General features: G+C 71.0%; 78 protein-coding genes and 3 pseudogenes (1 of these 81 running past the window's edge). 38 read left to right on the top strand and 43 right to left on the bottom strand.

Going from position 1 to position 115,343, the window contains the following annotated elements:
* Positions 1 to 1,162, top strand: the 3' portion of a protein-coding gene (locus ACFYNS_RS20810; RefSeq protein ID WP_388604398.1) for an N-6 DNA methylase. 494 nt of this gene lie to the left of the window's left edge; the window shows 1,162 of its 1,656 coding nt (coding positions 495-1,656); the start codon falls outside the window, past its left edge; the stop codon is at positions 1,160 to 1,162.
* Between the two features lie 58 nt (positions 1,163 to 1,220).
* On the opposite strand, the gene ACFYNS_RS20805 is transcribed toward ACFYNS_RS20810, so the two are convergent.
* From ACFYNS_RS20805 to ACFYNS_RS20790, 4 genes are all read right to left on the bottom strand, one after another.
* A complete protein-coding gene (locus ACFYNS_RS20805; protein ID WP_388604396.1) occupies positions 1,221 to 3,356 on the bottom strand; it encodes a UvrD-helicase domain-containing protein in 2,136 nt (711 codons plus the stop codon).
* A 30-nt stretch (positions 3,357 to 3,386) separates the two neighbouring features.
* Entirely contained in the window at positions 3,387 to 4,625 is a 1,239-nt protein-coding gene (locus ACFYNS_RS20800; protein ID WP_388604395.1) for an McrC family protein, read from the bottom strand.
* A 41-nt stretch (positions 4,626 to 4,666) separates the two neighbouring features.
* Positions 4,667 to 6,493, bottom strand: a complete 1,827-nt coding sequence (locus ACFYNS_RS20795) for a DUF4357 domain-containing protein (protein WP_388604394.1) — start codon at positions 6,491 to 6,493, stop codon at positions 4,667 to 4,669.
* 96 nt (positions 6,494 to 6,589) lie between these two features.
* Positions 6,590 to 7,039 (bottom strand): ATP-binding protein, encoded by a 450-nt coding sequence (locus ACFYNS_RS20790; protein WP_388604392.1) that lies wholly within the window; start codon positions 7,037 to 7,039, stop codon positions 6,590 to 6,592.
* Positions 7,040 to 7,208: 169 nt separating this feature from the next.
* Here ACFYNS_RS20790 and ACFYNS_RS20785 point away from each other — a divergent pair, with 169 nt between their 5' ends.
* Both ACFYNS_RS20785 and ACFYNS_RS20780 read left to right on the top strand, forming a co-directional pair.
* Positions 7,209 to 8,108, top strand: a complete 900-nt coding sequence (locus ACFYNS_RS20785; protein WP_388604390.1) for a Scr1 family TA system antitoxin-like transcriptional regulator — start codon at positions 7,209 to 7,211, stop codon at positions 8,106 to 8,108.
* Complete coding sequence (locus ACFYNS_RS20780) at positions 8,105 to 8,296, top strand: DUF397 domain-containing protein (protein ID WP_388604389.1); 192 nt, start codon at positions 8,105 to 8,107, stop codon at positions 8,294 to 8,296. The genes ACFYNS_RS20785 and ACFYNS_RS20780 overlap by 4 nt, the downstream gene beginning before the upstream one ends.
* A 62-nt stretch (positions 8,297 to 8,358) precedes the next feature.
* On the opposite strand, the gene ACFYNS_RS20775 is transcribed toward ACFYNS_RS20780, so the two are convergent.
* The 4 genes from ACFYNS_RS20775 to ACFYNS_RS20760 all read right to left on the bottom strand — a co-directional run bounded on the left by ACFYNS_RS20775 (position 8,359) and on the right by ACFYNS_RS20760 (position 23,788).
* Complete coding sequence (locus tag ACFYNS_RS20775; protein ID WP_388604387.1) at positions 8,359 to 10,002, bottom strand: hypothetical protein; 1,644 nt, start codon at positions 10,000 to 10,002, stop codon at positions 8,359 to 8,361.
* 214 nt (positions 10,003 to 10,216) lie between these two features.
* Positions 10,217 to 14,425, bottom strand: a complete 4,209-nt coding sequence (locus tag ACFYNS_RS20770) for an Eco57I restriction-modification methylase domain-containing protein (RefSeq protein ID WP_388604386.1) — start codon at positions 14,423 to 14,425, stop codon at positions 10,217 to 10,219.
* Complete coding sequence (locus ACFYNS_RS20765; protein ID WP_388604385.1) at positions 14,425 to 17,391, bottom strand: DEAD/DEAH box helicase; 2,967 nt, start codon at positions 17,389 to 17,391, stop codon at positions 14,425 to 14,427. Before ACFYNS_RS20765 ends, ACFYNS_RS20770 begins: the two co-directional genes overlap by 1 nt.
* A gap of 40 nt (positions 17,392 to 17,431) precedes the next feature.
* Positions 17,432 to 23,788: a protein kinase gene (locus tag ACFYNS_RS20760; RefSeq protein WP_388604383.1), complete on the bottom strand. Its 6,357-nt coding sequence runs from the start codon at positions 23,786 to 23,788 to the stop codon at positions 17,432 to 17,434.
* A gap of 821 nt (positions 23,789 to 24,609) precedes the next feature.
* On the opposite strand from ACFYNS_RS20760, the gene ACFYNS_RS20755 reads away from it, so the two are divergent.
* On the top strand, positions 24,610 to 27,540 hold the full coding sequence (locus tag ACFYNS_RS20755; protein WP_388604381.1) for a putative dsRNA-binding protein: 2,931 nt from the start codon (positions 24,610 to 24,612) through the stop codon (positions 27,538 to 27,540).
* A 140-nt stretch (positions 27,541 to 27,680) separates the two neighbouring features.
* Here the strand turns inward: ACFYNS_RS20755 and ACFYNS_RS20750 are convergent, their stop codons facing one another.
* Complete coding sequence (locus tag ACFYNS_RS20750) at positions 27,681 to 28,229, bottom strand: GIY-YIG nuclease family protein (RefSeq protein WP_388604379.1); 549 nt, start codon at positions 28,227 to 28,229, stop codon at positions 27,681 to 27,683.
* A gap of 231 nt (positions 28,230 to 28,460) precedes the next feature.
* Here ACFYNS_RS20750 and ACFYNS_RS20745 point away from each other — a divergent pair, with 231 nt between their 5' ends.
* The gene (locus ACFYNS_RS20745) at positions 28,461 to 29,315 is read left to right on the top strand and encodes a hypothetical protein (RefSeq protein ID WP_388604377.1); all 855 of its coding nucleotides are present in this window, start codon (positions 28,461 to 28,463) and stop codon (positions 29,313 to 29,315) included.
* Positions 29,316 to 29,322: 7 nt separating this feature from the next.
* Here the strand turns inward: ACFYNS_RS20745 and ACFYNS_RS20740 are convergent, their stop codons facing one another.
* The gene (locus tag ACFYNS_RS20740; protein WP_388604375.1) at positions 29,323 to 29,514 is read right to left on the bottom strand and encodes a hypothetical protein; all 192 of its coding nucleotides are present in this window, start codon (positions 29,512 to 29,514) and stop codon (positions 29,323 to 29,325) included.
* Positions 29,515 to 29,560: 46 nt separating this feature from the next.
* On the opposite strand from ACFYNS_RS20740, the pseudogene ACFYNS_RS20735 reads away from it, so the two are divergent.
* Positions 29,561 to 30,321: pseudogene (locus ACFYNS_RS20735) on the top strand (IS5 family transposase); the annotation flags it as partial.
* A gap of 649 nt (positions 30,322 to 30,970) precedes the next feature.
* Positions 30,971 to 32,721, top strand: a pseudogene (gene ltrA, locus ACFYNS_RS20730) (group II intron reverse transcriptase/maturase).
* A 319-nt stretch (positions 32,722 to 33,040) separates the two neighbouring features.
* On the opposite strand, the gene ACFYNS_RS20725 reads toward ltrA, so the two are convergent.
* The 3 genes from ACFYNS_RS20725 to ACFYNS_RS20715 form a co-directional block, all read right to left on the bottom strand.
* A complete protein-coding gene (locus tag ACFYNS_RS20725; RefSeq protein ID WP_276477352.1) occupies positions 33,041 to 34,570 on the bottom strand; it encodes a UDP-N-acetylglucosamine 1-carboxyvinyltransferase in 1,530 nt (509 codons plus the stop codon).
* A 287-nt stretch (positions 34,571 to 34,857) separates the two neighbouring features.
* Complete coding sequence (locus ACFYNS_RS20720) at positions 34,858 to 36,231, bottom strand: APC family permease (protein ID WP_388604373.1); 1,374 nt, start codon at positions 36,229 to 36,231, stop codon at positions 34,858 to 34,860.
* 335 nt (positions 36,232 to 36,566) lie between these two features.
* The gene (locus ACFYNS_RS20715) at positions 36,567 to 37,295 is read right to left on the bottom strand and encodes a TetR/AcrR family transcriptional regulator (protein ID WP_388604371.1); all 729 of its coding nucleotides are present in this window, start codon (positions 37,293 to 37,295) and stop codon (positions 36,567 to 36,569) included.
* A 240-nt stretch (positions 37,296 to 37,535) separates the two neighbouring features.
* Between ACFYNS_RS20715 and ACFYNS_RS20710 the strand changes: the two genes are divergently transcribed.
* Positions 37,536 to 38,123 (top strand): flavodoxin family protein, encoded by a 588-nt coding sequence (locus tag ACFYNS_RS20710; protein WP_388604370.1) that lies wholly within the window; start codon positions 37,536 to 37,538, stop codon positions 38,121 to 38,123.
* 216 nt (positions 38,124 to 38,339) lie between these two features.
* Positions 38,340 to 39,323 (top strand): annotated as a pseudogene (locus tag ACFYNS_RS20705) (aldo/keto reductase); the annotation flags it as partial.
* A 212-nt stretch (positions 39,324 to 39,535) separates the two neighbouring features.
* Here the strand turns inward: ACFYNS_RS20705 and ACFYNS_RS20700 are convergent.
* On the bottom strand, positions 39,536 to 40,003 hold the full coding sequence (locus tag ACFYNS_RS20700; protein ID WP_388604456.1) for a MarR family winged helix-turn-helix transcriptional regulator: 468 nt from the start codon (positions 40,001 to 40,003) through the stop codon (positions 39,536 to 39,538).
* Between the two features lie 102 nt (positions 40,004 to 40,105).
* Between ACFYNS_RS20700 and ACFYNS_RS20695 the strand changes: the two genes are divergently transcribed.
* Positions 40,106 to 41,320, top strand: coding sequence for an amidohydrolase family protein (locus ACFYNS_RS20695; protein WP_388604368.1), 1,215 nt, complete (start codon positions 40,106 to 40,108; stop codon positions 41,318 to 41,320).
* 413 nt (positions 41,321 to 41,733) lie between these two features.
* A complete protein-coding gene (gene acnA / locus ACFYNS_RS20690) occupies positions 41,734 to 44,454 on the top strand; it encodes an aconitate hydratase AcnA (RefSeq protein WP_388604366.1) in 2,721 nt (906 codons plus the stop codon).
* Between the two features lie 64 nt (positions 44,455 to 44,518).
* On the opposite strand, the gene ACFYNS_RS20685 is transcribed toward acnA, so the two are convergent.
* The 3 genes from ACFYNS_RS20685 to ACFYNS_RS20675 form a co-directional block, all read right to left on the bottom strand.
* Positions 44,519 to 44,959 (bottom strand): hypothetical protein, encoded by a 441-nt coding sequence (locus ACFYNS_RS20685; RefSeq protein WP_388604365.1) that lies wholly within the window; start codon positions 44,957 to 44,959, stop codon positions 44,519 to 44,521.
* Between the two features lie 671 nt (positions 44,960 to 45,630).
* Positions 45,631 to 46,050, bottom strand: coding sequence for a hypothetical protein (locus ACFYNS_RS20680; protein ID WP_388604363.1), 420 nt, complete (start codon positions 46,048 to 46,050; stop codon positions 45,631 to 45,633).
* Positions 46,051 to 46,415: 365 nt separating this feature from the next.
* Positions 46,416 to 49,829 carry a GH92 family glycosyl hydrolase gene (locus ACFYNS_RS20675; protein WP_388604454.1) on the bottom strand — a complete coding sequence of 1,138 codons (3,414 nt, stop codon included), beginning with the start codon at positions 49,827 to 49,829 and terminating at the stop codon, positions 46,416 to 46,418.
* Positions 49,830 to 50,329: 500 nt separating this feature from the next.
* Between ACFYNS_RS20675 and ngcE the strand changes: the two genes are divergently transcribed.
* The 14 genes from ngcE (at position 50,330) to ACFYNS_RS20605 (ending at position 69,543) form a co-directional block, all read left to right on the top strand.
* Positions 50,330 to 51,754 (top strand): N-acetylglucosamine/diacetylchitobiose ABC transporter substrate-binding protein, encoded by a 1,425-nt coding sequence (ngcE, locus tag ACFYNS_RS20670; RefSeq protein ID WP_388604361.1) that lies wholly within the window; start codon positions 50,330 to 50,332, stop codon positions 51,752 to 51,754.
* A gap of 148 nt (positions 51,755 to 51,902) precedes the next feature.
* The gene (locus tag ACFYNS_RS20665; protein WP_388604452.1) at positions 51,903 to 52,850 is read left to right on the top strand and encodes a carbohydrate ABC transporter permease; all 948 of its coding nucleotides are present in this window, start codon (positions 51,903 to 51,905) and stop codon (positions 52,848 to 52,850) included.
* Between the two features lie 19 nt (positions 52,851 to 52,869).
* Positions 52,870 to 53,811 carry a carbohydrate ABC transporter permease gene (locus tag ACFYNS_RS20660; protein WP_388604359.1) on the top strand — a complete coding sequence of 314 codons (942 nt, stop codon included), beginning with the start codon at positions 52,870 to 52,872 and terminating at the stop codon, positions 53,809 to 53,811.
* A 234-nt stretch (positions 53,812 to 54,045) separates the two neighbouring features.
* On the top strand, positions 54,046 to 55,305 hold the full coding sequence (locus tag ACFYNS_RS20655; protein WP_360291572.1) for an extracellular solute-binding protein: 1,260 nt from the start codon (positions 54,046 to 54,048) through the stop codon (positions 55,303 to 55,305).
* 52 nt (positions 55,306 to 55,357) lie between these two features.
* Positions 55,358 to 56,302 (top strand): carbohydrate ABC transporter permease, encoded by a 945-nt coding sequence (locus ACFYNS_RS20650; RefSeq protein ID WP_019357333.1) that lies wholly within the window; start codon positions 55,358 to 55,360, stop codon positions 56,300 to 56,302.
* The gene (locus ACFYNS_RS20645; protein ID WP_360291568.1) at positions 56,302 to 57,225 is read left to right on the top strand and encodes a carbohydrate ABC transporter permease; all 924 of its coding nucleotides are present in this window, start codon (positions 56,302 to 56,304) and stop codon (positions 57,223 to 57,225) included. Before ACFYNS_RS20650 ends, ACFYNS_RS20645 begins: the two co-directional genes overlap by 1 nt.
* 304 nt (positions 57,226 to 57,529) lie before the next feature.
* Positions 57,530 to 58,714: an ROK family protein gene (locus ACFYNS_RS20640; protein ID WP_388604449.1), complete on the top strand. Its 1,185-nt coding sequence runs from the start codon at positions 57,530 to 57,532 to the stop codon at positions 58,712 to 58,714.
* A 165-nt stretch (positions 58,715 to 58,879) separates the two neighbouring features.
* On the top strand, positions 58,880 to 59,992 hold the full coding sequence (locus tag ACFYNS_RS20635) for a substrate-binding domain-containing protein (protein WP_019357330.1): 1,113 nt from the start codon (positions 58,880 to 58,882) through the stop codon (positions 59,990 to 59,992).
* Between the two features lie 67 nt (positions 59,993 to 60,059).
* Positions 60,060 to 60,866, top strand: coding sequence for an ATP-binding cassette domain-containing protein (locus ACFYNS_RS20630; RefSeq protein ID WP_360291563.1), 807 nt, complete (start codon positions 60,060 to 60,062; stop codon positions 60,864 to 60,866).
* Positions 60,863 to 62,191, top strand: a complete 1,329-nt coding sequence (locus ACFYNS_RS20625; protein ID WP_388604357.1) for a sugar ABC transporter permease — start codon at positions 60,863 to 60,865, stop codon at positions 62,189 to 62,191. The genes ACFYNS_RS20630 and ACFYNS_RS20625 overlap by 4 nt, the downstream gene beginning before the upstream one ends.
* Positions 62,192 to 62,704: 513 nt before the next feature.
* Complete coding sequence (gene dxs / locus ACFYNS_RS20620; protein WP_360291560.1) at positions 62,705 to 64,621, top strand: 1-deoxy-D-xylulose-5-phosphate synthase; 1,917 nt, start codon at positions 62,705 to 62,707, stop codon at positions 64,619 to 64,621.
* Positions 64,622 to 64,966: 345 nt separating this feature from the next.
* Positions 64,967 to 66,514, top strand: a complete 1,548-nt coding sequence (locus ACFYNS_RS20615) for a glycosyltransferase family 39 protein (protein ID WP_360291557.1) — start codon at positions 64,967 to 64,969, stop codon at positions 66,512 to 66,514.
* 183 nt (positions 66,515 to 66,697) lie between these two features.
* The gene (locus tag ACFYNS_RS20610; RefSeq protein WP_388604354.1) at positions 66,698 to 67,231 is read left to right on the top strand and encodes a type VII secretion target; all 534 of its coding nucleotides are present in this window, start codon (positions 66,698 to 66,700) and stop codon (positions 67,229 to 67,231) included.
* Positions 67,228 to 69,543, top strand: a complete 2,316-nt coding sequence (locus ACFYNS_RS20605; protein ID WP_388604352.1) for a hypothetical protein — start codon at positions 67,228 to 67,230, stop codon at positions 69,541 to 69,543. Before ACFYNS_RS20610 ends, ACFYNS_RS20605 begins: the two co-directional genes overlap by 4 nt.
* A gap of 154 nt (positions 69,544 to 69,697) precedes the next feature.
* Here ACFYNS_RS20605 and ACFYNS_RS20600 read toward each other — a convergent pair whose 3' ends face one another.
* From ACFYNS_RS20600 to ACFYNS_RS20580, 5 genes are all read right to left on the bottom strand, one after another.
* Positions 69,698 to 71,818: a 3-hydroxyacyl-CoA dehydrogenase NAD-binding domain-containing protein gene (locus ACFYNS_RS20600; RefSeq protein WP_360291548.1), complete on the bottom strand. Its 2,121-nt coding sequence runs from the start codon at positions 71,816 to 71,818 to the stop codon at positions 69,698 to 69,700.
* Positions 71,819 to 71,820: 2 nt separating this feature from the next.
* Positions 71,821 to 73,035 (bottom strand): acetyl-CoA C-acyltransferase, encoded by a 1,215-nt coding sequence (locus ACFYNS_RS20595; protein WP_360291545.1) that lies wholly within the window; start codon positions 73,033 to 73,035, stop codon positions 71,821 to 71,823.
* Between the two features lie 169 nt (positions 73,036 to 73,204).
* A complete protein-coding gene (locus tag ACFYNS_RS20590) occupies positions 73,205 to 74,467 on the bottom strand; it encodes a ribonuclease D (RefSeq protein WP_360291542.1) in 1,263 nt (420 codons plus the stop codon).
* A 160-nt stretch (positions 74,468 to 74,627) separates the two neighbouring features.
* Complete coding sequence (locus ACFYNS_RS20585; protein WP_026005023.1) at positions 74,628 to 75,311, bottom strand: response regulator transcription factor; 684 nt, start codon at positions 75,309 to 75,311, stop codon at positions 74,628 to 74,630.
* Between the two features lie 410 nt (positions 75,312 to 75,721).
* Positions 75,722 to 76,408 (bottom strand): DUF3000 domain-containing protein, encoded by a 687-nt coding sequence (locus ACFYNS_RS20580; RefSeq protein ID WP_388604350.1) that lies wholly within the window; start codon positions 76,406 to 76,408, stop codon positions 75,722 to 75,724.
* 72 nt (positions 76,409 to 76,480) lie between these two features.
* On the opposite strand from ACFYNS_RS20580, the gene hemE reads away from it, so the two are divergent.
* A complete protein-coding gene (gene hemE, locus ACFYNS_RS20575) occupies positions 76,481 to 77,593 on the top strand; it encodes a uroporphyrinogen decarboxylase (protein ID WP_388604349.1) in 1,113 nt (370 codons plus the stop codon).
* 131 nt (positions 77,594 to 77,724) lie between these two features.
* On the opposite strand, the gene ACFYNS_RS20570 is transcribed toward hemE, so the two are convergent.
* Entirely contained in the window at positions 77,725 to 79,137 is a 1,413-nt protein-coding gene (locus ACFYNS_RS20570) for an FAD-dependent oxidoreductase (RefSeq protein ID WP_360291535.1), read from the bottom strand.
* Positions 79,138 to 79,241: 104 nt separating this feature from the next.
* Here ACFYNS_RS20570 and hemG point away from each other — a divergent pair, with 104 nt between their 5' ends.
* Together hemG and hemQ are read left to right on the top strand one after the other, a co-directional pair.
* A complete protein-coding gene (gene hemG / locus ACFYNS_RS20565) occupies positions 79,242 to 80,672 on the top strand; it encodes a protoporphyrinogen oxidase (protein WP_360291532.1) in 1,431 nt (476 codons plus the stop codon).
* A 63-nt stretch (positions 80,673 to 80,735) separates the two neighbouring features.
* Positions 80,736 to 81,452 (top strand): hydrogen peroxide-dependent heme synthase, encoded by a 717-nt coding sequence (gene hemQ / locus ACFYNS_RS20560; RefSeq protein WP_360291530.1) that lies wholly within the window; start codon positions 80,736 to 80,738, stop codon positions 81,450 to 81,452.
* 7 nt (positions 81,453 to 81,459) lie between these two features.
* On the opposite strand, the gene ACFYNS_RS20555 is transcribed toward hemQ, so the two are convergent.
* From ACFYNS_RS20555 to zapE, 4 genes are all read right to left on the bottom strand, one after another.
* Positions 81,460 to 83,124 carry an alpha/beta hydrolase gene (locus ACFYNS_RS20555; RefSeq protein ID WP_388604347.1) on the bottom strand — a complete coding sequence of 555 codons (1,665 nt, stop codon included), beginning with the start codon at positions 83,122 to 83,124 and terminating at the stop codon, positions 81,460 to 81,462.
* Between the two features lie 255 nt (positions 83,125 to 83,379).
* Positions 83,380 to 84,084: a peptidyl-tRNA hydrolase gene (locus ACFYNS_RS20550; protein ID WP_388604345.1), complete on the bottom strand. Its 705-nt coding sequence runs from the start codon at positions 84,082 to 84,084 to the stop codon at positions 83,380 to 83,382.
* 153 nt (positions 84,085 to 84,237) lie between these two features.
* On the bottom strand, positions 84,238 to 85,644 hold the full coding sequence (locus ACFYNS_RS20545; RefSeq protein ID WP_388604343.1) for an alkaline phosphatase PhoX: 1,407 nt from the start codon (positions 85,642 to 85,644) through the stop codon (positions 84,238 to 84,240).
* A 176-nt stretch (positions 85,645 to 85,820) separates the two neighbouring features.
* Positions 85,821 to 86,966 (bottom strand): cell division protein ZapE, encoded by a 1,146-nt coding sequence (gene zapE / locus ACFYNS_RS20540; protein WP_360291519.1) that lies wholly within the window; start codon positions 86,964 to 86,966, stop codon positions 85,821 to 85,823.
* A 63-nt stretch (positions 86,967 to 87,029) separates the two neighbouring features.
* Here zapE and ACFYNS_RS20535 point away from each other — a divergent pair, with 63 nt between their 5' ends.
* The 6 genes from ACFYNS_RS20535 (at position 87,030) to ACFYNS_RS20510 (ending at position 92,787) form a co-directional block, all read left to right on the top strand.
* Positions 87,030 to 87,851, top strand: coding sequence for a pyrimidine reductase family protein (locus ACFYNS_RS20535; protein WP_360291517.1), 822 nt, complete (start codon positions 87,030 to 87,032; stop codon positions 87,849 to 87,851).
* A 100-nt stretch (positions 87,852 to 87,951) separates the two neighbouring features.
* Positions 87,952 to 88,422, top strand: coding sequence for an indole-3-glycerol phosphate synthase (locus ACFYNS_RS20530; protein WP_360291515.1), 471 nt, complete (start codon positions 87,952 to 87,954; stop codon positions 88,420 to 88,422).
* A 182-nt stretch (positions 88,423 to 88,604) separates the two neighbouring features.
* Positions 88,605 to 90,020 (top strand): UDP-N-acetylmuramate--L-alanine ligase, encoded by a 1,416-nt coding sequence (gene murC, locus ACFYNS_RS20525; protein WP_388604340.1) that lies wholly within the window; start codon positions 88,605 to 88,607, stop codon positions 90,018 to 90,020.
* Between the two features lie 59 nt (positions 90,021 to 90,079).
* A complete protein-coding gene (gene msrB / locus ACFYNS_RS20520) occupies positions 90,080 to 90,487 on the top strand; it encodes a peptide-methionine (R)-S-oxide reductase MsrB (RefSeq protein ID WP_360291510.1) in 408 nt (135 codons plus the stop codon).
* A gap of 165 nt (positions 90,488 to 90,652) precedes the next feature.
* The gene (locus ACFYNS_RS20515; protein WP_360291507.1) at positions 90,653 to 91,096 is read left to right on the top strand and encodes a hypothetical protein; all 444 of its coding nucleotides are present in this window, start codon (positions 90,653 to 90,655) and stop codon (positions 91,094 to 91,096) included.
* Positions 91,097 to 91,266: 170 nt separating this feature from the next.
* Entirely contained in the window at positions 91,267 to 92,787 is a 1,521-nt protein-coding gene (locus ACFYNS_RS20510; RefSeq protein ID WP_388604338.1) for an MFS transporter, read from the top strand.
* 199 nt (positions 92,788 to 92,986) lie between these two features.
* Here the strand turns inward: ACFYNS_RS20510 and lpdA are convergent, their stop codons facing one another.
* Positions 92,987 to 94,411: a dihydrolipoyl dehydrogenase gene (gene lpdA, locus ACFYNS_RS20505; RefSeq protein ID WP_388604336.1), complete on the bottom strand. Its 1,425-nt coding sequence runs from the start codon at positions 94,409 to 94,411 to the stop codon at positions 92,987 to 92,989.
* Between the two features lie 166 nt (positions 94,412 to 94,577).
* Here lpdA and ACFYNS_RS20500 point away from each other — a divergent pair, with 166 nt between their 5' ends.
* From ACFYNS_RS20500 to ACFYNS_RS20490, 3 genes are all read left to right on the top strand, one after another.
* Complete coding sequence (locus ACFYNS_RS20500) at positions 94,578 to 95,453, top strand: LysR family transcriptional regulator (RefSeq protein ID WP_388604334.1); 876 nt, start codon at positions 94,578 to 94,580, stop codon at positions 95,451 to 95,453.
* A gap of 519 nt (positions 95,454 to 95,972) precedes the next feature.
* Positions 95,973 to 97,289, top strand: coding sequence for an SAV2148 family HEPN domain-containing protein (locus tag ACFYNS_RS20495; RefSeq protein WP_360295939.1), 1,317 nt, complete (start codon positions 95,973 to 95,975; stop codon positions 97,287 to 97,289).
* A gap of 171 nt (positions 97,290 to 97,460) precedes the next feature.
* Positions 97,461 to 98,699, top strand: coding sequence for a S8 family serine peptidase (locus ACFYNS_RS20490; RefSeq protein WP_360295891.1), 1,239 nt, complete (start codon positions 97,461 to 97,463; stop codon positions 98,697 to 98,699).
* Between the two features lie 188 nt (positions 98,700 to 98,887).
* On the opposite strand, the gene ACFYNS_RS20485 is transcribed toward ACFYNS_RS20490, so the two are convergent.
* From ACFYNS_RS20485 to ACFYNS_RS20420, 14 genes are all read right to left on the bottom strand, one after another.
* Complete coding sequence (locus ACFYNS_RS20485; protein WP_388604332.1) at positions 98,888 to 99,667, bottom strand: sirohydrochlorin chelatase; 780 nt, start codon at positions 99,665 to 99,667, stop codon at positions 98,888 to 98,890.
* On the bottom strand, positions 99,667 to 100,623 hold the full coding sequence (locus ACFYNS_RS20480) for an ABC transporter permease (protein WP_388604330.1): 957 nt from the start codon (positions 100,621 to 100,623) through the stop codon (positions 99,667 to 99,669). Before ACFYNS_RS20480 ends, ACFYNS_RS20485 begins: the two co-directional genes overlap by 1 nt.
* Positions 100,610 to 101,389: an ABC transporter ATP-binding protein gene (locus ACFYNS_RS20475; RefSeq protein WP_388604328.1), complete on the bottom strand. Its 780-nt coding sequence runs from the start codon at positions 101,387 to 101,389 to the stop codon at positions 100,610 to 100,612. Before ACFYNS_RS20475 ends, ACFYNS_RS20480 begins: the two co-directional genes overlap by 14 nt.
* A gap of 6 nt (positions 101,390 to 101,395) precedes the next feature.
* Positions 101,396 to 102,517 (bottom strand): aliphatic sulfonate ABC transporter substrate-binding protein, encoded by a 1,122-nt coding sequence (locus ACFYNS_RS20470; protein WP_388604326.1) that lies wholly within the window; start codon positions 102,515 to 102,517, stop codon positions 101,396 to 101,398.
* Positions 102,518 to 102,694: 177 nt separating this feature from the next.
* The gene (locus tag ACFYNS_RS20465) at positions 102,695 to 104,044 is read right to left on the bottom strand and encodes a GTP-binding protein (protein ID WP_360295901.1); all 1,350 of its coding nucleotides are present in this window, start codon (positions 104,042 to 104,044) and stop codon (positions 102,695 to 102,697) included.
* A gap of 2 nt (positions 104,045 to 104,046) precedes the next feature.
* Entirely contained in the window at positions 104,047 to 104,982 is a 936-nt protein-coding gene (cysD, locus tag ACFYNS_RS20460; RefSeq protein ID WP_360295904.1) for a sulfate adenylyltransferase subunit CysD, read from the bottom strand.
* Entirely contained in the window at positions 104,979 to 105,521 is a 543-nt protein-coding gene (cysC, locus tag ACFYNS_RS20455) for an adenylyl-sulfate kinase (protein ID WP_388604324.1), read from the bottom strand. Before cysC ends, cysD begins: the two co-directional genes overlap by 4 nt.
* A 64-nt stretch (positions 105,522 to 105,585) precedes the next feature.
* The gene (locus tag ACFYNS_RS20450) at positions 105,586 to 106,302 is read right to left on the bottom strand and encodes a phosphoadenylyl-sulfate reductase (protein WP_388604322.1); all 717 of its coding nucleotides are present in this window, start codon (positions 106,300 to 106,302) and stop codon (positions 105,586 to 105,588) included.
* The gene (locus tag ACFYNS_RS20445) at positions 106,299 to 106,523 is read right to left on the bottom strand and encodes a hypothetical protein (protein WP_388604320.1); all 225 of its coding nucleotides are present in this window, start codon (positions 106,521 to 106,523) and stop codon (positions 106,299 to 106,301) included. Before ACFYNS_RS20445 ends, ACFYNS_RS20450 begins: the two co-directional genes overlap by 4 nt.
* Entirely contained in the window at positions 106,520 to 108,214 is a 1,695-nt protein-coding gene (locus ACFYNS_RS20440) for a nitrite/sulfite reductase (RefSeq protein WP_388604318.1), read from the bottom strand. The genes ACFYNS_RS20445 and ACFYNS_RS20440 overlap by 4 nt, the downstream gene beginning before the upstream one ends.
* A 234-nt stretch (positions 108,215 to 108,448) precedes the next feature.
* Positions 108,449 to 108,532, bottom strand: coding sequence for a putative leader peptide (locus tag ACFYNS_RS20435; protein ID WP_312000843.1), 84 nt, complete (start codon positions 108,530 to 108,532; stop codon positions 108,449 to 108,451).
* A 96-nt stretch (positions 108,533 to 108,628) separates the two neighbouring features.
* Positions 108,629 to 109,093, bottom strand: coding sequence for a hypothetical protein (locus ACFYNS_RS20430; RefSeq protein ID WP_388604316.1), 465 nt, complete (start codon positions 109,091 to 109,093; stop codon positions 108,629 to 108,631).
* Positions 109,094 to 109,195: 102 nt separating this feature from the next.
* On the bottom strand, positions 109,196 to 109,777 hold the full coding sequence (locus ACFYNS_RS20425; RefSeq protein WP_388604315.1) for a GNAT family N-acetyltransferase: 582 nt from the start codon (positions 109,775 to 109,777) through the stop codon (positions 109,196 to 109,198).
* Positions 109,778 to 109,903: 126 nt separating this feature from the next.
* Positions 109,904 to 111,751: an ABC-ATPase domain-containing protein gene (locus tag ACFYNS_RS20420; RefSeq protein ID WP_388604313.1), complete on the bottom strand. Its 1,848-nt coding sequence runs from the start codon at positions 111,749 to 111,751 to the stop codon at positions 109,904 to 109,906.
* Positions 111,752 to 112,182: 431 nt separating this feature from the next.
* On the opposite strand from ACFYNS_RS20420, the gene ACFYNS_RS20415 reads away from it, so the two are divergent.
* Positions 112,183 to 113,391, top strand: coding sequence for an MFS transporter (locus ACFYNS_RS20415; protein ID WP_360295923.1), 1,209 nt, complete (start codon positions 112,183 to 112,185; stop codon positions 113,389 to 113,391).
* Between the two features lie 30 nt (positions 113,392 to 113,421).
* Here the strand turns inward: ACFYNS_RS20415 and ACFYNS_RS20410 are convergent, their stop codons facing one another.
* On the bottom strand, positions 113,422 to 113,949 hold the full coding sequence (locus ACFYNS_RS20410; RefSeq protein WP_360295925.1) for an SRPBCC family protein: 528 nt from the start codon (positions 113,947 to 113,949) through the stop codon (positions 113,422 to 113,424).
* Positions 113,950 to 115,343 lie beyond the last annotated feature (1,394 nt).

The following is a 115,343-nucleotide window of genomic DNA, read 5'->3' as shown; positions in this document are numbered from 1 at the left end:
CCGCGCCACGGTTTTCGATCCCGCCTGCGGGATCGGGGTGCTGCTGCTGTCCGTCGCGTCCGAGGCGGGAATGCGCTGTCGCGGCCAGGAGGTGGATGCGGACAGTGCCCGCTTCGCGCAGCTCCGCGCCGGGACTCTGGGGCGGTCGGATGTGCACATCGTGACGGGCGACTCCCTGCGCGCGGACGGCTGGCCCGATCTCAAGGCGGATCTGGTGGTCTGCGATCCGCCTGCTGGGGTGACCGAGTGGGGCCGGGAGGAATTGCTGCTCGATGCCCGCTGGGAGCTCGGGACCCCGTCCAAGGCCGAGGGTGAACTCGCCTGGCTCCAGCACGCCTACGCGCATACCGTGCCCGGTGGCCAGGTCGTCATGGTGATGCCGGCTTCGGTCGCCTATCGGAAGGCGGGCCGCCGCATCCGGGCCGAGCTCGTCCGTCGGGGCATCGTGCGCCAAGTGGTCGCTCTGCCACCTGGGACGGCGACCTCGCACGCGCTTCCGGTTCATCTGTGGTGTCTGCGGCGTCCTGAGAACGCGAAGAACGCCGAGGCGAACGACACCGTGCGGATGGTGGATCTGACCGGCAACAGCCCGGAGGCCGACCTCGATCCGCGCCCCGACCAAGTGGTCGAGGTTCCGCCGATCGAACTCCTCGACGACGTCGTCGACCTCACTCCCGGCAGTCATCTCCGCTCCAGGCACCGGGACTATCCCGGTGAGTACACCGCGCTCCGTGCGGAACTGGACGGCCAGATCCGCCGGCTCGCCGTCCTCCTGCCCCAGCTCGTGCCCGGCGAGGGGCCGGGATCCCTGGACGGCGCCACCACCAGCGTCGCCGACCTTGCCCGCGCCGGACTCGTCGCGTACGAGGACACGGAACCCGTCTCGGCCAGCGAGCAGCTCGACACCGACTATCTGCAGGGGTTTCTGCGCAGCTCCGCGAATGCCCGGCGGGCCACGAGCGCCAGCGGGACCTACCGCATCGACGTCAAGGGCGCACGGATTCCGCGCATGGGCATCGACGAGCAGCGCCGGTACGGCTCCGCCTTCCGGGCCCTGTCCGCGTTCGAGGAGGGAATGCGCAGGGTCGACGAGCTGAGCCGGCAGCTCGCCGAGATCGCCCGGGACGGCCTGGGCACGGGAGCCCTGGCTCCGGAGGAGTGAGAGGCCGGTGCGGGGCACCTCGGCGGGTGCCCCGCACCGGCTTCTGCCAGGTGACCGGTCAGGCCGCGTTCGGTATGAACGGGCTCGGCTCTCCGCTCCACGTCACACTCAGCGCCTCGCGCGCTCGGGTGCAGGCGACGAAGAGGAGGCAGCGCTCGCGGAGCAGGTCCGCCTCGTGCTGCAGCGGGTCCGCCTCGCGCGGGGTGATCTCCCGCGCGAAGGGGACCGCGCCGTCGTTGACGCCGAGGACGGACACCGCGCGGAACTCCAGGCCCTTCATCGCGTGCATCGTCGCCAGCCGCACACCCTCGGCCCGCTGCGAGGACTGTCCTTTCACACGCAGCACCGGCACCTCGGCGGCCGTCAACTTCTCCTCCGCCGCGTCCAGCGAGAGGTTGAAGCGGGCGCACACACCGATCTCATGGGGCTTGACGCCCTCGGCGAGCAGCGTCTGCACCCGCTCCACCAGGGCTGCCGCCTCGTCGTGACGATTCACGTATCCCTGCTGCTCCGGGCGCCGCCCGCGCAGCAGGGAGCGGTACCCGGCCAGCGAGTCCGTGCCCTCGCCTTCGAGCGCGTCGACCGTCACCGGGGCCAGGAGCCGCGCCGACCAGGCCAGGATCTCCTCGGTGGACCGGTAGTTGACGCGCAGCCGGAAGCTGCGGCCGGCGGTGGCGACGCCCAGCGAGCCGAGCGAAACCCGGGAGTCGTAAATGCGCTGATGGGGATCGCCGGTGACGAACAGATCGTCCGGGCCGTGCGGGACGGCGGCGCGCAGCACACGCCACTGCGCCGGGTGCAGGTCCTGGGCCTCGTCGACGACGACGTGGGCGTAGGGGCCCGGCGCGGCGGTGAGGAACTCCGCCGCACGCGCGCACACCCGCAGGTAGGTGGTCTCGCCGCGGTCTCGCAGCAACTGCTCGAACCTTTCCACCCCCGCCCACACCTCCCGGCGGCGCGCGGGGCCGAGGCCGACGCCGCGACCCCGGCGGCCTGCACCGAGGTAGGCGTCGAGGTCGCGGAGGTTCTGACCGAGTACGACGTGCCGGTACTCCTGGGCCAGGAACTGTGCGGTGAACCGCAGCCCGAGCTGCTTGACGACCTTTTCCCACAGCTGCCGCTGCTCCCGGTCCCCGAGCGGCTTGGGCAGCTGCTTCGACTCGGCGCGCACGATGCTGTTGGCATAGGCGTCGACCGTGGTCACGTCGACCCGTGCGAGGAGATCCTCGTCGCCGTCCAGGAGCAGCCCGAGCATCTCGCGCAGCCCGGCGGCGAGGGCGTTGGTGTAGGTGGTGAGCAGCACGCGGCCGTCCTCCGAGCGGCCGAGCAGGTGCTTGACCCGGTGCAGGGCCGCCACGGTCTTGCCCGTGCCGGGCCCTCCGGAGACCTGGACGGGACCGCTGTACGAGGTGCGGTAGGCGACGCGCCGCTGGGACGGGTGGAGAAAGACCCGCCACGCCGCGAACGGCTTCTCCAGGGCGTCCTCCAGCTCCCCCGGCCCGGTCACCAGGCGGACACGCGCCGGGGTGTTGGCCAGGACGGTGGCCAGGTCCTCGACCGGCTCGGCGGGCGCTTCCGCGGGCCGGCGGACAGCGACGACGTCCCGGTAGACCTCTTCCGGTCCGAAGCCCTCGGCGAGGTACTGCAGCACCTCCAGTTGGTCCTCCGGCAGCAGCGTGGCGAACGCTTCCAGTTGGGCCTTGTCCACCAGGGATCGGGCGGCACGCAGCACCTGGTCGTCGATGCCGAGTCCGCGCAGGGTGCCGTCGGAGAGGTCCGCGAACAGCAGCCGGGGCGCCGTTCGGGCGACTGTCTCGTACCGCGGCGTCAGCTCGTCCAGGGCGGCGGCGTTGCGCACTTCGAGAGCGCGGGTCGCGGAGTTCGCGCTGTACAGGCGCTTTGCCGCCCAGCTGTAGGCGTCGTCGTGCGGCAGCACATTGACCAGGAGGAACACGGTGCTGCCGTCGTCGGGGGCGAGGACGACGCCCCGCCAGAAGTCGGTGATGCGAATGGTGCGCATCCGTGCGTCACGGGCGTCTTTGACGGACTCCAGATGCAGTCCCTTGTCGGCGTTCAGCTCGGCGACGCTCAGGGCTTGGAATTTCTCCATGGCCTTGCGCACTCCGGCGCGGATCGGCTTCTCCAGGGTCTCGTAACCGTCCCAGAAGCTCTGGGCGAACGCGAGCTGGGGCATTCGGAATCTCCCTTTCGGTCTGAGATGTTCTCATCGTGGCGACATCGCGGTGACTGCGGCCATCCGCTCGGCGATCTCCCGGAACCCGGAGAGGAGCCGCGCGGGTTCCCTGGAGAGGTCGAGGCTGTGCTGGTACAACCGCACACCCCGCCCGTGCGGGTCCGGCGCCGAGCCGCGCACCTCGTGGCAGCGTTCCGGCTGCTCGCCGGCCGCGTACACCAGGTGCGCCTCGCGCAGTCCGAGCACGGTGGCGTACGCGAGCGCCTGGTACAGGTCGGCGTTGGGGAATCCGTCGGCCTTCTCGACCTTGTACTTGGCGTCCACCACCGCAACCGGTGCGCGGCCGTCGCCACCGCGCACCACCAGATCCGGACGCATCCGTACGAGACCCGCCCTGTCCAGGTGGTGCGGATCCTGGAGGCGCGCGGTGAGGCCCCGCTCCCGCAGCGCCTCCCGCAGCGCCACGGTCACGAAGTCCTCGAACAGCTTGTTCATGTCGAGCAGGAACCCGTCCACGGCCAGCGGATCGGACCCGGCGGGGCGGTGTTCCGGCGACGAACCGCGCAGGACGGCTTCGGCGAGCCGGAGCGCGGGCTGATATCGGGTGTTCAGCCGCGAGGGCTGCCAGCGCGGGAGTCCCTGCCCCCGCACCAGGGGCAGCGCGTCGGCGAGGCGGACGCGCTGGTGGGCGAGCCGCCGCCGGACGGGCCCGGGAACGCCCGGCAGCCGCAGCAGCCGCTCGGTGGCGGCGCGCAGGATGCGGTTCTCGGCGGTGTCGGCGGTGTACGCGTCGTAGGCGATCTCCACGGGCGGGGTGCGGCCGTGGTGCCGCCGGATCTGCTCGGACGCGCGCAGCCGCCCGCGCATCACCAGGGCGGATTCCGCCACTTCCCGGTAGCCCTGGAGAACGCCCCGCCGCAGCGCCGCGTCGAGCTGCCGTTCCACGGCGTGCGCGAGCGCGGGAACCACCTCGTCGTACGGGCCGACATCGACGGTGCCCTCCCTGCTGTCGCGCCAGGCCCGGGCGGGGTCGAGGCTGAAGCCGAGGAGGAAGAACAGCCGGCTCACGGGGGTCTTCGGCATGATCCGCACCACCGGACCGCCGAGTGTCCGGACGGCGCCGACCCTGCTGCCCGCCCGCAGCAGCCAATGCCCCTCCCGGCCCGGATCGGGCGTCGCCCTCTCCAGGATGCCGGAGGCCGCCAGCGCCCGCCCCGCCTCGGTTTCCAGCGGCACGGAGACGGCGGGCCCGTACTCGCGGAGTGTCACTTCGGGGACGGGTGCGGGGACTGGGACGGGTGCGGGCACGGTCACCGGAGTTGCTCGCGCAGCGCGTCGAGGCCGTAGCGGGCGGCGACATCGAGGCCCTCGCCGTAGTGGTGCTCCTCCAGCAGCGGCAGCAGTTTCGTGCGCCAGGTCCGGTGGAGGCCCCCGTCGCGATACACGCCGGGTTTCATCAGGTAGGAGGGCCCGATGGCGAAGTCGGTCTCGTCGATCAGGGCGTTGAGCGCGTCCAGCAGCCGGGCGGGCTCCGGATCCTTGCCCGCACGCTTGAGCCAGCGGGCGAGCAGCCCGGCGGTCGGCTCGGTGCGCGGGGACAGCTCCACGAACGCGAAGCGGCGCCGCATCGCCGCGTCCACCAGCGCGATCGACCGGTCGGCCGTGTTCATCGTGCCGATGACGAACAGGTTCGACGGCAGGGCGAAGTCGTCCGCGGAATAGGTGAGCCGCACGGACCTGGTCCGGTACTCCAGCAGGAAGTACAGCTCGCCGAAGACCTTGGCCAGATTGGCGCGGTTGATCTCGTCGATGATCAGGAAGTGCGGGATGTGCCGGTTGCCCTCGCGGGACGCGAGGTCGGCGAGCTCCCGCAGCGGGCCGGCCGTCAGCCGGAAGGCCACCTCCCGCGTCTCCGGGTCCTCCACCGGCCGGAAACCCTCGAAGAAGTCCTCGTAGGAGTAGGAGGGATGGAACTGCACGATCTTGACCTGTTCCGGGCCGCCGCCGAAGTGCTCGGCCAGCTTCATCGCCAAATACGTCTTGCCGGTGCCCGGCGGACCGTAGAACACCAGCTGCTTCTCGTCGACGAGGAGTTCCCTTATCTCGTCCAGCCAGGCACGGTCGTGGACGAGCAGCCGGTCGGCGAGGGCATCGGTGACGGGCGGCAGGTACAACTCCCGCTGCGACGGCCGCTCGTCGGCCCAGAACCGTTCGGAGTCGTCGCTCGCCGAGGAGCTGGACTGTTCCGGGCGCCCGGTGAGGCCGTCCAGCGCGTCCAGGACGGCGGTCAGATCGACGACGTCATGCTGGACCGAGAGCCGCTGCTGCACTTCCTCGGGCAGTTCCTCGTAGGCGTGACTCCTTGGCGACCAGTCCACCGTCCGCCGCAGATTGGACAGCCCGCCCGGCGAGGAGATCTGTGCGGCCTCGCCGGCGAGCTGCCCGATGTGCAGCCGGCCGTCGCCGATGGTGGCCACCGTGTCGCCGACGCGCATCTGGGTGAGGAAGGCGTGCAGTTCGTCGACGAGGCCCTGCTTCTGGTTGTACGAGGCCGCGCCCTCGTACCCGGACTCCACGAACCGGCGCAGCGCGCTCTTCGTCGGATCGGCCTCCTCCAGCGGCGGCAGATGCCCGCCGGACAGCGAGACGAGGCCCTCGCGCAGCCAGAGCTGTCGCACCAGGTTGTGCCCGGAGACGTTGGAGCCCCGCACGAGCCACGCCTTGCGGGGCTGCCTCCAGCCGGTCGACAGGTAGTCGTTGAGCGGATACCCCTCGACCGTTCGCCAGAGTTCGGGCCCGGAGGCGTTGTACCCGCAGACGAGTGCGGCCGCGGCCGACGAGGAGTTGCACTCGATGTCCCGCGTGGCCACCCAGCGCGGCGGTGCCTGCGACTGGTCGGGACCGTCGGGCGGGTCGGTGAACGTTCCGTCCGCCCGCAGCTCGGCCCGGAGGCGGCGGGCGTGGTCGCCGAGCCCCGGCCATGCCTCGGCCGCCACCGCAGAGCCCTCCCGCAGGAGAAACTTGTGGGTGCCGTTGCCGCCGAACTCGGTGAGCAGATGCCCGCGCGCCTCGCCTCCGCCCTTGGGATGCTCGAAGCGGAACTCCGGTGCGCCGGGGAGTCGTTCGGACTGCGGCATGGGTGACCTTCCAGATAGGGCGAGGCCGACGTGAACACCACACACTCTACCTGTTGACACTGTCAATCGATGCCAGTTCGGAGGTTTCCAGCTCGTTCAGGGCGTCAGGCCGCGCGACAGCACGGCTCGGACGGTCTTGCCGCTCGGCGGGTAGGACACGGTGTCCCAGTGGTCGGCGAGGGCGGAGACGAGCAACAGGCCGCGGCCTTCGGTGCGGAGCGCGCCGGGCTCCGCGTCCGTCGGAGGCAGCCGCGGCCATAGGTCTCCGCGTGCGTCGGTGACTTCCACGCGGAGGCGGTCGGCCGACGGGTCGAAGGCGAGCGTGAGCCGGAAGCTGCGGCCCGGCACGCGGCCATGAAGCGCGGCGTTGGCGGCGAGCTCTGCCACGACAAGCTCCGCACGCTCAGTGATGCCTTGTGGAGCGTTCCACGCGTGGAGTTCGGTCACGGCGAGCAGCCGGGCGAGCCGGGCGCCCCGGCGCGTGGAAGACAGCAGTTGACTGAAAGAGCAGACAGGCGCGCTAAGTTGCTGAGATCGGTGATCCATTGCTTCAGCCTGGCGCCCGGAAGACGGGGAGTGTGAGCCACGCGCCTCGTACGCGGAGTGAGCGTACGGGCACCTGGGGTAGACGGTACGCAGAGGCTTCCCTCACGCTGAGTGGTGAGAGTGACGGTGGCGAGCAGCCGTCGCGACGCGGTACGGAGAGGGACGGCGCATGGACATCGTCGACGGAGACGACAGTCGAGCCGAGCGTGAAGCCGGAGCCACCAACGCGCGGTCGGTCGCGGCGGGGGAGTGGGAGCGAGAGCCCCACCCCTCGGACAGCCTGCGCACCTTCGGGGCGGTCGTCCAGGCGCTGCGCGAGCACGCGGGACTCAGCCGCACGGAACTGGCCACCCGGGTGCAGTTCTCCAAACACACGGTGGAGTCCGTGGAACTGGGGCGCCGCATGCCGGACGACGAGTTCGTGGAGCGCGCGGAAGCCGCACTTGGCAACACCGGCGCGCTGCGGAAGGCCGCCCGCCACCTCACCCGCGGCGAGGCCGGACTCGCGGCGTGGTTCCGCCGTTGGGCACGACTGGAACGGGAGGCGGTGAGCCTGTGCACCTACGAGTGCCGTCTGGTGCCCGGACTGTTGCAGTCGGAGGCGTATGCGCGGGCGGTGTTCGACGGCACCATCCCGCTGCGGAACGACAAGGAGATGGAGACGCAGCTCACCGCCCGAATGGAGCGGCAGGCGATGATGTGGGAGCGGCCGAAGGTGCCCTTCAGCTTTATCGTCGAGGAGCACGTGTTCCGGCGCCGGTTCGACGATGCGGAGGTGATGCGTGCGTTGATGGACCACGTCCTTGAGCGCAGCGCTCCGCGCAATGTGGTGCTTCAGGTGGTTCCACTGGAGGCGGGACTGCACGCGTGTCTGGACGGGCCCGTACGCATCTTGGAGACGCCTGCGGGACAGCGGCTCGGATACTCCGAAGGACAGCAGAACGGAAGGTTGATCTCGGACCGGAAAGAGGTGCGTCTGCTCTGCCAGCGCTATGACACACTGCGCTCGCAGGCCCTGAGCCCCGAGGCATCCCGGGCCTTGCTGAAGCGATTGCGAGGAGAGCTATGAGCAGCGATACGACGGGACTCGCCTGGTTCAAGTCCAGCTACAGCGGCAGTCAAGGCGACGACTGCGTGGAGGTCGCGATCGCCGAGCGAGCCGTTCACGTCCGGGACTCCAAGGACGTGAGCCGCCCGGCCTTCACGGTGGGGCGTGAAGGCTGGGGCCACTTCGTAAAGTTCGCGGCGGAGGTCTGAGTCCGTCATTCGCTCCCTGCCGGTCGAGTACACGGCCGGCAGGCTGCGACCCCATAGGGCCGTCAGGTGAGGGTATTGCGCAGGTGCGGGCCGAGGTAGCCGATGTACACCTTTCCTGAACTGGAACAGTCGTCATAGAAGTAGAGGCGTGGGGCGATCGTGTTGCCCCCGCCGATCTTCAGGTGAGCCTGCATGAAGACCCGGCCATCGGGAGCTGCCGTCTTCGGAACCGGGAGCATGCGCTCACCGCGCAGCTTCGCGCTGCGGGCAACGGTGTCCGACTCGCGCATCGCCACCTTCGCGGCGGGGAAAGGGGCGGCGCTGGAAGCATCCGACTTGCACCAACTCAGAAAGTCGCCGGACGATGCGCCGTCGGCGGCGGTCTGAGCGAAGTCGTTCAGCGCCAGAAGGCCGTCCCAGGCGACATACAGCCAATTGTCCACGGACTGGCTGTCGAGAGATCGGGTGATCTTGCGGTTCCCGGTGAAGGAGATGCCGGGGAGCGTACCCAAGCGGTCCAGGAGGTCGGAGAACGTCGTTGGATAGCTGATGTCCGGAGAGGCCGTCGGCGTGTGCGCGACGGCGAACTGACCCGCCTCCTGAAGCTGTTCCCGCAGAAAGCGTATGAGGCGCTGGGACTCCTGCACCTTGTCGTACAGTTCTTCGTTCTCACCGCGCAGCTCGTCGCTGTCCTGCTCCGCCTTCGTCAGCTCCGCATACAGGTCGTCGATCTCCTTGGCCCGGATGGCTTCGGCGTGTTCCGCCTCGTCCAGCAGGGCTGTCAGCGCCGCGTTGTCGGACCGGAGCTGGACGAGGTCCGTGCCATCCGTTGTCCGGGGACGGGTGCGCTGTCGCGGGATGCCGAGCAGAGCTGCGGGAAGAGGCTGGCGGGAGGCCAGCCTCTGGGGGAGCGCGGCGAGGATGGACGCGGCACGGCGGAGGTCGCCCTCGATGGTGCGTCGTGCCATCACGGGGTGGCGCTGCGCGTCCGGCTTCCACGCCGGATCTATGCCCGGAAGGTAGGTGCGGACACCCCCTCCGAAGACGGGGTGGTACTCCAGCTCCGCGTTCAACTTGGTCTGTGCTTCCGGGGTGAGGACATACAGCACAGCCAGCCCGTGCAGAAAGCGGAAGAGCGGTTCGACGACGGACCGCGACCAGTCGTCGGCGTCCTTCCCGTACGGCACCGTGGCGATGACGACGGGCATGCGGCGGCTGCTGTCGCACAGCTCCTCGATGACGTCGTCGACATCATCGGCCTCGACGAAGGCGGGCGCTGCGGCGACATCGGCAAGCCCGTCCCGTGCCTCCAAGGCGTCGAGGAGCGAGCGGACGATGTTCGGCGTGTTGGCGCGCTTGGGGAGATCGTCGTCACCGGCCGGCTGGTGCTCGATGTCGAGCTGCACCCACGCACGGCCCGCGTCGTCCTCCAGGCCGGAGCGCACGACGAGCGTGGACTGCCAGGTGCCCGAGACCTTGGTCGGTGTCTCCCGCATACGCCACCGGCTGTACGCGCCCTTGCGGCCGGACTCCGAGTCACGGGTGAGCGTCGCGTGAGGGGCGATCTCGGTTCGTTCCCCGTCCACCCCGGACGGGTCGTACCCCTTGCCGCGGATCCACTCGATTAACTGCCGCTCCGCGATGCCGCAGGCTTTGACATAGTTCAGCTCGGTCGAGACCACCATCCGGTAGCCGCGTGGTTCCATGAGCGCTCCTCGTCGTTGATGGAGGCGGGACAGGGACGGGTGGGCCTGTGGCCCTGCTCCAGGAGTGTGGCGCAGGGCTCTGACATAGCCCGAAGAACAGGCATGGGAATGCCGGGCCTCCAGCTCTGCTGCTTCGGCATTCTCGCGGCCCGTCGTCGGCGCATGCCTGGATGACCATGCAGGCATGCAGGCGGTGGGCCCAGACTCCGGGGAATCACTCGTGCCGGGGACCCTGGCCCGGAGGCGGGGTGAGCGTGGAGCGGTATGTGCCGGAGTGGCCCTCAGTGAGTGGCTTCTCCAGGGTCAGGCCGGCCTCGGCCATCCGGTCGTACTCGGCCAGGACGAGCCGCTTGGTGCGGTACTCGCCGAACTTGGCGATCTCGTTGTTCTTGAGACCGCCCGACTCCGACTGGAACGACTCCAGGATGTAGTCGGTGTCATCATGCGAGATTCCGTAGAGGTGGAAGAAGTAGGCGTCCAGTTCAGCGCGGAGCTGCGCCCGCCGCTCCTCGTCCCACCGGAAAGGCTCGCCCTCGTCGCCCAGGTCGCGTGCGAGGGGCGTCATGTCGTTCGCGGTGTGGACGAGTTCGAGGACCCGGGGGAGGAGGAAGGGGAGATGGGGCTCAAGGGTGGTGGGGGTGGGGACGGGAAGCTGCTTCCAAGTGTAGAGCTTCATATGGGCGCCGTTGATCTTCTGACGGCTCACGTAGTCGAAGATCAAGGACGACTGAGTGGCAATCAATGCGGCTACCAAGGGTGGCGTGACTCCGGGAAGCATGAGCGGGAAGGTCTCGACCGCTGCCGTGCGAGGAAGGAAGGCAGGAATCGCTGTGCGCACATTCGTTGAGGCCGTTACATCGCACCACCCGCAGAGCCAATCATGATTCCATTTCTCTTCGGCGAGGCGCTGCTCGACTCCTCTGACTTTAACTTCTCTTCCATTGCGGATCGTTGAAATTTTCCCGCTTTGCTGGATCCAGCTGAGTGGCAACGCCAGACGTGTAGGATCACGCAGATCTTCAGCGGTTAGGTACCTGGGCTGATTCTGGCGGTTTACTGCTGTCGAACTCTTGACAACATCTGCGGCTCGATGGTTGAAAAAGTCCACCATCTTCGCCTCGTAAAGTGGTGACATATACTCGTCACCTCGCTGGAAGGTATTCCCGCTGAGTGTCCAGCCTTCGGATTCAAGTCGTTCATGGCTGCGGAAGACGTCGGAGTCGTCCGTTGTGTGAAAAAATGTTGCTTTGAAGTTGATCCGCCAGGGATTCCCGTTTCGCCGTTCTTCCTCGCGCAGCACTGGGATACGTCGATACACTCCGGCCGTGATATTCGCGTCGCGCTGTGTGCGGAACACTGGGAGCGTGCCCGTATTCGGGTTAATGCGAGCCAAGTCTTCTGGGTCTAGTGAAAAGACCCGGTCCGGATGTTCCAGATCTGCGGTGTCAGAGAGGTAGAAACCGATGCGACTTGCGCCCGCGTGTGTGGCCCGACCGGTGAGGGAAAGTAGGCAGAACTTGTAGCTGGAGTGCACACTCTCGAACCACTTTCCGCCGTTCGGCAGGACGGGTGACTTCGGGCGACGATTCTCGAAGTCGTACAGCGACGCCAGCACCCCCCGCCGGGTGAAGTCCGCGAACAGATGCTGGGAACCGGCGCCCGTGGCGATGGCTGTCGGCAGGAGCAAGCCGACCCGTCCCCGGTGTGCGACCACGGTCGCCATCCGCTCGGCGAAGAGCTGATCGGTCTGAATCATTGTGACGCCCTTGACCGTCAGCCCCTTCGCGCACAACGGGAAGACTCCGGAGTCCCCCGCGAAGTGGAAGGTGCCCTTCACCGCACGCCGGGCCGCTCGGTACCGCTTGCCGGCCTTCGGGTTCTCCTGCTCCCACTCCGTGATCCGCGTTCGGCGAGCGGTCCCGGAGATCTCCGCGATCTCGGGGGCGACCACGCTGAAGTACTTCTTGTCCTCGAAGTCGACCTTGTCCCACGGCGGGTTGCCGACCACGCACGAGAATCCGCCGGCCCACCCCGTGGCCGCATCTACGGCAGCGGCATCCGCACCCGCATCGGTATCCGCGCCCAGGCCCGCACCCGCCGCGCCGTCCTCCGGGACGCGGAAGATCTCCGGGAACTCCAGGTGCCAGTGGAAGAAGGCGTACTGATCCCGCAGGCCGGCGATCTCCTCGTGCGTCGACTGGGGAGCCGCGTCGCCCTTGGGGTCCTCCAGCCCGCGGAACACCTTGTGGGTGAGGGCCGGGGGCTTGCCCTTGGCCTTGACCCACACGAAGGCGGCGCACCAGGCGTCCGCGATGTGCAGGGCGTGCCGGTACTCGTCCGAGGTCGCCCAGTTGCGGTAGGCGGCTTCCTTGCGGCGGATGTCGGCGAGATCGTCGGCCGGGGCGGCGGTGATGCTGCGCATCCCGCGCGCGAAGGAGGCGTTGGCGACCTTCGTCGCCGTCTCGACCTCGAACAGACCGCCCTGGCCCTCGCGTTCGAGCGCGTTGCGGTTGAACAGCGCCCGCGCATGCGCTTCGTCGTCGCCTTCGGTCTTCTTGAACGCCTTGTCCGGGATACCGTCCCGCAGCAGGGCGGGGGTCGCGCCGATCAGGCCGTTGCCGTGCTTGATGTGGGCGTCGAGGAAGCCGAGGGGACGGCCGGGTTCCATGGCCTCCAGCCACAGCGAGACCTTGGCGAGTTCGACCGCCATGGGGTTGAGGTCGACGCCGTACACGCACTGGGCGGCGACCTCGTGGAGGGCGTGACGTACCGCCTCGGCGGTGGGCTCGGGGTTGCGTTCACGGATGGCGGCGAGGCGTTTGGCGATCCGGCGGGCCGCCGCCACCAGGAAGTGGCCGGAGCCGCAGGCCGGGTCGCAGACCGTGAGGGAGAGGAGTTCCTCGGCGATCGTCCCGGCCGGGTCGGCCAGACCCTCCGCACTCGCGCGCCGTTCTCCGCGCTGGACGGCGTCGTCTATCACCGGGTTCAGCGTGGAGTCCAGCAGCGTTTCGGTGAGCGCCGTAGGGGTGTAGTAGCTGCCGGTCTGCTTGCGGTCGTTGCCGATCCGGTCGACCAGTTCGAAGGTGCGGTCGGCGGCACTGTGCTTGGGCACCAGCTCCAGCAGCGCCTCGTACACCGAGCCGAGTTCCTCGGCGCCCATGTGCAGGTAGTCGACGGGGCGCCAGCGGGCGGAGCCCACATCGCGGACGCGGGACAGGTGCTTGACGGCCTCGAACAGGTGGCGGTTGGCCAGTCGTGCACCGTGCAGCGGTTCGTCGGCGGCGGTGTCGTTGAAGAGGCCGCCGAGCCCCTTCAGACCCAGTTCGGGCCGTCCGCCCTCGGAGCCGAGCGCCCCGATCAGCAGCTCCAGCACGCGGTACTGGTCGTCGTGCGCCGTCCCCAGGCGGCGCAGGGCGTGGCGGCGCAGCCGGGCGGTGGAGAAGTAGCGGCCGTAACGCTCGCGGGTGGCTTCATCGGCTTCTGGGGCCAGCAGGGCGCCGCGGTCCTCGGCGACGAAGAGGAAGATCATGCGGTAGGCGAGCCGGAGCAGCGCCGTCTGGAAGGCGTGGACGTCGAGGTCCTGGCGCAGCCGGTCGTTGTGCGGGTGGCTCAGAAACCCCGTGCCCAGGACGGTGAGTGCTGCCTGGACACCGTCGCGGAAGTGGTCCAGGGCGCGGCTGCCGGACTCTATGGCGACCGTCCGCCACTTCTCCAGCCGGCACCCCGAGGCCGCGGTCCCCTCCGGCACCGCGAACCGGGAGGCGTGCAGCACGCAGTACAGCAGCACGAACTCGCTGAACAGCTCGCCGTCGAAGAGCGCTTCCAGGTCGAACTCGACGTAGGCGGCGGTGGCGAAGGACGAGGAGTCGCGCAGCAGGCGCAGCCGGCGGCCGTTGGTGAGGACGGCCCACAGATGGGCGTCGGTGCGGTTGAGGCAGTCCTGCAGCATCGACTGGGCCGGGACCTGCCCGGCCGCCGGGCGCTTGTCCAGCTCCTGGTTCCAGGGGATGAGGTGGACGAGGGCCGGGCCGTGGTGGTGGGAGACGGGGAAGCGCTTGTCCGGGTCCGAGTCGGCCGGGATGCCCGCCGTGCCGACGTCCGTCAGCGCGCCGAAGTCGAGCTTGCGGAAGAGCTGGGCCAGCCAGTCGGTGCCGGCCCGGCCGGTGGGGTCGGCGGCGGGGGCGCCGGTCTCCGGATCGGCGGGCAGCGCTGCGCGCAGGTCGCGCCAGAGCGGCTTGAGGTACTCCCAGGCGCGCTCGGCCTCGTCGCGCACGGGTACCGAGGCCGGGAGGCCGTAGTCGGCGGGCTTGGTGCCCGGCAGGTTCCGCGCCTCGGCGATGCGCAGCAGCATGTCGGCGGGGAGCAGTCCGCCGACCGTGGTCACGGCGGTGAAGGCCAGGGCGGTGCGGGTGGCGGCGGACATCAGGCTTCGGCTCCGGAGGCGGTAGCGGTGGCGGGGGCGGCGGGCGGCAGATAGAGGTACACGCCGAGGATGTCGGCGGGCTCCTGCGGGACGACCTTCAGGCCGCGGACGATCTCCTCGTTGGCCTTGCGGACCCGGCGGTGCGAGGCGTCCAGCTCGGCGGCCAGGCGCGTGCCGTACCCGGTGAGGTGTGCGGCCAGGTCCGGGAGCGCGTCCAGATCGCGGGCGATCTGGTTGCGGGCCCGCTGCTCGTGCGTGAGGGCGCGGGCGCCGACCGACAGGAGCGCGGTGGCGGCCTCGTCGTCCAGCCAGCGGGCGCGCGACGGCAGGCCCTCGTAGGCGAGCAGGCGGGCGTCCTCGGCGACCAGCTGCCGGTCGCCCGAACGGGAGGGAAGGGTGAGGTGGAAGCGGTAGCGGACGAGCAGGAGCGTGGTGCGGGTGGTGACCTCCTCTGTCGTCACCACACCGCAGCGGCGGGCCGGGCGGGGGCCGTGCGCGTTCGCGTCCAGTGCCGAGTCGAGCACATAGGAGGCGAGGGCGCCGACCGCCGGATCGGTGCGCACCAGAGCGGCCTCCCCGCGGGCGATCGCGGGCGAGGTGCGGAACGGAACCTGCCGGCCCTCCTCGACGAGCCGGCCGCCCAGCGTGGCGGCGAGCGCGTCCCGCAGCCCGGCCGGGGTGCCGCCGACCTGTGCGGTGAAGTCGCCGGCGCCGTCGCGCCCTGAGGATGTGCCCGTGCGGACTACGGCATCCAGGTCGCGCAGCGCCGCCAGAGTGAAGGCGCGCACCTCCTCGGTGCCGCCGAGCGCCGCCCGGACGGCGGCCACCTCGCGGGCCACCTCCTCGGGGTGGATGGCGCGCTGCGCGTACTTGGAGCGGGACGTCTTCTCCCGCTCCGCCGCCGAGGCCCACTCGCGCTCGATCCGGTCGAAGGACTCCTGGTGGCCGTCCACGTCGAACAGGCTCTCCTGGCTGCCCTGCCGGCCGTGCAGCAGCAGCCACTCCACGACGGCGTCGGTGACACCGGAGGCGGTCTCGTCGGGGACGGAGACCGAGATGCCCAGGTCCTTCTTGATCTGCCGGTGCTTCTTGAACAGCACCTCCAGCACCTTGCCGTCGATGCCGTTGTCCTCGCCGTACATGGTGATGACACGGACCTGGTCGCGCTTTTGGCCGTAGCGGTCGACGCGGCCTTCCCGCTGGTCGTGGCGGGTCGGGTTCCAGGCCAGGTCGTAGTGGACGACGGCGTCGAAGTGGTGCTGGAGATTGACGCCCTCGGAGAGGCAGTCGGTGGCGATCAGCACCCGGCGGGCCGCGGGATCGTCGCCGTCCTCCCCGGCGGAGTCGGCGGCAAGCTGCTCGATGCGCTCCAGCCGCTGCTGCGGGGAGAGCGTCCCCGTCACGGCGACGGTCTGCGTCTTCTTCCCGAGCTTGTCCTTGAGCTGTGCGGCCAGATACTCGGCAGTGGGGATGTACCGGCAGAAGACGATCGGGTGGTAGCCGTCGGAGATCAGGTTCTTCAGATGCCGGGTGAGCGCCTTCAGCTTCGCGTCCTCGGCCGGACCGACGAGCTTCCCGGCCCGCTCGGCGAGCTCCGCCAGCCGGGCGCCCGCGTCCTCCGCCTCCGCGGCACCCGGCGCGACATCCATGCCCTCCAGCCGGTCGTTGTCCGCGGAGTCGGCGGCCACCGGAGCGCCGAGAAGGTCCGCCTCGTGCGCGGTGCGGGCGGTGGCGGACTCGGAACGGGTCTTGAGGGTCTGCTTGGCGGCCGCGGGTGAGGAGACCATCGAACGCAGCAGCGCGATCACCGACCACCAGGCGATCCGGGCCTCCCGCCTGCCCTGCTCACCGGCCGCCGCCACCCGGTCCCTGGCGTAGCCGATGGCGTCGTCGAGCAGCGCCCGGTAGGCGGGCGTCAGCTTGTACGGCTCGTCCTTTGTCCAACGGTCGGAGGGGAAGGCGGTCCGCTCGGCCAGGGAGTCGTCGGCGAGCCCGTCCTCCCTGGTGAGGTAGTCGCGGACATCGGCGCGCTTGCGGGCCACGAAGTGCTCGGCGAGCCTCGCCCGGCCCGCCGCCGCCTCCAGGTCCAGCGTCGCCAGTTCTGGCCGCACCAGACCGAGCAGATTGCGGAACCCGGACTCCTTGCCGGAGTGCGGCGTCGCGGTGAGCAGCAGCAGATGGCGGTCGGCGTCCGCGGAGACCTTCTGCAGCAGCTCGTAGCGGAGCTGGTGGGAGGAGGAGCCGCCGGCCTGCGCGGTGTCGTCGGCGGCGACGCAGGCGTGCGCCTCGTCGACGATCACCAGGTCGGGGCAGTGCCGCAGGAAGTCCTCGCGGTGCCGGGTCGACTTGATGAAGTCCGTCGAGATGATCGTGAACGGATGCCGGTCGAACAGCGACTGGCCCAGCTCCAGTCCGCGCTCCAGCCGCGACACCGTGGAGGCGAGGACCAGTTCGGCATCGATGCCGAACTTCCCCCGCAGCTCGGCCTGCCACTGCTCGGCCAGCGCCGGGGAGCAGAGCACCGCCAGCCGCGTGGCCTCCCCCTGCGCCAGCAGCTCCTTGGCGATCAGCCCCGCCTCGACCGTCTTGCCGATGCCGACATCGTCCGAGATCAGCAGCCGGACCGTGCGCTGCCGCAGCGCCATCAGCAGCGGCACCAGCTGATAGGCCCGGGGCTCCACCGCGATGGAGGCCAGAGAGCGGAAGGGGCCCGCACCCGACCGGAACCCGATCCGCAGCGCCGTGCGCAGCAGGCCCGCAGCGCGCTGGTCGCCCAGGTCGGCGGCGCTCGGGGCCGCGAACTCGGCGGCCCGCACGTCCTCGAAAGCGGGGAAGACGGCCGCGATGTCGTCCTCGCCGCCGCCCAGCGGGCGCAGCACCAGCATGTCGGAGGCGCTCTCGGGCAGCACCACCCATTCCCGGCCGCGGGCGGCGACCAGCGAGCCGGCCGTGTACGTGAGGCTCATGTGAGGTCTCAATTCTGGTAAGTCGCGAAGGAGGCGGCCGTCAACGAAGCTGGAAATAGGACGCGTTGTGCTCGATGATCGCGTCCCAGTCGGCGTCCGTGGGGAAGCGCAGCACGTCCCAGCCGGCCTCCTCCAGGCGGTAGCCGGCCTCGATGTCACGGGCGGAGTCGGGTGAGCGGCCAGGACCGTCGACGAAGACGGCGAGGCTCGCCCCGTCCAGGTAGAAGACGAGGTCCGGGCAGGCAGCCGCGCTGTCGACCAACACGTCGACCTCGTCCGGCAGCCGGTAGCCCTTCGCCTTCAGCCAGCCCAGCAGGTCTCCCTCGACGACGAGGGCCGTCAGATCGGTCTCCGTCCTGGTGAGGGCCGATGCCGGGGCGCTGCCCGGGTCGGCCTCGCCGCCGCCGGCCGCCGGGGCCAGCCGGCGGAACCGTTCGCTGCGGGACTCGCCGCGGTCCTCCCGCTCGGTGCGGGCACCGGCCAGCCGCACCAGCAGCGGGCCGGCGGTGTGCCGGCTCAACCGCCGGTGGTGCGTCTGGTTGGCGTAGGTCAGCAGGCAGGCATAGCAGCCGCGGGCGCACTTCCCGCCGTCCTCGGGCCCGCCGAGATCCTCGCCCGTCTCCGGGTCGAAATGGCAGATCTCCAGGGCCCTGCGGGCCGCATGCGCGAGCGCCTCCTTCTCGTGCTGGATCCGGCGCAGCACACCCGCACCGCCCTCGGCGGCCTCCGTGAACAGCATGCGCCGCCGCGGCCCGTCGTCCGGAGGCAGCAGTTCCGCCGTCAGTTCGGAGTCCTCCAGCTCGAACGCCGCCTCGATGCCCCGCTCCAGCGCGTACAGGAACGACAGAGCCACCGGCTCGGGCTGCGGCTCGTCCAACGTGACCACGAGGATGTTGCGGCGGTCCTCCACATAAGGCAGCACCCGCTTCTTACGGCGCTTCTCATTGCCGTCCTCGTCGACCACCGGCATGCCGGTGCCCTCGATGGCGTCGGCCGCGGCCCGGTCGTTCAGCCAGCGGCCGTCGCCCAGGTCCAGCCAGTAGCCGTCCGGCTCGCCCTCCTTGTCCCGGACGCGGCCCAGGTTGGTGATGCGCACGGTCGCCGAGTCGCCGTAGTCCAGGTCGAGAGCGGGCACGCCGTCGGCGTCGGTGACATGCGAGGTGAGGCGTCCCTTGCGGGCACCGTGGTCCTGGAACGCGTACGAGGTCTCCAGACGGAAGCCCGCCCGGCGGCGCTCCTCCTCGTCGGAGGAGATCCGCTCGCGCGGGGTCGTGTACACGGTGTGCAGCTGGAGAAGGCCGGTGCGCTTGCCCGTCAGTTGCTCGTCGCACATGGCGCAGATGTCGGCGCCGACCTTCACGGCGTGGTGGTAGCCGCAGCCGTCGCAGCGCCGGGCCTCCGCCGTCGCCAGGTCCCCCGACGCATCCGGCGGCAACTGGACCCGGGTGACCTGGTAGCGGGCGCCCTCGTGATAGATCAGCGCGCCGGGGCCGAACTCGCGGATCGCGAGGAACCGGGGACGCTGGAGATAGTCGCCGTCGGCGTTGCGGCGGTTGCCCGAACGCGGGATGTAGGCCGCGAGCGGCAGCCGGGGAAAGCTGTAACCGGGCAGGAACCCCTCGGAGGCCAGATAGCGGTACGGATTGAAGTCGCTCATCACCGACTTGCTGTCGGTGGAGCGGTTCAGCAGCAGGTTCGTCTGCGTCTCGGCCTCCCGGCGGCGCGTCCGCGCCCGGCCCTGCTCACCAGAGGAGAGGGTGTGGTCGACGACGCGCTTGTTCTGCTCGTACTGGTCGATGACGGCGGCCCGGAACAGTTGCCGCCACCGGTCGAACGAAGCGTCGAAGGCGCCCGGGGCCTGCTCGATCCGGTCCTCGATCCACTCGTCGTACCACCAGGTGGTGGACTCGAAGTCCGCGATCAGCGGAGCGAGCACGGTGCGGGCGGCGGACACCGCGCGCCGCCGGGCGTCCTCGTCCAGGGACAGATCGCGGATGTGGGAGAGCAGGGGCAGCGGCATCTGCGGGTCGGGGCGGTCGCCGGCGTCGGGGTCGTAGGCGACATCGACCACGTCCGGGACCGCGATGCCGAGCTTCATCCCCGTCTCCGCCAGCCAGATGCCCTGGAGGTGGGAGCGGACCAGATCCTCGTTGGCGAGGTCGAGCCGGGGCGGGGCGACCTGGCCGGACACCATGTCCTGGGAGCGGCGGAAGTAGTACTGGTCGTGGCTGTTGCCCGTGGCGCAGTACGTGGTCACCAGCGCCGGCTGGCCGGAACGGCCGGCCCGGCCCGAGCGCTGCGCGTAGTTCGCCGGGGTCGGCGGCACATTGCGCATCAGCACGGCGTTGAGCGAGGAGATGTCCACGCCCAGCTCCATCGTCGGCGAGCAGTACAGCAGGGGCAGGTCCGCACTGCGGAACCGCTCCTCGCGCTCCAGCCGGTCCTCGGGGGTGACCTGCGCCGTGTGCTCCCGCGCGAACAGCCCGGCCAGCTCGGCCGCCGCCGTGCGGTACAGATCGCGGAAGAACGGGTTCACACGCGGGCCCTCACCGCTGCTGTAGGTGCGCGCCAGCGGATCGACCGCGCCCCGCTCACCGCTCCCGGCCCGCCAGACCAAGGCGGCGGCCGACACTCGGTACCCGGTGCGCTTCTCCGCGGCACGGCGGCGGTACACCGGGCCGGAACGCTCGGGCGCCGCCTCCACCTCGCACACCAGTTTCGCGTCCCGCAGCACCTTCAGCAGATCCTCGATGACGTGCTGGACGTCGTCGAGGGGCAGCTCACGCAGCCCGGGCATGTTCCGCCGCAGATACTTGCCGAACTTTCCGCGGGCCGAGAGGAACAGTGCGGAGCGCTCCATGCCCGGCCGCGAACCGTAGGGGTAAGCGGTGCCGACGGACGGCCGGTCGCTCTCGCCGAGCACCCACGGTCCGGCGAGCCGCTCCTCACTGGCCCGCTGCAGAGTGTCGAAGTCGTCGCGGAAGTACTGGACATCGATGGCAAGAGCACGCCGCATGAAGTCCAGCAGCGTGCGGGCGACCTCGCCGCGCAGCGCCGGATCGGCGTCCCGCAGTTCGGCATGGGTGGCCCCCCAGCGCTCGGGCCGGGCGGCGAGCCAGTCCAGATCCTCGTAGTCGATCCGCAGCAACCCGGTCTGCTCCAGGTTCGGCATCGTGACACGCCAGCCCCGCTCCAGATCGCGGTAGAGGCGGTACCCGACGATGTCCCGGAACGCCTTCATCGCCCGGCGCTCCATCGACGGCGCCAGGTCGGTGCCCACCGCGTACTCGTGCGGCGACAGCTGCATCACGCCGGTGACGGCTTCGGCGAGGTCGTCGTGCCGCAGCCCCTCCTCTCCGGCCTGCAGCGCCGCCTGGTAGAGCGCGCCGCGCAGCTGCGTCACCTGGGCGAAGTCGTTGAAGTGCCCGGCCTGCAGCGAGGCGTCCTGACGGTTGTCGACGAAGGTGAGGAGCTTGCGCGCCTCCTTGTCCAGGCTGTCCTCGGGCACCGCCCGCAGCGACTTCACGATGGACGCGGAGATCAGCGAGGTGGCCGAGGAGCGCCCTTCCTGATCCAGGGTCGCCAGCTTGGCGAAGTCCCGGCCGCGGGTCTGCTCGTAGGAGACCTGGCAGTGCACGCAGAACAGGAACGGCGCCGGCACGAAGGCCGCCACGACCCCGTCGTCGGACTCGTTCCCACGGGCGTCCACCACGACGCGCTTGGGCACCCGGGGGCGGTAGGACTTCTTGACCACCGTCACGCCCTGGGCGTCCGGTTCCAGCCACGACTCCGGCAGCCGGCGGTCGTCCACCGCCTTCTGCGGCTCGGCCGGCCACTCGTAGTCCTCGCCCGGGATGCCCACGTACAGATAGCCCTCGCCCTCGCGGCCCCCGGAGGCGGAGGTGTCGCGGCGGGGTTCGTACCGGAAGGCGCCATTCTCCTCGGCCCGCCAGACCGTCAGGTACTCCTGGCCGCACTCGCGGCAGAACGCCAGCGGAAACAGCGGCTCGCCGTCGCTGCCCGGGTGCTCCAGCTGGTAGGTGCGGGTGAGCGGCCGGGTGAGGGGGTCCTGGAGCGTCGTGTAGACCGTGTCGCCCTTGGAGAGGAACTGGTGCAGCCGGAAGGCGAACAGCGGTCGCTCCGTCACCGGATGCTTGGCCTGCGCCCCGGCCTCAAGCGTTGTCCGGATCGCCTCGCGCACGCTGGCTTCGTCCGCCCCGGACCGCTCGGCCAGCTCGGCCGCCGCTGCCTCGACCGTGCTCGGGGCGCAGCGGCGCAGTCGTCCCGTGTCGTCCTCGCGCTCCAGTCCGAACCGGGACTCCACCCAGCGCGCCAGCGGATCCTTGGTCAGCGCGTCGTAGGAGCGGGGCGCCGCCGGTACCCGCAGCCGCTCGGCCGACACCTCCGCCGGAGCTTCCTCGGTACCGCGGACCAGGGTCTCGCCGATGATGCGCTTGGGCAGCACGGTCGTGCCGAACAGCCGGGTCGCGACCTTGGCCACCTCGCGCCGCTGCTCGTCCCACGAGCCCTCGGTCGACATCGTCGCCGAGGTGCCGATGCACTGGAGACTCCCGGAGGCCCGGCAGGCATCGCGCACGCGACGGATCAGGAACGCCACGTCCGCACCCTGCCGGCCCCGATAGGTGTGCAACTCGTCGAAGACGAGGAACTGCAGCCCCTCGGCCATCCGGATCAGGCTGGACCTGTCGTCCGGCCTGGTCAGCATCAGCTCCAGCATCACGTAGTTGGTCAGCAGGATGTCCGGTGGGTTCTTGCGCAGCTCCTGACGCCGCTCCTCGGACTCCTGACCGGTATAGCGGGCGAAGGTGACCGGTTCCTGTCCGGCCCCGAACCCATTGCGCAGGTACTTCTCCAGCTCGCCGAGCTGTGAGTTGGCCAGCGCGTTCATCGGATACACGACGATCGCGCGGACTCGGCCCCCCGCTCTCGTGCCCGCCGCCTGGCGCTCTTTGAGTACCCGATCGACGATGGGGACGATGTACGACAGCGACTTGCCCGAGCCGGTTCCGGTCGTCAGCACATAGGAGTCGCCCGCCTGCGCGGCCTCGATCGCCTGCCGCTGGTGGAGGTGGAAGGTCAGCGGCCGCCCGTTCGGGCGGAGTGCCCCTTCCTTCTTGCCGGCCTGGAAGATCTCCGCGCACTTGGGGTGCAGGATGTCGTCCCGCACGAGATCGGTGACCTGGCCTCCGTCGGCGAAGAAGGGGTTGAGCGACAGCCACGGATCGGGCCACTGCGACTTCGCGGCCAGGTCTTCCGCGACGAAGCCCTCGATCCGGGCGTCCCGGATCACCGTCGCGCTCTTGGTGAAGTCCTCGTACTCGCTGATCAGCTCCGCATGGATACCGAAGACGTCCATCGCCTCGGGCAGGCGCGGTTTTCTGCGCGGTGCTGGAGCCGTAGCAGCGGGAGCGGGCTCGGGGCGCAGTGCGCGCAGCCTGGCCACCGGGTCCATCGCCTGCCAGTGCGGGGCGAGCAGAGCGGCTGTGTCGTCCGGCGCGAAAGCGAGCGGCGCCAGTGCCTCGTGGACCATGGCGGCGTTCTCGGGCCGCAGTTCGGCGTCCTTCTCCAGCAGACGGTCCACCAGCCGGACCAGTTCGGAGGGCAGATCCGGTCGCACCAGCGTCAGCTTCGGAGGCTGGTCCTGCTGGTGCTGGTCGGCGAGATCGTAGGGGGTCTTGGCGGAGAACGGCGGCCTTCCGAGCAGCAGTTCGTACAGGATGCAGCCGAGCGCGTACAGATCGGCCGGAGCGGAGACGCGTTCGGCGCGGAACTGCTCGGGGGCCATGTAGCGAGCCGTACCGACGCTGACGCCCGTACTGGTCAGCCTCGTCTGGTCGGGGTCGTCGACGATCGAGCCCATCCCGAAGTCGAGGACCTTCAACGTGCCGTCGCGAGTCAGCATCACGTTGGCCGGCTTCAGATCGCGGTGGACGACTCCGGCGGTGTGCGCCGCGGTGAGACCGGAGGCGATCTGTGCCCCCACGGCAGCGACCCAGGAGACCGGGAGTTGCGGCTCCTCGTCGATGAGGTCGGCGAGGGGATTGCCGTCGAGCAACTCCATGGCCAGGTAGGGCAGTCCGCTGCCGCCCGGGGCCTGATCCACCCCGCCTTCGATCAGCAGGGTGAGGTTCGGGTGCCCCTGGGAGAGCATGCGCATGATCCGCACTTCACGGCGGAAGCGGTCGATCTCCTTGCCGGAGCCCGAGGTGTCGACCGCGATCCCGGTCCGGCCGCGCAGCACGGTCTTGACCGCCACCTCGCGGTTGGGGGCGTCCGGGGCGGCGTCGAGATCCTCGGCCCGGTGCACCTCGCCCATGTTCCCGCGCCCCACGGATCCCGTGATCCGGAACCGTCCGCCGACCGTGTCCAGGCCCACTGGCCCTCCCCGCATTCACCCGTCGTGTGCAAGATGGGTACACCCCGTAGGGAAGCGTACACCGTAACCTGTTGACGAGAATGCGCTCTCCTGTTGACGATGTCAACAGGATTGAGGAGTCGCCGCTGCGGACGGCGCACACCGTGCCTGAAGGCCGCCGCGAATAGACCACGGCCCGGAAGAGGATCCGGAGCCGTGGCCCAAGTGCTGCTGTACTCGCGCTCGCCGGAGCGTCCCGGCCGGGAGCCACGGCAGAGTGGTGACGCGAAGTCAGATGTCGCGGAAGAGACCAGCCAGCGCTGTGATCTGTAGCGATTACCCATCACGGGTCGCTGACCTGCGAAAATGGCCTTTCGGTTGTTTCACGCCCATGCCCGTTGATGCAGCCGGAAGTGCCAGAAAAGTCCCAGGGGACTCCCACGGTCCGAGGCCGCTCTTTCGGCTCTATGCAGCTTGTGCAGGCGCCACGCGATGCCGATCAGCCGTAGTCACCACAGCCGGAGCTCTCCTTCGGTTCTCCCGTGCGCCCACGGGCCGCTCTCCTGCCCCTGGCGGACCGCGCGGCCCGCCACCTCATGCTGCGCGTCATACGGAACGATCCGTGTCGGGTGAACCCTCCCCGAACCCGCGCCCGGCGGCATACGCTGGCCAGCCAGTGCCGCCGTGATCACCGGGAGCCCCGGGAGACGCGGCGGGAGGAAGGACAGCAGGACCGGGGGCAGGCCGCCGCCCGTACGCAAGCACCGGGGCACTGTACCGACGCCGTCTGGGAGTGCGTGCTGTGGCCGGGCAGGGCCGCGTCGCCCGGCAGGGGGAGGGCCATGAACCACTGGGTCGGCATCGTGTCGCTGCGCGAGACCGCGCCGCCGACACCCGTGCACCGCATCGCGCTCGCCATCGACGCCGCGCGGAACCGGACGTCGTACCAACTGGCCGGCCAGAGGGTGCCGTACGCGCGGATGCGGTCGGTGCTGCGCACGCTCGGTCAGGAGCATGCGCGCCACCACGAGTGGGAGCGGTACGCGTACTGCATCGACCTGGCCAGCGACTTCTTCGACGGCGGCCACCCCCCAACGGGCCTGCCCTCCTGGCTCGCCAACGAACTCCAGGACCTCCTGGATGGCAGGTCCGGCACACCGCCGACCGGTGGGCGGAGAGTGCAAGAGGCCCCTCGGCGCACCCCCTCGCGTCCTGCCCACCAGCGCCCGACGTCCACCCGCCGGGGCCGGACCACGCCGCCCGAAGTCACCCGCCCGGCCCGGCCCGCGCGGTCAGCCCCGCCCGCGGCCGGGCAGCGTCCGTCGCCCGAGCCGGTCCGGCCTTACTCCCGCGCCGAACGGCGACTCGACGTCCACGACGTCACGTACCTGGTGCTGTGCGAGCCGCCCGTGTCGCTGGTGGGCACTTACGGGCAGGAGGTCTGCGAGGCCGTGGGGAAGGCTGTGCGCGGATGGGACGCCGACGCCGAGGTCACCGCCTGGCTCGGCCTGGCCGCCGAACACCGCAGTCACCTCTACGAGAGCCACTACGCCGACCAGGTCTCCCCGCACGTGCTCGGCCTGCTCGACCGGCTCGGTGCCACCGCGCTCGACGTGATCCTGCTCGACGCTTACGTGCGACGGGCGACCCCTCGGAAAGCGGGCGAACAGTCGAGCGAACACGCCCGTCGACGCGCCGCCGCCGACTTCGCGCTCGGCGCCTGGGCCACCAAGCAGGGCCTGGTGCGCATGGGCGCGGGGGAGGCGCAGCAACCCGCCAGATCCGTCTTCGAAGGAGTGGCCCGGCAGATCCTCGGCGTGCTCAGCCTCTGTGGTGAGCACGAGATCGCCCGGAGGTTGGTCGCCTCCGTGTGGCCCGACCTCGACCGCCCGTCCGTGGAGACGGGAGCCGATCCCGTCACCCTGGCGCAAACGGCCTTCCACAGGGAAGGACTGACCTACGACTACAACGAGGAGGGCCCGGACCACCGCAAGGTCTTCCGCGCCACCGTCCGCACCGGAACCGGCCGCACGGCGGAAGGCACCGGTCAGTCCAAGAAGGCGGCGAGGGCAGCGGCGGCAGGAGCACTGCTCGACGCATACTCGCAGGTGGCCAGGGCGGCGGGCGCCGAGCGGAAGGCGGCACCCGCGACCCCGCCAGCAGCGTCGCCGCTGCCGTACGCGCAGCCGGGCAACCGGCACCGAGACGCCGTGAGCGACCTGGCGGCCATGTTCGAACTCGGCCATCGCGCGGACGGGCTCCTCGCCCAGGCCCTCACCCATGCCTCCTGGGTCCACGAGAACCAGTCGGCGGTTACCGCCGCCCGCCAGCGTGACAACCACCTCCTCGCCCATCACGGCTCGCACGTGGTGAACCACCTCGCCGCCCACATCCGCGTCCGCCAGGCCCTCGCACACAGCCTCACCCCCGACGAGGACGAGGCACGCATCCTCACCACTTCTGACGACGACACAGCCCGGCTCGGTGCGGCCCTCCAGCTCGCGGAAGGGCTGCTGACGAGCCGCGGTGAGAGCGGACAGAGCCGCACAGCGGTGTCGGACGCCACCCAGGCGGTCGTCGCCGCGGCCTGGCGCATCCACGGGCCTCGGCTGCTTAGGGGCCGGCCCGCCATCCTCGATGACTGGCTCACCGGCCTGGAACACCAGCACGACCCGGTGACCACCCTTGCCGCCATGGCCACCACATACGGCATCGACCACGAGTACATCTACGATGTCTCGGGGCCAGACCACCTGAAGAGCTTCACCGCCAAGATCAGGCTGCAGGACACTCAGGGCCGGGTCCACGCGTGGACCGAGCGTCTGCCCGGAACCCCCGGAAAGCCGGAGGCGAAGAAGGCGACCGCCGAGGCCGTCCTCGACATCCTCGCCACTCCCGTCAACGGTGCCGTCGACGATCTTGCCGCCCCGGAACGGGACCTGCTCGTCTTCCTCCTGCGGGCCCAGCTCGATGGCCTAAGCCGGCCGACGGAACGGCAGTGCGCCCGGGTGCTCGCCCGCGGCGACCTCGGCACCGGTCTCCTCGCCACCGGCGATACCGAGGCGTTTCTTGCCTGGTCAGAACGCGTCCGCCTCCTGCTTGGACCGGACGGCCCGGCCGTACCGGACGCGCTGTGCGAGCTCTACCGGAAGGTCCTCGACGACACGCGAATCGGGCCCGGCTCGCTCCTGCGCCGCATGGCCGCAGCCCCCGGACCCGACGCCGCGAGCGTGGTCCGGCGAAACGCGACGGACGCTGTATGGCGAGCGCTGAGCAACGGGCCGCAGGCAGCCTCGGTCCGAGACATCGTGCAGGCCTGGTGGCGCGACCAGGCCCCGGCCACCGGCGTCACGGTCCGCGATGACATGCGTCAGGACGTCTTCCGCCCGCTTCCCGTCCACCTCGGCGCGCTGGACGAGACCCTGACGTGGTGCGGCGAAGCCGCCGAGGCGGCCGGCACTCGAATCGACGTCGAGCTGACGGTTCAGGACGGCACGCTGCACGTCTGGCTCGGCCTCGGCAAGGTGGACGTCCGGGCGGCCTGCGACGATTTCGCCCGCCTGCTGTCCCGCACCCTTCCGTTCACCGACTGCCTGGTCGGTGACGACCATGTACTGCTGCGCTTGCACGGCGATCTCGAGACGGCTCCCCTCCATCCCCTGGCCACAGCGGGCATGGATGCCTACGTCTCCGTGCCGCTTGATCGGCGGAGGCTCACCAGGGAAGTCGCCGACGGGCCAATAGGAGCACAGGACGTGCAGCCGTACTCGTGAGAGCGCTCCGCTAGCCGGGCCACCGGCCCCAACCGCCCCGTCGCCACCGCTCAGAGGACGGTCCTTGGCCCCGGTTCCAGTCGGCCGCTGGCCCAGGGGCAGGACGCCCATCCCTGGGCGAGGATCGGGCGAAAAGTCGGCTACTTGTCCGGCCGGGGGCCGGCACTGGCATGGTAGAAGGCTCGCGCCTGCTTGACGCGGTCCCGGGAGGTGCCATGTTCCGCTCCTTCGACATTCAGCGGCGGGTGCAGTTGGGAGATCAGTTCCTTCTCCAGGGGGACGGGATCGGGGTACTCGGCCCAGGTGAGGGTGAGGTGATGGTGCATCCAATGGGTAAGGCGCTGTTCGTCCTGGGAAATCAGGACGACACGGTCGGTCCAGGTGGTGCGGTAGCTTTCGGCGGGCATGAGGAGTCCGGCCAGGGTTCGACGCAGGGTGGACCGTCCGGAGTCCCTCAGGTGGTTGGAGGCGACGCGGGACCGCAGCCGGCGGGCCTTGCCCAGGTAGAGCAGCCGCAGTCCGGCATCGCCGGTATTGACCGGTCCGGGGAAGAAGTCCGGGATCTCGGGCGGCGCCCACCAGGCGTACACCCCTGCGGTCGTGGGCAGGGCGCGGGCCGCGCGATCGAGGGTCTGGGGTGCGGAGAACAGTTCGGCTGTGGCTCGTTGAACGGTGGCGTCGTTGAGCATGGGCGCACCCTAGTGTCCTGAGTCGGCGGCGTTAGTTGGGTGTGAGCCGTCCTGGTCCGAAGAACCCGCCGTTGACGGTCACCGAACTGAGGGGCTGCTCCGAACCCGGATCATCGGGTCACATCCGGCGATCCGCCGGACGGTCGGCGGCCGGACGTACAGTGTCGGGGGGCGTCGCTCCCGGGGGCACGGGCGGCGGACGCAGGGCATCCTGCAGGTCGAAGGTGGGGCATGGACAGCAGCGAGTACGACGAATACGAGGCCATTGTCAGAGTCCGGAAAGGCACGCGTCTCGCGCGGTCGAGGAAGACTGAGGGCGCTCGTCGCGGCATGACACGTGACCCCGACACCAATCAGGTGGGTCAAGCCGAGATCTTCTTGAAGGAGAACGATCCGGATCCGGTGGCGGCGTACCCGCAGGGTTGGCTCGACTCTGGCCGGCACGAGTCGGAGGCCCGAGCGCAGGAGCGTCGAGAGAACGCGGAGTTCGTCGCCGAGGTGCTCGTCCAGATCGGCTTCAGAATAGCGGAGAAGGCCGCGCCGCACGTCAGGAAGTGGTGGTACGAACAAGCGCTTCCGGCAGCGAAGGCGAAGTGGAACGGCCAAGCGCTCCCGTCCGTGAAAGCGAAGTGGAGCAGCGTGGCGCGAAGCCGCACGAGACACCGCCGGGCTGAGGTCGCGGAGGACCTGCAGGAAGTCGTCACCGTTTCAGGCGATCAGTGGACGACCATGAGCGGCGCTGAGGCGCGGAAGCGGTTCACTGCGGCCCTGATGGCCCGGATATACAGCGATGAGCAGCTACGGCTGGTGCGCAACGCCCGGGTCGTGGATGAAGGGGAGGACGGTCCGGTGGAGCTGGGGGCGCCGGAGGACCTCACGCCTCAGCGCATCGGGGAGCACGTCGCGTTGATGCTCGAGGCGAACCCTTCGCTGCTCGGCGAGGACACCCTGGCCGAACTCGGGAAGCTCGTCGGGACAATTCGAGCCGACGGCGGCTACGTTCCCATCCCGAGAGCGGAAGGTGTGCTGCCGCACGATGACGGGAATGACCGACGAGCGGGCAAGGGGGCGACCGCGGTGAGCTGAGCCCCGGTCAGAGCGCCAGGTCGTCAAAGCGCGCATCACGATCTACCCGCTGCACTGCCCCATCGCCCCGGAGCGTGTCGTGACAGCATTCGCCGACGAGGAAGACACCCACAAGGTCCAGACTGCCGTCATCGGGCGGGCCTAATCCGACCCGCCCGTCTTCCTCCCGTACGACCACGACGAGTTCGACCTCATTCATGCTAGGCGGTGTCTTCAAATGATCTTGCGTGGTGGATCATGGTCGGGTGATACGTCGTCATGAACTGTCGGATGCCGAGTGGGAGTTCGTCCGGCCGCTGCTGCCCGAGTCGTCGCGTGGTCGCAAGCGGCTGGATGACCGCACCGTGCTCAACGGAATCGTGTGGAAGTTCCGCACCGGGACCGCCTGGCGGGACGTGCCCGAGCGGTACGGACCGTGGGCCACGCTGCACACCCGCTTCCGCCGGTGGGCTCTGGACGGCACCTTCGAGCGGATGCTCCGGGCCGCCCAGGCGCAGGCGGATGCGGCCGGGGACATCGACTGGCTGGTGTCGGTCGACTCCACCGTCGTCCGCGCCCACCAGCACGCCGCCGGGGCCCGAAAAGGGGGCTCAGCACCGGCGCACTCGGACGCTCCCGAGGCGGTCTGACCAGCAAGATCCACCTCGCTTGCGACGCTCTCGGCCGCCCGCTGGCCCTCACCGTCACCGGTGGGAACACCAACGACTGTACCCAGCTCACCACCGTGATGGACGCGATCCGGGTACCCCGGAGCGGTTCGGGACGCCCTCGCCTGCGTCCCGCTCACGTGCTCGGCGACAAGGGCTACAGCTCCAAAGCCATCCGTACCTGGCTCAGACGGCGGGGCATCGCCCACACCATTCCCGAGCGGGCCGACCAGATCGGCAAGCGCCTTCGACGGGGCAGCCACGGAGGGCGTCCGCCGGCCTTTGACAAGCAGCTCTACAAGCGGCGCAACGTGGTCGAACGCTGCTTCAACCGTCTGAAGGTGCGACACGAAGTCGCACACGTTAAGTGGGAAAGCCACGAAGGAAGGAGAGATGTGCTGACCCCGGATTAGTGTCCGTATCCGTTCCCGCGCTCACATGCGCCGCTGGTAACGGTGGGGTGTGAAGCCGAGCGTTCAAGCCCAAGAGTTTCCCGGCCGCCGGGAAGCAACAGGCGAGGGAAAGGCTGGACGGGTGAACCGCGTGAACCCCCGTTGATGTCTCGTAAGGTTGAAGCTGTCTGGTGGTTTGTAGTCGGCAGCTACAGAACCCGGCGTTGGAATACGCCAGGCGACTCCCGAGGATTTTAGGTCGGGAGGAGGACACCGCCGGTTCCGGGATAGAGGGGGCACCCACCCCAGTCGCAACTTACGTGTGTGGAACGTGGAAACCCCGATGGAGTCCGGGACATGGCCCGGTAAGCCAACCGTGAGGAAGGCCAAATTCTCCAGCGGGAACAGGATGGCCCAAGAAGCGAATGCCGGTAGATCGAAAGATCAGGGGAAAGATGGAGGCAACCTTCATGCCTCCGGTCATAACCCGCCGGATACGGGTCCCAGTGACCCGACCCGAAAGGGTGCCCACGTGGACCAGGTGAGCCTTTGCAGTATCCCGAGTAAAGCAGCCGGAACCTGGCGGACAAGTTAGACGCGAAGGAGGAACTTACAGTTGGAGTTACCCAATCCTGTTCGGACTTCCATAGCGAACGGACCCCAGGGCGGACATCTCGACTGGCACAGCATCAACTGGGCTGAAGCCGAGGAGAACGTACGGCGTCTGAGACAGAGGATCTTCAAAGCGACACAGGAAGGGGACCTCAAGAAGGTCCGCAATCTGCAAAAGCTCATGCTGAGAAGCCGCAGCAACACGCTCGTGAGCGTGAAGCGGGTGACACAGCAGAGCAGAGGTCGCAAGACGGCAGGGATCGACAGGGAACGTGCTCTCACTCCCAAGGCGAGAGCACGGATGGCAGTCGAAATTGACGGCCAAACACAACCCTGGCGGGCCAAGCCCGTCAAGCGGGTCTACATCCCAAAGAGCAACGGACAGCAATGACCACTCGGAATCCCTGTCATGCGTGACAGGGCCATCCAAGCACGTGTGAAGAACGCGCTGGAGCCTGAGTGGGAAGCTCGGTTTGAATCACGTTCTTACGGATTCCGGCCGGGCCGCGGCTGCCACGACGCCATCCAGGCGATCTTCAGCACCGCGAAGGGCAAGGCGGCAAAGCGCCAGTGGGTACTGGACGCCAACCTGGCCGCTGCTTTCGACCGCATCGACCATCACCACCTGCTCGAAGCCGTCGGGCAATTCCCAGCCAGGGAATTAGTCCGGCAGTGGCTGAAGGCTGGTGTGGTCGATGATGGACGCTTCACCCGGACCGAGGAGGGAACCCCTCAAGGCGGAGTGATCAGTCCTTTGTTGCTCAACATCGCTCTCCACGGGATGGAGGAGGCCGCAGGAGTCCGCTTCGCTACCCGCAAAGGAAAGGTCATGTGGGCTGCGAAAGGAACTCCGATCCTGGTGCGTTACGCCGATGACTTCGCCGTGTTCTGCACGAGCAAGGAGGAGGCGGAGACCGTCAAGGCACGCCTGGCGGAATGACTGCAACCCCGAGGACTTCGCTTCAACGAGGAGAAGACGCGAATCCTCCATCTGTCGGACGGGTCGATTTCCTGGGGTTCAACATCCGCCGCCATGGCGACAGCCTGATCATCACGCCCAGCAAGGACGCGGTCAAGAGAGTCCGGAATCGACTGAGATCCGAGATGCAAGCCCTCCTAGGGCAGAATATCACAGTCGTACTACGCCGTCTGTCCCCTATCGTCAGGGGCCGGTCCGCGTATTACCGGACAGTGGTGTCCAGCCGGACGTTCTCGGCGTTGGGCAGCTATGTGTGGACGCTCACCTACAAGTGGGCCAAGCGCACCCACCCGAAGAAGTCGAAGTACTGGATCGTGAACAAGTACTTCGGCAGGCTCAACCGATCCAAGATGAACAACTGGGTATTCGGTGACCGTGCCACGGGCGCACACCTTCCCAAGTTCGCCTGGATCAACATCAGGCGGCATCAGTTGGTCAGGGGGAAGTCGTCACCTGACGACCCCGCCCTCCTCGACTACTGGAGCCAACGCCGTCAGACGCGCACACCACCACCGATGGACAAGATCAGCCTTACTCTGGCAGCCCGCCAGAAGGGCATCTGCCCACTGTGCGGTCAAGCGCTCATCGCCGGCGCGGAATATGAGCCTGACAGTCCACGCGAGTGGATTGACTGGTTCGACGCGATGAAGAAGCGGTTGCATAAACACCACTTCGCCTACCGGCGGCACGGCGGCTCTGATGAGAGCAAGAATCTTCGGCTCGTCCACTCGGAATGCCATCGCCAGCATCACGCAGGCGACAGCGACCGGAAATGAGCAGAAACTGTGAAGCCTTCGGGCTTGCTTGAGCCGTGATGCTTGGAAACAGGCACGTCCGGTTCTGAGGGGGCCGGGTCACGGCGACGTGACCCGGCTACCCGACCAGTGGCGCGGCATCGCCACCCGATACGAGAAGACCGCCGAGTCCTACCAAGCAGCCGTCACCCTCGCCTCGCTCCTGATGTGGGCGTGACATTTGAAGACAACTCCTAGCCCGCCGCGGGCCCAAAGCCCCAGAGAAGTCCCAGAGATGCCGCCGCACCCCTCCCTGACCTGCTAGGTAGCAGGTCAGACAGGGTGCGGCGGCATCGTCATATCAAATGTCGCGGAACGTCTCGATCTGGGCGCCCACCTCGTTGAGACGTTCGGCCAGGTCCTCGTAGCCGCGGTTGATGACGTAGACGTTGCGCAGGACGGAGGTGCCCTCCGCGGCCATCATCGCCAGCAGGACCACCACCGCGGGGCGCAGCGCCGGGGGGCACATCATCTCGGAGGCCCGCCAGCGGGTCGGGCCCTCGACCAGGACCCGGTGCGGGTCCAGGAGCTGGAGCCTGCCGCCGAGCCGGTTGAGGTCGGTGAGGTAGATGGCGCGGTTGTCGTAGACCCAGTCGTGGATGAGGGTCTTGCCCTGTGCGGAGGCGGTGATAGCCGCGAAGAAGGGGACGTTGTCGATGTTGAGGCCGGGGAACGGCATCGGGTGGATCTTGTCGATGGGCGCCTCGAGTTTGGAGGGCCGCACGGTCAGATCGATCAGCCTGGTCCGCCCGTTGTCGGCCGGGTACTCCGCACTGCGGTCGAAGTCGAGGCCCATCTCCTCCAGCACCGCCAGCTCGATCTCCATGAACTCGGCCGGCACCCGGCACACCGTCAGTTCCGACTCGGTGACGACGGCGGCGGCGACCAGGCTCATCGCCTCGACCGGGTCCTCGGAGGGCGAGTAGTCCACGTCCGTGTCGATGACGGGCACGCCGTGCACCGTCAGCGTCGTCGAGCCGACGCCCTCGACGCGGACGCCCAACTGCTCCAGGAAGAAGCACAGGTCCTGGACCATGTAGTTGGACGAGGCGTTGCGGATGACCGTGACGCCGTCGTGGCGGGCCGCGGCCAGCAGGGCGTTCTCGGTGACGGTGTCCCCGCGTTCGGTCAGCACGATCGGCCGGGCGGGGGCGACGCCCGCTTCCACCTCGGCGTGGTAAATGCCCTCCGTCGCGGTCACCGCCAGCCCGAAGTGGCGCAGCGCGCTCATGTGCGGCTCGACGGTGCGGGTGCCCAGGTCGCAGCCGCCCGCGTAGGGGAGGCGGAAGCGGTCCATGCGGTGCAGCAGCGGGCCGAGGAACATGATGATGCTCCGCGTGCGGCGCGCGGCTTCGTGGTCGATGGAGTCCAGGTCCAGTTCGGCGGGCGGCACGATCTCCAGGTCGGCGCCGCCGTTGATCCACCGGGTGCGGACGCCGATGGAGGAGAGCACCTCCAGGATCCGGTAGACCTCCTCGATGCGCGCGACCCGACGCAGTACCGTACGACCCGAGTTGAGCAGTGAGGCGCAGAGCAGCGCCACGCACGCGTTCTTGCTCGTCTTGACGTCGATGCTGCCGGACAGCCGCCGCCCGCCGACCACGCGCAGGTGCATCGGTCCGGAGTAGCCCAGGGACACGATCTCGCTGTCCAGAGCCTCGGAGATCCGGGCGATCATCTCAAGGCTGATGTTCTGGTTCCCGCGCTCGATCCGGTTGACGGCGCTCTGGCTGGTGCCGAGCGCTTCCGCCAGTTGCGACTGGGTCCAGCCTCGATGCTGACGGGCGTCACGGATCAACTGCCCAATACGGGCGAGGTAGTCGTCGGTCATGGAGACGAATCTATCTCAGATCTGAGATACGAGCGCACCGGGGGGTGGTGTGGCGGTGGTGATTCGCCGGTAACCGCCTGAATGCCGCATCCGGGTTGCGGGCGGGCTCCGCCGGGTGCAGTCCGGGTGCAGTGATGTCGGGGGCGGGCCCTCGGCGACCCTTCGTACGGACAGTACGGGCCGCATGGGCAGGGGGCGCGGGCGGTTCCCCCAGTCGGGTGCCGGGTGTCGGTGCTGATGTCCCCGGCTGGCCCCGTGTGCCCGCGCCGGGTGCCGTGCCCCGTCGCTCAGCTCTCGCCGCCCGCCTTGCGGACCAGCGCGTTCACCGCCCACAGCGCGATACCGAGCAGTACCAGGATGCCCGCCCTGACGTAGACCCCGGTGGCCCGGTCCGCGAGCGGGCTGGCCAGGATCAGCGCGGTCAGGGCGCCCAGCACCGGCAGCGGGGTCGGTACCTGGAAGTGCCGGTGCTCGACCCGGTCGCGGCGCAGTACGAGCACCGCCACGTTCACCACGGCGAAGACGCACAGCAGCAGGAAGGAGGTGGTGTCGCCCAGTCCGGCGATCTCGCCGGTCGACACCAGCCCCAGGGCGAGCAGGGTCACGAAGACGATGCCGACGACGGGTGTGCGGCGCCCGGGTAGCACTCTGCCCATGGCCCGGGGCAGGATGCGCTCGTTGGCCATGCCGTAGCACAGCCGCGAGGCCATCATCATGTTGATCAGGGCCGAGTTGGAGACGGCGAAGAGAGCGATCACGGCGAAGAGCTGCTGCGGGAAGTGCACGCCGCCCGCCTTGACCACCTCCAGCAGCGGTCCGCTGGACCCCTCCAGCGTCGCCGTCGGGACGAGCAGCGAGGAGACCAGCGCGACGAGCACGTAGACGGTTCCGGTCACCGCCACGCCGAGGAAGATGCCGCGGGGAAACGTGCGCTGCGGGTCCACCGTCTCCTCGGCCATGTTGACCGAGTCCTCGAACCCGACGAAGGCGAAGAAGCCCAGCGCGGTGGCGCCCAGCACCCCGGAGAACAGCGCGTACCCGGTGCCCCCGGTCTCCAGGTCGCCGAGCCTGGAGGGTTCGCCGGTGCCGGACAGGACGGCGGCGACGCCGATGCCGAGGATGATCACGAGCCCGGTGAGCTCCACCAGGGTGAAGACGACGTTGGCCTTGACGGACTCGGAGACGCCGCGCAGGTTCAGCGCGGCCAGGGCCAGCACGAACAGGACGGCCACCAGTGTGGGCGGTACGGATCCGCCCGTGAGTTCGTCCAGGTAGTCGCCGCTGAAGGCCAGCGCCGCCGCGCTCGCGGAGGAGAGCCCCGAGCACATCACCATGAAGGCGACGATGAACGTCAGGAACGGCACCTTGAACGCGCGCTGCGTGTAGAGCGCCGCTCCGGCCGCCTTCGGGTACTTGCCCACCAGTTCCACGTACGAGGCGGCTGTCAGCAGCGCCACCGCGAATCCGATCGCGAACGGCAGCCACAGGGCTCCGCCGACCTTTCCGGCGACCTTGCCGGTGGTGGCGTAGATGCCGGTGCCCAGGATGTCGCCGATCACGAACAGGATGAGCAGTTTGGGGCCGATGGCGCGTTTCAGTGCGGGTTCGGACGGTTCCCCGGCACCCCGGGGTGCGGGTTCGTGCGGGTTCGCGGTGGACACGGGGACACTGTGCGACAGCCGCGGCCGCGGGTCCAGGGAATGCGGCGCGCGTTCGGGTACGCAGCCCCGAACGGCCTGTTTCCCGAAGGGCCCGGAACGGCCGTTTGAGCCGGGGGGCGGGGCGGAACCGCCTGCTGTCCGCGGGCTCCGCGAACCTCCGTCCGTCCTGCGGTGCCGTCGCGGCCACCATGATGCGGGCGATGGCCGAGGTCCTGGTCTCGGCGGCTCGCGCAAGCCGGAAGGACGAGGACTCGCCTGCCGGGCCACGAACACCCCGTCGGCCATGTCGGCACCTTCGTCCACCTCCAGCTCGGCGCCACAGGCCCGCGGCCGGTTCAGCCGCCGAGCAGTTGGAGCCATTCGCGCAGCAGAGCCGTCTCCGTGGCGCGCAGAGGCACCGCGGCGCCTGCGGCACCGGGTCCGTCGGCAAGCGCGGTCTCCAGTGCGGCGTCGAGGGCGAGTGCGTGTGAGGCCAGGTCCGATCCGGACGAGGCGGGCGGGTCCGTGATGACGGAGGCGATGACGGTGTCGCGCAGCCGTGCCGAAGTGGTCAGGTCCCGCTGCGAGGGCTCCTCTCCGATCAGCGTGAGCGTGACACCCGTCGTCGCCGCATGGATGATCCGGGTCGCCCCTGCCACCGGCACCCGAAGACGCCCTACCTCGGCCGCGCGGCGCAGCAGAGCCACCAGCAGGGCGTGCGCCTCGTCCGCGGCGGGAGGCCGGCGTCCGGGCTGCACGGTGCCGTACATGAGCATGTAGAACGCCGGGTGCTGCACTCCGAAGTCGACGTGCAGGTCCCAGCCCCGGTAGAGATCGGCCACCGGATCGTCGTGGGTCAGGGCCAGGGCCTCCCGCTTCTCGGTCAGGTACATCTCAAACCCGTAGGCGGCCAGCTCGGCCAGGAGTCCGTCCTTGTCGCCGAACATCCGGTACAGCGCGGGGGCCGTGACACCCGCTGCTGCGGCGACAGCGCGCGTGGAGACCGCCTCGCTGCCGCCCTTCTCCAGGAGCTCGGCCGCCACCTGCAGCACCTGGCGCCGTACGGCGCGTCGTTCCTCGCTCATGGAACAACGATATCGCAATGTGCGTAACATCGAATTATCGGTGCTACGCTCATAAGCGGAACAGTGATTCAGATCGCTGGTGGTCGGCACCGTTACGCGGCACCGGGGCCTGCGTCGTACCTGGCCCGGGCGGCCGGTCGCCGACTCGTGGAGCAGCGCGGCCGGCCGCCCAGGCGGGCGGCCGCTCGCCCGCCGACACCCATCCCGGACGCCGCCATCCGCGGCAGGAGAGGAACACCCATGTCAGATGTATCGATCGTCATCGCGTCGCATTCCGGCTACGGCCACACCGCACAGATAGCCGCGGCCGTCGAGGACGGCGCACGCTCCGCCACCGGGACCCGGGTCCACCGGGTGGACATCGCCTCCCTCGGCGACGCCGACTGGGAACTGCTGGACGCCGCGGACGCCATCGTCTTCGGCACCCCCACCTACATGGGCACCGCGTCCGGGGCGTTCCACGCCTTCGCCGAGGCCACCAGCAAGCGGTGGATGACCCGTGCCTGGAGCGACAAGCTCGCGGCGGGATTCACCAACTCCGGCTCCATGAGCGGCGACAAGCTGCACACCTTGCAGTACCTCTCACTTCTGGCGGCCCAGCACGGGATGCTCTGGGTGAGCCTGAACCTTCTGCCGGGCTGGAACACCACCACCTCCACCGCCCAGGACGACAACCGCCTCGGCTTCTATCTCGGGGCCGGCGCGCAGAGTTTCAACGACAGCCCCGCGGTGCACGACGCAGACCTGAGCACCGCCCGCCACCTCGGCCGACGCGTCGCCGAGCACGCCCGCATCCACCGCGCCGGGCTGGCCGCCGCAGCGCGCTGACCCGACAGCCCGGTCACCGCACTGGCGTATGGCGCCCGCGGGCCAGACCGCACCGGCGAACGGCGCCCGCGGGCCAGGAGGTCACGGGTGACCGCCGCCCTCGCCGGCTGGCCCGCGCCAGGCGACCGCATGCGGCAGGAAAAGCGGGTTCGGCGCACGGACGGGCACGTCTCATCGATCACACGGCACCATGTGCCCCACGCAGAGGAGCGCATCATCCGGAACCGCACACTGGGAAACCAGGGTCTGGAGGTCTCGGCCATCGGCTACGGCGCGATGGGCCTGACGATGGCCTACGGACCCACCGACACGGAGGCCGGCGTCGCCGCCCTCCGCCGCGCCCACGACCTGGGCGTCACCTTCTTCGACACGGCCGAGATGTACGGCTGGGGCACCGGATCCAACGAGATGCTGGTCGGCAGAGCGGTCAAGGACTTCCGCGACGACGTGGTCCTGGCCACCAAGTTCGGCGTCGACATGTCGGTGCCCCAGGAGCAGATCGGCGGCCCGCTCGACAGCCGGCCCGACAACATCCGCAAGGTCGCCGACAACAGCCTGCGCCATCTCGGCGTGGATCACATCGACGTCTTCTACCAGCACCGTGTCGACCCGAAGGTGCCCATCGAGGTGGTCGCGGGCACCGTGCAGGAACTCATCGACGCGGGCAAGGTGAGGTACTTCGGCCTCAGCGAGGCCGGACCCGAGACGATCCGCAGGGCGCACGCTGTGCAGCCGGTCTCCGTCCTGCAGACCGAGTACTCCCTGTTCGAACGCGATGTCGAGCAGCTCTTCCCCCTCCTGGACGAACTCGGCATCGGCCTCGTCGCCTACTCCCCCCTCGGCCGCGGGTTCATCACCGGCACCGCCAAGCCCGCCGGACAGTACGAAGGCAGCGACATCCGCAACGTCGACCCGCGCTGGCAGCCGGACAACTTCGGCAAGAACGCCGCGGCCGTCGACCGGCTCGGCACCCTGGCGACGGCCAAGGGGGCCACCGTCTCCCAACTCGCCCTGGCCTGGCTGCTGACGCGGGGCGAGCACATCGTGCCCATCCCCGGTACGCGCAGCCCGAAGCGTATCGAGGAAAACACCGGCGCCGCCGATCTCACCCTCACCGACGCCGACCTCGCCACCGTCGCCGAGATCCTGCCCCACGGAGGTTTCGGCGCGCGCTATGCCGCGGGGGGCGTGCCGACCTGGATCTGGGATCCGCCACGGGGCGGGCGTCTCCTGCCGCCCGTCACCTGCCCCTTCGAGGCCACTCGGCCAGGACCGCGCCCCGCAGCGGCCCTGGCCGGGTGGCAGGGTGGCGCCGCCCCTGCGTCCGATCTGCGTCCGATGCGGTCATCCGGAGAAAGCAGGGTCACCGGTCCGCCGCCGAAGCGGCGACGGAGCGGCCTGCAGGGTTGCGTTCAGTCGCGGCTCGTGGCCTGCCTTCTGGACCATGCGGTGGCGTCGGTCCCGTATCGGGCCAAGAGGCGTGCGAACTGGATCCGTTCCTCCGGAGTCCAGGCGGTGGTGATCTCCAGGAACGCTGTGCGCTGTTCGGCGGCGAAGCGGTTGCGTTCGGCCTCGCCGTGCTCGGTGAGTTCCAGTACGGTGCGGCGCCCGTCGGACTGGGACGCCGCCCGGCGCAGCAGCCCGTCCTCGATGCACGCGGCGACGGTCCGGCTGGCCACCGGTTGGGCGACGCCCATCTCGGCGGCGAGGCCACCGACCGTCGTCTCGCCCGGCGCGTCGGCGATGACGTTGAGCACGAGGTTGCGGGACAGGTCCTTGCCGGATGCCGGTGCGCGTCGGCGCAGGCGCGACAGAGCCGGGCCGATCTGGTCCAGCGCCCGGTCGTCGGAACGCTGCTCGGAGGAGGACGCGCTGCTCATGCGACCGAGTCTAGGCCCGGCCGGCACATTTGCATACCGTTGAGCAAGTGCATAGCATCAGATATGTAAATAGGGACGGGCGAGGAAACGGGACGGACTGCCATGACGCTCACCGCGATCACCAACGCGCACATCTTCGACGGAGAGAAGTCGGCGGGCGTGCAGACCGTGGTCCTCGACGGCGGGAGGATCGCCCGTGTCGGCGGTGACGCCCCTCGGGGCAGCGAGATCGTCGACGGCAGCGGCGCCACACTGCTGCCGGGACTCATCGACGCCCATGTCCACTCCGCCCCCGGTTCCCTGGCGCTCGCCCTGCGGTTCGGGGTGACGACCGAACTGGAGATGCAGGGCATGAACACACGGGAGAACCGGGGAGCCATCACCGACGACGACACCGTGGCCGACGTGCGCTCTTCCGGCTTCGCCATCACGCCGCCCGGTGGTCACCCGAGCGAGCTGATGCCGGAGGGCTTCCGGCCGAAGTGGGAGCTGCCACCGGTGATGCCCCTGATGCCGTTCTCCACCACGGCCGAGGAAGCGGCGGCCTTCGTGCCCCAGCTCCTGGCCCGGGGATCCGACTTCATCAAGTTCATGATCGACGACGGCAGCGTGGAGGGACACCCCGGGCTGCCCGTGCTCGACCAGGCCACCGTGAACGCCGGGGTGGCCGAAGCCGAGAAGTACGGCGCCCTCACCGTGGCCCACGCGCTGACCGTGGAGGCGACCAGGGCGGCCGCCGAAGCCGGAGTCGACGGCGTCACGCACGTGTTCATGGATCAGCCGCACACCGCCGAGATCATCGCCCTCATCAAGGACGCGGGCATGTTCGTCATCCCCTGCATCACCCTCAACGCCTCGATGATGGGGCGCACCGGCGGCGCACTCGCCGACGATCCCCGGGTCGCCGCACGTCTCGACCCCCAGTGGGACCGGACCCTTCGCTCCAGCTACAACCGCTACCCGCAAGGCAGGCTCGACGACGTGTACGACACCGTGCGCGCGTTGGACGCCGCCGGCGTCGACGTGCTGGCCGGCACCGACGTCTCCATGCCCGAAACGTTCTTCGGGGGCCTGGCGCACGGAGCGAGCCTGCACCACGAACTGCAGTACCTCGTGGCAGCGGGTCTCACGCCCGCACGGGCCCTGCGCGCGGCCACAGCGACCACGGCCCGCCGCTTCCGCCTCGGCGACCGGGGCCGCATCGCCGAGGGGCTCCGCGCCGACCTGCTGCTGGTCGACGGCGACCCGACCAGCGACATCAGCGACACCCTCAACACGCGCGCCGTCTGGCGCCGTGGCGCCCGCCTGGCGGCATGACCGCGTCCACCGCTCGCGGTCCTGGCGAGCCGGCCGGCCTCGCACCGCGCCGAGTGCTCCTCCGCGTACGGCCCCGCGGGATCCACCCCGGCCCCAGCCGGTACGGCCACCCGTGCTCCCGGCGCGTTTAGTCCGTACGGCTGGGTTCACTGAGGCAGAAGGCGAAACGACCGGGTTCGCTGAGTAAACGCCTCGATTGGATGAGAGCGGTCACCGGGGGCAGGCATGACCGGCGGCCGGTCGGTGTACTAGAGTTATCTCGACATCGAGATAACTGGCGACGGCATACGTCGCGGTCGCTGTCGCAGGGCGAGAACCGGTTCGGTAAGGATGGTAAGGCTTGCCTAACTTCATCTCCCGCTCACCATAGCGCACCGGCGGCCGATGCACTCAAGGCACTGAAGGAGACTGTCGTGTCGGCGAACAGCTTCGACGCCCGCAGCACGCTGCAGGTGGGCGACGAGTCCTACGAAATCTTCAAGCTGGACAAAGTAGAGGGTTCCGCCCGGCTGCCGTACAGCCTGAAGGTCCTGCTGGAGAACCTGCTCCGTACCGAAGACGGCGCGAACATCACCGCTGACCACATCCGCGCGCTCGGCGGCTGGGACCCCAAGGCGCAGCCCAGCCAGGAGATCCAGTTCACCCCGGCCCGGGTGATCATGCAGGACTTCACGGGTGTGCCCTGCGTCGTCGACCTGGCGACCATGCGCGAGGCCGTCAAGGAGCTGGGCGGCGACGCCGACCGGATCAACCCGCTCGCCCCGGCCGAGCTGGTCATCGACCACTCCGTCATCGCCGACACCTTCGGCACCTCCGACGCGTTCAAGAAGAACGTCGAGCTGGAGTACGGCCGCAACCGCGAGCGCTACCAGTTCCTGCGCTGGGGCCAGGGCGCCTTCGACGAGTTCAAGGTCGTCCCGCCCGGCACCGGCATCGTGCACCAGGTCAACATCGAGCACCTGGCCCGCACCGTCATGGTGCGGGACGGCAAGGCGTACCCCGACACGCTGGTCGGCACCGACTCGCACACCACCATGGTCAACGGCCTCGGCGTGCTGGGCTGGGGCGTCGGCGGCATCGAGGCGGAGGCCGCGATGCTGGGCCAGCCGGTCTCGATGCTCATCCCGCGGGTCGTCGGCTTCAAGCTCACCGGTGAACTGCCCACCGGCACCACCGCCACCGACCTCGTGCTCACCATCACCGAGATGCTGCGCGCGCACGGTGTCGTCGGCAAGTTCGTGGAGTTCTACGGTCAGGGCGTGGCCTCCGTGCCGCTCGCCAACCGCGCCACGATCGGCAACATGTCGCCGGAGTTCGGCTCCACCGCGGCGATCTTCCCGATCGACGAGGAGACCATCAACTACCTCAGGCTGACCGGCCGCAGCGCCGAGCAGCTCGCCCTCGTCGAGGCGTACGCCAAGGCGCAGGGCCTGTGGCACGACCCGGCCCAGGAGCCGGAGTACAGCGAGTACCTGGAGCTGGACCTGGCCACGGTGGTCCCCTCCATCGCCGGCCCGAAGCGCCCGCAGGACCGCATCGCGCTCGCCGACGCCGCCCACAAGTTCGGCCAGGACGTCGTCAACTACGTCTCCGAGGCGGACACCGACGAGGCCGGCAAGGAGTCCTTCCCGGCCTCCGACGCGCCGGCCGTCTCCAACGGCGTGCCGAGCAAGCCGGTCCAGGTCACGGGTCCCGACGGGGTCACCTACGAGATCGACCACGGCGCCGTCGCCGTCGCGGCCATCACCTCCTGCACCAACACCTCCAACCCGTACGTCATGGTCGGCGCCGCGCTGCTGGCCAAGAAGGCGGTGGAGAAGGGCCTCACCCGCAAGCCCTGGGTCAAGACCACCCTGGCCCCCGGCTCGCAGGTCGTCATGGACTACTACGACCGGGCAGGGCTCACCCCGTACCTGGACAAGCTCGGCTTCAACCTCGTCGGCTACGGCTGCACCACCTGCATCGGCAACTCCGGCCCGCTGCCGGAGGAGGTCTCCCAGGCCGTCAACGACAACGACCTGGCCGTCGTCTCGGTGCTCTCCGGCAACCGCAACTTCGAGGGCCGGATCAACCCCGACGTCAAGATGAACTACCTGGCGTCCCCGCCGCTGGTGGTCGCCTACGCCCTCGCCGGGTCCATGAAGGTGGACATCACCCAGGACGCGCTGGGCACCGACCAGGACGGCAACCCCGTCTACCTGGCCGACCTGTGGCCCTCCGAGCAGGAGGTCGAGGAGGTCGTCGCCTCCGCCATCGGCCAGGAGATGTTCACCAAGGACTACGCCGACGTCTTCGCCGGCGACGCCCAGTGGCAGGCCCTCCCCGTGCCCACCGGCAACACCTTCGAGTGGGACGCCGAGTCCACCTACGTCCGCAAGCCCCCGTACTTCGAGGGCATGGGGATGGAGCCGGCGCCGGTCACGGACATCTCCGGCGCCCGGGTGCTGGCCAAGCTGGGCGACTCGGTCACCACCGACCACATCTCCCCGGCCGGCGCCATCAAGGCCGACACCCCGGCGGGCCAGTACCTCACCGAGCACGGCGTCCAGCGCCGCGACTTCAACAGCTACGGCTCGCGCCGCGGCAACCACGAAGTCATGATCCGCGGCACGTTCGCCAACATCCGGCTCCGCAACCAGATCGCGCCCGGCACCGAGGGCGGCTTCACCCGGGACTTCACGCAGGACGGAGCGCCGGTCTCCTTCATCTACGACGCCTCGCAGAACTACCAGGCGCAGGGCACCCCGCTGGTCATCCTCGCGGGCAAGGAGTACGGCTCCGGCTCGTCCCGCGACTGGGCGGCCAAGGGCACCGCGCTGCTCGGCGTGCGCGCCGTCATCGCCGAGTCCTACGAGCGCATCCACCGCTCGAACCTGATCGGCATGGGCGTCCTGCCGCTGCAGTTCCCCACCGGCGGCTCGGCGCTCGACCTGGGACTGACCGGCGAGGAGACCTTCTCCATCACCGGTATCACCGCCCTCAACGACGGTGACGTCCCCGCCACGGTGAAGGTGACCACGGACACCGGCGTCGAGTTCGACGCCACCGTCCGCATCGACACCCCCGGCGAGGCCGACTACTACCGCAACGGCGGCATCCTGCAGTACGTCCTGCGGTCGCTCATCCGCGACTGACCGGACCGACAGCGCGACGGCGGGCCGCACTCTTCGAGGGTGTGGCCCGCCGTGCTGTGCGTGCCTACTCCCGTTCCTGACAGGGGAGTTGTTTCTTGAGTTCCTTGGTGAAGGGGACGATGAAGCGCTCCATCGCCTTCTTGCTCTCCTCCCGATCCTCGGGCTGGCTCCTGGCGTCGACTTCGATCACGTAGGTGTCGGCCGGTACCGTCTTGTGCTTCTCTCCTGGAGGAGTAGGGGTGCCGAGGCGTGCTTTTGGGTTGAAGCAAGAGAAATGAGTTGCCGCCGCTCTTTCACCTACGATGTATTTTCCGCCTCGTATACGGGTGGGGTAGTTAATGCCGTAGCCTCGCACCTCCAGGTCCTTGCGCAGCGCCCACACGCCCTCAATCTTGAACTCCCATTCGCCATCCACGCTCAGCGTGCACGAACTGGTGCCGATTTTCTCCGTTCCTGTCCAATCGTTCTCGCTTATCTCTTTCCCGCCCGACAGAAAAGGCTCCACCGACTCCGGCGCAACTTGGATCCCGCACAGGCTGCGGGGTACACGATATTCTCGCTCAGGTCCACCGCACCCCGACACGAGCGCAAGCAAGAAGGAAATTCCCAGGGCGGCCGTTATAGATCCAGTAGCACTACTCCGAGGGACGTCGTGCTTTATTGTCGAAGCCGTTCTCTCTGAGCTTTTCACCGTGGTCGTATCCTCCGGCTACTTCTTGTGCAATGTTTCTGGCGACAACTTCGGGATCCACTCCAGACGAGTAGCCGGAACTACGAACGGCCTGTTGTGCCCATTCGCCAGCTAAGAATCTGCCCGTCCTTGCCGTCCGAAATTTCGATCCCTTTTCTTCGCGCATCATCGACCTTCATCTGCAGGTCATCCTGAATGGACTTAAGTGCTTTGTAAGCAGCGCTCAATTTCTCATGCAGATCCCGGGATTCGACATGCGCATCCGTGAGTTCGTCTGCGACCGCCGTTGATGAACGGTCGCGTCACGTCCGCGTTCACGCCGGACCACCGTGCTCTGTTCGCCTTTTTGAGCATGCCACTGTGCGCCTCGGAAGCTGCTTCGCCGAGCCTGCTCTCCATGGTTCCCCATTCGGAGACAGTCGACTTCAGGGGGCCGAGGTCGACCTGGTACGCGTTCCTCCAGGTAAGCCGAGCCATAATGCCCCCTATTTGATCCATTTGTAGATGGCGGAAGTGGAGACAGGGTCACCTGAACCTGACTTGAGGGATGCGCCGATCTCGAGATCTTCCTTTGCGTGGGCGGCCTTCGAATAGTCCAGATGGTTGGAGATACGCGCGCATGCCTGCTGCAGCGTCTTGCGCTGGCTGTCCCAGGTCTTCGCGGTCTTCCGGACGGCGGCGCCCATCTGGAAGTTGTACTGGTCCAGTTCCCGCGCTGCACTGTCCGTGGTGCTGCGACCCGATTCATCGACTCCCTTGCCGTCGATGTCAGCTGCTTTCTGGATTTTCCGATGCAGTTCGAAGGCGTCGTGGCCCACCGCGCCCAAGTCATTCTGATAGACGGTGAGATCAGGCGCGTAGGCGCCGTTCGGGGATCCCCGGTTCTCTGTGTTGTAGCCGTTCACTGCATATGCGGGGAGTCCTGAGATCGGTCCCGTGCAGGCGATTTGAGGTGTGTCCACTCCTCGTCGAACGTCATCTGCCCCCCCTGCGGCCCGTCAGGTGTACGTCAGCCGGTGGCGATCCGTGCCGCGCATCGGTGCTGCGCTACCAACGGCTGGCGGCAACTGATTGTAGAGGAGCTGTCACGTCAGGTCAGAGGTCAGATGAAAGACGTGGCGGATACACGCAAGTGGGGAGCCTTGTTCCGGTCGTACCGTGTGGTCCGCCCCATGCCAGGCCGGACATGGGGCCGTCCGCGCTCTCACCGGCCCTCCCCCGCTGCCGGCGGCGTCCCGCACGGTCACAGGCGCCCGCGCAGGCGCGTCGGTCAGCGTCTGCCGAGGAGTTCGAGTTCGCCGAGGCGGCTGCTCTCCGTGGCAGGGAGCAGGCGGTAGCGGGTGTAGTGCGCGCTGCGGGGGAGGGTGAAGACGCGGGTCTGCTTGTTCCAGCGGAACGTCTCGTCCGCGCGCCGGTCCAGGGTGTGCCAGCGCTTGCCGTCCCGGGATCCCTGCAGCCGCCAGCCGCCGGGTGCCTCGGTGTGGTCGTCGGAGGTGAGGGTGTACGCCGTGACGCGGGCGCCGTCCGTCACCGCGACGGGGCCGGACGCGGCGTCCGCGGCCGTGTCGGAGGTGTCGTCCAGCAGCGGGGAGTCACCCGGCTCGCTGACGTCGGCGACCGGCGTCGGCGCCCGGTCGCCGCGGGTGAGCGAGGTCGGTCCCGCATCGCGGCCCGAGCCCCACTTCGACGGCTTCGGGCCCATGGCGAACTCCAGGGTGCCGCCGTCGGCCAGCAGCTTGTGCGGCAGCGCGGTGGAGTTCCAGCGTTTGCCGTCGACCTTCAGGCCCTGGACGTAGACGTTCTCGGCGCTGTTCTTCGGCGCCTCGACCACCAGATCCCGGCCGTTCTCCAGATGGACGGTGGCCTTGGTGAACAGCGGTGAGCCGACCGCGTACTCGGGGGAGCCCATGACCAGCGGGTAGAAGCCCAGTGCGCTGAAGATGTACCAGGCCGACATCTCGCCGTTGTCCTCGTCGCCCGGATAGCCCTGGCCGATCTCGCTGCCGACGTAGAGCCGGGAGAGCACCTCGCGGACCTTGGCCTGGGTCTTCCAGGGCTGCCCGGCCGCGTCGTACAGGTAGGGGATGTGGTGCGAGGGCTGGTTGCTGTGCCCGTACATGCCCATCCGCACGTCGCGGGCCTCGGTCATCTCGTGGATCACCCCGCCGTAGCTGCCCGCGTACTTCTTCTCGGCCGTCTCCGGGGTGGCGAAGTAGCGGTCCAGCTTCTCGGCGAGGCCCGAGCGGCCGCCGTGCAGGGCGGCCAGGCCGCGGGTGTCCTGGGGCGCGGTGAAGGCGGAGTTCCAGCCGTTCGTCTCGGTGTAGTCGTAGCCCCACACACGCGGGTCGTACTCCTGCGGGGAAAGCCGCCAGGAGCCGTCGGGTCTCCTGCCCTGGAAGAAGCCGGTCTTCTTGTCGAAGAGGTGGACGTAGCCGCGGGCGCGCTGGGAGAAGTAGGCCGACTCCTCCCGGTAGCGCTTCTTGCCGGTCTTCTTGTAGAGGGCCTTGCCCATCCGGGCGATCCCGAAGTCGTTGAGGTAGCCCTCCAGGGCCCAGGACAGGCCCTCCTTGGTGTCGGTGCTCGTCCAGCCGAGGAAGGGGGAGGTGGCCATGCCCTTGCGGCCGACGCCGGGATCGGGAGGGGCGACGGTGGCGTTCTTGACGGCGGCCTCGTAGGCGGCCTCCGCGTCGAAGTCGACGCCCTTGAGGTAGGCGTCGGCGAAGGCGACGTCGGAGGAGGTGCCGGTCATCAGGTCGGCGTAGCCGGGGGAGGACCAGCGGGAGATCCAGCCGCCGTCCTTGTACTGCTGCACGAACCCGTCGGCCATCTTCCCCGCCTGCTTCGGGGTGAGGAGGGAGTAGGCGGGCCAGGTGGTGCGGTAGGTGTCCCAGAAGCCGTTGTTGACGTACACCTCGCCGTCGACGATCTTCGAGCCGGTCCTGGTGGGGGTGTCCGGACCCGCGGCGGGGGAGAAGGGGCTGGCGTAGCGGGTCCGGCCGCCGACCCGCTCGTGGCCCGCGTTGGGGTAGAGGTAGAGCCGGTAGAGGTTGGAGTAGAGGGTGGTGAGCTGGTCGGGGGTGGCGCCCTCGACCTCGATGACGCCCAGCAGGTCGTCCCACCGCGCCTGGGCCCGCTTGCGCACCTGTGCGAAGGAGTGGTCGGCGGGGACCTCGGCACGCAGATTGGCCTTCGCCTGCGCGACGCTGATCAGCGAGGTGGCTATCCGCATGGTGACCGTGCGGTCCGCTCCCGGCGCGAACCGCAGATAGCCCGCGGCGTCCTTGCTCCCGCCGTCCTTCAGCTTGCTGCCGCCGGTGACGGGTGCGTCGAACTCGGCGTGCACGAACATCCGGGTCGCGCCGGTGGACAGCCCGCTGCGCACGTCGGACCAGCCGCTGACGGTGCCCCGGCGAGTGTCGAGGGTGAGCCCCGCGTGGTCGTCGACGTTGTCGAAGAGGAGCGCGGCGGCGTCCCGCTCCGGGAAGGTGAAGCGCATCATCGCCGCGTGGTCGGTCGGGGTGACCTCGGTGCGCAGCCCGTTCTCGAAGGTGACGCCGTAGTAGTGCGGCCTGGCCGTCTCCTCCGAGTGCCGGAAGGGCAGTGCGCGGGCGGTACGGGAGGCGCTGGGGGTGCCCTTCGCGGTCGAGGGCATCACCTGGAACGTCTGCCGGTCGCCCATCCAGGGGCTGGGCTCGTGGCTGGCGCTGAAGGCCTGCAGCGCCGGCAGGTTGTCGGCGTTGTTCTTCCGCGCGTACTCGTACAGCCAGCTCTTGGCGCCCGCGTCGGTCACCGGCGTCCAGAAGTTGAAGCCGTGGGGGAGCGCGGTGGCGGGGAAGGTGTTGCCGCGCGAGAAGGAGCCGCTGGAGAGGGTGCCCCGGGTGGTGCGGACGTGGTCGGAGAGGTGGGCCTTGGGGGCGGCCGGCCGCTGCGGGGCGAGCCGCAGGTCGTCGAGCCAGCCCGCGAAGGCGCGGGAGCCGTTCGCCGGGCCGGACGGCGCGTCGTAGCCGAGCAGGACGCGGTCGACGGTCCGGCCCTCGGCGAGGCGGCCGATCCGGGCCTCGACGTTGTTCCACTGGTTGACGTGCAGGGTCTTGGCGGCGCCCTGCGCGGCCGGGGTGAGCCGGGTGCCGTGCTGGTCGGCGGCGCGCAGGTCGCCGAGGCGGCTGCCGTCGGTGAAGACGAGGTCGACGGCGACGTGCGTGGCGGCGTAGGAGCGGTCCTGGCCGGTCATCTCGGGGAAGAGCCGGTAGGAGAGCACGGTGTCGCGGGTGACGGTGACATCGACGTCGAAGATCTTGTTGTACGCGTATCCGCGGCCCGGTGCGGCGTGGTCGCCCGCGAAGCGCAGGGCGCGGGCCCCGGTGAAGCCGGCGCCGGTCCTGGCGGTGGGCGAGGACTCGGGTCCGCCGCCGGTGCGGGTGGCCAGCCCGGGGCGGCCGTCGGCGGTGACTCCGTCGGCGCGGGGCCTGCCGTCCGGCCCGGTCTCGACGGTGTCGTCCCAGTCCGGCGGTGGCGTCTCGGCCTCGAACGAGGAGGCGAACCGGGTGGCCCGCGGGCCGGTGCCCGGGTCCGGTGCCGCGACGGCGGTGGTGGCCTGTGCCGTGGTGGTGACGAGCAGCGCGAGGAGCACGGCGAGTGTCCGGCGCCGGGTGGCCGTCCGACGGGATAAGGCCCGCGGTCGGATCTTCGGTCCGCGGCGGAGCCGGGTTGCGGGTCCGGATCCGGCCGTGGGCCGGGGACGGGGTTGTGGGCTGCGGCGCACACGGACCTCTCAACAGGCGAACAGGCCGACAACGTTGTCAGATTGTGGATATCAGCGACAAGTAACGTACGTCTTCCCCTGGGTGTCAAGGGGAGTCGGGGACCTCGGAGGAAATCGGAGGAACTCGGGGGTATTCAGGGGGACTCGGAGGGACTCGGGGGAAGGAGGGAATCGAAACAGGTCTCAACTCGGGAAAGATGGCGGACGGGAATGTTCTCGATCTTGCCCGGGTGGCGAAGAGTGGACTATACCTGTCCGCACCTTGAGCGGTACCGCGCGCGGCCGCCGCCTCATCGGCGCACCATCCGCAAGATCCGCACCACCCAGCTACAACTGACCCGCGGTGTCGGGCCCTTCGCCGGTGGCGAGTCGACAGGAGACCGGTACACCGCCTGAGTCCTGAAGAAGGCGAGGACTTGAGCATGGGAACCAACAGCGTCAACCGTCGCGACGTCGTCAAGGCCACCGCGGCCGGACTTCTCGCCGTGCCGGCCCTCGGTTCGCTGACGTCCTGCGCCACCGGTGGCGGTGAGGACACCACGGCGGAAAAGGGCGAGAAGACGGACAAGAATCCGCTCGGCGTCAAGAAGGACGCCGGACTGCAGGTCTACGTCTTCAACGGCGGATACGACGACAAGTACGCGCGCTTCGTCAGCGACATGTACGAGAAGCAGTACACGAAGGCCGAGGTCGACCAGAAGCGGACCGAACGCATCGCCACCCAGGTCCAGCCGCGGATCATCAAGGGCGATCCGCCGGACGTGGTCAACAACTCCGGCGCCGAGATGATGTCGATCTCGAAGCTCGTCAAGAACAAGCAGGTCAGCGACGTCACCGAACTGCTCGACGCGCCGAGCTGGGACGACCCGGACGTCAAGGTGCGCGACACCCTGGTGCCCGGCGTCGTGGAGATGGGGCAGTTCGGCGGCGACGCCTGCTACCAGCTCAACATCGCCCAGACCGTGTACGGCATCTGGTATTCGGACACGATGCTCCGCGACACGCTGGAGGCCGAATACCCGAAGACCTGGGACGACATGCTGGCCCTCTGCAAGAAGGCCAAGAAGAAGGGGCTGCACGGCTGGACGTACCCGGCGGGCCACCCCCGCTACATGTTCTTCAGCATGTACGCCATGTTCGGCCAGGCGGGCGGCCGCGAGCAGCTCGACGCCTTCGACTATCTGGAGCCGAACGCCTGGAAGACCGACGCGGTCAAGCAGGTCTTCGAAGCGTATGAGGAGCTGCTCGCCAAGAAATACGTGCTGACCGGCTTCGACGGCAAGAACGCGCACATCGAGGCGCAGACCGCCTGGACGAAGGGCAAGGCCGTCTTCATCCCGGACGGCTCCTGGGTGGAGAACGAGGCGAAGGACACCACGCCCAAGAACTTCGAGATGCGGGTCGGTGCGACGCCCTCGCTCGACAAGGGCGACGCGATGCCCTTCGGCACCCTCTACGCGCCGCCCGGCGAGCCCTACATCATCCCGGCCAAGGCCTCGAACCGCCGGGGCGGGCTGGAGTGGATGCGGATGATGTACAGCAAGAAGGCCGCGGTGAACCTCTTCCACGAGGTCTCCTCGATGCCCGTGGTCAAGGGCGCCATCGACGGGATGGAGCTGCCGCCGGGCGTGGACAGCGCGCAGCAGGCCGTCAAGGCCGCCGGCGACAACATCGTGATCGCCTTCTTCAAGGAGTGGTACGCCGATCTGTGGCGGGTGGACTTCGACGCCGTCGTGGGCAAGTTCATGAATGGCGAGACATCGGTGAAGGAGGCCATGAACGCGATGCAGAAGGCCGCCGACCGCACCGCCAAGGACCCCGACGTCACGAAGATCAAGAAGTCCTGAGCGACCGGGCAGCGGGCGCGGACCCGGGGAGAATCGGAGCGGCGTGAAGACTGAGACACGGCCGGCCACGGGCGGGCAGACGAGCGGGAAGCGGCCTGTCGGGCGGACCCGGGCGGGCGGGGGAGCGGCCTTCGCGCTGGCCGTCGTCCTGCCGCCCCGGTTCACCCCGGAGCGGGTGCGCAACGACCGCAGATACCGCACGCTGGACAAGTACCGCTTCATCGTGGGCTTTCTGGCCCTGCCGCTGGCCTTCTACGCGGTCTTCGTCATCTCCCCGTTCCTCCAGGCGATCTACTACTCGTTCACGGACTGGGCGGGCGGTGCCACGGCGAACTTCGTCGGCTTCGACAACTACGTGAAGATGTGGAACGACGAGCGCTTCTGGGCCTCCTTGCAGTCCAGTCTGCTGCTGCTGGTCGTCGTTCCGCTGGTCACCCTGGCACTGGGCATCTTCTTCGCCTACATGATCACCGCGGGTGGACGGCACCGCAGGGGACAGGCGGTCTCGGGCGTGGCGGGCTCCTCGCTCTACAAGATCGTCTACTTCTTCCCGCAGGTGCTGTCCATCGCGCTGATCGCCGTGGTGTGGCAGCAGGTCTACAGCTCCCGCAGCGGCCTGCTCAACGGCCTGCTCGGCTCCGTGGGGCTGGAGGGGCTCGAACAGCGCTGGCTGGGCGGCGACTACAAGCTCGCCCTCTTCTCGACCATGGCGGTGATCGCCTGGAGCTTCGTCGGCTTCTACGTGGTGCTCTTCTCGGCCGCCATGGGCGCCATCCCCAAGGACATCTACGAGGCCGCGCTGCTGGACGGCGCCGGGCGCGCCGCGACCTTCTTCCGGGTCACCCTGCCGCTGATCTGGGACACCGTGCGCACCGGCTGGATCTACATGGGCATCCAGGCCCTGGACGCCTTCGCGGTCGTGCTGATCATGGTGCCGCCGCATGCGCTGAAGGTGACCCCGGTCTACCTCTACGAGCGGTTCCGGGAGGGGCAGTTCGGCTATGCCACCGCCATCGGCGTGGTGCTCCTCGTCCTCAGCATGGTCTTCACACTGATCGTGATGCGGGTCGGGCGCCGTGACCAGATCGAGTACTGAGAAGCGGGGAAGCGAAGCGATGAGTGCCGAACCGATGTCCACCGACGCCGTCACCGACCGGGCGGAGGATCCCGCCGCGCCCCCCTCCACGCCCGCCGCCGGGGACGCGGCACGCTTCGGCCCGGGGCGCGGCGAGAGCGGCGTGCTGAACGTCTTCTCGCACGCCTTCCTGATCGCCTGGGTGGTGATGGCGGCCGGACCGCTGATCTGGGTGGCGCTGACGGCCTTCCGCCCCACCGCGGACTTCCTCAACGACCCGATGGGTCTGCCGACCTCGCTCCACTGGCAGAACTTCGCGCATGCCTGGACAGAGGCGAAGATCGGCCGGTACGCGTTCAACTCGGTGATCATCCTGGCGGGCTCGCTGACCGGCACCATGCTGCTGGGCTCGATGGCGGCCTACGTCATCGCCCGGTTCACCTTTCCGGGCAACCGGTTCGTCTTCCTGCTGTTCGCCGGCGGCATGATGTTCCCGGTGATCCTGGCGCTGATCCCGCTCTTCACCATCATGGACAACATGTCCCTGCTGGACACCCGCCCGGGTCTGATCATCGCCTACATCGCCTATTCGCTGCCCTTCACCACCTTCTTCCTCACCTCGTTCTTCCGGACCCTGCCCAGCGGGGTCCAGGAGGCGGCGATGATCGACGGGGCCTCGCACACCCGGACGTTCTTCCAGGTGATGATGCCCATGGCCAAGCCGGGCCTGGTGAGCATCGGGATCTTCAACTTCCTCGGCCAGTGGAACCAGTACCTGCTGCCGCTGCTGCTCAACAACGAGGACGAGAACAACTACGTGCTGCCTCAGGGGCTCGCGGCGTTGACGGTGTCGCAGGGCTACGCGGGAGACTGGGGGGCCCTGTTCGCCGGGCTCACCATCGCCATGGTGCCGGTGCTGGTGGTCTATGCCGTCTTCCAGCGGCAGGTGCAGGCGGGGCTGACGGCCGGTGCCCTGAAGTAGGCCGGTCTAACCCTCCGTGGGGCGCGGTGATTTCAGGTTGGCCACGAAAGTGGCCTAGACCTGTGCGACGGAATATGCCGTGAGTAGTCTCTGCGCCGTAGCGGCACGGGGGAACACCTCACCGAGCGGTCGGGGCCCTCCTCGACCGACGCTGCCCGGGAGGTCCGGGTCGCGCCCGGAGCGTGACGCATCACCTGCGAGCAAGTCGACACCGATGTCGAAGGGTTGAGCAACATGAACAAGAGAGCAGCGGCGGCCGGCGCCGCAGTGCTCGCCATGGCACTGAGCGTGACCGCCTGTGGCGGTGACAGCGGGGGCTCCGGGGACAAGAACACCATCAAACTGGTGGCCGCCGACTACGGCGACAAGAAGTCCAACGCCTCCAAGATCTACTGGGACAAGGTGGCCGAGGACTTCGAGAAGCAGAACAAGGACATCAAGGTCGACGTCCAGGTCATCAACTGGAACGACATCGACAAGCAGGTCAAGACGATGATCCAGAGCGGCAACGTGCCGGATCTGCTGCAGACCGGCGGCTACGCCGACAAGGTCGCCGACGACCTGCTCTACAAGGCGGACGAGGTCCTCTCGCCCGCGACGCAGAAGAACCTCATCCCCTCCTTCGCCAAGGCCGGCGAGGTGGACGGTACCCAGTACGGCATCCCGTGGGTCTCCTCCTCCCGGGTGCTCTTCTACAACAAGGAGGTCTTCAAGGAGGCGGGCATCAAGAACCCGCCGAAGACCTGGGACGAGCTGGCCGACGCCGCGGAGAAGATAAAGAAGTCCAAGGCCGCCGACACCCCCTACGCGCTGCCCCTGGGCCCCGAGGAGGCCCAGGGCGAGATGATGATGTGGGAGCTGGGCAACGGCGGTGGCTACACCGACGGCAGCGGCAAGTACACCATCGACAGCGCCAAGAACGTCGAGACCTTCAACTGGCTGCAGGACAACCTGGTCAAGCCGGGGCTGACCTACTCCAACCCGGGCACCACCGACCGCAAGACCGCCTTCGCGGACTTCGCGGCCGGCAAGGCGGGCATGCTCAACGGCCACCCGAGCCTGGTCCAGATGGCCAAGCAGGGCAAGGTCGACTACGGCGTCACCACCATCCCCGGCAAGGACGGACCGCTGAAGTCCACCCTCGGCGTCGCCGACTGGATGATGGCCTTCAAGGACGGCGGCAAGCAGAAGCAGATCAAGAAGTTCCTCGACTTCGTCTACTCGAAGAAGATGCTGAAGTTCGACGAGATGTACAACTTCCCGCCCGTCACCCAGGACGCGCTGGAGACGATGCAGTCCAACGGCAAGCACGAGGACCTGAAGCCCTTCTTCGACGAGCTGCAGAACGCCAAGTTCTACCCGCTGGGCGACCCGTCCTGGGACGTCGTCTCCGCCGAGATCAAGAAGAGCGGCGGCAAGGCGGCCAAGGAGGACCCGAAGAAGGTCCTGGGCGACCTGCAGAAGAAGGCGGAGGAGGCGGCGGCCGACAAGTAGGCCGCGGCCCGCACCACCCTGCACCTCCGTACCGCAAGGAGACCCCGTGTCAATGAAGGCCCCGCCGTCCCCGGCCCGCAGGAGCCGGGGGCGGGGAGGGCAGTCCGGCCGGCCGGTCCGCCGCACGAGCGGCGGGCTGGCCCGGCTGGGCCCGCTCCCCTGGATCGCCCCTGTCGTCCTGCTCATTCTCGCTGTCGTCGTCTGGCCCGTCATCGAGCTGATCAGGACCTCGTTCCTGAACATCAGCATCGCGGGGATCGTGCGGGGCTCGGCCGGCACCGACAAGTACAAGAAGCTCTTCGACGAGACCGACTTCGGCCACGTCCTGCTGTGGACCGTGCTGTGGACGGTCGTGGTCGTCGGCGTGACGATGCTGCTCTCGCTCTGCCTGGCGCAGCTGTTCAACCAGAACTTCCCCGGCCGCCGCGTCACCCGCTGGGCCCTCATCGCACCCTGGGCCGCCTCGGTGCTGATGACGGCGATCGGCTTCAAGTGGATGCTCAACCGGACGGCCGGTGTGCTGAACACCGTCATGATCGACCTGGGCATCATCGACAGCTCCAAGGACTGGCTGGGATCGGCCGGTACCGCCTGGCCCTGGATGATGTTCGTGGCGGTCTTCGTCTCGCTGCCCTTCACCACCTACACCCTGCTGGCCGGGCTCCAGACGATCCCGGCCGACGTCTACGAGGCCGCGCGGATCGACGGCGCCGGTTCCTGGCAGACCTACAAGGGCATCACGCTGCCGCTGCTGCGCCCGGCCTTCCTCGTCGGCGTGGTCATCAACCTGATCAACGTCTTCAACTCGTTCCCGATCATCTGGGCGATGACGCAGGGCGGACCGGGCAGCGACACCGCGACGACCACGGTGTTCATGTACAAGCTGAAGGAGACGGACATCGCCGAGTCCGCGGCGATGTCGGTGGTCAACTTCGCGATGGTCGTCGTGCTCGTGCTGATCTTCCTGAAGGTCAGCCGGTGGAACGAGGAGGACTGATGGCGACCGCAACCCAGACCGCCGGAGCCGGCCCCGGCCGCGACCCCGAGTCCGCCGAGCGGGGTCCCGCCGCGCCCGCCAGGCCCACGGCGCGGCCGCCGAAGCGCACCTTCCGGCCCCGCACCCTGGTGATCACCGCCGTGGCCTGGCTGCTCGCGGCCCTGTTCCTCGCGCCGTACCTGGAGATGATCGTCACGGCCCTGCGGCCGGCCGACGAGCTGCGGGACCGCACCTATCTGCCGGACACGCTGAACTGGTCGAACTTCATCGACGTCTGGAAGGAGTCCTCGCTCGGGGACAACCTCCAGGTGACGCTGCTGATCTCCGGCGGCGCCACGATCCTGGTGCTGCTCGTCTCGCTGCCGGCCGCGTACTACACGGCGCGGATGCGGTTCCGGGGACGCAAATGGTTCCTCCTGCTGGTGCTGGTCACCCAGATGTTCCAGCCGACGGCGCTGCTGGTGGGGCTCTACCGGGAGTTCCACCAGCTGGAGATGCTCAACTCGATCTGGACACTGATCCTCACCAACGCCGCGTTCAACCTGGCCTTCGCCGTGTGGATCCTGACCGCCTACATCGGGTCGATCCCGCCGGAGCTGGAGGAGGCGGCGATGGTGGACGGCACCAGCCGCTTCGGCGCGATGATCAAGGTGACGCTGCCGCTCGCACTGCCTGGCGTGGTGACCGCGGTGATCTTCACCTTCATCACGTCCTGGAACGAGTTCGTGATGGGGCTGACGCTCTCCACCGAGCCGGACAAGCAGCCGCTGACCGTCGGGATCAACAATTTCATCGGCGCCTACACGGTGCAGTGGAACTACCTGTTCGCCGCGTCGGTCGTCGCGATCATCCCGGTGATCGTCCTGTTCGCCTTCATCGAGCGGCACGTGGTCTCCGGCCTGACCGCGGGCTCCGTGAAGTGACCGCCTGCCGTGCCCCGGCCGGCCGGTGGCCGGCCGGGGCACGGCCGTGCGCGTCTCCGTACCGCGGTCTGCGCCGAGCGCCGTACACGGGCAGAAAGCGGGCATAGACTTCTGCACGCCCGTGGCTGTTCCCGGGTTCCCGGTCGCCGCCGGGGACCCGGCGCTTTGTTCCCGCTCAGCTCCGTATGATGAGCCACAAATGAGCACCAGCCGTTCCCCGCCCGGCTCGCAGGGCTTGACGGGAAGAACCGCCGGGGCTCTGCTAAGGGTTCAGATGTTGGAGACAAGCGGGGAGTGAACAGTGGTGGAGACTCCGGGGTCGCAGTCCTCGCTGCACCGGGCCAATCTCGAGCGTGTCGTACGGGCGGTCCGGATGGCCGGTTCGCTCACCCAGGCGGAGATCGCCCGCGGCACGGGGCTGTCAGCGGCGACCGTCTCCAACATCGTCCGTGAGCTCAAGGACGCCGGGACCGTGGAGGTCACCCCCACCTCGTCGGGCGGACGCCGGGCCCGGGCCGTCTCGCTGAGCGCCGACGCCGGGATCGTCGTCGGGGTCGACTTCGGCCACTCCCACCTGCGGGTCGCCGTCGGCAACCTGGCGCACACCGTGCTGGCCGAGGACGCCGAGCCCATCGACGTGGACGCCTCGGCCGAGCAGGGCTTCGACCGTGCCGAGCGCCTGGTGCGGCGGCTGGTGGGGGAGAGCGGCATCAGCCCGGGCAAGGTCATCGGCATCGGGCTGGGCGTCCCCGGCCCCATCGACATCGAGACCGGTGTGCTCGGCTCCACCGCCATCCTCCCCGGCTGGGCGGGGACCAACCCGCGCGACGAACTCGCCGCGCGGACCGGGGTGCCCGTCTACGTCGACAACGACGCCAATCTCGGCGCGCTCGGCGAACAGGTCTGGGGCGCCGGCCACGGCGCCCGCGACCTGGCCTACATCAAGGTCGCCAGCGGCGTCGGCGCCGGCCTGGTGATCAACGGCCAGATCTACCGCGGCCCGGGCGGCACCGCGGGCGAGATCGGGCACATCACGCTGGACGAGTCCGGTCCGGTCTGCCGTTGCGGCAACCGCGGCTGCCTGGAGACCTTCACCGCGGCCCGCTACGTGCTGCCGCTGCTGCACTCCAGCCACGGCACGGATCTGACCATGGCCCGGGTGGTGCGGCTGGCGGCGGAGGGCGATCCGGGCTGCCGCCGGGTCGTCGCCGACATCGGCCGCTACATCGGCAGCGGCGTCGCCAGCCTCTGCAACCTCCTCAACCCCTCGCGGGTGGTGCTCGGCGGCGACCTCGCGAAGGCGGGGGACCTGGTGCTGGGCCCGGTGCGGGACTCGGTCGCGCGCTACGCCATCCCCAGCGCGGCGCGTCGGCTGAAGGTCCTGCCCGGCGAACTCGACAGCCGCGCCGAGGTGTTGGGCGCCCTCGCGCTGGTCCTCGACGAGATGGGCGACGCCACCCTGGTGGATGCCGCCTCGGCGGCCGCCTGAGGGGCGCCCCGCGCACCGGACAGCAACATCCTGGGTTTCTGTCTTCAACGGATGGCATCGTTGTCGTCTCGTTAAGTATTAGCTTATTGACCGCTGAGTCCCCTGCGAGTTGACTTCCGGACACCCCGGCCGCACCGCCGCGGCCCCGTCAGGGAGGTCTCTGAAATGCACGCAGCGCTGCGCGGCATCGCCCTCGGCACCATCACGCTCTCGCTCGCCCTCAGCACGGCCGCCTGCGGCAGTGCGGACCAGGCGGACGGCAAGGACAGCGACAAGTCCAAGAAGGGTCCGCTGACCATCGGGCTGCTGCTGCCCGAGAACCAGACGGCCCGCTACGAGCGGTTCGACAAGCCGCTGATGGTCAAGAAGATCAAGGAACTGGCGGGCAAGGACACCAAGGTCCTGTACGCCAACGCCAAGCAGGACGCCAACCTGCAGCAGCAGCAGGTCGAAACGATGATCACCAAGAAGGTCGACGCGCTGATCGTCGACGCGGTGGACGCCAAGTCGATCTCCAGCTCGGTCAAGAAGGCCGACGACAGCGACATCCCCGTCGTCGCCTACGACCGGCTGGCCGAGGGCCCGATCAAGGCCTACACCTCGGTCGACAACCCCCGGGTCGGCAGAATCCAGGCCCAGTCCCTGCTCGACGAGCTGGGCGACAAGGCCGACAAGGGCAAGATCGTCATGATGAACGGCTCCGTCACCGACCCGAACGCCAAGATGTACAAGGACGGCGCCCACTCCGTCCTCGACGGCAAGGTGAAGATCGGCAAGGAGTACGACACCAAGGAGTGGAAGCCGGAGAACGCCAACGAGAACATGAAGGGCGCCATCTCCTCGCTCGGCAAGAAGAACATCGTCGGCGTCTACTCCGCCAACGACGGCATGGCGGGCGGCATCATCACCGCGCTGAAGCGCGCGGGCTTCGACAAGGACAAGCTCCCTCCGGTCACCGGCCAGGACGCCGAGCTCAACGCGGTGCAGCGGATCCTCGCGGGCTCGCAGTTCATGAGCGTCTACAAGCCCTACGTGCCCGAGACCTCGGCGGCCGCGGAGTTCGCCGTCGCGCTGGCCCGCGGCGAGTCCCTGGACAAGATCGCTTCCTCGAAGACCGACAGCCAGTCCGAGAAGGGCGTCCCGACGAAGATCGTCACGCCGCTTCCGCTGACCAAGGACGACATCAAGAAGTACGTCGGCAAGTCCGGATTCTTCACGGCCAAGGAGATCTGCACCGCCGACTTCAAGAAGGCATGCACCGAGGCGGGCATCAAGTAACCCCTCAGGCGGCCGGCCCGCCCACCGCCGCGGCGGTGGGCCCGGGCACGGCCCCGGGGCAGAAGGAGTGATTCACGTGTCCGCTACGCCCGTGCTGGCGTTGCGCGGAGTCTCCAAGCGGTTCGGCGCCGTCCAGGCGCTCACGGACGTCGAGCTGGAGGTCCACCCCGGCGAGGTCGTCGCACTCGTCGGGGACAACGGTGCAGGAAAGTCCACCCTGGTCAAGGCCATCGCGGGCGTCGGCCCGGCCGACGAGGGCACGGTGGAATGGAACGGCGAACCCGTCCGGATCGACCGGCCGCACGACGCCCAGGAACTGGGCATCGCGACCGTCTACCAGGACCTTGCGCTGTGCGACAACCTCGATGTCGTCGGGAACCTCTTCCTCGGCAACGAGATCAAGCCGCGCGGGATCCTGGACGAGGTGGAGATGGAGCGCCGCGCCCGCGAGCTGCTCTCCACGCTCTCCATCCGCATCCCCAGCGTCCGCGTCCCCGTCGCCTCGCTCTCCGGCGGGCAGCGGCAGACCGTCGCCATCGCCCGCTCCCTGCTGGGCGAGCCCCGCGTCGTCATCCTCGACGAACCCACAGCCGCGCTCGGTGTGGAGCAGACCGCGCAGGTCCTCGACCTGGTCGAACGGCTCCGGGAGCGGGACCTGGGAGTGCTGCTGATCAGCCACAACATGGCAGACGTCCGGGCCGTCAGCGACCGGGTCGCGGTGCTCCGCCTCGGCCGCAACAACGGGACGTACACGGTGAGCGAGACCACCCAGGAGGAGATCGTCTCCGCGATCACCGGGGCGACCGACAACGTCGTGACCCGCCGCGACGCCCGTACCGCCCAGAGCGCGCGCCCGAAGGAGGTGCAGCAGTGACCACCGACACCCCCACGAACGGCACGCCGGCCGACGACGCGCCCGTGGACATGGCGAAGGCCCCGGAGGACGGGGCGAGCGGAGCGCCGGCCCCGGCGGCCGAGGTCTCCACCGTCGACCCCCGGCTGCTGGTGCGCCAGCAGGGCTTCAGCGGATATCTGGACGTCCTGCTGCGCCGGCTGCGGACCGGCGAGCTGGGCTCGGTCCCGGTCGTCATCGGCCTGCTGGTCATCGGTGTGGTCTTCCAGCTCCAGGACTCGGCGTTCCTGAGTGCGAACAACCTCAGCAACCTGTTCGTGCAGAGCGCGGGCACCGGGCTGATCGCCGTCGGGATCGTCTTCGTGCTGATCCTCGGCGAGATCGACCTGTCGGTCGGTTCGGTCAGCGGCATGTCCGCTGCGGTGCTGGCCGTCCTCAACATCAACCACGGGATGAACGAGGTCCTGGCGGTCCTGCTGGCCATCCTCACCGGGATGGCGGCCGGCGCCGTCCACGGCTTCTTCTTCGCCAGGATCGGCGTCCCGGCCTTCGTGGTCACCCTGGCGGGTCTGCTGGGCTGGAACGGCCTGATGCTCCAGATCCTGGGGCCGAGCGGAACGATCAACCTCGACGCCGACGGTGTGGTGGCGCATCTCACCAACTATTACTTCGCCGACAAGGCGGCGGCCATGGGCCTGGCCACCGTCTGCGTGCTGGCCTTCCTCGCCTTCTCGCTGCTGGACGCGCGGCGGCGGAAGGCGGCCGAGGTCCCCAGCCGCCCGCTGAGCGAGATCCTGCTGCGCACCGCGATCCTGGCGGTCCCGGCGTACGCGGCGGCGGCCGTCTTCAACTCCTACCGGGGGCTGCCGCTGGCCGTGGTGATCTTCCTGGGCATGGTCGTCCTCGGCGACTTCGTGCTGCGCCGTACGGGCTACGGCCGCAAGGTCTTCGCCGTCGGCGGGAGCAGCGAGGCGGCGGGCCGGGCCGGGATCAACGTGCCGCTGATCCGGATCACGGTCTACGCGATCGCCGGAACGATGGCGGCCGTCGGCGGACTGTTCTTCGCGTCACAGATCAACGCGGCCAACCAGTCCTCCGGCGCGGGCAGCCTGCTGATGAACTGCATCGCGGCAGCCGTCATCGGCGGCACCAGCCTCTTCGGCGGCCGCGGGAAGACCTGGTCGGCGCTGCTGGGCGCGCTGGTCATCCAGTCGATCAACTCGGGCATGGCGCTGCTGGGCACCGGCTCCGCGCTGCGCGACATGATCACCGGTGCGGTGCTGCTGGCCGCGGTGGTGATCGACTCGGTCTCCCGGCGGACGCAGAAGACCGCCGGGCGGGCCTGACCCGTCCGGGACGAGAGGCTGCGGGACGGACCGGCCGGGTCCGAGTGATCGGGCCCGGCCGAGTCTGTTCCGGGCGCTTGCGGCGCGGATTCCGGCGCCGTCCGGTCCGGGCACGGTCCGGACGCGGTCCGGACCCCGGAGTGGGCGGCTGACCTGCGGATCCGCGCGGCTCGGCGGCGGTGCCGTGCGTGTCGCGCATCACCTGGCCTGCGGCCGGGACACGAGGGGTACCCCGGGAGCACTTCCCGGAGTACCCCTCGCGCGTGACCGGCCCGGGCGGGCCCGGGCAGGCAGTGGGGAGACCGGCGGGAGACATGCCGAGACGCGGCATTCGTGTGACTGAGTTGCCACCGTCCGGTGAATCCGTGCGGCGGCGGAACATTAGACTTTGGGAGCACCTCTTCCGGACTCCGTCCGGTGGTACCTCCGGGCCGAGGCCCGGGGGAGGAATCGGCACGGTCCGACAACGACGGCTCGACAGCGTTCGATCACGCTTGACGCAAGGAGGTACGGGTGGCGTTGCTGACCCGCATCAGGGGACCACGCGATCTGGACCGGCTCGCTCCGGAGCAGCTCGAGGAGCTGGCCGAGGAGATCCGCACCTTCCTGGTCGAGGCGGTCTCCAAGACCGGTGGCCATCTGGGTCCGAACCTGGGCGTGGTGGAGCTGACCCTCGCCCTGCACCGGGTGTTCGACTCGCCGAGAGACCGGGTGCTGTTCGACACCGGGCACCAGTCTTACGTGCACAAGCTGCTGACCGGGCGGCAGGACTTCTCGAAGCTGCGGCTCAAGGGCGGCCTGTCGGGCTACCCCTCGCGGGCTGAGTCGGCACACGACGTGATCGAGAACTCGCACGCCTCGACGGTGCTGGGATGGGCGGACGGCCTGGCCAAGGCGAACGAGGTGCGGGGTGCCGACGACCACGTGGTCGCGGTCATCGGCGACGGCGCGCTCACCGGCGGGATGGCCTGGGAGGCCCTCAACAACATCGCCGCGGCTCAGGACCGGCCGCTGGTGATCGTGGTCAACGACAACGAGCGCTCCTACTCGCCCACCATCGGCGGACTCGCCGACCATCTGGCCACGCTGCGCACCACCGACGGCTACGAGCGCTTCCTCGCCCGCGGCAAGGACGTGCTCAACCGCACCCCTGTGGTGGGCAAGCCGCTGTACGAGACGCTGCACGGCGCGAAGAAGGGGCTGAAGGACTTCATCGCGCCGCAGGGGATGTTCGAGGACCTGGGGCTGAAGTACGTCGGCCCGATCGACGGGCACGACATCGCGGCGGTGGAGTCGGCGCTGCAGCGCGCCAAGCGGTTCGGCGGCCCGGTGCTGGTGCACTGCCTCACCGAGAAGGGCCGCGGCTACCAGCCCGCCCGGCAGGACGAGGCCGACCAGTTCCACGCCGTCGGGGTCATCCACCCCGACACCGGGCTGCCGGTGAAGTCCTCGGGCGCCGACTGGACTTCCGTCTTCAGCGAGGAGATGGTCAAGCTCGGCCGGGAGCGGAAGGACATCGTCGCCATCACGGCGGCCATGATGCGGCCGGTCGGACTGCACGCCTTCGCGCAGGAGTTCCCCGAACGCGTGTACGACGTGGGGATCGCCGAGCAGCACGGCGCGGTCTCCGCCGCCGGGCTCGCGACCGGCGGACTCCACCCCGTCTTCGCCGTCTACGCCACCTTCCTCAACCGCGCCTTCGACCAACTCCTGATGGACGTCGCACTGCACAGGTGCGGCGTGACCTTCGTGCTGGACCGCGCCGGGGTCACCGGTTCGGACGGCGCCTCGCACAACGGCATGTGGGACATGTCCATCCTCCAGTGCGTGCCCGGCCTGCGGTTGGCCGCGCCCCGCGACGCCGACCAGGTGCGTGCCCAGTTGCGCGAGGCCGTCGAGGTGGACGACGCGCCGACCGTGGTGCGCTACTCCAAGGGCGCCGTCGGCCCCGCCGTCCCCGCACTGCGCCGGATCGGCGGCATGGACGTGCTGCGGGAGCCCGCCGAGGACGCGGCCGGCGACGTGCTGATCGTGTCCGTCGGAGCGCTCGCGCCGATGTGCCTGGAGATCGCCGACCTGCTGGACAAGCAGGGGATCACCGCCACCGTGGTGGACCCCCGCTGGGTCAAGCCGGTCGACGAGGCGCTCCCCGCGCTGGCGGACCGGCACCGGGTCGTCGTCACCGTCGAGGACAACAGCCGTGCGGGCGGGGTCGGCTCCGCCGTGGCGCAGGCGCTGCGGGACGCCGGGGTGGACGTGCCGCTGCGGGACTTCGGCATCCCCGAGCGTTTCCTGGACCACGGCTCCCGCAAGGAGATCATGGCGGAGATCGGGCTCACCGCGCCGGACATCGCCCGGCAGGTGACGGGGCTCGTCGCCAAGCTGGAAGGGCGCTTCGACGCGGCGCGTGCCGAGGTGGCCAGCGACTGACCCGCGCCTCGCGCCTCGCGCCTCGTCGGCCGCGGGCGCCGCTCGGTGCTCCCATCGAGTCCGGTGCGCCCCTCGGGGCCGGGCCCCTGCGGTCCGGGCCCCAGGGGCGGTCCGTACCCGGGAAGGTCCCGAACCGGACCGGTGCGGGCCGGGAGCGCAGCGCCCCGGAAACGGGTGGGCGAGGCCGCGGCAATCGGGCGGCGGCCCGGGACGCCGGAGACGACGGCTGTCCGGGACGAGGCGACGGCGACGGCCTTCGGGACGGCCGGGGGGCGGGTCCGCCGTCGGCGGCCGATTCCGGGGCCGGGGAGGCCGCGGGCCCGGGGGCTCGCTAGATTGAGCGGTATGCCGCTGTCCCTCGCCACGGAGCGCCCTACCACCGCCGCGCGCGCCAAGGACGCGGTGGCGAACCGGACGCGGCTCCTCGCCGTCCTCACCGTGCTCACGATCCTCACCCGGCTCCCGTCCTTCGCCCGCACACCGTGGAATCCGGACGAGGGATATCTGGCCACGCAGGCGCGCCAACTGGCCGACGGCGGCGTCCTCTACGACACGGTCGTGGACCGCAAGCCCCCGTTCGTGCCGTTGCTCTACCGGGGCGCCTTCGCGGTCTTCGGCGACGGTTCGCTGTGGCCGGTGCGGGTGGCGGCCGTCGTCGCGGTCGTGGTGGGTGCGGCCCTGGCCGCGTCCTTGGCGTCCCGCCGCTGGGGTGAGCGGGCCGGGTGGACGGCGGGGATCTGCTACGTCTTCCTGTCGGTTGGGCTCAAGCCGGAGGACACCCAGGCGGCGACGTTCGAGGTCTTCATGCTGCCGTGGACGGTCGCCGCGATCTGGTACGCCGAGCGCGCCCGGTGGCTCGGGGCCGGGCTGGCGGTCGCCGGAGCGGTGCTCTCGAAGCAGACCGGCGGTGCGGTGCTGCTGCCGGTCCTGGTGCTGCTGTGGCAGTACCGAGCCGGCTGGCCGGCGGTCGTCCGGGTGGCCGCCGGAGCGGCGCTCCCGGTGGTGAGCGCTGCTCTCGCCTTCGATCCGGGGCGGTTCCTGTACTGGATCGCAACGGGTTCCGGCTCCTATCTCTCCGCCGACGGCGCCGGGTTCAAACCCCTGTTGCGCGCCCTCGCGGGGGTCGGGCTGCTCACGCTCGCCGCGCTGCCGCTCGTCGTCGCGCTCGTCCGCTGCGTCCGCTCCCGCCGTGCGGGCTCCCGCACCGCCGCAGGGCCCCCGGCGCGCGATCCGCTGCGCGGCACCGCCGATCTGTGGATCTGGCTGGTCGCCTCGTTCGGAGCCGTCACCGTGGGCTTCCAGTTCTTCGGGCACTACTTCCTCCAGCTCGTCCCGCCCCTCGCGGTCCTCGGCGCGGCGGCGCTGCACGGGCTGACCGCGCGGGCCGCCACCGCTGCGCTGGCCGCGACGGCCTTCCTGGCCTGCGCGTTCGTCGGCTGGGGCTTCACCGCCAGCAGGGCCGAGGTCGACCATGCGCGTCGGCTGGCCGACACCGTGCGCTCCTACACCGACCGCAAGGACCGGGTGCTGCTGTGGGGCATGCATCCGGAGGGGTACTGGCTGTCCGAGCGGTCGCCCGCCTCCCGCTATCTGACCGCGGGGTTCCTCACCAACTTCAGCGGCGGACGCGGCGAGGCCCGAGTGGGCGAGCGCTATGCGATGGACGGCGCCTGGCCGCACTTCGAGCGCGAACTGCGCAGGCGCCCGCCGGAGTTGATCGTGGACGACTCGCGCGGCAAACGGTACGGGGTCCAGCAGATCCCCACTCTGCGTCGGCATCTCGCCCGCCACTACGAGAAGGTGGCCACCATCGACGGTTCGTCGTTCTACCTGCGCAACCGGCCCGACCTCCGCTCCACCACGCGCGCGGGCCACGCGCCGCAGGCCCGCTGACCGCTCCCTCGAAACGCCCCACCGGCCTCACACGCCCCATCGGCCCCGTGCGGCCCCCGGTTGTCCAGCTTCCGCTCCCCGGCTGATCGCCTGCTGTTCGCCTGCGGCGGCTACGTTCGCCGCCGCGTGCGCCGGCTCGTGGCACGCGGTCCAGAAACGGCACGGGGGAAACGGGTGGTCAGCTTGTCGTTCGAGCAGGAGTGGGCCGGTCTCAAGGCCGCCTACGCGCCGGAGGGAACGGTGCATATGCGGCTCGCCGGAACGGGCGGAACCGGGGGGTGCGGCGACGGGCCCGGCGGCGGGCAGCAGGCCAAGCCGCGGCTCCATGTGACCGCCCAGGTGCTGCGAGGCCGCGCGGGCCGCGCCGGGACGGTGCGGGGCCAGTTCCTGAAGGCGGACGACGAGGTCATGCGGGAGACCGGAGAGATCACCGGCAGCCTCGGCGGTTTCCGGACCGAGACCGCGCTCGCCACCTTCCAGGAGCGCTGGCGCGACCAGATGTCCTACGTCGACCAGCAGTTCTCCGGCACGGCGTCCGCGCTGCGCAAAGCCGCCGGCGCGTTCACCACCGAGGACCACCACCGCAAGGCGGACATCGACCGCCTCGCGGCCGCCACGGACCGCCGCGGCCGGGGTGACGAGAGCGGCCCGGACGCCGGGATTGGCAGCGGCGCGCACGACGGCAGGCACCTCCCGGCCACGAGCGGTTCCCGATGAGCGACGGGCTCGGCTATCCCGAGGTACGGCACGCCGACCTCACCCCGCTGAGCGAGGCCGTGGCCAAGTGGAAGACCGCACCCGGCAAGTTCGAGCAGGTCGCCACCAACTTCGCCACCGAGGTCGTCAAGGGCCTGGCCGACTCGGACTGGGAGGGCGAGAGCGCCGAGGCGGCCTGGCGCAGGTTCCGCACCGTGCGGGCCCAACTGCTGGCCGCGCAGGAGGAGGCGCGCCGGACGCACATCGTGCTGTCCGAGGCGCTGGGTCGGTTCCGCTCCGCGCAGAAGGCGCTCCAGGACATCGTCGACGAAATCGAGGGCCATGAGCATCTGCGGCTCGACCCGCGGGACGGCACCGTCTCCCTGAAACTGACGGACGAGGAGGAGCAGCACCGCACCCTGTGGGCCAAGGCGTACCGCGAGATCATCGCCGGCTACCGGGACCGCACCCGCGCGGCGCTCGACAGCGCGGACCAGGCCGACCGGGACCTCGCGCACGCGCTGACGGCCGACGTCAACGGCACCGCGCGCGGCTTCAACGACCGCGCGTACGACAGCCTGGCGGCCGCCCGTGCCCAGGCGGCGCGGGACCTGAAGGAGGCCCTGAACCTGGCGCGGGCCGAGAACGGCACGACCGGCTCGGCCCGACTGGAGCGGTTCACCGCGCTGATCACCCGGCACAGCCAGGACCCGGAGTTCGCTGCACGGTTCGCCACCGAGCTCGGGGCCGAGCGGACGCTGCGCCTCTGGTACAACGCCACCCATCCACACCACCCGGACCATCCGGAGACCGAGATCGACGACGCGGCGTGGTGGAAGTCGGCGAAGGTGCTCCAGGAGTCGCTGAGCACCACGCTGGCCCACGCCACGCACGTGGACACCCCCGCGATGCGGCAGTGGCAGCAGGACATGATCGCGCTGGGCGACCAGCGTCTGGAGAGCAGCGGCGGCCGGACACACCCCTACGGCTTCCAGCTCATGAGCAACCTGATGCACTCGGGTACCTACGACGGCGGCTTTCTGAACCGCTACGGGGACCGGCTCGTGGCCTGGGACGAGAAGCTCAACACCCGCGACGGCTACGCCTACTGGGCCAACTCCGCCGACACCGACGACCTCGACCCCGGCGGTGCGCCGGGCGACACCGGACACGACGCGCTGGTCGGCTTCCTGGAGGCCCTTGGGCACAACCCCGGCGCCGCCACCACCTTCTTCGCGCAGCCTGCGGACGTCAGCGGTGTGGTGGACCGCGACGGCGAACTCAACGACCGCCTCGCCTACCTGACGCAGGACCGCAACTGGATCTTCGACGGCAACACCCGGGCAGGGCCCCGTGAGATGCCCGGCCACGAGGCGCTCGGCCACGCCCTCACCGCCGCCGCCACCGGCTACGCCTGGGACGATCCGCAACTGACCGGCGAGGACCCGGAGCTCTTCCGGCACGGCGGCGACCGGCGCACAGCCGCGACCGCGGACGTCATGGAGCAGGTCGTCCACGTCTACGGCGGCCCGAAGGGCCCCGAACTGCTGCACGAGCAGCCCGCGCTCGCGCCGAGCCTCGGCGCGATGGGCGGCGCCTACGTGGACGACCTCAACCGCGCCGTCTCCGGAGTCGGCGACTCGCTGCAGAGCACCGGAGCGTTCCCGCCCGCCTACCCGGGCGCCGCCGCCCTCAGCCGGGGGCAGGCGGTCGACTTCCTCAGCGTGCTGGGGCAGAACGAGACGTCGCACGGCCTGATGAACCAGGCCGAACACCTCTACACGCTGGACAGGTTGGCCCGGAACCCGCCGTCCGCGAGCGAGGAGAGCTGGGCGGCGGGGCGGCGGGTGCTGCTCACCGAGGCGGAGGCCCGTGGCACGCTCGACCACTCCCGGGTGCAGCACATCGAGGCACAGTACGCCGCCGACAGCGCAGAGGCCCAGCGGGCCTTCCGCGAGTCGGCGAACTGGACACGGGTCGGCATCAGTTCCTCGGCACCGGCCCTCGCCAACGGGATTCTCTCGGTGGTCGGGAAGAGCGGACCCTGGGGCGTGGTGATTCCCATCGCACAGGCGGGCGGGGTGGAGTTCGCGAAACTCTTCCACGACGACGCGGTTTTCGGCGGGCCCGATCTGCCCGATCCCCCGGAGAACACGGATCAGTTCTTCGCCCGGGGCGAGCGGGATCTCGGAGCGACCGCGGAGAAATATCTGGAGAACTACGGGAAGGGCCCGGATGTGACCGGGGATCTCGCGGACGACATCAAGTCCAAGTACCTGGCCGTCGGTCCGCAGGGCGACGCATTCGAGGGCCGCGAACCCTATACGGGGTAAGACGGGGCGGGAGTGCGCGGTCCGGGGCTCTCCCGCGGGTGCCGAGGACGCCGACGGCCCCGTCCCGGCACTCCGCGGGGAGTGCCGGGACGGGGCCCGATCCGGATCCCGCCGGGCGCGGTGCCCGTGCGCGGCGGAAGGGATCGCTAGCGGCTCACTCCGGGATGCTGGCGATGCCCGGAGCCAGGAAACGGCGGCCGGTGGCACGCTCGCTGACACCCTCGCGGTCCAGGTAGGGCGTGACCCCGCCGAGGTGGAAGGGCCAGCCGGCACCTGTGATCAGGCACAGGTCGATGTCCTGGGCCTCGGCCACCACGTCCTCGTCCAGCATCAGCCGGATCTCCTCGGCGATGGCGTCCAGCGCCCGCTCCCGCACCTGCTCCTCCGTCAGGACGGTGTCGCCGACCTGGAAGAGGGCGGCGACCTCCGGGTCCATCTCCTGGGTGCCCGGCACGTAGAGGTTCCGCTTGCCGGCCTCGACGACCCGGCCCAGGTTCTCGGAGACGGCGAATCGGTCCGGGAAGGCGGCGTGCAGGGTGCCCGCGACGTGGTGCGCGACGGCCGGGCCGACCAGTTCCAGCAGCTGGATCGGCGACATCGGCAGCCCGAGCGGCGCCAGCGCGCGGTCGGCGGTCTCGACCGGGGTGCCCTCGTCGATGGAGCGCAGCACCTCGCCGAGGAACCGGGTCAGCACCCGGTTGACGACGAATGCCGGAGCGTCCTTGACCAGGACCGCGGTCTTCTTCAGCTTCTTGGCGACGCCGAACGCGGTGGCCAGCGCCGCGTCGTCGGTCTGCTCGCCCCGCACGATCTCCAGCAGCGGGAGGATGGCGACCGGGTTGAAGAAGTGGAAGCCCACGACCCGCTCGGGGTGCTTGAGCTGCGAGGCCATCTCGCTGATGGACAGCGAGGAGGTGTTCGTCGCGAGGATGGCGTGCTCCGGCACGGCCGCCTCGACCTCGGCGAACACCTTCTGCTTGACGCCCATCTCCTCGAAGACGGCCTCGATCACGAAGTCGGCGTCGGCGAACGCGGTCGCCTTGTCGAGCGAACCGGTCACCAGGGCCTTGAGCCGGTTGGCCTTGTCCTGGTTGACGCGGCCCTTGAGCAGCAGCTTGTCGATCTCCTCGTGGCAGTAGGCCACGCCCTTGTCGACCCGCTCCTGGTCGATGTCGGTCAGCACGACCGGCACCTCCAGGCGGCGGGCGAACAGCAGGCCGAGCTGCGAGGCCATCAGCCCGGCGCCGACCACGCCGACCTTGGTGACCGGACGCGCGAGGTCCTTGGAGGGGGCGCCCGCCGGACGCTTGGCGCGCCGCTGCACCAGGTTGAAGGCGTAGATGCCACTGCGCAGCTCCCCGCCCATGATCAGGTCGGCGAGCGCCTGGGTCTCGGCCTCGAAGCCCTTGCGCAGATCACCGTTCTTGGCCGCGGCGATGATGTCCAGGGCGCGGTAGGCGGCCGGAGCCGCGCCGTGCACCTTGCTGTCGGCGATCTGCCGGCCCCGCTCGACGGCCGCGTCCCACGCCTCGCCGCGGTCGATCTCGGGGCGTGCCACCTCGATCTCGCCCTTGAGCACGGCGGCGGTCCAGCGCAGCGACTCCTCCAGGAAGTCGGCGCCCTCGAACAGCGCGTCGGCGATGCCCAGCTCGTAGACCTGCGCGCCCTTGAGCTGCCGGTTCTGGTTGAGCGAATTCTCGACGATGACGCTGACCGCGCGGTCGGCGCCGATCAGGTTCGGCAGCAGGGCGCAGCCGCCCCAGCCGGGTACCAGGCCGAGGAAGACCTCGGGCAGCGAGAAGGCGGGCAGCGCGGCCGAGACGGTGCGGTAGGTGCAGTGCAGTCCCGCCTCGACGCCGCCGCCCATCGCCGCGCCGTTGTAGTAGGCGAAGGTCGGTACGGCCAGGTCGGACAGCCGCACGAAGACGTCGTGGCCGCCCTTGCCGATGGCGACCGCGTCCTCGTGCCGCTTCAGCAGCTCGACGCCCTTGAGGTCCGCGCCGACCGCGAAGATGAAGGGCTTGCCGGTGAGGCCGACGCCCTTGATCTCGCCGTCCGCGGCCTCCTTCTCCACCTGGTCGAGGGCGGCGTTCAGGTTGGCCAGCGACTGCGGCCCGAAGGTGGTGGGCTTGGTGTGGTCCAGCCCGTTGTCCAGCGTGATGAGGGCGAACCGGCCCGCGCCGGACGGCAGGTCGAGGTGGCGTACGTGCGCCTGGGTGACGACCTCGTCCGGGAACAGCTCGGCCGCACCCTTCAGCAGCTCAGCGGTGCTCATTCTTACTTGCCCTCCCAGTGGGGGTTCTCCCAGATGACGGTCCCGCCCATGCCGAAGCCGACGCACATGGTGGTCAGGCCGTAGCGGACGTGCGGCTGCTCCTCGAACTGGCGGGCGAGCTGGGCCATCAGCCGCACGCCGGAGGAGGCCAGCGGGTGGCCGAAGGCGATGGCGCCGCCGTACTGGTTGACGCGCGGGTCGTCGTCGGCGATGCCGTAGTGGTCCAGCAGGGCGAGCACCTGGACGGCGAACGCCTCGTTGACCTCGAACAGGCCGATGTCGTCGATCGACAGGCCGGCCTGGGCCAGCGCCTTCTCGGTGGCCGGCACCGGTCCGACGCCCATCACCTCCGGCTCCACACCGGCGAACGCGTAGGAGACCAGCCGCATCTTGACCGGCAGGCCCAGCTCCCGGGCGACGTCCTCGGCGGCGATGAGGGAGGCGGTGGCACCGTCGTTCAGACCGGCGGAGTTGCCCGGGGTGACGCGGCCGTGCGCACGGAAGGGCGTCTTGAGCCCGGCCAGGTTCTCCAGGGTGGTGCCGGGCCGCATCGGTTCGTCGGCGGTGGCCAGGCCCCAGCCGGTCTCGCCGCCCTCGGGCGAGGTGCGGCGGATCGAGATCGGCACCAGGTCCGGCTGGACCCTGTCGTTCGCGTACGCCTTGGCGGCCTTCTCCTGGCTGCGGACCGCGAAGGCGTCGGCGCGCTCCTTGGTCAGGTGCGGGAAGCGGTCGTGCAGGTTCTCGGCAGTCATGCCCATGAACATCGCCGACTCGTCGACCAGCTTCTCCGAGACGAAGCGTGGGTTGGGGTCCACGCCCTCGCCCATCGGGTGGCGGCCCATGTGCTCGACGCCGCCGGCGACGACGAGGTCGTAGGCGCCGAAGGCGATCGATCCGGCGGTCGTCGTCACGGCCGTCATCGCGCCCGCGCACATCCGGTCGATGGAGTAGCCGGGGACGGTCTTCGGCAGCCCCGCGAGGATCCCGGCGGTGCGGCCCAGGGTCAGCCCCTGGTCACCGATCTGGGTGGTCGCCGCGACGGCGACCTCGTCGATGCGCTCCGGAGGCAGGTCGGGGTTGCGGCGCAGCAGCTCGCGGATGCACTTGACGACCAGGTCGTCGGCGCGGGTCTCGTGGTAGATGCCCTTGGGGCCCGCCTTGCCGAACGGTGTGCGAACGCCGTCGACGAAGACGACGTCCCTTGCGGTACGAGGCACGTTGGCTCTCCTCCAGGTGCGGCCAGGGGTCGGTCGACCCCCATGCTACTTACCGGTAACCAGGTGGCAAGGGGCCGCCCGGCCGAGGGGCACACGTCACATCGCCAGGTGCGCGCCGCACCGCGCCGCACACTCACCCGGAGAACGGAAGACCGCCTCCGGGTGCCGCTCAGGCCGAGGCCGTCAGCGCGACGCGCAGCAGCCCGGCGGTCTGCCCGATCTGCCACTCACGCGCCCCCAGCGCCCGCAGCGCACCGGAGACCGCCTCCGCGGTCGCCTCCGCGGGCGGTTCCCAGCACAGCCGGCGCACCGTGTCCGGGGTCAGCAGATTCTCCTGCGGCAGGTTCAGCTCCTCGGCGTGCTGGGTGATGGCCGCCCGGGCTGCCGCGAGCCGCGCCGCCGCGGCCGGATCCTTGTCGGCCCAGGAGCGTGGCGGCGGCGGACCGCTGGTGGCCTGCGACTGCTGCGGCAGCTCCTCGTCGGGCAGCGCACGGGCCCGCTCGACGGCGGCCTGCCACTGGTCGAGCTGCTTGCGTCCGGCCCGCTGGCCGAACCCGGGCAGCGCCCCCAGGGCACGCGCGTTCGTGGGCAGGGCCAGTGCCGCCTCCACGATCGCCGCGTCCGTGAGCACCTTGCCCGGCGAGACGTCCCGCTTGCGTGCCACCGCGTCCCGGGCCTGCCACAGCTCCCGCACGACGGCCATCTGCCGGCGCCGCCGCACCTTGTGCATGCCCGACGTGCGCCGCCAGGGGTCCTTGCGCGGCGGCGGGGCCGGGGCGGCCGCGATGGCCGCGAACTCCTCCTGGGCCCACTCCAGCTTCCCCTGCCGGGCCAGCTCCTCCTCCAGCGCGTCCCGCAGGTCCACCAGCAGCTCCACGTCGAGCGCGGCGTACCGCAGCCAGGGTTCGGGCAGCGGGCGGGTGGACCAGTCGACGGCGGAGTGCCCTTTCTCCAGCGCGTAGCCGAGGACGTTCTCCACCATCGCGCCGAGACCCACCCGCGCGAAACCGGCCAGCCGACCGGCGAGTTCGGTGTCGAAGAGCCGCGTGGGCCGCATGCCTATTTCCCGCAGGCAGGGCAGGTCCTGGCTGGCGGCGTGCAGGACCCATTCGGTGCCGGCCAGCGCGGCGTCCAGCGCCGAGAGGTCCGGGCAGGCCACCGGGTCGACCAGCGCGGTGCCCGCGCCCGCGCGTCGCAACTGCACCAGGTAGGCCCGCTGCCCGTACCGGTACCCGGACGCGCGTTCGGCGTCGACGGCCACCGGGCCGCTGCCCGCGGCGTAGGCGTCGGTCACCCGCGCCAGCTCCTCGGCCGTCACGGTGACGGGCGGAATCCCCTCGCGTGGCTCCAGAAGTGGGACCGGCGCCGGTGCTGAGTCCTGGGGAAGGGCCTGAGCTGCGGATGCTGATGCGGTCTCTTGGGCGTCGGTCACCAGCCAAGGGTATCTGCGCGCACGCAATGGCGAGCGCCCGCCGACGGAACGTTACGCCGACGGGCGCCCGGAACGCTGGGGAGCCGTGGGAAGTGGGGGGAGGGCAGGGGAGGGGCAGAGGAGGGGTAGGAGTGCGGCCGGGCCGCACGGGGGCGTGCGGTCAGTGGATGATGCCCGTCCGCAGGGCGACGGCGACCATGCCCGCGCGGTCGCCGGTGCCCAGCTTGCGGGCGATCCGGGCGAGATGGCTCTTGACGGTGAGGGCGGAGAGCCCCATCGACACGCCGATGGCCTTGTTGGACTGGCCCTCGGCCACCAGGCGCAGCACCTCGACCTCGCGGCCGGACAGCTCCCGGTAGCCGCCCGGGTGGCCCGGGCCGCCGGGACCGCCACCGCCCGGCCTGCGGTGCATGCGCGCAGCGGCGGCCGCGCCGATCGGGGCGGCGCCGTGCCGGGTGGGCAGTGGCCCGCCCAGGTTCGTGCGGGTGCCGGTGACGACGTATCCCTTGACGCCGCCGGCGAGTGCGTTGCGTACCGCGCCGATGTCGTCCGCGGCGGACAGTGCCAGCCCATTGGGCCAGCCCGCGGCTCTGGTCTCGGACAGCAGGCTGAGCCCGGAGCCGTCGGGCAGGTGGACGTCGGCCACGCAGATGTCGCGTGGGTTGCCGATTCGGGGGCGGGCCTCCGCGATGGACGACGCCTCGATCACGTCCCGCACGCCGAGAGCCCACAGATGGCGGGTCACGGTGGAACGGACGCGGGGGTCGGCCACGACGACCATGGCCGTCGGCTTGTTCGGGCGGTAGGCGACCAGGCTTGTGGGGTGCTCAAGAAGAACAGACACCGGGCCTCCTGAGGGAGTGGCTGTGGGGGACGGAACCCAACGAGTCGGGCATTCCGTGTGAAGGGTCACAGACTCCTTCGGCACCTTCTCCATGCCTCTTTAGAGAAAGATCACGAATTAGTGACCCGAAATTCCACAATCCCGTTTCCAGTGCCATTTCGGGGATCCGAAAGATTCCTTTGTCTACACAGAGACGGTGGGTCGGCGACCGGAATTGAACGGCGGCTTTGTAGACAAAACGCCGTATCCGACGGGAGCGGCTCCCGCCGGATAGGCGATCAAGGGGGCCGGACAGCGGGCGTGCGGTGCTGCCCCGGGGCACGGCAGCGGCCCCGCCCGCCGGGAGGCGGACGGGGCCGGAGCGAGTCGGGAGGCGCCCGGACGGTTCGGGGCGGGGCGGGGTGAGCCGGCTAGCGCGGCCCCCGGCGCTGGGGGAGCTGCACCACGGAACTGCCCTCTCCCGTCTCCGGAGGCAAACCGGCGCACTGGCAGAGGAGTTCGCACCACGCGGTCAGATGCGCCGCCGCGTCCGGGGTGCTGCCCTCCGGGGTCCAGCTCGCCCGGATCTCCAGCAGCTCCTCGGCGGCGCGCTCCGCCAGCCCGCCGAAGAAGGCCGAGCTCGACCGGGTCACCGTCCCGCTCGGCTCCGTGTACCCGGCGCCCCGGGCCTCCAGGGCGCCGGTCAGCCAGGTCCACGTCACCTCGGGCAGCAGCGGGTCACCGGCGATCTCCGGCTCCAGCTCGGCCCGCCCCAGCGTGACCACCCGGAAGGTGCCCTGCCAGGAGTCCTGGCCCTGCGGGTCGTGCAGCAGCACGAACCGCCCGTCGGCCAGCTCGGTATCCGTGCCCTCCGGGTCGGTGACCGCCGCCTCCAGCGCGAAGGAGTACGGCGCCAGCCGCCGGGGTGCGGGGAGGACGGAGAGCTGGATCTCCGGGCGCGGGCGGGTCTCGCTCAGTGCCGCGACCGCCGCCCGGAATGGCGGTGGTGCGGAGTCCCCGCCCCCGCCACCGGATCCTCCCGCACCGGATCCTCCCGTCCCGCTGGTGTCTTCCACTCCGCCGGAGCCTCCCGCCTTCGCCGCCCGAGCCGCAGTCATGGGCCGAAGGGTAGGCGGACGGTGTGCCCGAGGTCGGTAGGGACACCCATCAGGCCATGGGAGACTCGGTGCGTGAGTGGAAACGACCGCCCTGAGGGCCAGCCGACGCCGCCCCGGGACACCCGAGCGCCCGCTACCCCGAACGCAGCGCCGCACGCCGCGTTCGACTCCGCGTTCCTGCGCGCGTGCCGCCGGGAGCCGGTGCCGCACACCCCGGTGTGGTTCATGCGGCAGGCCGGACGCTCGCTGCCCGAGTACCGCAAGCTCCGCGAGGGCATCGCGATGCTGGACTCGTGCATGCGGCCCGACCTGGTCGCCGAGATCACCCTGCAGCCCGTGCGCCGGCACAGGGTGGACGCCGCGATCTACTTCAGCGACATCGTCGTCCCCCTCAAGGCCATCGGTGTCGACCTCGACATCAAGCCGGGCGTCGGGCCCGTCGTCGAGAAGCCGATCCGCAGCCGCGCCGACCTGGAGCGACTGCGGGCCCTGGAACCCGAGGACGTCGGGTACGTGACCGAGGCGGTCGGCATCCTCACCCGCGAACTGGGCAGCACGCCGCTCATCGGATTCGCCGGGGCGCCCTTCACCCTCGCCAGCTACCTGGTCGAGGGCGGCCCCTCGAAGAACCACGAGCACACCAAGGCGCTGATGTACGGCGACCCCGAGCTGTGGGCCGACCTGCTGGACCGGCTCGCGGACATCACCGCCGCGTTCCTGAAGGTGCAGATCGAGGCGGGCGCCGCTGCGGTGCAGCTCTTCGACTCGTGGGTGGGAGCGCTGGCCCCCGAGGACTACCGGAACCGGGTGCTGCCCGCCTCCGCGAAGGTGTTCGAGGCCGTCGCGGGCTACGGCGTGCCGCGCATCCACTTCGGCGTCGGCACCGGCGAGCTGCTGGGGCTGATGGCCCAGGCGGGCGCCGATGTCGTCGGCGCCGACTGGCGGGTGCCGGTGGACGAGGCGGCACGCCGGGTGGGGTCGGGCAAGGCCATCCAGGGCAACCTCGACCCGGCCGTGCTCTTCGCGCCGCGGGAGGCCGTCCGCCGCGGCGCCGCGGACATCCTCCAGGCCGCCCGCGGCCTGGAGGGGCACATCTTCAACCTGGGGCACGGGGTGCTGCCGCAGACCGACCCCGGGGCGCTGACCGACCTGGTGGCGTACGTGCACGAGCAGAGCTCCCACTGAACCCCCCGGTCCCGCTGCCGCGAGTGTCTCCCGGAGCCGGAGGGAGCGCCGCCCGGCCCCGTCTCGGCGGTGGCCCGGCGGCCCGGTGACGCTGAGGGCGGGTGCGGCCCGTCCGCGGCGGCCCGGGGCCCTCAGCCCTTCCGTACCGCTGCCGCCGCCTTCCGCGCCGCCACCAGCACCGGATCCCAGACCGGGCTGAAGGGCGGCGCGTAGCCCAGGTCCAGCGCCGTCATCTGCTCCACCGTCATACCGGCGTGCAGGGCCACCGCGGCGATGTCCACGCGCTTGCCCGCGTTCTCGTGACCGACGATCTGCAGACCGAGCAGCCGCCCCGACCGGCGCTCGGCGATCATCTTGACGTGGATCGGCCGGGCGCCGGGGTAGTAGCCAGCGCGGGTCGTCGACTCGATCACCACGCTCTCGAACTGCAGCCCGGCGGCTGCCGCCTGCGCCTCCAGCAGCCCCGTCCTGGCGATCTCCAGATCGCACACCTTGCTGACGGCCGTGCCCACCACGCCCGGGAAGGTGGCGTAGCCGCCGCCGATGTTGGCGCCGATGACCTGCCCGTGCTTGTTGGCGTGCGTCCCCAGCGGAACGTGCTGGTTCCGGTCGGAGACGAGGTTGAGCACCTCCACGCAGTCCCCGCCGGCCCAGATGTCCTCCCGGCCGCGGACCCGCATCGCCAGGTCCGTCAGCAGCCCGCCGGACTCCCCCAGCGGCAGGCCCGCCTGCCGGGCCAGCTCCGTCTCCGGCCGCACTCCCAGCCCCAGCACCACGACGTCCGCCGGGTACTCGGCCTCCTCCGTCGCCACGCCGCAGGCCTGCCCCCGCCCGTCGGTGCGGACCTCGGTGACGGCCGCGCCCAGCACCGTCTCGATGCCCAGCGCGCACATCGCCTCGTGCACCAGCCGGCCCATGTCGGGGTCGAGGGTGGACATCGGCTGCTCGGCCTTCTCCAGCACCGTCACCGCGTAGCCGCGCCGCACGAACGCCTCGGCCATCTCGACGCCGATGTACCCCGCGCCCACGACCACGGCCCTCGGCTGCTTCTCCCCGGCTCCCGGCCCGGAGCCGTGCGCACGGTCGACGCGCTGCTCCAGCACGTCCAGCAGTTCCTGGCCGTCCTCCAGCGTCTGCACCCCGTACACCCCCTCGGCGTCGATCCCGGGCAGCGGCGGGCGCACCGGCACGGCACCGGTGGCCAGCACCAGCCGGTCGTAGCCCAGCCAGTGCTCGGCGCGCTCCGGGTCGCGCAGCCGCACCCGCTGCCCGGCCGGGTCCAGCTCGACCGCCTCGGTGCGCATCCGCAGATCGATGCCGTGTGCCCGGTGCTCCTCGGGCGAGCGGGCGATCAGCGCGTCGCGCTCGGCGACGTCGCCGCCCACCCAGTACGGGATGCCGCAGGCGGAGTAGGAGGAGAAGCGGCCGCGCTCCACCGCCACGATCTCCAGCTCCTCCGGCCCGCGGAGTCTGCGGGCCTGCGCCGCGGCCGACATCCCCGCCGCGTCGCCGCCGACGACCACCATCCGCTCCGCTGCCGCCATCGCCGACACTCCTCTCACGGGGCGGGCCGTACCGCCCTCCGGACCTGCTGCCGTTGCCAGGGCCCACGCTATGCGCCGGAACCCGTTCTGCGAGACTTGCCCGTATGCACGTACTCGTCATCGGGGGCGGAATCTCCGGGCTGGCCGCCGCGCACCAACTGCTGGCCCTCGGTGCGCGGGTGACCGTGCTGGAGGCCGGCGGCCGCCTCGGGGGCAAGCTGCTCACCGGCAGCATCGCGGGCACCGCCGCTGTCGACCTGGGCGCCGAGTCGCTGCTGGCGCGCCGCCCCGAGGCCGTGGAGCTGGCCCGCGCCGTCGGACTCGGCGGGCAGCTCCAGCCGCCGTCCGTCGCCGGAGGAGCGATCTGGACCCGCGGTGCGGTGCGCGCCATGCCGCGGGGGCATCTGATGGGCGTGCCCGGCGACCCGGCCGCACTCGGCGGGGTGCTCTCCCCCGAGGGGCTGGCCCGGATCTCAGAGGACGGGCGGCTGCCGCGCACCGAGGTCGGCGACGACGTGTCGGTGGGCGGCCATGTGGCGCGGCGACTGGGCCGTGAGGTCGTCGACCGGCTCGTGGAGCCCCTGCTCGGCGGGGTGTACGCGGGCGACGCGTACCGGATCTCGATGCGCGCCGCCGTGCCGCAGCTGTTCGAGGCCGTGCGCGAGGAGCGCTCCCTGCTGGCCGCCGTACGCGCCGTGCAGGACCGTGCCGCCGCCCGGCCCGCACCCGCCGGACCGGTCTTCATGGGGATCGAGGGCGGCGTCGGCAGGCTCCCGCTCGCGGTGGCCGAGGCGTGCGCGGCGCAGGGCGCCGACATCCGGCTGAACACCCCGGTGCGGGAGCTGCGCCGGGTGGTCGCCGACGACGACGGACCGGGGTGGCTCGCGGTGACCGACCACGAGGCGCTGCCCGCCGACGGCGTCGTACTGACCGCGCCCGCACCGGTCGCTGCCGGGCTGCTGGCCCCGCACGCTCCCGCCGCCGCCACGGCGCTCGACGAGGTCGAGTACGCCTCGATGGCCCTGGTCACGCTGGCCTTCCGGCGGTCGGAGGCGGACCGGATCCCGGACGGGAGCGGCTTCCTGGTGCCGCCCGTCGACGGGCGCGCCATCAAGGCCGCCACCTTCTCCGCGCACAAGTGGAGCTGGGTCGCGGCGCAGGACCCCTCGCTGTTCGTGCTGCGCACCTCGCTGGGCCGGTACGGCGAGGAGCGGATGCTGGAGCGGGACGACGCCGAACTGGTCGAGCTGTCCCTGCGCGATCTGCGTGCCGCCACCGGGTTGGACGCGCGCCCCGTGGACTCCGTCGTCTCCCGCTGGGACCGCGGCCTGCCGCAGTACCCGGTGGGCCACCTCGACCGCGTCGCCGCCGTCCGCGCCGCCGTCGGCGCGGTGCCGGGCCTGGCCGTGGCCGGTGCGCCGTACGACGGCGTGGGCGTGCCCGCCTGCGTGGCGGGTGGCCGGCGCGCTGCGCGCGACGTACTGGAATCGGCCGGGCCGACCGAGCCGGCCGACGAGACCGCCCGAGAACGCTGAACGACGCTGAACAACGCTGGACAACGCTGGACAACGCTGCATAACGGTGAATGAGGAAACGTCATGACTGAGGCACCGCACAAGGAATCCAACGCGGGCAAGAAGGCCAAGGACCTGAACGAGGTCATCCGCTACACCCTCTGGTCGGTCTTCCGGCTGCGCGACCTGCTGCCCGAGGACCGGACCGGATACGCGGACGAGGTCGAGGAGCTGTTCGCCGGGCTCGCCGAGAAGGACGTGGTGGTCCGTGGCACCTACGACGTCTCCGGACTGCGGGCCGACGCCGACCTGATGATCTGGTGGCACGCCGAGGACTCCGACGCGCTCCAGGACGCCTACAACCGGTTCCGCCGCACGGCCCTGGGCCGGGCGCTGGAACCCGTCTGGTCGAACATGGCGCTGCACCGCCCCGCCGAGTTCAACAAGTCGCACATCCCGGCGTTCCTGGCCGACGAGGAGCCGCGCGCCTACGTGAGCGTCTACCCGTTCGTGCGCAGCTACGAGTGGTACCTGCTGCCGGACGAGGACCGGCGCCGGATGCTCGCCGACCACGGCAAGATGGCCCGCGGCTTCCCCGACGTCCGCGCCAACACCGTGCCCGCCTTCTCGCTGGGCGACTACGAGTGGATCCTCGCCTTCGAGGCGGACGAGCTGTACCGCATCGTCGACCTGATGCGGCACCTGCGCGGCTCCGAGGCGCGGCGGCACGTGCGGGAGGAGATCCCCTTCTACACCGGCCGCCGCAAGCCGGTCGCCGAACTGGTCGCCGGGCTGGCGTAGCCCGGCCTCAGCGGGCGGCCCGGGTGTTGGAGGCGGGCTTGGCAGCGCGCCGGGAGCCGGGTTCGGGCGCGGGCCGCGCCGCGCACTCCGCGTCGGCGCCCGGCGTCCTGCCCTCGAACAGGTACCGCTCGATGTGCCGGTCCACGCACGGGTTGCCGCCGCTCACCCCGTGGTTGCCCGCACCGCGCTCGGTCACCAGCGAGGAGCCGGCCAGCCGGCGCCGGGTCTCCAGCGCGCCCTCGTAGGGGGTGGCCGCGTCCCGGGTCGCGGCCACCAGCAGCACCCCGGGCAGCTCGCCCGGGCCGGTGCGCACCCGCAGCGGCTGCGCGGGCCGGGTGTGCCAGTAGGCGCACGGCAGGTTCATCCAGGCGTTGTCCCAGGTGTTGAACGGAGCCACCGCCGCCGTCGCGGTGTTGTCCCGGTCCCAGCGGAGCCAGTTGCGCGGCCAGGGCGCGTCCTGGCACTCGACCGCGTTGTAGACGGCGTTGCCGTTCTCCTCGCTCCTGGCCGCAGCCATGTCGGGTGCGGCCACCTTCACCAGCGGTTCCGGGTCGCCCTCGCGGAAGGCGGAGAGCGCCCGCGCGTACGGCGCCCAGGTCGCGTCCGCGTACCCGGTGACCAGGTAGGCGGCCAGCAGTTCCTTGGAACCGACCGTCCCGCCCGCGGGCTTCCGGTCCACGGCTGCCCGTACGGCGTCGAAGGACTCCTGCACCTGCCGGGCGGTGGAGCCCAGCCGGTAGGCGTCCGCGTGCCGGGCGACCCAGGTCTTCCAGTCCTCCCAGCGCCGCTGGAAGGCGCGGTTCTGGTCGAGGTTGGCCTGGTACCACACGCTGTCGGGGGACGGGTCGACGACGCTGTCCAGCACGAGGCGGCGGACGTGGGAGGGGAAGAGCGTGGCGTAGGCGGAGCCGATGTAGGTGCCGTAGGAGATACCGAGGTAGCTGAGCCTGCTCTGGCCCAGCGCGGCCCGCAGGACGTCCAGGTCACGGGCGTTGTTCGGCGTCGTGTAGTGCCGCAGCCGGTGGGGCTGCGCCTCCGCGCAGCCGGCGGCGTAGGCGGCGGCCCGCTCGTTCATGGTCTGCTTGAAGGCCCAGGACGGGTGTGCGGGGGAGCGGTTGGGCCCCCGCAGGAACTTCTCGGGGTCCTGGCAGGAGAGCGGGTCGGAGCGGCCGACCCCGCGGGGCGCGTAGCCGATGAAGTCGTAGCGGGCGTTGAGGCGCTTCCACAGCCCGCCCAGGTGCGGGTAGCGGGGGAAGCTCATCCCGCTGCCGCCCGGCCCGCCCGGGTTGTAGACCAGGGGGCCCAGCCGCCGGCCGGGCTCTCCGGTGGCCCGGGCCCTGCTGACGGTGAGGGAGAGATGTGCGCCGTCCGGTCGTGTGTAGTCGACCGGGACCCGGACGGTGCCGCACTCGACGGTCCGGGGGAGATGCTCGGCGGCCGGGCAGCGCCCCCACCGGATGCCGGCGGCCGCGGCGTCCTCGGCGGCCTCCGCGACCCCGGCCGACTGTGCGGCCCCGGCCGACTCGGGGCCCCCGGTGGCCGTCGCGGTCCCGGCCGGCTCCGCGACGCGGCCGGTCCGGTGGTGGTCGCCGCCGGGCGGGACCGCTGCGGCGGCGGGCGCCAGCGCGAGGGCCAGGGCACCGAGAGTGGAGGGGATCGCTGCTGCGCGCACTGGGGCTCCCGCTGGGTGTCGCTGTCGCTCCGTCAGCCGTGCCCCGCGGCACCGCCGTTCATATCGGATGCTCAGCGGCTCATACGTAGATGTAAAGCATTGTCTCGCGGTGTCGCGCAACGCCCCTCGTACGGGTCCGCGGGGCCCGTTCCGGCCCGGCAGCGAAACACGTCGAGGGCACGTCAGAAGTGCGGCGCCGCCCCGGAAGCCGTCCCGCGCCGGTCCGGAGCCGGGCCGCGGCGGTAGCGGGGCGGCTCAGCCCCGGGTGCGCAGCGCCGGATGCTCGGCGACGACGGTGCAGGACCCGGGGGCGACCTCGGTGAACCCGGCGTCGCGCACCACGGGCAGGCCGCCGCCGGTCAGCTCGCTCCAGTGCGCCAGGTCCCGGGCCTGGCGCACCGCCAGCGGGAAGCCGTCCTTCTGCCACGCCGTGCGCTCCGCGGCGTCCAACTGCCACCAGGCGAGCTGCGCGCCGTGGCCGGACTGGGCCATCGCCTTGCCGGCGGACATCTCCACCTCGGGATTCAGCCACAGCACGGGCGTACCGGCGGCGGGGGCTGCGGGCGGCCGCGGGTCCGCCAGCTCCGTCCCCGAGACCTGGAGCCGGGAGAGCTCCTTGGGCCAGCCGTCCAGCGGCACCGGCGGGAAGACCCGCACCTGCGCCGCCTCCCCGGACATGGTGATCCCCGCGAGCTCCTCCGCACGCCGCCACTCGGCACCCCGGGCCCGCCGGACGACCTTGCGGATCTGCAGCTCCTCCCAGAGCGTCACCCGCTCGTGCCATTCGCCCATCGGCTCGGTCGTGCGCGGATCGGCCAGCAGGGTGAGCACTGCCCGGGCCGTGGTCTGCAGAGCGTCCGTGCGGGCGGGCGGCTCGGCGCGTTCGATCCGTGCGACGAGGGGCAGGACGAAACGCTCGGGCTCCGCGGGGCCGGCATCGTGAGTGTCTGGGACGGTCACCCGTTCAGTCTGCCAGGGGCCGGAGACACGCCCGCGGTCGGTCCGCGGGCGGTGACCGAGACGGCCGCGGGCGCGGCAACTCCGGGAAGAGGGGCGCCCCCGACCGGGAGCGCCCCTCCGTCGCGGATGCGGGACCGGGTCAGCAGCCCGGGCTCAGTGCTTCCAGGGCCCGGTTACCGCGAACGTGGTACCCGGTGTGTAGCAGTTGACGTACATCGTGCGGCCGTCGGGTGCGAACGTCACACCCGCGAACTCGCCCCACGCCGGGTCCTCCGGCGTGCCGATGTTCTGGGCGCCCCGCGCCATCGGGTAGACCGTGCCCCGCCGGGTGACGCCGAAGACGTGCTGGGCGCCCGCGCCGTCCTCGCACACCATGAGCCCGCCGCTGGGAGCCAGGCAGATGTTGTCCGGCTCCTCGCCCGGGAGCTGCACGTCCGTGTCGGGGCCGAAGACCACGACGAGGGTGAGGCGGCGCCGGCGCGGGTCGTAGCGCCAGATCTGGCCGAAGTGGTCGCCCTGCGAACCCTCCGCCGTGCGCGCGTAGCTGGAGACGAAGTAGACGCAGGAGCCGCCCCAGTAGCAGCCCTCCAGCTTCTGCGCGTGGGTGATGCCGCCCTTGCCGAAGTCCTGGAGGCGGACGGGGGTTTCCTGCGCGAGCGGGTCGGGGACCTCCACCCACTCGATCCGGTCGAAGGAGGTGCCCGTCTCCGTCACGGCGGACAGGTCGGGCACGCCGGGTACCCGCATGGCCTCCAGCCTGCCCCCGGCGTGCAGCGAACCGTGGCCGCCCTTGGGTTTCCTGGGCAGGAAGCGGTAGAAGAGGCCGAAGGGTTCGTCGAAGGCGTCCTCGGTCTCGTAGACGACGCCGGTGTGCGGGTCGAAGGCGACGGCCTCGTGCTGGAAGCGGCCCATCGCGGTGAGCGGTTCGACGGAGGTGGGGCGGCGGCGGTCGAAGCCGACCTCGAAGACGAAGCCGTGGTCCTTGGTGTAGCCCTCCTCACCCGCCCGGTACTCGGTCTCCTCGCAGGTCAACCAGGTGTCCCAGAGGCTGGGGCCGCCGGCGCAGTTGGTGGAGGTCCCCGCGATGCCGACGCGTTCGGCCAGCACGTCGTTGTCGCCGTCCAGTTCCAGGACCGTGCAGCCGCCCTCGCCCGCGGGGTCGTAGGTCAGCCCGTCGACGGCGGGGACCGGGACCCGCGACTCCATCCGGTTCTCGTGGTTGCGCACCAGCCAGGTGCGCTCCCTGCCGTGGCCGTGGCCGTGGCCGTGGTGGCCGTGCCGTCCGCTCCCGAAGGCGGCCATGCCGTCGCAGTTGCCGGGGACCCGGCCCTCGCCGGAGCGGAGCGGGTCGCCCTCGCGGGAGAGCACCTTGTAGCGGAACCCCTTGGGCAGGTCGAGCAGTCCGTCGGGGTCGGGTACGAGCGGGCCGTAGCCCGCGCTGCCGCCGGTGGCCTGGGCCACGGCGGTCCCTGTGAACAGTTCCGAGAGCGCGCCGCTGAAGGCGACTGCCGCCCCGGCGGCTCCGGTTCTTGCCAGCGCTTGACGTCGGGTCGTGGGCATCGGGCACTCTCCCCTGTTGGCGGACAGGTGACCCGAGTGTGTGTACCACGCGTATCAGTGTGCGCACAGCGCTCAGGACACGACCGGCGCGAACTGGGCGCCGGACGGTATGCGCACCGCGCGCCGGACGGTTTGCGCGGCGGGGGGCGCTCCGTGGCGGGGGCGCCGCGACGGGATCAGCCCTCGCGACCGACCAGCGTGCCACCGACCAGCGCGCCGCCGTCCCGGGCGAGCGCCGTCAGCCGGGAGATCGCCCGGAAGTATTTCTTGCGGTAACCGCCCTTGAGCATGTCCTCGCCGAACAGCTCGTCGAAGGGCACCCCCGAGGCCAGCACGGGTATCTCCCGGTCGTAGAGCCGGTCGGCGAGCACCACCAGGCGCAGGGCCGTCGACTGGTCGGGAACCGGCGCCAGGCCGGTCAGGCAGACGGCCCGCACGCCTTCGACCAGCGCGCCGTAGCGGCTGGGGTGGACCCGGGAGAGGTGGTCCAGCAGCGCCGGGAAGCCGTCGAGCGAGGCTCCGGGTATCCGCCGCGCGGCGCCGGTGACCTGCTCCTCGGTGTACGGCTCGGGAGCCTGCGGCAGCCCGCGGTGGCGGTAGTCCTCGCCGTCGATGCGCAGGGTGCGGAAGTGTGCCGAGAGGCCCTGGATCTCGCGCAGGAAGTCGGCGGCGGCGAACCGCCCCTCGCCCAGCTTGCCCGGCAGCGTGTTCGAGGTCGCCGCCAGTGCCACACCGTTCTCCACCAGTTTGGCCAGCAGGCTGGAGACGAGCACGGTGTCGCCGGGGTCGTCGAGCTCGAACTCGTCGATGCACAGTAGCTGGTGGTCGCCCAGGGTGCGCACGGTCTGCTGGAAGCCCAGCGCGCCCACCAGGTTGGTCAGCTCGACGAAGGTGCCGAACGCCTTGCGCTCGGGCGCGGCCGGTGCGGCGTGCCAGAGCGAGGCGAGCAGGTGTGTCTTGCCGACGCCGTAGCCCCCGTCCAGGTACACGCCCCGGGGCCCGGCGGGGGCGGCCTGCTTCGGCACCCGGCGGAACCAGCGCCGGGGCCCGCTGCCGCCGGTCCGTGCGGCGCCGCCGAGGCCCTCGGCGAATCCGCCGAGCACCGTGACCGCCTCGCTCTGGCTCGGTTGGGCCGGGTCCGGGATGTAGGTGGCGAAGCGCACACTGTCGAAGCGCGGCGGCGGCACCATCTCGGCCACCAACTGGTCGGCCGGGACGTGCGGCTCGCGTGCGGTGAGGGCGACGGGGGCGCCGTCGGAGCCGCGGGGGGAGTCGGAGCCGGTCTCGGATATGTGCGCTGCGGTCGTTGACACGATTGTCATGCTAGTCGGCTCACCCCTGCGGGCGTGCCGCTCACCGGGCGTGCGCCGTGCCACACTGCGCGCATGCAACGCCTGTTCCCATCCCGTACAGCCCCGGTGTCCCCCTCGCACACCTCCGAAGCAGCGGCGTCCGCGCCGGAGTGGAGCCTCGAGGAGATCGCAGCGGAGTACGCCTATCCGCCGGTGGGCGGGGGAGCCGAGGGAGCCGCGCGGTGGCTGCGCGGCAACATGGTCGCCTCCCTGGACGGCGCCATTCACCACGGCGGGCGCTCCCAGCCGCTCTCCTCCCCGGCCGACATGCGGATCTTCGGCGTGCTGCGGGCGCTCGCCGACGTGGTGGTCGTCGGCGCCCGGACCGTGCGGCAGGAGGGCTACCGGCCCGCCAAGCGGCGCAGGGCCTTCGCCGACCGGCGCGCCGCCGCCGGGCAGCCGCCCGCGCCGGTCATCGCCGTGGTCTCGGCTGGGCTGGAGCTGGACTTCTCGGCTCCGCTGTTCACCGAGCCCGTCGTACCCACCCTGGTGATCACCGGGGGCGGTGCGCCGCCGGACCGGGTGGAGCGCGCCCGGCAGGCCGGTGCCGAAGTGATCTTCGCAGGTGAGGGCGGCAATGCTGATCCGGCCCTGGTGCCGGGGCTGCTCGCGGACCGGGGGCTGCGCAGGCAGTTGACCGAGGGCGGCCCCACATTGCTCGGGGAATTCGCCGATGCGGGGGTACTCGACGAACTGTGCCTGTCCATCGCCCCCCGGATCGTCGCCGGGTCCGCCCCGCGGATCATGAACGGGCCCGTGCTGCCCGACCCCGACGCGTACGCGCTGGAGGGGGTGCTGGAGGAAGAGGGATTCCTCTTCACCCGCTACCGTCGGTCGCGAAGCATTGCGGAATGAGACGTTCCGCTTTCGTGTCGCTGGGCAGACTGACAACCGCAGGACCCCTGGGAGCACGGGGCCGCAGGGTTTCTTTCCGACCGGAGGAGGAGCGCCAGTCGTGATCACGACAGTGCTGATGATCGAGAAGCCGCTGGTGGCGGCCGACATCGAGATGGTGACGACGCTGCACGGTGAGGAGACCGTCTCCTTCGTCGTGCTCCTGCAGCCGCGCGGCGACCAGGACCGGCTGCTGCGGGCGCTGGACGACGTCGCGCTCGGCGAACTGGAGCAGGTGGTGCGCGAGGCCGACGAACCGGAGGGCGGAGAAGCCGTCGGGCCCGCCGAGCAAGCCCTGGAGCTGTCTCTCAAGCACCTCAGAGACGCCGGCTGCGAGGCGGTCGGCCAGATCATCGAGGACCACCCCCTGGACGTCCTGAAGTCGGTCGCGGAGCAGACCCGCGCCGACGAGGTCATCGTGCTGACCGCTCCGCACCTGGTGGAGGAGTTCTTCCACCGGGACTGGGCCTCCCGGGCCCGGCACAAGGTGGGCGTCCCGGTACTGAAGCTGTTCGCGCACAACGAGGAGTGAGTCGAGCCGGCCCCCGCGCTCTCCGGTGCCCGCCGGCCCTGGAGAGCGCGGGCGCGCGCGCGGCACCAAGCGGCCGGGGGTCACGTGAGGTGGCGGCCCGCACCGCATAGGCTTGCGCCGTCCCCCGCCTGCCGCGCCCGCGCGCGTGCGGCGTCCGACCGAGCCAGCCAGGAGAAGTCCGTATGACCGCTGCCGCCACCCCCTCCCTCCCCTCCGCCATGGAGCGGCCGCACTTCATCGGGATCGGCGGCGCGGGGATGTCCGGTATCGCGAAGATCCTGGCGGTGCGCGGCGCGCGGGTCGCGGGCAGCGACGCACGCGAGTCCGCGACGGCCGACGCGCTGCGTGGCTTCGGGGTGACCGTCCACGTGGGGCACGCCACCGCGCATCTGGCGCCGGACGCCACGACGGTGGTCGTCTCCAGCGCGATCCGCGAGGACAACCCCGAGCTGGTCGAGGCGAACCGGCGCGGGCTCCCGGTGCTGCACCGCGCCGACGCGCTGGCCGCGCTGATGGCGGGGCTGCGGCCGCTGGCCGTGGCCGGAACGCACGGCAAGACGACGACCACCTCGATGCTCGCCGTCAGCCTCGCCGACCTGGGCCTGGACCCCTCGTACGCGATCGGCGGCGATCTGGAGGGCCCCGGCTCCAACGCGCACCAGGGCACCGGGGAGATCTTCGTCGCGGAGGCGGACGAGAGCGACCGCAGCTTCCACAAGTACGTGCCCGAGGTCGCCATCGTCCTCAACGTGGAACTCGACCACCACGCCAACTACGCCTCCATGGAAGAGATCTACACCTCCTTCGAGACGTTCGTGGAGCGCGTGGTGGACGGTGGCACCCTGGTGGTCTCCGCCGATCACGACGGGGCGCGGGAGCTGGTGCGCCGACTGCGCGCCACCCCGCGCGACCGTGCGCTCACCATCCGCACCTACGGCGTCGCCGACGACGCCGACGTACGGGTCCTCAAGATCACGCCGAGGGGGCTGGCCAGCGAGGTCACCGTCGTGCTCGACGGCGAGGAGCTCACCTTCGACGTCTCGGTGCCCGGCAGCCACTACGCGCTCAACGCGGTGGCAGCGCTCACGGCGGGCGCGGCGCTGGGCGTGCCCGCCGCGGAGCTGGGGCGCGCGCTGGGCTCCTACACCGGCGTCAAGCGCCGGCTCCAGCTCAAGGGGCTCACCGGCGGCGTACAGGTGATCGACTCCTACGCCCACCACCCCACCGAGATGACCGCCGACCTGGAGGCCATCCGCGGCGGCGCGGAGGGCGGCCGGGTCCTGGTGGTCTTCCAGCCGCACCTCTTCAGCCGCACCCAGGAGCTCGGCAAGGAGATGGGAGAGGCGCTGTCGCTGGCGGACGGCTCGGTCGTGCTGCCGATCTACCCGGCGCGCGAGGACCCCATCCCGGGCGTGACCAGCTCGCTGATCACCGACGCCGCGCAGGCGGCGGGCGCCGCCGTGCGGCCCATGGGCACCCCGGACGAGGCGGTCGAGGCGGTCGTGGGAATGGCGGAGCCCGGCGATCTCGTTCTCACCATGGGCGCGGGCGACGTCACGGAGCTGGGCCCGCGGATTCTCGCCCGGCTCGCCGAGTGACGCTCACGTCCGCACCGCCCGACCCGGGCCCGTATCCCGAACAGCGCTGAGGAGCCGAGATGGCCTACGAGATCGACAAGACCGAGGAGCAGTGGCGCGCGGAGCTGACGCCCGAGGAGTACCAGGTGCTGCGCGAGGCCGGTACGGAGCGTCCCTTCACCGGTGAGTACACCGACACCGAGACCACCGGTGTCTACTCCTGCCGGGCCTGCGGCGCCGAGCTGTTCCGCTCCGGAACCAAGTTCGCCTCCCACTGCGGCTGGCCCAGCTTCTACGACCCGGCGGACTCGGACGCCGTCGAGCTGCTGACCGACCGCTCCATGGGGATGGTCCGCACGGAGGTGCGCTGCGCCCGCTGCGGCTCCCACCTGGGCCATGTCTTCGAGGGCGAGGGCTACCCGACCCCCACCGACCAGCGGTACTGCATCAACTCCCTCTCCCTGCGGCTGGAGCCTGCCGAGGGCTGACGTCCGAGCCCGGTTGCGGACTGCCGGGGCGCGCCCTGAAGCCCGCAGCGCCTCGGCGGCCCCTGCCGTGAAGGGGCCTCCCGTACGGCGGGGCGCCGACTGGGGGCCGCGATCCCCCGATGCAGTACGCTCCCGGCACTCGTCGGACGCCGTGCAGGGGGATGGATGCGATTCGAGAAGTCGACGCGTGCGGAGCACGCGTATCTGCAGCTGGACGGCGAAGCGGCAAGAGCCCCCGCACAGTGGCGGGTTCCCCTCGGCGGACATCCCGCGCTGATCTGGCTGCTCGTCGCGGCGGGCTTCCTCGTTGCCGTTGGGCTGTCCCTGGCGACCGGCATCGAGGCCCGGGACACCGCCGCCGTGGACGGGGAAGCCGCGAGGCGCCCGCCGGTGCGGTGCGGCTCGGTGCTGAGCCCGGCCCGTTGGAGCACGGACACGTGGGACGATAACGCGGTGCGGTGGCACACACGGGTGTGTGACACGGCGCGGATCACCCGGCTCGGTTGGACCGGCATCTTCGGGACGGGCGGCATGACCATGCTGATCGTCGCCGTGGGTGTGGGCACCCGGCGACGCACCGGATCGGCGCCCGGCCCGGGCTCTCCCTGACCTGTCGAACGCCTTTCCGGCCCCCGGCTCCCAGTGGAATACGAGGCAGTCCCCGGCAGTTCATTTGTACGCTGCATGTTGCTGGTCGAATGCGTCTACCGGCACCGACCAGCGGCAGCGATGGACATTTCGGCAGGGACTCGCCAGCTCAACAGGGAGAGGACGGACGCGTGGGGGAGAGCAGCACAGTGGGGGCGGGCGGGCCGATACGGGCGGCGGAGGGCGAGCGCTGGCTCGTTCCCGTACTGGCGTTCGGCGGAATCTCCGTCGCCGTCATGCAGACGCTGATCGTCCCGATCGTCGCCCGGCTGCCCGCCTTGCTGGAGACCTCCACCTCCAACGCCTCCTGGGTGATCACCTCGACGCTGCTCTCCGGCGCGGTCGCCACGCCCATCATGGGCAGGCTCGGGGACCTGTACGGGAAGCGCCGGATCGTGCTGCTGAGCCTGGGCCTGATGGTCCTGGGCTCGCTGGTGTGCGGCTTCACCTCGGCGCTCGTGCCGATGGTCGCCGGGCGGGCCGTACAGGGGTTCGCGATGGGGGCCATCCCGCTGGGCATCGGCATCATGCGGGACGCGCTGCCGCCCGAACGGCTGGGCTCGGCGATGGCGTTCATGAGCTCCTCGCTCGGCGTGGGCGGCGCGCTGGGCATGCCGCTGGCCGCCTACGTGGCGCAGTACACCGACTGGCACATGCTCTTCTTCGGGTCCGCCGGGATCGGCGCGCTGGCCATGCTGCTCGTCGCGCTGCTGGTGCCCGAGTCCCCGCTGCGGGCCGCGGGCCGCTTCGACCTGCCGGGCGCCCTGGGCCTGGCGGCGGGGCTGGTGACGCTGCTGCTGCCCATCTCCAAGGGCGGCGACTGGGGCTGGTCCAGCCCGACGGTGCTGGGGCTGTTCGCCTCGTCCGCCGTGCTCTTCGCCGGATGGGGCGTGCTGGAGCTGCGGACCGCTGATCCGCTGGTGGACCTGCGGACCACCGCGCGCCGCCAGGTGCTGCTGACCAACCTGGCCTCCATCATGGTCGGCCTCGCCTTCTACGCGCTCACCCTCGTCCTGCCCCAGCTCCTGCAGCTCCCGGCGGCAACCGGCTACGGACTGGGGCAGTCGATGGTCGTCTCCGGGCTGTGCGTGGCGCCCATGGGCCTCGCGATGATGGCGGTCTCCTCGCTCTCCGCGCGGCTCTCCAGGGCGCGCGGGCCCAAGGTGTCGCTGATGACCGGGCTGGTCGTGCTGGCCGCTTCCTATCTGCTGGGGACGCAGCTGATGGCCGCCGTGTGGCAGACGGTCGTGCTGTCCGTGCTGATCGGCGTGGGTATCGGCATCGCCTACTCGGCGATGCCGGCCCTCATCCTCGGCGCCGTCGACCCGTCCGAGTCCGGCGCCGCCAACGGGCTGAACACCCTGATGCGGTCGATCGGGACCTCGACCTCCAGCGCGGTCGTCGGCGTCGTCCTGGCCCGGATGTCGATCCCCCTGGGCCCCACCCGGGTGCCCGGTCTGGACGGCTTCCGCACGGCGTTCCTCATCGCGGCGGGCGCCGCGCTGCTGGGTCTGGTGATCGCGGCGTTCCTCCCGTCGTCGACCGCCGCCGAGCGGCGCGCGAAGGCGGTGCCGGCCCCCGGCCGGGACCTCGGCCCGGACGCGGTTCCCGCCCCGCACGCCGAGAGCCCCGCGGGCCTGCGACGGCCGTGACCGGACGCAGCGGGCCGCTCCTGACCGGGCGCAACGGCCGTCCCTGACCAGGTGCAGCGGGCGTTCCGCCGGGGCGGCTGCCGCGCGAGCACGGGACGCGGCCGGATGGTGCGGCGGTCCGGGGGAGTGCCGTCCTCCGGGAACAGCCGACGGCGTCTCGGGGCGGCACGGCCCTCACCGCCGCCGACTCCGCCCCGGCTCACCGGTGCTGGTGCAGCCCGCGCCCGGCCAGCGTCAGAAAGGCCTCGCCCACCGCCTCGCTCAACGTCGGGTGCGGATGGATGTGCTGGGCGATGTCCGCGGGTGACGCGTCCCAGCCCACCGCCAGTTGGGAGGCGCTGATCATCTCCGAGACGTGCGGGCCCACCAGATGCACGCCCAGCACCCGGCCCTCGGGGCCCGGTTCGGCGACGACCTTCACCATGCCGTCCTGGCCGTGCACCATGCCCTTGGCCGTGGCGGTCAGCGGCAGCACGTTGACCGCCGTCTCGTATCCGGCGGCTGCCGCGGCCTCTTCGCCGAGCCCGACCGACGCCGTCTGCGGTGCCGAGTAGGTGACCCGCGGCACGGCGGCGTAGTCCACCGGCCGGGGCGAGAGCCCGGCCAGCACCTCAGCGACCACCAGCCCCTCGGCGAACGAGGCGTGCGCCAGCCCCGGGGAGGGCGGCGGCAGCAGGTCGCCGACGACGTGCACACCGGGCACGGCGGTCTCCAGCGTGGCCCAGTCGGCGGGCGGCAGATGCCCCCGCGCGTCCGTCGCGAGACCGGCCGCCGCCAGGTCGAGCCCGTCGGTGACCGGGACCCGGCCCACGGCGACCAGCAGCCGCTCCGCCGCGACCTCGCTCTCCCCGCCGCGCGCCGACTGCACCCGGGCCCGGACTCCGTCGTCCGCCCGGTCGGCGGCCAGCAGCCGGGCGCCGGTCAGCACCGTGACGCCGCGTTTGCGCAGCGCGCGGGCCAACCGGCGGCCGACGTCCGCGTCCTCCAGCGGCAGCAGCCGCTCCGCCGCCTCCACCAGGGTGACCTCGGCTCCCATGGAGCGGTGGAACGAGGCGTACTCGACGCCGATCGCGCCGCCGCCCAGCACCAGCACACTCCGCGGCAGACCGGGCGCGAACAGCGCGTCGTCGCTGGTGACGACGTGCTCCTCGGCCTCCAGTCCCGGCAGGGTCCGCGGCCGGGATCCCGTCGCCAGGACGAGACCGCGTCGTGCCGTCCACCGGGTGCCGGCTGCGCCGGGGGTGTCGACCCGGACGGTGCGCGGGCCGGTCAGCGCGGCGGTGCCCCGCACCACGGTCACTCCCGCGGCCGAGAGTTGCCCCTCCACGCCCTGGTGGTTGCGCGCGACGAGGGCGTCGCGGGTGGCGGTCAGCGCCTTCCAGTCGATGCCCTCCAGCCTCGACGCGACCCCCCAGCGTTCGCGCGCCTCCGCGATGCCGTCGACCAGTTCGGCGGCGTGCAGCATGGCTTTGCTGGGCACACAGCCGCGGTGCAGGCAGGTGCCGCCGATCAGGTCGCGTTCGACGAGGGCGACGCCGAGTCCGAGGTGCGCGGCGCGGAGTGCGGTGCTGTAACCGCCTGTTCCGCCGCCGATGACGATCACATCCGTGGTGTTTCCGCTCATGGCCTCAGGCTTCCGCCGCCGGTGCGATGAGTCCAACGCAATGATTCGATGCTCGTGATGAAGGATGTTCATGGCTTCTCGTCGCGGGACCGCATGGCGCGCTCGGGTGCGGAGGAGCGGGCGAGGAAGCCGCGAAGAGCGGGAGGGCACTGTGAGTCTGCGACAGATGGAATACCTCGTGACGGTCGTCGAGGAGGGCTCCTTCACCCGTGCCGCCGAGGCACTGCACGTCACCCAGTCCGCGCTCTCGCACCAGATCAAGGCCCTGGAGCGGGAGGTGGGCGGGCCGTTGCTGGAGCGGCTGCCCCGCAGCGTGCGGCCCACCCCCATGGGCCGCGCCTTCCTCCCGGACGCCGAACTCGCCGTCCGCAGCTGGCGGCAGGCCCGCCGGGCGGCGCGGGCCGCGGCCGGTGCCGAGGGCGGCGAGCTGGAGATCGCCACCGTGCACGGCGTCGCGGTCGGCGTGCTGACCGGGGCCGTCGCACGGATGCGGCGGCTCCACCCGGGGGTGACGCTGCGGCTGCGCGAGTACGCGACGGAGGGCGAGCTGCACGAGCACCTGGCCCGCGGGGTCGCCGATCTCGCTGTCGGCTACCGGCACGACGCCTGGACAGGCCCCTGCTGGGAGATCGGCGAGGAGCGGATCGTCCTCGTGGTGCCGCCGGACGACCCGCTGTGCGACCGCGACAGCGCCGGTGCCGGGGACGAACCGGTCGGCCTGGCGGAGCTGGCCGACCGCGGCTGGGTGCGGTGCGGGATGGACCCCCGGATCGAGGGGCGCCCCTTCGTCGATCTGGTCTGCGGCCGGGCCGGATTCGTGCCGCGGACGGCGCTGCGGGTCGAGCACCCGACGACCGCCGCGCGGATGGCCGCGGCCGGTGCGGGCATCTGCCTGGTCCCGGAGCATCTGGCCCTCGCCCTCGCGCCGGCCCGGCAGCTCGTCGCCGTCGGACCCCCGTGGCGCCGCCCGCTGACCGCCTTCAGCCGGGCGGAGCCCACCGGGGCCGCGGACGCCTTCCTCCGCGTGCTGCGGGAGGGGTAGCGGGACAACAACGCGGCGGGGGGCGTCGTGCGGGCGCGGGCCCCCGTCCGCCCGTTCCGGGGTCCGGGTCCGTGCCGTCCGGTGCACCGAGACGCCCGGCCGCGCGCGGGAGAGAGCACCGTTCCGCGCCCGGGCCGGAGCACCGGTGACGGCGCGGCGCGTGGCGGGAGTGAATTCCCGGTACCGGTCCTGTCCGGGCGCTGGCGCGGAGCGGTCGCGAGGCGGTAGGACGGGGCGTGGACCGGTTCCGGGAGGGAGAGCGCGCAGCCGAGGCGGATGCCGTCGCGCCGCCCGGACGGCACGCTCCGGGCGCGGGACACGGTGCCGTGCGTCGTGCGCGCTGCGGCGTGCGCCCCCGCCGCTGCCGCCGAGCCGTCCCCCGGGAGCCGGCAGGGTCCCGTCCACCCGTACGAGCACGGGAAGTTGACAGGGGTTCCGGGTGCACCCCGGGGGCGGCCGAAGTAGTCTTCCTTGATCGAACAGCGGGGGCCGAGAGCAGGCGTGGAAGGCGGTGCGCAGTTGGGCGCGGGAGGGCTTGAACTCCCCCCAGGCGACGGCGGTGAGGAGCCGGAGGGCGGCGGCCCCGCCGGTGAGGCCGGAGCAACGGACGATCCGAGCGGCGGGCTCGGGCTGGGGGGACCTCCCGGCCGGAGTCTGGGAGGTGCCCGGCAACCGGGCGCTGTCCCGCTGGCCCGGCCCATGGAGATCGGCGCGGACGTGGGCTGGGGCGAGGAGGACTGGACCGAGGTACGCACCAGGGCGCAGCGCGCCGGACGCGCGTACGTCTGGCTGAACCTGGTCGAGCAGCGGATGCGGGCCGTCGTCGCCGCCGTGCTGCGGCCGATCTACGAACCGGTGCACGGCCAGGAGTGGGTGATCGCGGCGGCCGGGCCCGCCGGCCAGGAGTGGGTGCAGCGGGCCGTGGCGGTACGGGAGGTCAGCCGCCGGAAGGGCTATCTGCTCGACCCGGCCGACGACACCCTCATCTCCTTTCTGACCCTGCCGCAGCTGCGCGAGCTGATGGTGCAGCACTGGCCCTGTTTCGAGCCCTACTTCGAGGGCCGCCGCGAGGTGGAGCTGGCGCTGGACGAGCTGGAGGTGGCCCGCAGCGCTGTGGCCCGCAACCGGGCGCTGTCCGAGACGGTGCTCGCGCAGGCCGAGCGGATGTGTCGCCGGTTGCTGGAGCTGCTGGGGGCCGCGCCCGAGGGGGCGGCCGCGGCGGGCCGGCTGCCGGTCGACGCCGTCGAGGAGCTGGTCGGGGACCGCTTCTGTGATGTGGTCGGCGTGCACAGCGACCGGGTGCGGCTGCAGCGACAGCTCCCCGCCGAGGACCTGTTCGGCGGGGCGCGGCGGCTGGACGCCATCGGTATCGGCCTCAACCTGCTGGTGCAGAACTACAGCGGTCGGCGGCTGGTCCGGCTGGCGGAGGCGGGCTGCCGGGTGCGGTTGCTGTTCCTGAACCCGGCCAGCAGCGCGGTGAAGCGGCGGGAGCGCGAACTCGGACTGAAGAAGGGCGAGCTGGCCCGCTCGGTGGAAACCAACATCCTGCACATGCGCAGGGTGCGCTCCCGGCTGCGGGATCAGGCGGCCTTCGAGATCCATGTCTTCGACGAGACCCCGCGGTTCACCGCGTACCTGGTGGATGGGGACGGCGCGGACGGGCTGGCGGTCGTCCAGTCGTATCTGCGCGGTGCCCGGGGGATGGAGACGCCGGTCCTGGTGCTGCGCGGGCCGGGCCGCACGGTGTCCGCGCGCGGTGTGGGCGAGGGCGTGCTCTTCCCCACCTACCGGGAGGAGTTCGACGCCTTCTGGGCCGACTCCCGCCCGGTGTCGTAGCCGTCGGAGCGGGGTGCGGCGGGTGACCGGTGGGGGACTGTGGCACACGGTGCGTGCGGTGTCGTGTGTCACAGTCCGCCAAGTCGCTTGAGCCGCACCGAGCAATCCGACAGGGTTTCGAAACGATCCACCGCGGATCGCCGGACCCCACACTCGGAGGACTCCCTCGGTATGGCACACCATGGGGCACGCCACACGAAACGCCGGATATCCGTCGCGCTCGGCGCCGCTGTCGCCGTCGCGGGCGGAGCGACGCTGCTGACGCTCCCCGCCGACGCGGCACCTCCTGAGGGCACCGTGCTGGGAGCGGGTGCCCGGGGCGCGGTCGAGGGCGACTACATCGTGCTGCTCAAGCGGGACGCCGCCGCCCGCACCCGCACCGCGGCCGCGACCGAGGCCCGCGACCTGGCCGGGAAGTACGGCGGAAAGGTCGAGCACACCTACCACGCCGCGCTGCACGGCTGGTCCGCCAAGGGACTCAGCGCCCGGGACGCCCGGCGGCTGGCGGCGGACGACAGAGTGGCGAAGGTCGTCCAGAGCCGCGTGATCACCGGCCAGGAGACCCAGACCGAACCGCCGTCCTGGGGACAGGACCGGGTCGACCAGCCCGGACCGGAACTCGACGAGAAGTACACCTACCCCGACAGCGCGGGCGAGGGTGTCACGGCGTACGTCGTCGACAGCGGCGTGCGGGTCAGCCACGAAGACTTCGGCGGCCGTGCCGTCGACGGCTACGACGCCGTGGACGACGACGGGACCGCGCAGGACGGCGCCAACCACGGCACGCACGTCTCCGGCACCCTCGCGGGCACCGAGTACGGCATCGCCAAGAAGGCGAAGGTCGTCGCCGTGCGCATCCTCGGCGACGACAACAAGGGCACCACCGCCGACGCCGTCGCCGGCATCGACTGGATGATCGAGGACCACGAGGACGACGGCGGCCCCGCCGTGGCCAACATGAGCATCGGCGGCTTCGAGGACTACGCGCTGGACGAGGCCGTCGAGCGGGCCGTCGACGCGAACATCACCTGCGTGGTGGCCGCCGGCAACGACGGCGGCGACGCCTCCGCCGCCTCCCCGGCCCGGGTGCCGGATGCCATCACCGTCGCCGCGAGCGACCAGCAGGACCGGCGCACGGAGTTCTCCAACTACGGCAAGAGCGTCGACCTGTTCGCGCCCGGCATCGATGTCGTCTCGGCCAGCAACAAGAACGACACTGCCAAGATGGCCGGATGGGGCACCTCCATGGCCACCCCGCACGTCTCGGGAGCCGCCGCGCTCTATCTGAGCCGGCACCCGGACGCCACCCCCGCGCAGGTCACCGAGGCGCTGCTCGACGGCACCACCGACGGCGCCCTCTCCGGCATCGGCGAGGGGACGCCCAACAAACTACTGCGTGTGGTCAGGTGACACTCATTCACGGTCATTTCTGAGCCCTGTCCGTGCGTAACCCCGGATTTCCGGGTAAGCGCACCTCCAGGCCCGCCGCGCCCTTCCCCCACGGGGCACGGCGGGCCTGTTGCGTGCCCCGCGAGGCACGACTGCGAGGCATTCGCGCGAGGCGGCGCCGCCCGCTCGTGGCCGCCGGGCACGTCCGGTCAGGCGGCGGCGCCGATCGCAGCGCCCCCGCCGGAGGCGACCGCCGCGTAACGCTCCACAACCACCCGCGCCACCTCCGGCGCCGCACCCAGCACGGGTGCGAGCACCTCGGCACCGGCCTCCCGCGCACCGGCCGCGATGCGGTCGGGCAGCCGGCCCGGGGCCAGCACGTAGGGCGCGACGGCCACCCGGCGGGCACCGGCGGCGCGCAGCTCCCGCACCGCGTCGGCCGTAGTGGGCTGAGCAGCGGAGGCGAACGCAGGTCGCACGGCACACCAACCGGTGGTTCGCCGCCACTCCCGCGCCATGTCGGCGATCACTGCGCTCGCCTCCGGGTCGGAGGAACCGGCGGACGCCAGGACGACGCCGGTCCGGGGCGCGTCGCCGGGGCCCAGCCCGGCCGCGCGCAGCCGCCGCTCCAGGGCGGCGGTCAACAGGGGGTGCGGGCCGAGCACCGCGGACTGCCGGACCGCCAGGTCCGGCAGCGCGGCGGCCACTTCGGCCAGTACCGCGGGGAGGTCCGTCTTCGCGTGGAAGGCACGGGTCAGCAGCAGGGGGACGGCGACGGCCTCGCGCGCCCCCGCCGTGTGCAGCTCCTCCAGCGCGGCGGGTACCGAGGGGGAGTCGAAGTCCAGATAGCAGGCCGCCACCCGGATGCCGGGCAGCAGCAGCCGGACCCGCGCGGCGAGTGCGCCGACCGTCGCGGAGTGCCGCTCGTCGCGGCTCCCGTGCGCGACGAGCAGCAGCGCGGGTGCGGAGGGGGACGGCGCGGAGGGCATCAGCGCAGCAACCCCCGCTGGCGCAGCACCCGCCGCTCGAGGGGTGCGAAGACGAGCAGTTCGATGCCGATGCCCACCAGCAGGATCAGCAGGATCGCGCCGAGCACCAGCGGCATGTCCTGGTAGGCGCGCCCCGTCTCCAGCAGCCGGCCCAGCCCCACGCCCAGCTCGGGCGAGGTGGCGATCAGCTCGGCCGCCATCAGGGAGCGCCAGGAGAACGCCCACCCCTGCTTGAGCCCCGAGATGTAGCCCGGCAGCGCCGCAGGCAGCAGCACGTGCCGTACGCCGCGTGGTCCGGTGGCGCCCAGCACGGTGCCCGCGCGCAGATGCAGCGGGTCGATCCGGTCGACGCCGGCGACCAGGCCGTTGGCGATGGAGGGCACGGCACCCAGCAGTACCACGGCGTAGATCGTCGCGTCCGTCAGGCCGAACCAGATGATCGCCGCCGGTACCCACGCCACCGAGGGCAGCGACTGCAGTCCGGAGAGGATCGGCCCGATGGCGGCCCGCACCGGCCGGACCCGCGCCACCAGCAGGCCCAGCGGGGTGCCCGCCAGCAGTGCGACCGCGAAGCCCAGCGCGCCGCGGGAGACGCTCTGCCAGACGATGCTCAGAATGGTGCCCTTGTACCACTCCTCGGCCAGCGCGTCCCACACCATCAGCGGGCTCGGCAACTGGTAGTCGGGCTTGAGGTGCAGCGCGAACGCCGTCTGCCACAGCCCCAGCACGAGGACGACCGCCACCAGCGGCGGCAGCGCCTTGCGGCGCAGCAGCACCGGCACCGGGGTGCGGGCCGTGGTGCGGGTGTCGAGCGCGTCGAGTCCCGCCTCCAGCCCGGCCAGGTCCCCGCCGGGGCCGCCCGCCTGGTCCCGGCGGTCGGCCGCCGTCTCCGGCGCCGCGGCGGGCGGTGCCGCCGGCCCGTCCTCGGTCTTCGGTCGCGTCTCAGTGTCGGCCATGGCGGCGGATCTCCCCCCGGAGCTGTTCGGTGATCTCGACGGACAGCGCGGCCACGTCCGCGTCCTCGATGCGGCGCGGGTGCGGAATGTCCACCTGCCACTCCCGGGCGACCCTTCCGGGCCGGGAGGAGAGCAGGACGACGCGTTCCGCCAGGCGTACCGCCTCCCGGACGTTGTGGGTGACGAACAGGACGGCGACGTTCGTCTCCTCCCGGACGCGGGTCAGCTCCTCGTGCAGCACGTCCCGGGTGATGGCGTCCAGTGCGGCGAACGGCTCGTCCATCAGCAGCAGTTCGCTGTCCTGAGCCAGGGCGCGGGCGAGTGCGACCCGCTGCCGCATCCCGCCGGACAACTCGTGCACCCGCTTGCGGTGCGCGCCCTTGAGGCGGACGAGCTCCAGCAGCCGCTCGGCCTCCGCCGGGCGTTCGGCCTTGGGCATCCCGCGCAGCTTGAGCGCCAGCTCGATGTTCCCGCCCGCCGTCAGCCAGGGGAAGAGCGCGTGCTCCTGGAACATCAGCGCCGGGCGCCCGCCGGGCACCTCGACGGTGCCCGAGGTGGGCGTGTCCAGCCCGGCCACCAGGTTGAGCAGGGTGCTCTTGCCGCAGCCGGAAGCCCCCAGCAGGGTGACGAACTCGCCGTCGGCGACGTCGATGCCGATGTCGTCGAGCACCTGCTGGGGGCCGAACGACTTGGAGACGTGCGTGATCCGCGCTGCGGGGCGCGTCGTGGTGGTCGCGGTCACTGTTTCACCTCCTGGGGTGGTCATGGGCGCTCACCGCGCTCCGAGCCCGGCGTCCGACACGGTGGGGCGGCCCTCGTGCCGCAGCACCCGGTTCAGCGGGGCGAGGTCGTAGATCCCCTGCAGCCGCGGCTTCTCCAGCAGCCCGGCCGAGACCGCGTGGTCGGTCTGCTTCCGCAGCGTGGCGGCCAGCGGATCGTCGGTCACCTCGATCCGGGCGAATGCGGAGTCGAGGACCGTGCCGGGCAGCGGCTTGCCCGCGTCCCGCCGCAGCGCCTGGTTGATGCGCTCCTTGGCCGCCTCCGGGTGCGCGCGGATCCACGCGTTGGTCTTCACCGAGCCGCGCAGCACCGCCTCGACCGCCTTCGGATGCTGCCGCAGGAAGTCCTGGCGCACCACCAGGTTGGTGGTGACGAACGATCCTCCCGGCCACAGCTTCTTCTCGTCCAGCAGGACCTTGCCGCCCCGGTCGGCCAGGACGGAGGCCGTCGGTTCGGGCACCCAGGCCCCGTCGATGCCGCCCTGCCGGAAGGTGGTGGGGATCTCCTTGTTGTCCTGCCGCAGTACCGAGGTGTCGCCCGCGCCCGTCTGCGGGTCGACGGTGAGGCCCTTGGTCCCGAGGTAGTGCAGCAGTGCGGCGTCCTGAGTGTTGCCCAGCTGCGGGGAGGCGATGCGCTTGCCCTTCAGATCCCCGAGCGAGGCGATCTTCTGCGGATCGACGACCAGCGAGGAGCCACCGGAGGTGGCGCCGGAGACGATCCGCAGATTCCTCCCGCCGGACTGTGTGTATCCGTTGACCGAGGGCGAGGGCCCCACCCAGGCCATGTCCACGGCCTTGGCGTTGAGCGCCTCGATCGCCGCCGGGCCCGCGTCGAACACCTGGGTGCGCACGCGGGTGCCGCCCAGCTCCTTCGGGATCTGCCCGCCCGAGCGCAGTCCGACCAGCGCCGTGGCATGGGTGACGTTGGGGAAGTAGCCGATCCGCACCGCGTCCAGCCCCTCGACCTTGCGACCTCCGGCGGCCGCCGGGTCGGCCTGCTCCACGGCCTTGGACCCGTAGCCGCAGCCCGCGGCGCACAGCAGCGTGGACACGACCAGCAGGGCGGTGCGGGTGCGGCCGGAGGACCGGCTGCGCGGAGCGCGGAGACGGGGCACGGGGAAGTCCTCTCAAGCGGGGAAGGGGGATGGCGGCGGGGACGGTGCGCGCGGGTCGGCGCTCGTCACCTGCCGCAGCGCCCCACTCCGCCCTGGCCGCTGCCGCGTGCGCCGCTGCCGATGCGGCCACCGGTCTGGTCGAAGGTCGAGAAGACCTCTCCTGGAATGCCCATCGGCCTAGAAGTCCCAGTCGCCGTCGGGAGCCTCGGCGGCCGGTGCGTCCGCGTCGGCGAACGCCCCGCCGGCCATCCCCGCCGTCAGCGTGCTGCCGTCGGCCGGATCGATCAGCAGGAACGATCCGGTGCGTCGCGAGTCGGTGTACGGGTCGACGGGCAGCGGCTCGGCGGTGCGCAGGACGACGCGGCCGATGTCGTTGGCGGCCAGCTCGCCGGGTTCCGGGTGCTGCGAGAGGTCGGCCAGGGTCAGCCGCGAGGGGATCTCCTTGACCAGCGCCTTGACGGTGCGGGTGGTGTGCTTGAGCAGCACCCGGTCGCCGGGCCGCAGCGGCCGGTCGTGCAGATGGCAGACGGTCGCGGTCAGGTCCTGACTCGGCCGCACCGAGGCGTCCGCGGGAGCGAGCAGGTCGCCGCGCGAGATGTCCAGGTCGTCGGCGAGCCGGACAGTGATCGACTGCGGGGCCCAGGCCACGTCGACCGGCCGGCCCAGTACGTCCAGCGCCTCGACGGTGCTGGAGCGGCCCGAGGGGTGCACGGTGACCCGGTCCCCGACGCGCAGCACACCCGAGGCCAACTGGCCCGCGTAGCCCCGGTAGTCGGGGTGCTCGGCGGTCTGCGGCCGGATGACGTACTGCACGGGGAAGCGCGCCGGGTCATCGGTCGGGTCGTGGGTGACCTGCACCGTCTCCAGATGCTCCAGCACGGTCGGCCCGCTGTACCAGTCCATGTGCGCGGAGGGTGCGACCACGTTGTCGCCCTCCAGCGCGGAGATCGGCACGGCGGTCACCTCCGGCACCCCGAGGGAGGTCGCGTACCGGGAGAACTCGTCCGCGATCGCGGCGAAGACGTCCTCGGCGTAGCCCACCAGGTCCATCTTGTTGACGGCCAGCACCACGTGCGGGACACGCAGCAGCGCTGCCACGGCGGCGTGCCGCCGGGTCTGCTCGACGACCCCGTTGCGCGCGTCCACCAGCACGACGGCCAGCTCCGCCGTGGAGGCGCCCGTGACCATGTTCCGGGTGTACTGCACATGGCCCGGCGTGTCCGCGAGGATGAACCGCCGCCTGGGCGTGGCGAAGTAGCGGTAGGCCACGTCGATGGTGATGCCCTGCTCCCGCTCGGCGCGCAGCCCGTCGGTGAGCAGCGCCAGGTCGGGTGCCTCCTGGCCGCGGGCCTCGGAGGCCCGCGAGACGGCTTCCAACTGGTCGGAGAGCACCGACTTGGAGTCGTGCAGCAGACGGCCCACCAGGGTGGACTTGCCGTCGTCGACGCTTCCGGCGGTGGCGAACCGCAGCAGTGAGGTGGCCGCCAGTGCCTCTGCGGCGTGGCCGGCTCCGGCTGTCGTACTCATCTCTAGAAGTAGCCTTCCCGCTTGCGGTCTTCCATCGCGGCCTCGGAGAGCTTGTCGTCCGCCCGGGTGGCGCCGCGCTCGGTCAGCCGGGAGGCGGCGATCTCCGTGATCACCTTCTCCACCGTGTCCGCGTCCGAGTCCACGGCGCCGGTGCAGGACATGTCGCCGACGGTGCGGTAGCGCACCAGGCGCTTCTCCACCCGCTCCCCGTCCGCCGGGCCGCCCCACTCGCCCGGGGCCAGCCACATGCCGGACCGGGAGAAGACCTCCCGGTGGTGCGCGTAGTAGATCGACGGGAGCGCGATGTCCTCCCGCGCGATGTACTGCCAGACGTCCAGCTCGGTCCAGTTCGACAGCGGGAAGACCCGCACGTGCTCGCCGGGGGCGTGCCGTCCGTTGTAGAGCTGCCACAGTTCCGGGCGCTGGCGGCGCGGGTCCCAGCCGCCGAACTCGTCCCGCAGCGAGAAGACCCGCTCCTTGGCCCGCGCCTTCTCCTCGTCCCGGCGTCCGCCGCCGAAGACCGCGTCGAACCGGTGCTCGCCCAGGGCCTCCAGCAGCGGCAGCGTCTGGAGCGGGTTGCGGGTGCCGTCCGGGCGTTCGCGCAGCGTGCCGGCGTCGATGTACTCCTGCACCGAGGCCACGAACAGCCGCAGCCCGTGCTCGGCCACCGTCTCGTCGCGGAACCGCAGCACCTCGGGGAAGTTGTGCCCGGTGTCCACGTGCAGCAGCCCGAAGGGCGGCGGCGCCGGGGCGAACGCCTTCAGCGCCAGGTGCAGCATCACGATCGAGTCCTTGCCGCCGGAGAAGAGGATCACCGGCCGCTCGAACTCGCCCGCGACCTCGCGGAAGATGTGCACCGCCTCCGACTCCAGCGCGTCCAGATGCGTCAGCGCGAAGGGGTTGTCGGTCTCCTCCGGTGCGCTCACCGCCGTGGTCATAGCACTCCCCTCTCCTTCAGCAGCGTGTGCAGGGCCGCGGCCGACTCCGCCACCTCGCGCCCGTGGGTGAGCAGGCGCAGGTCCGGGTCGGCCGGCTCCTCGTACGGGTCGTCGACCCCGGTCAGTCCCGTCAGTTCGCCGGCTGCCTGCTTGGCGTACAGGCCCTTCACGTCCCGCTCCGAGCACACCTCGACGGGCGTCGCCACGTGCACCTCCAGATAGGGGGTGCCCTCGGTCATGTGCCGCTTGCGTACCGCCTCGCGGCTGTCCGCGTACGGCGCGATCACCGGGACCAGCACGATCACGCCGTGCGAGGCCAGCAGTTCGGAGACGAAGCCGATGCGCTGCACGTTGGCGTCCCGGTCGGTCCGCGAGAAGCCGAGCCCGGCGGAGAGGAAGGTGCGGATCTCGTCCCCGTCCAGCACCTCGGTGCGGTGCCCCTCGCCGCGCAGCCGCTCGGCGAGCGCCGTCGCGACGGTTGTCTTGCCCGCGCTCGGCAGGCCGGTCAGCCACACGGTCGCTCCGCGCGCCCCGCTCATCGGACCCCCTCGGTCGTCCGTACGTCTCTCCGCGTCCGTCTCCTGTGCGTTCGCGCCGCGGCCCTCACAGGTGCAGCCCGCACTCGGTCTTGCCGCTGCCGGCCCAGCGCCCGGCGCGGGCGTCCTCGCCCTCCAGCACCCGGCGGGTGCAGGGGGCGCAGCCGATGGAGGCGTAGCCGTCGCTCAGCAGCGGATTGGTCAGCACGCCGTGTTCGGCGATGTAGTCGTCCACGTCCTGCTGGCTCCAGCGGGCGATGGGGGAGACCTTGACCTTCTGCCGCTTCTCGTCCCAGCCCACGACGGGGGTGCCCGCACGGCTCGGCGACTCGTCACGGCGCAGCCCCGTCGCCCAGGCGTCGTAGTCGCGCAGCCCCTCCTCCAGCGGCTGCACCTTGCGCAGCGCGCAGCACAGGTCGGGGTCGCGGTCGTGCAGCGCGGGACCGTGCTCGGCGTCCTGTTCGGCGACCGTCCGGCGGGGCGTGAGGGTGACGACCTCGACGTTCATGACGGCCTGGACGGCGTCGCGGGTGCCGATGGTCTCGGGGAAGTGGTAGCCGGTGTCGAGGAAGACCACCCGCACCCCGGGGAAGACCCGGGAGGCGAGGTGGGCCACGACGGCGTCCTCCATGGAGGAGGTGACGCAGAACCGGTGCCCGAAGGTGTCGGCGGCCCAGCGCAGCACCTCGGTCGCGTCGGCCGCCTCCAGCTCCCGGCCCGCCTGCTCGGCCAGCGGCCGCAGCTCGTCGGGGGAGCGGCGCCGGGCTATGTGCGCGGTGCTCATGAGTCGGAGTCCTCTCCGTGGAGACCGTCGGTGTGTGCACCGTCGTGGTGTGCCGCCCGCAGCCCGGAGGCCAGCAGTCCGAGGAACTTCAGCCGGAAGGCCCGGTTGCAGGCGGCGCACTCCCAGGCGGCGCCCTGGCCCCGGGGCGTCTCCAGCTCGCTGGGGCGCAGGTCCTCGTCCCCGCAGTAGGGGCAGTGGAAGGGTGCGGCACGCTCGCTCACTTGAGGTCCTCCTCCGCGGCGCGCGCCGCCCACTGGGCGAACCGCTCGCCCTCCTCGCGCTGGGCCTGGAAGGCGCGCAGGACGCGTTCGACGTAGTCGGGGAGTTCCGCGGCCGTGACCTTCAGCCCGCGCACCTTGCGGCCGAAGCCCGGGTCCATGCCCAGCGAGCCGCCCAGGTGCACCTGGAAGCCCTCCACCTGGTTGCCGTCGGCGTCGGTGACCAGCTGGCCCTTGAGCCCGATGTCGGCGACCTGGATGCGGGCGCAGGAGTTGGGGCAGCCGTTGAGGTTGATGGTGACGGGCTGGTCGAAGCCGGGGAGCCTGCGCTCCAGTTCGTCGATCAGCCAGGACCCGCGGCCCTTGGTCTCCACGATGGCGAGCTTGCAGAACTCGATGCCGGTGCACGCCATGGTCCCGCGCCGGAAGACGGAGGGCCGGGTCGTCAGGTCGAGCGCCTCCAGGCCCTCGGCCAGCGACTCGACCTGGTCCTCCGGAACGTCGAGCACGATCATCTTCTGCTCGACGGTGGTGCGGACCCGGCCCGAGCCGTGGGCCTCCGCAAGGTCGGCGATCTTGCTGAGCGTGCTGCCGTCGATCCGGCCCACCCGCGGTGCGAAGCCCACGTAGTAGCGGCCGTCCCGCTGCTGGTGCACGCCGACGTGGTCGCGCCACTCGCGGGGCGGCTGTGCGGGTGCCGGGCCGTCGGTCAGCTTCCGCCCGAGGTACTCCTCCTCCAGGATCCGCCGGAACTTCTCCGGTCCCCAGTCGGCGACCAGGAACTTCAGCCGGGCGCGGGTGCGCAGCCGCCGGTAGCCGTAGTCGCGGAAGATGCCGGTGACGCCCTCGTGGACCTCGGCGACCTCCTCCAGCGGCACCCACGCGCCCAGCCGCTGCCCCAGCTTGGGGTTGGTGGACAGCGCGCCGCCGACCCACACGTCGAAGCCGGGGCCGTGCTCGGGGTGCTCCACGCCGACGAACGCCACGTCGTTGATCTCGTGCGCGACGTCCAGCAGGGGCGAACCGGAGACGGCCGTCTTGAACTTGCGGGGCAGGTTGGAGTACGCGGGGTTGCCCACGACGCGCCGGTTGATCTCCTCGATGGCGGGCGTGCCGTCGATGATCTCGTCTGCCGCGATACCCGCGACGGGGGAGCCGAGGATGACGCGCGGAGTGTCGCCGCACGCCTCGGTGGTGGACAGCCCCACGCCCTCCAGCCGCCGCCAGATCTCCGGCATGTCCTCGATCCGGATCCAGTGGAACTGCACGTTCTGCCGGTCGGTGACGTCGGCGGTGCCGCGGGCGAACTCCTGCGAGACGTCGCCGATGACGCGGAGCTGCTCGGTGGTCAGCCGTCCGCCGTCGATGCGGACGCGGAGCATGAAGTACTCGTCGTCCAGCTCCTCCGGCTCCAGCACCGCGGTCTTGCCGCCGCTGATGCCGGGCTTGCGCTGGGTGTAGAGGCCCCACCAGCGCATCCGGCCGCGCAGGTCGGCGCTGTCGATGGAGGCGAAGCCGCGCTGGGCGTAGATCGTCTCAATGCGTGTCCGCACGTTGAGACCGTCGTCGTCCTTCTTGGTCTGCTCGTTGCCGTTGAGCGGCGTGAAGTGACCTGCGGCCCACTGGCCCTCGCCGCGGTGGCGTCCTGCCTTGCGGCGGGCGGGGGCTGCGGGGCGCTCGGAGGTGTCGGCCATGGCGGGGGATCCTTCGGGCAGGGGGCGCGGGCGACGCACGTCGGGCGGGTGTGCGGGCACGCCGGGCGGTCCCGCACTCGGGTGGAGCGGTTCAGGCGCCCGTACGCAGGGGTTTCGGCGCCGGTTCCGGGCGGCTCGCCCGCGACGATGAGGGCGGCGGCTGCGGATCGGCGGTGCCGGACCGGCGTCGGAGGACGCCGGGAGAGGGCTGTCGGAACGGCGGTGCTGTGACTGTCAGCCCGCCGGACAGATGGCGCTGGACACGCGAACGAGGTCGACGTGACGTCGACTCACCAAGGCGATTCCAGCGCGAGACATGGCGGAAGCCTTGCATGCGCGTCAGACGTCAGTCCACTGCCATCCGCATCCTGGACAAAAGAATCTCGTTTAATGAGATCGGCGAGGGTTCGGGCCTCACAGCAGCCCGGCGCCGCGCACGGCCAGGTGCGCCGCCAGGCCCAGCACGAGCGCGGCGGGAACGGCCGCAAGGCCCCGCAGCAGGGCCCGGCCCAGCGCCCGCCACGCACCTTCGATGCGTACCCGCCGCCATGCCGCCCGTGCGGCCAGTCCCGTCGCGGCGAGCGAACCCCCGGCGGCGAGCCAGCACCCCACCGAGAACCACGGCCCGCCCCGGAACGACAGCCAGGGGCCGAACGGCCCCGCCGCGAGGACGAGGGAGAACAGCAGAATCCAGGACCACGACACGCGGCCCACCCGCTCGGCGAGGAACAGCACCGGCAGGACCAGGAACACGGTCGCCAGCAGGCATCCCGCGGCCAGTACCGGCAGCGCGACCAGCAGCAGGACGGTCCCGTACAGGGTGTCGCGGAGGTCGACGGGATCGGCGAGCGCGGTCGAGGCGAACACCCACAGCGCCACGAGGGCGCAGGTGAGCGTGGCCGTACCGACCAGTACTGCGCGCCCGCGGCCGGCCCCGCCCGACGGAACCGGCCGCGGGCCCGCCGGCCGCGGCGGCACGGATCAGGCCCCGGGCCAGGGCCCCGGCGTCGGGACGTCCGGCTCCCGCTCCGTCTCCGTGCGGTACACCCGGAAGCCGCGGCGCTCGTAGTTGGCGCGGGCGTAGGCCCCGTCCCGGGAGCAGGTGTGCACCCAGACCCGGGTGGTGGGCCGGTGGCCCTCCCAGCGGTCGGCCAGGTCCCAGGCGCGTGCCGTGCCGAGGCTGAGCAGGTGCCCGCCGAGCCCGCGGCCGCGGAAGGCGGGCAGCAGCCCGAAGTAGCTGATCTCCACGGACCCCTCGGCGGCCCCGCTCGCGCCGTCCAGCTCGATGAACCCGGCGGGCGTGCCCCGGTGGTGGGCGACCCAGGTCTCGACCCCGGCGCGGTCGAGGAAGCCCTGCCACTGCGCGTACGTCCACGGCAGCCGGTCCACCCAGGTGGTGTCCCCGCCGACCGCGGTGTACAGGAACCTGCTGAACTCCGGGCTCGGCACCTCGGCGCGCTCCACCCGGACGGCGGCGGCATCCCCGGGCTCCCGCGCCGGTACCCGGTCCGCGGCCGAGGTCTGCTCCAGATACCAGGTGGTGACGTCGACGGTCGCACTCATGTGCCCAGCCAACCACGCCGGACCGGACGGCCTCACCCGGCCCCCTCAGCCGGACACCCTCTCCCGGCCCTCTCAGCCGGACACCCTCTCCCGGCCCTCTCAGCCGGACACCCTCTCCCGGCCCCCTCAGCGGAGCATGCGCAGCCCTCTGACCCGGTTGACCGCCGCGGCCGTCTCGAAGCGGCGCGGTGCGGCGAAATCCTCGTCCCGAATGCTGAGCAGCGGCCCGGTCGGGCCGTCCGCCAGCACCTCGTCCAGCAGATCGAGGGCCTCGGCCAGCGGGCGCCGGCCGTCCAGCAGCCCGCGCCGCACCATCAGCTCCAGCGCCAGCCCGATCCCGGTGACCTGGCGCGGATCGGCGATCTGCTCGACGGCCCGCAGGTCCACCTCGTGGTCGCCGAAGGTCAGCACGTCCTCGCCGCGGGCGCGGATCCGGGACCGTCCGCGGACCTCCGCGTCCAGGGACGCGGGATCGGGCACCCGCGCGACGACGCCGGGGAAGGACTCCGCCTCGGCGTGCCGCCCGGTGGGCACCGCCGCGATCGCGCGTGCCCGCTCGGTGACGTCCGAGGGCCGGTAGGCGTCCATCATCACGACCCGGTCGGCGACCTCCAGATAGTCCCCTGACCCGCCCATCACCAGCACGGTCGAGACGCCGTGGTCCCGGTGGAGAGAGCGGATGGTGTCCACCAGCGGGGTCAGCGGTTCGCGGTCCTTGGCGACCAGCGCCTGCATCCGGGCGTCCCGGATCATCAGGTTCGTGGCCGCGGTGTCCTCGTCGATCAGCAGGACCCGGGCCCCCGCCTCCACGGCCTCGCACAGCGAGGCGGCCTGCGAGGTGGACCCGGAGGCGTTCTCCGTGGAGAAGTCCGAGGTGTCCGAACCGTCCGGCAGATGATCGACGAACGCATGCACATCCACCCGCTCGACGCGGCGGCCGTCCTCGGCCCGCAGCTTCACCGTCTCGTTCCGCGAGACGACCAACTCGCGCCCGTCCCCCGGCACATGATCCCAGATGCCGGTCTCCAGGGCGCGCAGCAGCGTCGACTTGCCGTGGAACCCGCCGCCGACGACCAGGTTCACCCCCTCCGGCACGCCCATGCCGGTCACCGGACCCGCGTGCGGCAGCTCGATCGTCACCCGCAGCTCGGCGGGCGAGGCGAACGGCACCACACCGCCGCCCCCGGCCGGCCGGTCGTCCACCCCGCTGCGCCGCGGCAGCACCGCGCCGTCGGCGACGAAGCCGACCAGCCCGCGCCCCGCCAACGCGTCCCGCAGCGCCACGGAGTCCTCGACCGTCTCGACGAAGCGCTCGACCGCGGCCGCGTCCAACGCCGGGTGGCGCAGCGCCTGCTCGACCACCCCGGGCAGCACCCGGCACAGCAGCCGCTCGGCCTCCCGCGCGTCGATCCGCCGCCCGTGCCCCGGAAGGGCCGCGCCCAGCCGCAGCGTCACCGAGCCGTCCTCGCCGCTGACGGTGCACGAACTGCGCTCCAGCACCTCCTGGCCGCCCGCGTCCACCCGCAGCGCCCGCTCCCCGCGCACCGCACGCGCGGCCTGCCGCACGAGGTAGGAGGCGAGCGCGCGGCGCCGGGTGGCGGTCGTCAGCAGTTCGGGCGGGAGCGCGGCCAGCGGGCCCGGTACGTGCACCGCGACACGGGCCGGCGGCGCATAGGGGTCGGACTGGCCGCGCACCAGCTCCAGGGTCTCCCCGCCGGGCATCTCCCAGCGCCCCACCAGGCCCTTGTAGCGGCCGTACTGCGCGCCCTCCAACGTCCGCAGCTCGGCCGCCAGTCCGGTGCGCGGACCGTGCGGACGGTGCTCGCCGTGGTCGGGGCGGCCCGGACGGCCGCGCGGGGGACCGCCGTGTCCGTGGGCGCGTTGCCCGCCGCGCGGCCCTCCGTGGCCGCCGCGTCCATAGGACCGCCCGCCGCCGCGCCGCTGCCCGCCGGCTCCCGAGGACTGCTCCCGCACGCCGCTCGCCTGCCTTCCTGTGTCTCCGGCTGCTCTCCGTCGGCTGTGGTGCCGGCCGCCGGGTGTGCTGCGGCCGCCGACCGTGGCGCGGCCCCGGTGGCCGCCGTGCCGGGCACCGGGGCCGCGCGGAACCCGACGATACGGTGCCGAACCGACCGGGCCGAAACCTGCCCGCGGTTCGGCGGCGTCCGCGGTTCGGAGCCTCCGCGGATCGGTCCGCGATCGGTCCGCGGATCGGTCCGCGACCCGCCCGCGCATCGGCCCGCGATCGGTCGGGAGTCGGCCCCGGACCGGTGCGGGAGAGGGCCGGGACCGGTCCGAACCGGTCGAGGATCGGGAGTACCGGCCAGCACGGGCCAAGCATCCCCAGAAGGGGTCAAATTCCGGTACACACCCTCTTCTTGGAGAAAACGCCCATATTCTCTCGTTCTATGGGGCCGTTGCAAGGACGGCTTCCCTCGCCCCCGGCCGACCACCGGGACCACCGCGAGAGAGGGGGCACCATGTCCGCGCTGCGCTGGGCAGCCGCCCTCGGCAACGCCGACTGGCACTTGGCCGCGCCCCTGCTCGCCGCCCTCGCGACGGCCTGGCACACCGACATCGCCACCGTCACCACGGGCCTCGCCGCCTACTCGCTCGGCCAGGGGCTCGCGCTGCCGCTGTGGGGCTGGCTGGCCGACCGGTACGGGCCGGGCCGCAGCCTGCGCACCGGACTGCTGGTGGCGGCGGCCGCCTCCGTGGGCTCGGCGCTGTGCCCCGGCCCCGGCTGGTGGATCGCGCTGCGCGCCACCGCCGGTGCGGGCTTCGCCACCGTCATCCCCTCGGTCTCGCTCTACTACGGCTCCCTGCGGCCCGCGCAGGCCAGACAGCGCGCGTTCGCCACCCTCACCTCCGTCACCGCCGCCAGCGGCATCGCCTCGCCGGTCCTCGCGGACACCGTGCTGCGCTGCGGCTCGTGGCGGCCCGCGTTCGCCGTCATCGCCCTGCTCACCGCAGTGACCGTCTGCCGGATCCGGGCCGCCACCCGCGCCGCCCCCGTCCGAGTGGACATCGGCGGCGCGTACCAGGACCCGCCGGACGCCGTGCCGGGACGGACCTCCGTCGCGTACTGCACCGTGCTCGGCCTCGGCGCCGCCGAGGGAGCGGTGATGCTCGGACTGCCCGCCCTCCTCGCCCCCGCCCTGGCCACCGCCGGAAGCCAGGCATCGACCTCCGCCGTCCTGGTCATCTACGCGCTCGGCGTGCTCACCAGCACGCTGGTGCTGCGCCGCCACGCGCGCGTGTGGGGCCCCATGCGGCTGCTGGCCACCGGCGGGTCGATGGGCGTCACCGGCGCGCTCCTGGCCGCGCTGGTACCGGGCACGGCCGTCCTGATGCTGTGCGCCGCGCTGCTGGGGACCGCCTGGAGCTACCTCCACACCACACTGCAGACCTGGCTGCCCTGGCTGCTCCCGGCCCCGGCCCGGGGCCGCGCGGTGTCGCTCTTCTCGGCCTCGGCCATACTCTCCAGCTCCGCGACGGTCGGCCTGACCTCGTCCCTCCTCCAGGACGGGCGACATGCCACCGTCTTCGCCGCGGGCGGCATCCTGTGCGCCGCGCTCACCTGCTGGACGCTGTACGTCGCCCGCCGCTGGCAGTGACGTCGCGCGCGGTGCGGTGTGCGGAGCGACTCAGCCGGGGTCGCCGCCCGGCACCGGCGCACCCGAGGGCATGCCCGCGGCCACATACGCGTCGTAGCGGCCCCGCCAGTCGGTTGCCGTGCCGTCGTGCGGCCCGGAGGGGGTGCCGCCGGAGAGCAGCTTCACCAGCTCGTCCAGGCACACATCCCAGCCGGCCGCGTTCCGGGCGGCCGCCGACCGCGCCTCCAGCACGTCCGTGAGGGTGAGCACGCACCCCTCGCCGCGCCGGGTGAGCCGGAAGAGCAGTTCGTCGTCACCCCAGGTGTAGGAGAGCCGGTGGGGCGCGTCGAACTCCAGAACCGTGCCGGACTGGTCCTCGGCGTACGGATCGCCCGCGAAGTCGACCCGGCCGCCCACCGTGGGCTCCATGTGCACGGTCGGCGACGGGAACCAGGCCGCCATCCGGCCCGGCTCCGTCAGCGCCTGCCACACCTCCTGCACGCCGGCGGGGATCGCGCGCTCCAGCTGTACGGCCGGCTCCCCGTCCCGCTCTACGAAGATCCCCAGTTCCACGCTCATCCCAGCTCACGCCCTTCGCCTCGCCCGCTGCCGCGGCGACCGTCCCGCCGAGTCTCCCGCCGGGCCCGCGCGGCCGCCGCCGGTGCGCGCCCGTCCGGGGGACCGCTGTGCCCTTCGCCGGTCCTGCTGTGGCTGTCTGGGTGGCGAAGTTGCAGGTCAGAGGGGGGCTGGTTCGGAGTGCGCGGGATCGTGGGGAGGTGCCGTCGCGGAGCGCTGCGAGCAGGAGCTAGGTGGCGCCGGACGGTTCTGACCCGGTACCCGGGCCGCGCTCCAGGCCGGGGCGGAGCCGGTCATCCATTCCGGGAGGCAACAGGGGCACCCAGGCGCCGGAACGCCGGTCCGCGTCCCGTGCCGGGACCGGCGGGAGAGGCATTCCAAAGGACAGAAGGCCGTCAATCGGTCTCACATGAAGATCCAAAGCTCTGGTGGAGCAGACGTCGTCGCCCCCTCAGTCCTGGCGGCTCCTCCACAGACTGCGATGCTCGGCCACGCATGACGAGCCCCGTCTGAGCCATCATCTGCTGCATTCGGGCAACTCAGATTGAGAATGGGAAGGAACTCAGTACATCTGACGTGCCGAGGCCGAGGTCGAGAAAGGATCACTACGCTCCATTTACTCTCAGTGTCCCTACTCTCCTACGAAACGCAGAAACCTGTGGGGCCGCTGAAGGCATTTATGGCAGAGTGTGATCAACTCTTCCGCAAAATCCGCAGATATGATTTCCGGGCTGGCTCTTGCGTCGGAGATTTCTTTCAGGAGGGTTTCCACTTGAAGTCGGTTCAATATGGTATCCCCATATGGGTCCAAATGGCCGAGAATTGGGTATTTACCCCGATCCACACCGCTGAGAAGCGGGTCAAATTGAGCATCAGCAACGATCGACGCCACAAGGTCGCCTCTGGCTGACCTCACATCAACTTTAATCATCAGGGATCCAAATCTCGGGGCAGTCCTGGATGCATGGTAACCAACTCTCCATCCCGGCCATCGCGAATAATCGTGTAGATCTTCGTGGGGAGACCGTGTCTATCGGTTCCCACTATATTTTTTCCGTGATGAAGTATCGAATGTTCCCGGTTGCATCCTGATAGCGTCCGATGCGACCAGCGCTACCTGTGACCAATCTACCCAGATCTACGCCATCGTCGAATAGGGATTTCATTGCATCAGCTTCGGCGCCTCCCGGTGTATGGCGAGGAATGACGTGATCTCGGATGGAATAGGCGTCCTCGCCGCAGCCCGCGAGCCCCAACGGGTCGACCCACATCTGAGGGTTGTGCACGTACGTGTGGGGGTTAACCTCGAACTTTCGTGACGGTCTGCCGACGGAGTCGGCAGACCGTTCTTGCGTTCGGTGCTGATGGTGGGCAGGTCGGAGGCCCGGCTCTCGCGT

Origin of the sequence: Streptomyces sp. NPDC006925, from assembly GCF_042869575.1 — a bacterium.
Taxonomy (GTDB): Bacteria; Actinomycetota; Actinomycetes; order Streptomycetales; family Streptomycetaceae; genus Streptomyces.
This window is presented reverse-complemented; position numbering and strand designations above follow the sequence as displayed.

Coding starts and splice junctions, on each gene's coding strand:
- ACFYNS_RS20805 (WP_388604396.1), bottom strand. CDS start 3,356: ATGCCCCAGCTCGCGTTCGCCCAGAGCTTCTGGGACGGTTACGAGACC.
- ACFYNS_RS20795 (WP_388604394.1), bottom strand. CDS start 6,493: ATGCCGCAGTCCGAACGACTCCCCGGCGCACCGGAGTTCCGCTTCGAG.
- ACFYNS_RS20790 (WP_388604392.1), bottom strand. CDS start 7,039: ATGGATCACCGATCTCAGCAACTTAGCGCGCCTGTCTGCTCTTTCAGT.
- ACFYNS_RS20785 (WP_388604390.1), top strand. CDS start 7,209: ATGGACATCGTCGACGGAGACGACAGTCGAGCCGAGCGTGAAGCCGGA.
- ACFYNS_RS20780 (WP_388604389.1), top strand. CDS start 8,105: ATGAGCAGCGATACGACGGGACTCGCCTGGTTCAAGTCCAGCTACAGC.
- ACFYNS_RS20775 (WP_388604387.1), bottom strand. CDS start 10,002: ATGGAACCACGCGGCTACCGGATGGTGGTCTCGACCGAGCTGAACTAT.
- ACFYNS_RS20770 (WP_388604386.1), bottom strand. CDS start 14,425: ATGTCCGCCGCCACCCGCACCGCCCTGGCCTTCACCGCCGTGACCACG.
- ACFYNS_RS20765 (WP_388604385.1), bottom strand. CDS start 17,391: ATGAGCCTCACGTACACGGCCGGCTCGCTGGTCGCCGCCCGCGGCCGG.
- ACFYNS_RS20755 (WP_388604381.1), top strand. CDS start 24,610: ATGAACCACTGGGTCGGCATCGTGTCGCTGCGCGAGACCGCGCCGCCG.
- ACFYNS_RS20750 (WP_388604379.1), bottom strand. CDS start 28,229: ATGCTCAACGACGCCACCGTTCAACGAGCCACAGCCGAACTGTTCTCC.
- ACFYNS_RS20745 (WP_388604377.1), top strand. CDS start 28,461: ATGGACAGCAGCGAGTACGACGAATACGAGGCCATTGTCAGAGTCCGG.
- ACFYNS_RS20740 (WP_388604375.1), bottom strand. CDS start 29,514: ATGAATGAGGTCGAACTCGTCGTGGTCGTACGGGAGGAAGACGGGCGG.
- ACFYNS_RS20725 (WP_276477352.1), bottom strand. CDS start 34,570: ATGACCGACGACTACCTCGCCCGTATTGGGCAGTTGATCCGTGACGCC.
- ACFYNS_RS20715 (WP_388604371.1), bottom strand. CDS start 37,295: ATGAGCGAGGAACGACGCGCCGTACGGCGCCAGGTGCTGCAGGTGGCG.
- ACFYNS_RS20710 (WP_388604370.1), top strand. CDS start 37,536: ATGTCAGATGTATCGATCGTCATCGCGTCGCATTCCGGCTACGGCCAC.
- ACFYNS_RS20700 (WP_388604456.1), bottom strand. CDS start 40,003: ATGAGCAGCGCGTCCTCCTCCGAGCAGCGTTCCGACGACCGGGCGCTG.
- ACFYNS_RS20695 (WP_388604368.1), top strand. CDS start 40,106: ATGACGCTCACCGCGATCACCAACGCGCACATCTTCGACGGAGAGAAG.
- ngcE (WP_388604361.1), top strand. CDS start 50,330: ATGGGAACCAACAGCGTCAACCGTCGCGACGTCGTCAAGGCCACCGCG.
- ACFYNS_RS20660 (WP_388604359.1), top strand. CDS start 52,870: ATGAGTGCCGAACCGATGTCCACCGACGCCGTCACCGACCGGGCGGAG.
- ACFYNS_RS20655 (WP_360291572.1), top strand. CDS start 54,046: ATGAACAAGAGAGCAGCGGCGGCCGGCGCCGCAGTGCTCGCCATGGCA.
- ACFYNS_RS20650 (WP_019357333.1), top strand. CDS start 55,358: ATGAAGGCCCCGCCGTCCCCGGCCCGCAGGAGCCGGGGGCGGGGAGGG.
- ACFYNS_RS20645 (WP_360291568.1), top strand. CDS start 56,302: ATGGCGACCGCAACCCAGACCGCCGGAGCCGGCCCCGGCCGCGACCCC.
- ACFYNS_RS20635 (WP_019357330.1), top strand. CDS start 58,880: ATGCACGCAGCGCTGCGCGGCATCGCCCTCGGCACCATCACGCTCTCG.
- ACFYNS_RS20615 (WP_360291557.1), top strand. CDS start 64,967: ATGCCGCTGTCCCTCGCCACGGAGCGCCCTACCACCGCCGCGCGCGCC.
- ACFYNS_RS20605 (WP_388604352.1), top strand. CDS start 67,228: ATGAGCGACGGGCTCGGCTATCCCGAGGTACGGCACGCCGACCTCACC.
- ACFYNS_RS20600 (WP_360291548.1), bottom strand. CDS start 71,818: ATGAGCACCGCTGAGCTGCTGAAGGGTGCGGCCGAGCTGTTCCCGGAC.
- ACFYNS_RS20580 (WP_388604350.1), bottom strand. CDS start 76,408: ATGACTGCGGCTCGGGCGGCGAAGGCGGGAGGCTCCGGCGGAGTGGAA.
- ACFYNS_RS20570 (WP_360291535.1), bottom strand. CDS start 79,137: ATGGCGGCAGCGGAGCGGATGGTGGTCGTCGGCGGCGACGCGGCGGGG.
- hemG (WP_360291532.1), top strand. CDS start 79,242: ATGCACGTACTCGTCATCGGGGGCGGAATCTCCGGGCTGGCCGCCGCG.
- hemQ (WP_360291530.1), top strand. CDS start 80,736: ATGACTGAGGCACCGCACAAGGAATCCAACGCGGGCAAGAAGGCCAAG.
- ACFYNS_RS20545 (WP_388604343.1), bottom strand. CDS start 85,644: ATGCCCACGACCCGACGTCAAGCGCTGGCAAGAACCGGAGCCGCCGGG.
- zapE (WP_360291519.1), bottom strand. CDS start 86,966: ATGACAATCGTGTCAACGACCGCAGCGCACATATCCGAGACCGGCTCC.
- ACFYNS_RS20535 (WP_360291517.1), top strand. CDS start 87,030: ATGCAACGCCTGTTCCCATCCCGTACAGCCCCGGTGTCCCCCTCGCAC.
- murC (WP_388604340.1), top strand. CDS start 88,605: ATGACCGCTGCCGCCACCCCCTCCCTCCCCTCCGCCATGGAGCGGCCG.
- msrB (WP_360291510.1), top strand. CDS start 90,080: ATGGCCTACGAGATCGACAAGACCGAGGAGCAGTGGCGCGCGGAGCTG.
- ACFYNS_RS20515 (WP_360291507.1), top strand. CDS start 90,653: ATGCGATTCGAGAAGTCGACGCGTGCGGAGCACGCGTATCTGCAGCTG.
- lpdA (WP_388604336.1), bottom strand. CDS start 94,411: ATGAGCGGAAACACCACGGATGTGATCGTCATCGGCGGCGGAACAGGC.
- ACFYNS_RS20500 (WP_388604334.1), top strand. CDS start 94,578: ATGGAATACCTCGTGACGGTCGTCGAGGAGGGCTCCTTCACCCGTGCC.
- ACFYNS_RS20490 (WP_360295891.1), top strand. CDS start 97,461: ATGGCACACCATGGGGCACGCCACACGAAACGCCGGATATCCGTCGCG.
- ACFYNS_RS20485 (WP_388604332.1), bottom strand. CDS start 99,667: ATGCCCTCCGCGCCGTCCCCCTCCGCACCCGCGCTGCTGCTCGTCGCG.
- ACFYNS_RS20480 (WP_388604330.1), bottom strand. CDS start 100,623: ATGGCCGACACTGAGACGCGACCGAAGACCGAGGACGGGCCGGCGGCA.
- ACFYNS_RS20475 (WP_388604328.1), bottom strand. CDS start 101,389: ATGACCACCCCAGGAGGTGAAACAGTGACCGCGACCACCACGACGCGC.
- ACFYNS_RS20465 (WP_360295901.1), bottom strand. CDS start 104,044: ATGAGTACGACAGCCGGAGCCGGCCACGCCGCAGAGGCACTGGCGGCC.
- cysD (WP_360295904.1), bottom strand. CDS start 104,982: ATGACCACGGCGGTGAGCGCACCGGAGGAGACCGACAACCCCTTCGCG.
- cysC (WP_388604324.1), bottom strand. CDS start 105,521: ATGAGCGGGGCGCGCGGAGCGACCGTGTGGCTGACCGGCCTGCCGAGC.
- ACFYNS_RS20450 (WP_388604322.1), bottom strand. CDS start 106,302: ATGAGCACCGCGCACATAGCCCGGCGCCGCTCCCCCGACGAGCTGCGG.
- ACFYNS_RS20440 (WP_388604318.1), bottom strand. CDS start 108,214: ATGGCCGACACCTCCGAGCGCCCCGCAGCCCCCGCCCGCCGCAAGGCA.
- ACFYNS_RS20435 (WP_312000843.1), bottom strand. CDS start 108,532: ATGTCTCGCGCTGGAATCGCCTTGGTGAGTCGACGTCACGTCGACCTC.
- ACFYNS_RS20425 (WP_388604315.1), bottom strand. CDS start 109,777: ATGAGTGCGACCGTCGACGTCACCACCTGGTATCTGGAGCAGACCTCG.
- ACFYNS_RS20415 (WP_360295923.1), top strand. CDS start 112,183: ATGGGGCCGTTGCAAGGACGGCTTCCCTCGCCCCCGGCCGACCACCGG.
- ACFYNS_RS20410 (WP_360295925.1), bottom strand. CDS start 113,949: ATGAGCGTGGAACTGGGGATCTTCGTAGAGCGGGACGGGGAGCCGGCC.